The sequence below is a fragment of the Chryseobacterium sp. CS2K3 genome (genome assembly GCF_059515185.1).
Genome location: NZ_JCAKRW010000011.1, coordinates 1 through 115,343, shown reverse-complemented (window position 1 = coordinate 115,343; position 115,343 = coordinate 1). Strand labels below are relative to the sequence as shown.

Sequence of the window (115,343 nt, the reverse complement as noted above, 5' to 3'; positions counted from 1 at the left end):
TGCCTCTTATGAGGCGCTGGACATTGAAGTTCGAGAAGTAAATACGGGTATTGTTATTACCGAAAAAAGCCAAAAAGCAAGCTCCGTTTCTATAGAAGTTCCGCATGGTTCTTACAAAATTATGGTAAACGGCAAGGTCGTAACCAATCAGATGGAAACCACAGATGCAGCAGGATCATCCAGCGTAGATATTACCAAATTGGTGACTAATGTTACCGTTCCTTTATATTTTAAAGCATTTCACGAAGATTTTATCATCGAAGAAGTATTCTTTACAGGAATAAAAACTCCGGATGGCAAAAACTACAACTCAAGCCGTTACTTTAAAATCGTAAATAATACGGATAAGGTTTTATATGCAGATAATCTGATCATCGGACAATCACAGTTCATGACAACTGAAGATGACAACCCTACACCATACGATTCTAATCAGTACTTCCCTGTAAAAGGGGTTTTAGTTTTACCAACTCAGCCAGGGGGATATGCTGTGCAGCCGGGAGATTTTATTGTTGTAGCAGATAACGCCATCAATCATAAAGCACAGACAAGTACAGCTTTTGATCTTCATAACGCAGATTTCGAATACCCTTCAAAAGCTCCCGCTCTTGGACAGGTAGACAATCCGGCTGTTCCCAATGCAGAAGTTATTTTCACTACTGCAAAAGATATGTTTATCATGCATAACAGAGGATTTGAAAGCTATGTTATTGCCCGTTTTCCAACTGGGGAATCAAAAACAACATTCCTTCAGAACCGTAAATATGATTTCAGCTATATCAATTCTGCCGGAAACGTTACCAAACGAAGTGTTTATTCAATCCCGAATTCATGGATCATAGATGGAGTAAATAACAGTGTTCCTACCAAATTTGTGCATACATTAACCTCTCCAAGCATTGATGCAGGATGGACTTCCGCAGGTACAATAGACAGCGACCCGAACCGTTTCGGAAAATCTGTGAGACGTAAAATTATCGGAAAAATGGGTGCTGGTAAAAACCTTTATATGGATACCAACAATTCATCCAATGATTTTGTGAAAGACTCCGAAGCAAGTTTAAAAAATGGTATTGTTCATCCAGAATAATACAATCATCAAGATATTATGCTAAATATAAAGACATCTTTCTTTCTGTTACTTTCTAATATGTGTTTTCTTTCTGTGAAGGCACAGGACAGCATCAGTCTTTTTAAGACGATCAATAATCAATATGATACAGAAAGAAATTTTAAAGATAATTTTTTCTCAAACCCGGCTTCAATGTCGGGCTACAGTTCTTCTTCATTTTCAGAGTTCAATGTCGGATATCATAAAGATGATAAAAAAGTTTACCGTCAGCAATTGGGAAATGGCGATAGAGGATTGACTGTAGAAGCAAAATCATTTCAAAAATTAAAGCCCAACCGATATGTCTGGGGAAATGCCAGCTACCAAAAACTGAAAACGGAACTTGTAAGATGGAATGAATCACTAGATTATGATCGTATAGCTCCTTACATCATAGCCGATTCTGCCGGTGGAAAATTAAACGTTGAACGTTATCAGTTTACGGGTGGATATTTACAAAAATTCAAAAAATGGACTTTTGCAGGACAGGTAAGCTATCTTGCACAAATGGGATACCGTGCAAAGGACCCGAGAATGAAAAGTACTACTTCTGATCTCCGTATAAAAGCTGGGCTCAATTATAATATTTTCAGAGCATATGAAATAGGAATTTTTGGGGAATTCAATAAGTATACTCAAAACAATTCTATTACCTTTCAAAGCTTATTGGGAAGACCTTATACTTATCAAATGACGAGTTTCGGATTTTCAAACTATCTTTTTAACGGAAGCAGCAATCCTAATACTGTTTTTGAAGAGTTTGCTTATAAAGGAGGATTACAGATCATGAATAAGCAGGGAAAAGATTTCTATCTTCAGGCTGCTTTAGGCAGATCCAATAATATTAAAAGCTATGTCAACAGCCTTTCTTCCAACATATTTTTTGATCTTTCCGATCTGGAAAATAAAACTCTTGAAGTGGAAGGCGCCAAATTTTTCAGCATAAATGAGAAAAACAGGCTCGGATTCCTGACAAACTTCACCTCTTCTGTAAAAACAGGCTCTGAGTACGGTTATTCTTTAAATACAGCAAGTCTGCAACAGATCTTTAAAAGAAAATCATATAGAAAGGAAGATTACATTACTTCTGTAAAAGGATTTTATCAATACAATCAAGATAGCTACTCTATTACAGCGACATCTTTTTTCGCTTATGAAGAGATTAAAGAAAGAAGACTTTATCCTTCTGCAGGACAGAAATTTGTATACACCTATTTCGGGATCAATGCAGATTATAAACAAAAGATCAAGGAAAATCAAATCCTGACAATACAGCCTTACTTCTCACAAAGAACAGTTGGTAAAACCATGAACGCTCTCACCTCTGCCGGAAATGCGGCTGTGGATGCGTGGATCCTTGAAGATTATAATTTTCAGGCAAGTGATATTACGACTTTCGGAGCTTCAGTAAGATATGATTGTAAGCTACAGAAACTTCCCGCGTTCTTTGTAAGTGCTCAATATCAGACTCAGAAGATTCATAAAAATAATAATAATTTTGTAGCAGCAAGCATAGGAATAACCTTTTAATCATGAGAAAACTAATATATTGGGGGTTAGGTGGGGTATCAATGATCTTATTGAGCTTTACATCTAAGGTAAATCAGGATGTACTGAACCTTCAGGATCCTACCATTGAAGATATCATCAAAAGTTATAAAAAGGCAATTTCAGAATGGTCAAAACCAACTATCGATTATGGTGTAAAATGGCAGGAATTTGCTCCTATTAAAACAGATTCCACATTTTTTAAGGAACAGGACAAACCGAATGTTATTCTTGGAAAAACATTATTTTTTGATCCGAAATTATCCCAATCTAATCAGATCTCCTGCAGTTCATGCCATGACCCGGAAATGGGCTGGTCAGACAGACGACATGTCGCATTAGGCAACAATCACCTTCAGGGTAACAGAAATACAATATCGCTGTACAATATCTCGGAAAGGCAATTATTTTTCTGGGACGGAAGAGCAAAAACTCTTGAAGAACAAGCTGCCGGACCATTAGGAGCGCATCACGAGATGGCAATGGATGTGAAAACTTTACCTGCAAAAATTCAGGCATTAAAAGGATATAAACCTCTCTTCAAAAATGCATATGGGGATGAGAAAGTTACTTATGACAGAATTGTAAAAGCAATTGCAGATTTCCAGAAAACAATTAAAAGTCAGCCAAGCCGTTTTGATAAGTTCCTTGAAGGAAAATATAACGCTATGTCTGATGAAGAAATCTACGGTATGCATATTTTCAGAACAAAAGCACGCTGCATGAATTGCCATAGCGGACAATATCTTACAGACGAATCTTTTCATAATATCGGTTTAACGTATTATAAAAGAAAATATGAAGACCTTGGGTTATATAATATTACTAAAAAAGCTGAAGATGTTGGTAAATTCAAAACACCTCAGTTAAGAGATCTTCTGCTTACACAACCTTGGATGCACAACGGATTATTTGGTGACCTGGAAGGCGTTGTTAATATGTACAACAGCGGAATGCACATGATAGATCCTTCTCCTGAAGCCAAACAACAGGACCCGCTTTACCCTGTAACAGACCCTTTACTGAAGCCGTTAAAACTTACAAAAGAAGAGAAAAAAGCTTTAGTATCTTTCCTGGAAGCCCTTTCCGGAACAAAATATAAAATGAGGAGACCAGAGTTTCCTGTAGAATAACAAGGTCCGGCAAACGCCGGACCTTTTGGTTGGAAGCTGTAGGATAGAAGTTAGAAGTACTTTACACGTTCCTGACTACTCCTCTTTTCCATCATAATAAAAAACATTATTTTCGTTAAAAAATCAACACAGCATGAAAATAGCGATTTTAGGAGCCGGAAACATGGGACTTTCATTTTCAAAATCATTTTTGAAGTACGATCTGATCAAACCGGAGAACCTTCATCTTATTACCAGAAGCCAGTCTAAGATCTCCAAAATAGCAGAAGAATTTCCCAAATCAAAGACATCCACTTTTGACGAAGTAACGGAATTTGATGCTGACTTAATTATTATTGCTGTGAAACCCCAGGATTTTCAGACTGTTGTCCAGAATATTCAGTTTAAATTAAAGGAAAATCAGATGGTATTATCCATCATGGCGGGGATTAATATTGAAAAGATTCAAAAATCATTAAACCACCCATTGGTAGTAAGAGCCATGCCGAACTCTCCAACTCTTTTAGGAATGGGCATCACAGGCTATACAGCGGCAGATGGAATTTCTTTCAGCCAGCTCATCAACATTGAACGATTACTGAACAGTACCGGAAGATCAGTGTATCTGGAAGATGAAAATTTATTGGATGGAGTTACCGCACTTTCAGGAAGTGGTCCTGCTTATTTCTACTATATTATTGATGCAATGATCAAAGCAGGTATTGAGATGGGAATTGAAGAAAACCTTTCTAAACTTTTTGTAAAACAAACAATGCTTGGCGCCTATCATCTGATCAATAATTCGGAGAAGAACCTTGAAGAGCTTATAAAAGACGTTGCCTCCAAAGGCGGAACTACAGAAGCAGCATTAAAAACTTTCGAGGAAAATCATTTCAAAGAAATTTTAAAACAGGGAATTTTAAATGCTGAAAAACGCGCTAAAGAACTAAATTCCTAAACTTTTTTCGATAAACCGATACATCAACCACCCTAAATACACCCCAAAAGTATTGAGGATGATATCGTCTATCTCAAATATTCCCATTCTTGTAAAATACTGAAGTGCTTCTACAATAGTGATCGCTGGAATAAAATTAAGAACAAGCGTCTTCAGGTCTTTCAATTTGGGAAAAACCCATCCAAGAAAACCAAAAGGAATAAACATCACTATATTTCCAAGAACAATTATTACAATCTCTTTCCAGTCTCTTATTCCTTTTATAAAATTGATGGTAGAAAATATAGGTTCCACGGTGATCAGGTTGTCATCATACTGAAATCTGCCCATCCCGAGAAACATCAGGTACAGCAAAAGCAGCGTATAAGGAATGATAATAATTTTATATATTTTCTTTAACATCAGATGCTAATATATTCATTTCAAAAACATTAAATTTGTATGTTAAAATAATTTAATGAAATACGTTCTACTTACACTTATTTCAGCAATGCTGCTGTCGGTCTCTTGGCCTACTTATGGAGTTCCGTTTTTTATATTTTTTGCTCTTGTTCCTCTTCTGATGATGGAACATGGAATTTCAAAATTTTCAAATTATAAGAGAAAAAGCTGGGTCATTTTCGGACTCTCTTACCTTTGTTTTGTAATCTGGAATATTGTCACTACCGGATGGTTGTACGGGTCCAAAAACCCGGACGGAAGTCATTCTATGATGGCAGTTGTTTTTCCGGTGCTTGTGAACTCTCTTTTGTATTCATTGGTTTTTCAGTGCTATCACTGGTATAAAAATGCACAAGGAACCTATTGGGGGCTTGGATTCTTTATTGCGATCTGGATGAGCTTTGAAAAATTTCATCTGAACTGGGAACTTACCTGGCCATGGCTGAATTTAGGAAATGTATTTTCTGATTATCCGAAACTGATTCAATGGTATGACACCTTAGGTGCAACCGGCGGAAGTTTCTGGATTCTTTTGATTAATGTTTTAATTTTCTACACCATAAGAACTTGGGAAGCAGGAAGAAAGAAAAAAGACCTGATCAGAAACTCTTCTATTGTAGCGGCTTTAATAGCTATTCCAATGATCATTTCGGTTATTAAATACAATAGCTTTAATGAAAAGCCTTCAGGACAGGTTAATGTCCTGATGCTGCAACCTGATCTTGATCCTTATGCTGAAAAGTATTCCAAAGACAGTTTAACGATTGAGCAGGATCTTCTTGCCCTTGCAGGAAAAAATTCCACCACAAAGATTGATTATTATATTGCTCCTGAAACAGCACTTCCGGGCAAAGGCTCAATTTCTGAAACAGGCTTTGAAAAAAGCTTACTGATCAACAATGTAAAAGAATTTTTAACCCAACATCCGGGATCTGTTTTCGCAACGGGAATATCTTCACATCGTTTATACTTTGATCCTAATACGCTGCCTAAGGAAGCTTACCCGATCAATTCCGGCGTGTGGGCAGAAAGTTACAATACCGCGATCCAGATTGCACCACAGCAAAAGGTCCAGGTATATCATAAAGGGAAACTCGTTCCAGGAGTTGAAATTTTCCCTTATATGAGCGTTCTGAAACCTATTCTGGGAGATGCAATGATTAATCTGGGCGGAACAGTAGCTTCTCTGGGAACAGATAAAGAAAGAATGGCATTTTCTAACCCTTACAACAAGGGAAAAATGGCTCCTATTATTTGCTACGAAAGTATTTATGGAGAATTTGTAACTGATTATGTAAGAAAAGGCGCCAATTTCCTTGGAATTATGACCAACGATTCATGGTGGGGCGTTACAGAAGGACACAAGCAACTTTTATCTTATGCAAAATTAAGAGCCATTGAAACAAGAAGAGAAATTGCCCGTGCTGCCAACAGTGGTATTTCAGCGCACATCAATGCGAAAGGTGAAGTGATTGCTGATACTTTCTATGGTGATCAGACAGCATTATTCGCAAAAGTAAATCTCTATGAAGACTTAACATTCTACTCAAGAGCAGGAGATCTTCTTTCAAGATTTTCAATGTTTGCTTTGGGATTCTTATTGTTCTATTATCTGATTAAATGGTTTCAGGCAAAAACAAAGAAAGCTTAATTTTTAAGTAGATTCACCAATACATAAAGTCTGCGTTATCTGCAAGATCTGAGAGTTCTTAATTTCTCACTGATTGAGCTGATAACGCAGATTTTATTTTCAAACACAAATAACTACAGACATCTGTGAAATCTGAGGGAAATATTTAATGATATTTTCATGAAGCCCCCAACAGCTTATCCTCATAAAAAAAGAGAAGCCAGCTGGACGTCTAGCTTCTCTCAAGATAGAATAAATGATTCAGTTATTTAATAGTGAGTTTTTTGGTAGTTATTTCATTTTTTATCTTCAGTTTTAACAGATATATTCCTTTTGGTAAATGTGAAACATTCATAGACTGATCTCCGTTTAATGTCACATTTAGCTTTCTTCCGTCCATTGAATAAATTTCAGCCTCCGAAATTTTATCACCTTTGATGTAAACCTTATCAGAGGTTGGGTTGGGATAGATAAGCAGTTCTTTTTTTACAAAATTTGCGTTAGATTCTTTCGTTGATAATGTACCTAATGTAGAAGCATCAGAATATACTTTTGAAGCATCAATGGACCTTACACTCCAATAAACATTTTCAACTGATGGATCTAAATCCAGGAACCATGAAGGCGTTGTCACAATATACTTTGCAATATCCTGCGCTCCCTGAGTTGATCCCACTTTTATTTCATAACGTAATGCCTGTACAGGAGTTTTATCATCTGTGGCGCCACTCCATGTAAAATTAAATCGGGTTCCGTTTTTTGATACATTAAGTTGGGTAGGTGCTGTTGGTTTTGCATTTGTAGTCTGAGCATTATTTTTAAAAAGCTTGGTCAAAGAAGGTATATCCTGACTGGACCAGTCAAAACCAGCCAATAATACATCCAGATGATGATCATTATTAAAATCAAACAACTGTACGACTCCCGGACCTCCAAGGTTATACAATCCAGACGTTATTCCTTCTGTAAAAGTACCGTTGGCTACATCATATAAATAAGTTTTTACAACTGCATTATAATTAATATCTCCAGAAATGATAAAATCATAGTAGCCATCATTGTTTAAATCCCCTACACTTATAGATGCTTCTGAAATATCAAATGAATCCATCTGCTGTGTCACCAGATTTCCAGTTCCATCATTCATTAAAACAGCAATGTAAGGATCATCATTAGGATCTTTTCCTACTACCACAATATCCTGAAAGCCATCTGCATTAAAATCAGCAACCTCCAGCTTACCGGAAATAAGAGAATCAAGACTCTGTGTGTAAACCAATGTCCCCCCTTGATTCATATATACCTTAGACACCGGATCTCCATTCATGTCTGAACCAATCACAATAACATCTAACAGATGATCATTATTAAGGTCAACCGCTTTAAAGCTTCCGTTCTGAGTGCCATCTACCCAATTTTCAGTCATTTCAAATCCGTCGCCGGTATTTCTATAAAAATCAATAGTATTTCTAAAGCCCCCTCCATGTGCGGACTGAGTTCCGTTCAGTGCATAATCAGATTTTCCGTCATGATTAAAATCAAAAACCTCTATGGAACCATAAATTTTACCAGGAAGTTCTGCTTCTTTGATAAAACCTACTCCTGTATTTTTAAATCGATACTGCTTATAATTTACAATATCCATATAGCTTTGTCCCGCAGAAATAATATCCATCAATCCATCATTATTATAATCGATAAATTTTACATCTCCCAGATGCGTCACATCTCCTCCAAAATCAGTATAAGGCTGTAATGTTGTACCATTATTCTGATATACCTCATTATAGGTAGCATCCGGCTGCCCGTCTCCATCAGAATCTATGGCACCATTGACTACAATATCCAGGGTACCGTTATTATCAACATCAGCAATATCAGCAGCAGAAAAATAAAAGTTATTCATTCCGGTTTGTACCTCAGTAAAACTCTGAGCACACAGACCAACTGGAAGCATAGACAATAGAATATAAATTCTCTTCATATTGTTTTTATTTAGATTAATTAAAAACAAAGATAGAATATTAAATTTCCTTTCTGAAAAAAAGCCTGCATGAAATATATCAGCACTGATTTTCTGCTATATCCCGGAAATTCGGGTATTTTAAAAAATCAATATTATTAATCAGCCACTTATTTACAAATATTTTCCAAAAGATTTGTCTATATAAAAAATTCTTCGTTATTTTGCACTCTCAAATATTATACAAATAAGAACATCGAGATATGTCAAGAATTTGCCAAATAACAGGAAAGCGTGCAATGGTTGGTAACAACGTTTCTCACGCTAATAACAAAACGAAGCGTCGTTTTGAAATTAACTTATTAGAGAAGAAGTTTTACCTTCCAGAGCAAGATAAGCACGTTACACTGAAAGTATCAGCTCATGGATTGAGAGTGATTAACAAGATTGGAATCGAGGAAGCTATTGAAAGAGCTACTAGAAACGGATTGATTAAAAAGAATTAATAGATCATGGCAAAAAAAGGAAATAGAGTTCAAGTAATCCTTGAATGTACAGAGCACAAAGAAAGCGGTATGCCAGGAATGTCTAGATACATTTCTACGAAAAACAAAAAGAACACTACAGAGAGATTAGAGCTTAAAAAGTATAATCCAGTTCTTAAGAGATCTACCCTTCACAAAGAAATCAAGTAATTTATAAATATAATTTACAATGGCAAAGAAAGTAGTAGCAACCCTACAAACCGGGTCAAAAAAAATGACTAAAGTGGTGAAAATGGTTAAGTCTTCTAAATCAGGAGCTTACGTTTTCGAAGAAAAAGTAATGAATGCTGATGAAGTAGATGGTTTTTTGAAAAAATAATCAATACTTTATTTACAATATAAAAAACTACTCATATTTTGGGTAGTTTTTTTGTTATCTTTGTTCACCAGATTATTAATCAGTGAAATATGAAGAAAATTCTTGTCCCTATATGTACAGTAATTTTTCAATTTTCACTCAGTCAGAAAACAATGGATTCTATAGAATACAGAAGTTCACCAAAAGTTTTCAGCATCCCGGGATTATCACAATCAGTAAGCATTGATTGCGGTACTTCCAGAATGATTTTATTATCTGGTCAGGTTCCTTTAGATTCAAAAGGTAATCTGGTGGGAAACAATGTGGAGGAACAATCACATCAGATTTTCAAGAACATTGAAAATATTTTAAAAGAGTATGAAGGTACGGGCAAAGACATTGTCAAGCTGGTCATCTTCATCACAGACATATCAAAAACTCCTGATTTCAGAAAAGTCAGGGATAAATATGTCAACCTTCAAAATCCACCTGTAAGCAGCCTTATAGAAGTAAGCAGGCTTTTCAGAGATGATGTATTGATAGAAGTAGAAGCCACAGCAGTGATTAACAACAAAAGATAAGAATAAACTAAAACTATGAGTTGGTTTAAAAATATTTTCAAAAAGGAAGAAAAAGAGACCCTAGATAAAGGATTGGAAAAATCCAGCCAGGGATTCTTTGAAAAAATGACGAAGGCAGTAGTCGGTAAAAGCAAAGTAGATGATGAAGTTCTGGATGATCTGGAAGAAGTACTTATTGCATCCGATGTAGGCGCCTCTACTACTATCAAAATCATAGAAAGAATTGAAGAACGTGTAGCACGCGATAAATATGTGGGTGTAGGCGAACTGGATAAAATTCTTCGTGATGAAATTTCTGGTTTATTACTGGAAAACCCTCATGCCGGAACAGGAAATATTGATACTACAAAAAAACCATATGTCATTATGGTCGTAGGCGTAAACGGTGTAGGAAAAACAACAACCATTGGTAAACTGGCTCACCAATTCAAATCAGAAGGTAAAAAAGTAGTGTTAGGAGCTGCTGATACATTTAGAGCGGCGGCAGTAGACCAACTTACCATCTGGAGTGAAAGAGTGGATGTTCCTATCGTAAAACAAGGAATGGGTTCCGATCCTGCTTCTGTAGCTTTTGACACCGTACAAAGTGCTGTTGCTCAAAATGCAGACGTTGTAATCATTGATACCGCAGGAAGACTTCATAATAAGATCAACCTTATGAATGAACTTTCAAAGATCAAAAGAGTAATGCAGAAGGTAATTCCTGATGCTCCTCATGAGATTCTATTAGTTCTTGATGGTTCTACAGGACAAAATGCATTTGAACAGGCTAAACAGTTTACAGCTGCTACTGAGGTAAATGCTTTGGCAGTAACAAAATTAGACGGAACAGCAAAAGGAGGAGTTGTTATCGGTATCTCAGATCAATTTCAGATTCCAGTGAAATATATAGGTGTAGGTGAAAAAATGCAGGACCTTCAGCTTTTCAATGGTACGGAATTTGTAGACTCATTCTTCAAGAAAAGATGATTTATATCATGTTTTCCCTTGTATTAGTATAACAAATCAATTTTAAATATTAACAGTTAAAAAAATTTGCAACTATGGGAATTATAACATGGATTTTATTCGGTCTTATTGCAGGTGCAATCGCTAAATTAATTATGCCTGGAACTCAGGGAGGAGGTTGGCTAATTACCATTATCCTTGGAATTATCGGAGCGTTTGTAGGAGGAGCTATAGGAGTTTACATTTTACATTGGGGAGACGTCACCTCATTCTGGAATCCTAGAAGCTGGATTCTCGCTATCGGAGGAGCTTTAATTATCCTTTGGATTTACGGAATGGCAACAAAGAAAAGCTGATGTAACGTTAATAAAAAATAAAATCCCGGATCTGAAATTCAGATCCGGGATTTTTGTACAATATAATTGAGTTAGTTGTTAATTCTTATCTGGTAAGGCATTTCCATTTTTACCTCAGACTGCAATTTCTTATCAGTGATCTGCTGTAAGATCTCATAATTTGATTTACCAATCTTATTTTTGATAATTCTAGCAGAAACATCTTCTTCATTCAGATCTTTAAATAACTGTTCAAAAGGTGACATTTTCTTAGGGAAAGATTCTACGTGATAAGATTTCACTCCTGCTTTCTGTGCTGCAAATTTCACAGCATCATTTAATGTTCCAAGCTCATCTACAAGACCAATTTGCTTAGCACGAGCTCCACTCCATACTCTACCTCCACCTACATCATCAATCTGTTCAAATGTTTTCTTTCTGTTTTGGGTAACAAAGTGTACAAATCTCTTATAAGTACCTTCTACACTTCTTGTCATCATATTTACTCCATAAGGTGTCACCCCGTTCAATCCTGAATAATACATAGAGTTTGCATTAGTTGCTACAACATCTGCACGGATTCCGTTTTTGCTCGCGATATCTTTATAATAAGGCATTACACCAAATACCCCGATAGAACCTGTAAGAGTATTGGGTTCAGAATAAATTTTATCTGCTGCCATTGCTACATAATAACCTCCTGATGCTGCATAGTCACCAAATGATACCACCAAAGGCTTTTTCTTTTTCAACTGTTGAAGTTCAAATAAAATCTCATCTGAAGCATTAGCACTTCCTCCAGGTGAATTAATTCTGAAAACAACAGCTTTTACCTTATCATCTTCCTGAAGTTTTTTAATATACTTTACATATTTTTCAGAATGAATATCATTATACTGATCTCCATTATTAATAGATCCTGAAGCATATAAAACAGCTACCTTTTCTCCTGTTGTATCTTCATCTGCATAAGAGCTGATATAATTAGCCAAAGAAATTTTGTTCAGCTTTTCCTTATCTTTTATACTAAGCTTCGCCTTTAGCATGTCTTCATATTCTGTTTTCTGAGCAAGCTTATCTGCTAGTTTATATTTTAATCCCTGCTCAGGAATCATTCCGTATAAGCTGTCTACAATTGTTTTGAACTGAAGAGTATCAATTTTTCTTGATGCAGCCATTTTACTGGAGGTATTTTTCCAAAGGTCATTCAGAAGAGTACTCAACTGTTCTTTATTTTCCGGAGAAATATCATTTCTTAAAAAAGGCTCTACAGCAGATTTGAATTTACCATGACGAATCACTTCAATACCGATACCGTACTTATCTGCAAAATCTTTAAAGAAAGTCACCTCAGTAGCAAGTCCTTTTAACTCAATACCACCTGCCGGATGAAGGTAATACTGATCCGCAACTGATCCTAAATAATAAGCCGATTGTGAAACTCCATTTCCGTAAGCATATACAAACTTTCCACTTTTCTTGAAATCTTCAATAGCATTTCTAAGATCATCAATCTGAGTCAGCCCTGCATTGAGCTCATCTGCTTCAATACTGATTCCTTTAATATTATCATCAGTTTTAGCTTTATTGATTGCTTCCAATGCATCATATAAAAGAATATTTTTATTCTGTTGCCCGCTTATTCCGAATAATCCCATTTGCTCTTCCGTAGGACTATCAATGATGCTGGTCTTTAAATTAATGGTTAGAATCGAATTCTTTTTCACTGTAACAGACTTATCACTTCCCATAGAACTGAACACAAGCATCATAATGAAAAAGACGAAAAATACGGCAAAAAGTATAATTATTGCCACTATATTTGCCAAAACATTTTTAAAGAAACTTCTCATAAATCAATCAATTTTCTAATATGTCGCAGCAAAGGGTCGTTTTGTTACTAGGAAGTAACCTTGGAGAGCAAAAAAAAAATATTGAGCTTGCTTTACAGAAAATAAGTGATGCCGGAAACGAAATTTCACAGATCAGCGAATTTTTAATGTCTGATCCTGTAGAGTTTGCCAGTTCTAATATTTTTTGTAATATTGCAGTAATAATATTAACGCATCTTTCACCAATTCAATTGCTTGATTGCATTAAAGATATTGAAATTGAAATGGGAAGAATTAATGATTCAAAAGTAACAGGTGGCTACACAGACAGAGTTATAGATATTGATATCATTAAATATAATGAATTAATTTTTAAATCAGAAAGATTAGAAATCCCTCATAAAAAACATCTTTTTGAAAGGGAATTTTCGAGAATATTATTAAAAGATTTTATTTAAAACATAAAACATATGAAATTAGGTTTATTTTTATTGGCTACAACCTTGCCAATGGCAGCTTTCGCTCAGAACAGCAGTACTACAGTAAACTCTTCTACTGAGTATCCTAATACATTCTCCTCAGGTTCCGCAAATGTACAGCCTTTTGACAATAAAGCCAGACGTTTCAGAGACTGGTCTATTTCTGTTGGAGGTGGTCCTGCATTTATGGTTCACTCGGATCTTAAATCTCTTCGTGGTGATAAGACCAATTGGGGGTACAATGCTTACGTAAGTGTAGATAAACAAATTTCTCACGCTTTCGGCTTAAGTTTAATGTATACAAGAGGAGAAACTAAACAGACGGGTCAATTACCTGGAGCTGCTGGTGTAACTGCCGGAGTAGCTACCGCAACAACTCAATTTGATCAGTTCTCTTTATTAGGAGATATCAACTTCTCTAACCTATTCAGAAGAATAGATAACCATTCTCCTTACAGATGGGCTTTCCATGGGTATATGGGTATTGGTGTGCAGGGATATAGAACATCATTACACGATAATGATGAGAACAGATGGAGCAACAATCCAAAAAGAGTTCCTTTATTCATCAAACAAGATATTGATATTAACTCAATCTTCTATCAGGGAGGTATCGGCTTGAAATATAATGTTTCAAAACTTATTGATGTTGAAGCAAGAACAATGTACATCATCAGTGGTGATGACGAGTTCGATGGTGGCGGATGGGCTGATCCTAATGATTATGAACCTTCTACTCCAGGATCAAAGTACAATATGCTTAACGCAAGAAGATCTGATAATGCTTGGACAGTAAGTTTAGGAGTTTCTTTCAAATTAGGAAAACAACTTTCTCACCTTGCTTGGCATGACCCACTTCAGGAAGCATATTACAGAACAAATGTTTTAGAAAATGCCACTACTGATCTGGTTGTTTGTGAAAAAGGAGATGCTGATAATGATGGAGTATGTGATGATTGGGACAGACAGCTTGATACTCCTGCTGGTGCAAGAGTAGACGGAGCCGGAGTTGCTTTAGATATGGACCTTGATGGAGTTATTGATCTTTATGATAAGTGTGTAACTGTTCCTGGACCTGTAGAAAACAATGGTTGCCCTATCAAATAATTAATAGTTGAAAACTGTTTTCAGAAAACAAAATCAAAAATAAATAATACACGATGAAATTAAGTTTAGCAATTGTTGCATTTGCTCTAGCAATCCCTGCTACCAGCTATGCACAAGACTCAACTGCAGCTACCAGCGGAGAATATCCTAATACCTTTTCTTCAGGTTCTGCAAATGTTTCTCCATTTACCAACCAGTCCAAAAGATTTAACGATTGGTCTATTTCAGTAGGTGCCGGTGTTCCACTGATGCAATCATCAGATTTGACATCTATTAAAAATGGTAATGGTAAAAATCTTTTCGGATATTCAGCTTATGTAAGTATTGATAAAGCGATAACGCATGCATTTGGGATTAATTTACAGTATGACAGAGGTGAAACCAGACAAGGATGGTTCAATACTAAGGATGCTGCACCTGATGCTACGGCTGTAGGAGCTAGAACTCAGTATGACGCGATTTCAATCTTGGGAGATGTTAACTTCTCTAATCTATTAAGAAGAGTTGACAACCATTCTACGTACAGATGGGCTCTTCACGGATATGCAGGTGTTGGTACTATTGCTTACAGAGCATACCAGAAAGATATCAAAGGACAAAGATTAATGACTGAAATCAAACCTTTCAAGTTAGGATCTATGTTTATGCAGGCTGGTGCCGGTTTTAAATTTAAAGTAAACAAAAGAATTGATCTTGAAGGTAGATTAATGTATGTGGTAACCGGTGATGATGAATTTGATGGTGGCGGTGATGCATACAGCCAACTTAACAAACGTTCTGAGCAGGTTTCCGACAACTTCTTCAATGCAACTTTAGGTCTTTCCTTAAAGCTTGGAAAACATGACTCTCACGTAATGTGGCATGATCCACTTCAGGAAATCTATTACAAACTTGATGTTTTAGCTAACAAAAATCAGGATATCGAAGTATGTAAGAAAGGAGATGCTGATAATGACGGAGTTTGCGATGATTGGGACAGACAACTTGATACTCCTGCTGGGGCAAGAGTAGATGGTGCCGGAGTTGCTCTTGATACAGATTTAGATGGTGTAATTGACCTTTACGACAAGTGTGTAACGGTTCCGGGACCTGTGGAAAACAACGGATGTCCTGTAAAAAAAGATAACAATCAAACTGCAGTAGAAGTAGAAAAAACACTTAAAGATATCTACTTCAATTTCAATAAAGCCACTATCAGACCTGAGTCTAATAGCAAACTTGATCTTGCAGCTTCCATCATCAAAGAAAACGGAGGTAATTATCTACTTACCGGACACACTGATATTAAAGGAAATGCAGCATACAACCTGAAACTTTCAAAAGAAAGAGCTGCTGCCGTAGTAGGAGCTTTAGAAACGAGAGGAATCAGTGAAAATGTACTGAAATCAAGAGGTGTAGGTTCTGCAGAAGCTACTATTCCTGCTTCAGCTTCAGATGCTGAGAGATTGGCAGACAGAAAAGTAACGGTAAAATTTGTAGAAAGTTCTGAGTGGGATTCTATTAAAAAGAAAGACTATGAAGATGCTCCTGTAAAAAAGCCCGTAAAAAAAGCAACCGCTAAGAAAAAGAAAAAGTAATTTCTTATTATAACACATCTAAACCGAAAAGAATTCTTCTTTTCGGTTTATTTTTTTTCTACTACGATTTTTTTTAACTACCTTTATATCATTTTCGGGGCAATAAGTACTGAATGAGCTACATACAGACACTATTATTCTGAAAAAAATTAACGAAAAATCACACTTCAACGTAAAAAATCATTTAAAATAACTTAACTTAAAAAAATAACACTATGAAATTAAGTTTAGCAATTGTTGCATTCGCGCTGGCTATCCCTACCGCTGGCTATGCACAAGACTCAACGGCAGTTTCAAACGGAACTTACCCTAATACGTTCTCTTCCGGGTCTGCCAATGTATCCCCATTTACCAACCAGTCTAAAAGATTTAATGACTGGTCGATTTCTGCTGGGGTTGGAGTTCCACTGATGCAATCAGCAGATTTAACCTCTATCAAGAATGGTAACGGTAAAAACCTTTTTGGTTACTCAGCTTATGTAAGTATTGATAAAGCGATCACCCATGCATTTGGGATCAATTTACAGTACGACAGGGGTGAAACCAGACAAGGATGGTTCAATACCAAAGATGCTGCACCTGATGCTACGGCTGTAGGAGCAAGAACCCAGTATGATGCGATCTCACTTTTAGGAGATGTTAACTTCTCTAATCTTTTGAGAAGAGTTGACAACCATTCTACGTACAGATGGGCTCTTCATGGATATGCAGGTATTGGTACAATTGCCTACAGAGCTTACCAGAAAGACATTAAGGGACAGAGGTTAATGACTGAAATTAAACCTTTCAAGTTAGGATCTATGTTTATGCAGGCTGGTGCCGGTTTGAAATTTAAAGTAAACAGAAGAATCGACATTGAAGGTAGATTAATGTATGTGGTAACTGGTGATGATGAATTTGATGGTGGTGGTGACGCATACAGTGCTATCAACAAACGTTCTGAACAGGTTTCAGACAACTTCTTCAACGCTACTTTAGGTCTTTCCTTAAAGCTTGGAAAACATGAATCTCACGTAATGTGGCATGATCCACTTCAGGAAATCTATTACAAACTTGATGTTTTGGCTAACAAAAATCAGGATATCGAAGTATGTAAGAAAGGAGATGCTGATAATGACGGAGTTTGCGACGATTGGGACAGACAACTTGATACTCCTGCAGGGGCAAGAGTAGATGGTGCCGGAGTTGCTCTTGATACAGACCTAGATGGTGTGATCGACCTTTACGACAAGTGTGTAACAGTTCCGGGACCTGTGGAAAACAACGGATGCCCGACTACAACTACAGGACCTGTAGTAGAAACAGAAACAAAATTGGAAGGAATTGAGTTTGATCTAAATTCAGACAGAATTTTACCATCAAATACTCCAATCTTAAACAATGCTGTAAATTATATCAACTCTTCAAACGGAGCCTATAACGTAATTGGTGCTACTGATACAAGAGGTACTGATGCTTATAACCAAAAGCTATCTCAAAGAAGAGCAAACAACGTTAAAAATTATCTAATTAAAAACGGTGTTCAATCTGGTAAACTAAACGCAGTAGGTAAAGGTGAAAAAGACCTTAAATACCCAGAGTGTGAGCCAGCAACTAAATGCCCTGAATGGAAAAACAGAGCAAACAGAAGAGTTTACTTCGAAGCTAAATAATAAGCCAATTATCTTATTATATAAAAGTCACGCATTGCGTGGCTTTTTTTGTCATAATACTTTCTTATTTTTACAGTATGATTTCGCCACAGGATTTTCAAAAGCTAAAATATGATACTCTTAAGTATTTCTGGGGTTATACCGACTTCAGAGATTCTCAGGAAGAAATTATCAATGCTGTTATCAATGAAAAAGATACTTTGGTACTTTTACCTACCGGTGCCGGAAAATCTCTTTGTTATCAGCTTCCCGCTTTATTGAAAGAAGGAACATGTCTTGTTATCTCTCCTCTTCTTGCATTAATGAAAGATCAGGTCAATCAGCTTAAATTCCGTGGAATAGAAGCAGAATACTTATCTTCAGAATTGGATGAGTATGATGCTGAAGCCATTTATAACCGCTGTAAGGAAGGGTTAACAAAGTTACTGTATATTTCACCTGAACGATTAACAAACATCCAGTTTCTGCAGAATATTGAGGAAATTGAATTATCATTCATCGCAGTAGACGAAGCACACTGTATTTCTGAATGGGGACAGGATTTCCGCCCGAGCTATCAGAATATTAAAAGTTTCAGAAGCAATAATCCTGAAATTCCCTGTCTTGCATTAACTGCTACAGCAACACCAAAAGTTCTGGAGGAGATCAAAAATAAGCTTGAACTAAGAAAACCTTTTGTCTTTCAGAAAAGTTTTAAAAGAGATAATATCAAAATCTTTACGGAAGAAGTTTCGGATAAATTTCAGCGTGTTCTTGATATCCTAAGGTATAATACAGATTCCGGAATTGTATACGTGAGAACCAGAAAAGAAGCTGAGCTGCTTGCTGAATTTCTGAAAAAGAATCAGCTTAAAAACGTAGATTATTTTCATGCAGGGCTAACCACAAAAGAAAAAAATACACGACAAAATGCCTGGAACAATAGTGACAATCATGTACTGATATCCACCAATGCTTTTGGTATGGGAATCGACAAAGATAATGTACGGTTTGTCCTTCATTACTCCCCTGCCGCTTCTCTAGAGAATTATTACCAGGAAATTGGTAGAGCAGGACGAGACGGAAAAGAAAGTTTTGCATTCATGCTTTGGAACCAACAGGAATTATTGAATTTCGATCAGGTTTTAAAAAATCAGACCCCTAATAAAGCTGAGTTTTTAAAGATCATCAGCTACCTCTACTCTATTTTTCAGGTAGCAGAGTTTGAATTGCCGGAAAAAGTCTTTCAATTGAATTCTGTCGGGATACAAAATTTCACAAGATTATCAAAAGCAAAGATCAATAACGTCCTGAATTTCCTTCACAATCAGGAAATTATTTACTACAATGATAATAAAAGCCTTTCTTCTCTGGAGTTATTTATCAAAGCTGACGAAATAGATCAGTTACCACAAAAAGATGCCTATTTTATAGAGCTTCTGCTTCGTACAATGTCAGGAATCACTACCCATAAAGTAATGTTTAGTGAACAACAGGTAAGCAATAAAATCGGAGTAGGTATTCCTCTTATTAAAGAACGATTAAAAGAACTTCAACAGAAAAATTACCTTGAATATATTGATGGAGCTTTATCCAGCATAAGATTTCTTAAGCCACGTGATGAAAGAGCTGTTAATAATTCCTATTGGAAACTTTTTGAGCATATTCAGCGAAATAAAATCCAGAAATGGGAAGAAATGAAATTTTACGCACAAGATAAAGATTACTGTAAAATGAAACTTATTCTTGCTTATTTTGGCGAAAAAAATTCAAAAAACTGTGGACAATGTTCTGTCTGTGAGAAAAACAAACAGTCGATTTTTGGGAAGAATATTTCTCAGCAGATCATCAATTTGCTGGCAAAAAAATCATCAACCATAGAAGAGCTTTCTGTACAATTGAGCTACCATTCTAAAGAAAGCATTTTGGAAAATCTTATCTTCCTTTTAGATTCCGGAAAAGTAAGAATGCTGAATTTCAGGACTTATGCATTGAATCATGAATAATGAGCAATATATAACAGATCATAACTTTACATCCTATTTCCCCGAATCACAACTCTGAACTTCACATATCAGCTACAAAAACTTATCTTTGTAGTATGAAATCATTGAAAGTCGTTTTTTTAGGTACTCCTGAGTTTGCAAAAACTTCTTTGGAGGCTATTCATCAATCTCATCACCAGGTAGTAGGGGTGGTAACCGTTGCTGATAAGGCAAGTGGACGTGGACAAAAAATCAATCAGTCTCCGGTAAAGATATATGCTTCAGAAAATAATCTTCCGGTTTTCCAGCCAGAAAAACTGAGAAATCCTGAGTTTTTAGAGGTGCTTAGAAAATTAGACGCTGATGTTTTTGTTGTGGTTGCTTTCAGAATGATGCCTAAAGTTCTTTTTGAAATGCCCAAAATGGGAACCTTCAATCTTCATGCTTCTTTACTTCCAGATTACCGAGGAGCTGCTCCTATCAACTATGCTGTAATTAACGGGGAAGAAATAACCGGGGTTACAACATTCTTTATCAATGAAAAAATAGATGAAGGAAATATTCTTCTTCAGGAAAAACTGGAAATCTTACAGGATGAAAATGCGGGAAGCCTTCACGACAGATTGATGGGACTTGGTTCAGAATTAGTAGTAAAAACATTGGATGGATTGGCTGAAAATGCCATCGAAGAAAAACCTCAGCCCCAAGTTGAACATCCTAAAAATGCTTATAAAATCTTTAAAGAAGATACCAAAATCAATTGGGATGCTGCATCAAAAACCGTTCATCAGTTTATCCTTGGAATGTCGCCTTATCCGGCTGCTTTCACTACTTTAAAAATAGAGAATGAAGAAAAAGGATTAAAGATATTCAATGGTAAATTTGAGCTTGCAGATCATGGATATTCTTCTTCTACACTGGAAATTTCAAAACATGAATTCAAAATCTATACGAAAGATGGTATTTATTATCCTCTGGAACTTCAATTAGAAGGTAAAAAGAGAATGATGGTGAAAGATTTTCTGAATGGTTTCCGCAACTTTGAGAATATCTCTTTAAAAGAAGATTAATACATCAACATATTTAATCCCAAGAGCTTTCAATACTTTTGGGATTTTTTATTCTTGAACTCCCTAGCTTTTCTTAGTAATTTTTCTACGGATTCTGCTGATGAACTCAGGGGTCACCCCTAAATAAGCGGCAATCTGAATATTACTAAGACGATGCGCAATCTGTGGATAATCCTGTAAAAATTCTGTATATCGTTCTTCTGAAAGTTTACTTAAGTTATCAATAATTCTGCGCTGTAAAGCTATAATCCATTTTTGAAACTTGACGCGCATCAGTCTTTCTATTTCTGGTATTTCTTTATAAATCTTTTCTTTGTCATCTCTTGCAATGAGAAGGATTTCACTGTCTTCAAGGGCTTGAATATTGAGCTTTGAAGGAATTTCATTAATAAAGCTGTCAATATCTGAAATCCACCAGTTTTCAATGCCGAAATAAACGATCTGCTCTGCACCGTTGTGATCAGTATGGAAGACTTTAAAGCATCCGCTCGTGACAAAGCCTTCAAATTCGCAGATATTTCCTTCCTTTAAAAGAAACTCTTTCTTTTTCAATTTCCTGTACTGAAAGGCATTACAATATTTTTCCAGCTTTTCATCCGAAATATCGATATATTCTCTAATGTGTTTTTTTAAAGACTCAGTCATAGTTTAAAAATAAAAAAAGGTTTAGAAAAATCCAAACCTTGTATTTGCTCTTTGCTTTATTTTATCTGTTCTGTTTTCTTTTTATAGCTAATGCAGTTAATTCACTTCCCATAGCATTTAAAAATAAAAAGCAACCACCGAAGTAAATACCAAGAAATAATAAGTACAAAAGAAACCCATTTAAATTGTTAATATAATCAGCAAAATAAGAAAACAATATAACTCCCAAAAACATCAGCCCAAGAATAAAAACAACATAGCTTTTAATAAAAATTTCTTGACTTTTATTAATACTAACATACAGTTTACCTTCCTCATCTTCTTTTAAAAAATTAGTAATCCTGTATAATTGTTTATCCGTTACATTACCACCCAGCCTATTTTTAAACTCTTGAATTTTCATCGCAAAGTTTACTGTTACATTCTTTCCTGTTACAAGTATTAGCTGACCTTCAATCACAAGATCTTTAAATGGCTCGGGAAGATCATGTTCTTTAATCATGGTAAACAGCTTATTATTATAATCTGTTTCTTTCTCTTTTTTATTGATAGACATTAAAAATAATTTGTCTAAAAAGTTCATTACCCATTGAAAAATCTCTTTTTTCATATTAATTAATTGTTAAATATTATTGCTATCTAATTTAAAATAAAAAAGAGTTTCTTATCAAAAACCACTATAATTCAACTAATTAAAACAAAACACACAATATTTTAAATAGGAAGCTTTTTATATTCAGATAATATTAATGAAATAAAAAAAATGACTTGAATTATTTCAAGTCATTTTTATCATAAAACTACAATAATGATTCACTTCAAAGTCGATTCACTATTGATCATTCTTTATATTATAGTTGTACCAGCTCAGTAACCTCTACATCATATCCTCCAACCTGAGGCTTGATATTAGGATTTTGAGTGATTACTTTAAACTTATTGATTCCTAAATTCTTTAAGATCTGCGTTCCGATTCCATAATCTCTATAGTTGTACGCTAAAGTAGGGTGTTGCTCCTGCCCGTCCTGATAATTCAGGAACTGCTGAAGTTTTCTTAATGTATTTTCAGAATTTGAAACATTATTGATGAAAATAATAGCACCTTTGCCAGCTTCGTTCACCATTCCGGTTACTTTTTCCAATAAAGGTTTTTCACCATTATTTAGTCTTGTCAATACATCAAAATATGAATCTGAAGACTGTACTCTTACTAAAACCGGTTCATCCACCGTCCATGCTCCTTTTGTCAATGCAAAATGGATCTGATCGTTAGAAGTCTCTCTGAAAGCATAAAAATCAAACTCACCGTAATGTGTTTTTACTTTTTTCTCTTCAAGTCTTTCTACAAGATTTCCTTTTTTAAGCTGATAGTGGATCAAATCTTCGATAGAAACGATCTTCATATCATGTTTCTGAGCAAAAGCATGAAGTTCCGGCAAACGGGACATTGTTCCGTCTTCGTTCATGATCTCACAAATAACACCACCTTCTTTTAATCCTGCTAAATGAGTAAGATCAATTGCTGCTTCCGTATGTCCTGCTCTTTTCAATACTCCACCTTTTCTTGCACGAAGCGGGAAAATGTGTCCAGGTCTCATGAAATCTGTAGGCTTGGATTTTTCATCCATCAAAGCTAAAATCGTTTTTGCTCTGTCTCCGGCAGAAATACCTGTAGAAGTTCCGTTTCCTAAAAGGTCAACCGATACTGTAAAAGCAGTTTCTTTAGGATCGCTGCTTCTGCTTACCATCACCTCAAGTCCTAGCTCATCACATCTTTTTTCTGGAAGCGGCATACAGATAAGCCCTCTTCCGTGAAGTGCCATAAAGTTGATAATTTCTGGTGTTGTAAGCTCTGCTGCGCAAAGAAAATCTCCTTCATTCTCTCTGTCTTCATCATCTACTACTATGATTATTTTCCCATTTCTAAGGTCTTCAATTGCCTCTGGAATAGTATTTAATTTAATATCAGACATTTTTACTTTTTATTTGTGCAAAGATACTCATAAAAATAAGCATCTGCCAATTAATATGACTGGTTTATTACGCTTCGGATAATGAGTTTGCAGCTTCTCTGAAAATCTCGTAAGACCTCAGCCTTTTCTGGTGATCGTAAATATGAGAATTGATCATCAGCTCATCTACATTGAATCTGTTCTGGAAATCTTTAAGTTTTTCCTGAATTTCTGCCTGATCTCCGATAAACGTATATCTCAGTTTCTGTAAAACCATTGATTTCTCCATAGGGGACCAGATTTCATCCATATCATCTACAGGAGGCGCAAAAGGTTTTCTGTCATTTCTTACAATATTGATGAACGCCTGGAATAATGTGGTGGAAATTTTATGCGCTTCTTCAGAGGTATCTGCTGCAACTCCATTGACGCAAGCAATAATATAAGGTTTGTCCAGATATTTTGAAGGTTCAAAATGTTCTCTGTAAATTTTAAAAGCCATTTCCATTTGTTCCGGAGCGAAATGCCCTGCAAAAGCGTACGGCAAACCAAGTTCAGCAGCAAGCCATGCGCTGTCTGTACTTGAGCCTAAGATATAAATCGGGACTTCCAAACCTTCTCCTGGAATAGCACGAACCATTGCATCGGAGTTTTCCTTGGAGAAATACCTTTGCAGTTCAAGGATCTGCCTTGGAAACTGTTCGTTTATAATGGCAGGATTTCGTCCTAATGCCTGAGCCGTCAGTCCGTCAGTTCCAGGTGCTCTACCAACCCCAAGATCAATTCTTCCCGGAAAAAGGGACTCTAATGTACCGAATTGTTCTGCAATAATCAGGGAGCTATGATTCGGAAGCATAATTCCTCCCGATCCTACTCTGATTTTTTTTGTCCCATTAGCAATGAATCCTATCAAAACTGATGTTGCAGAGCTGGCAATGCTTTCCATATTATGATGTTCAGCTAACCAAAATCGTTTATAATCTAAATTTTCAGTGTGATTGGCTAAAGATAAGCTATCCTGAAACGTATCATGAATGCTTTTTCCCTGCTTTACCGGAGCAAGGTCTAAAACAGAAATTTCAAAATTCTTCATATTGAATAAGTTTTCTAAAGGTGATATAGGATCTCCTTTTTTTAAATTGGATTTAAAACCATACAAATGTAAGACATCTGAACTTCATTAGTTACTTTTTGTAATTAATAGGATCTATGGTTGAGTTCAGGAAAAAACTATTGGATTTGAATTTTTTTGTTGTGATTTTGGTTATGTCTTTATTCATTAAAATTTCAATATCAATATATTTAGATTTTAACAAAAATAATTCAATATTAAGAGAAATATTATCTATATTCGTAATAACAATTTGAAAAAATCTTTATTATGAACAAAAAATCTTATGACTTGTCTTTTCAGAAATTATTGGCAAAAAGAACAATGTTTATGAGCATTATTGTTGTTGCAGCCCTTACATCCTGTAATAAAAACAGTGAAGAAATGGCAACAGAAGCTCAAACTACAGCAGCAAATATTGAAAACCTGAGAAAAGGTCAGCTTGGAGGTCAGGAAATCACTTACGAAAGAAAGAACGGACTGAATTTCTTTGAGGGTGATATGGTTCTTTCAGATCAACAATTGACAGAAAATGGCGCTTCTAACAGAGGTGGTGCTACCTATTCAAGATGGCCCAATCGTACCATTTACTATACTATTGCAAGCAATATGGGCTCTATTAATGTCAATAAAATCAACTCTGCGGTTAGTGAATACAATTCCAAGACAAACACCCGCTGGGTTCAGCGTACTAACCAGTCCAATTATGTAGAATTTATTTTCGGAAGCTCAAACGGATCTGATGGTTGGGCACATATCGGGTACCAGGAAGGAAAACAGACTATTTCTCTGGATCAATATATTTCTGTGGGTTCAGTGATTCATGAAATGGGACACACTGTGGGGCTTTATCATGAGCATTCCAGACAAGACAGAGATCAGTATCTAAGTATCCAATGGAATAATATTCAGGATGGACAGGGATATAATTTCAATAAGTACAGTTCCGGAACAGATATAGGTCCTTTTAATATTAATTCTGTGATGATGTACTGGTCAACGTCATATTCTAAAAACGGGCTACCTACTATTAAAAGAGCCGACAATACAAATTTTACTTATAACAGAACAGGCTTTACAACGGGAGATATTAATACAATTAATGCCATGTATCCTTAGTTTTAAGCTCAATATAAAAAAAGGAAAAGAACTTTATGAGTTCTTTTCCTTTTTATAGTTATAATGATTGATCAGAATTCTGATTTCATTGAATTCAAAATCGCTTGATAATGCATTCTTCCACTCAGTCAATGTCTCATGTGGATTTTTATAAAATTCTGTTTCAAATGCTTTGATCTTATCTGAAGTAATGACTCTTGAAATATCCAGCAATCCTTGTTCTGCAAATTTGGCAAGATGTCCGATTACGGTTTCTTTTACCAATCCTCTTTCCAGTGCAATTTCTCCAATGGTTTTTCCTTGCTCGAATAGCTGGAATGTCAGTACCTGTGATGGTACTTTAACAATCTTCATGCTGACTTCCTTATCATTTTTTTCATCCAGAAGCCTTGTTTCCAAAAGATGAATGTCCTTTAAATTATTCAGATACTCTTCGATATCTTCCAGCAAGCTTTTTACTTCTTCATTGTATTGTTTCAGTCCTTTTGCTCCTTTTATTTCAGCATAAAATTCTTTTAAAGGATCAAAAATTTTATTCCTGGTTTCAGTAAAAAAGAAATTTACAGCTCCTTTGGATTTAGTTTCAATCTCAGTCCATTCTTCTTTTTGTGCAATAAAATTATTGACTTTCTGGAAAATAACACGTTCCAGCTTTTCAAAGATTTTCCCAAGATTGGTTGCTTCATGTTTCAATTGAAGATAAAGCTGATTGGCTTTAACGTGATCTATATTTTTAGTGGTGATGGAAAGTTTATTCCATTCTTCTACCTCTTTTAAAAACCAGGTACAATCAACGGTACGAAGAACTTTTCTGATACTGTAATCGTATTTTTCCTGATTCAGGATGGCTTCTACATTATCATTGGCAACCGTATCACTATGGAAATGCAGAATTCTGTTATCTTTAAAAATAACTTCAGGTGTGATTTTAGATTTTAAAACTATTCCTTCCAGTGTTCTACAACGGGATAATGCCACATATACCTGTCCCGCAGTAAAGCTTTTCCCTGCATCAATGATCACTTTATCAAAGGTAAGCCCCTGACTTTTATGAATAGTAACAGCCCAGGCAAGTTTTATCGGAAACTGTTCAAAACTTCCTAAAACTTCTTCTTTAATTGTTTTATCGGTATCAAGGAAATATTTTTTCTGCTCCCAGGTTTCTCTTTTTACAGTGATTTCTCTCTCGCTTTCGTCCAGAACAACACGAATTTCATTTTCATCCAGCCCAATAATTTCTCCCAGCTTTCCGTTGAAATATTTCTTTTCTCCGGAAATATCATTTCTGATAAACATAATCTGAGCACCAATTTTCAATTCTAAAAACTGCTCATTCGGAAATTGATTTTCTTTAAAATCACCAACTAATTTTGCTTCGTAGGTTTGAGCATCAACTTTTATCTCTGTTAATTTCTCCTGGTTGATTTCATCCGCCATTTTATTGTGAGAGCACAGATAAACGTAAGATTCTTTCCCCATATCAAAATTAGGATCATATCTTTTATTAAGATGTTCAAAATCTATATTCGCTACATCACCATCACGGATTGCATTTAATATTTCCAGAAATTCCTGATCGGACTGCCTGTAGACTTTCGTCAATTCAATGGTAACAATCGGGATATCTTTAATTGCATGACTATCAAAGAAGAATGGTGAGTCATAATACATTTTCAGGATATGCTCATCCCTTACCACTGGTGGAAGCTGGAACAAATCTCCAATAAAAAGCATCTGCACACCTCCAAATCTCTGATTATTCCTTCTGATAAATCTCAAAGAAAAATCCATCATATCCAGAACATCAGCCCTTAGCATGGAAACCTCATCAATAATAATGATCTCTACCTCTCTTAAAAGCTTAAGTTTATCTTTTCTGTATTTGAAATGAGGCATCAGATCGGCAATATTATTTGCCAAACTGGTATCTATCCTTTCCGTTGTAGGCAAAAAGGTTCTCAATGGTAATCCGAACATGGAATGAATGGTTACCCCCCCCGCATTAATCGCTGCAATTCCTGTAGGAGCAATTACAATATGCTTTTTCTTTGTTCGTCTTACAAAATCGTTAAGAAATGTGGTTTTCCCTGTTCCTGCTTTACCGGTTAAGAAAACACTTCTGTTCGTGTACTCTATTAAGTCAAAAAAATGATTGTTCATCGTTGTCAAAAATACGGAAATGAATTTGAATTTCTTACCTTGGCATAAGTTTTGAAAATTCTTAAAAAGAAAAAAGTCTATTGTGAAAAAATTTTTCCTACCTATTCCTGTAATAGTATTATGTTCTACTTTAATGTTGATATCCTGTAATACTTCAAAGCATCTTAATACCAATCTTCCTATTGATATTTCCAATCGCCCAGCAGATGAAGACAGTCAGAAATACGATCAGGCTCAGCTGGATAGATTAAAAGCATCCATCGAGTCCGAAGCTACGGGAGAAAAATGTACGAATGCCAGCGAATGGACTTTTGTGGCAATGGGAGTGAAATCCTGCGGCGGACCTCAGCAATATATTGCTTATCCTAAAAAAATAGAATCTTCTATTCTCCCAAGGATCAATGAATATACTGATAAGGTAAGGGTTTTTAATGAAAAATATAATATAATGTCTGACTGTACGGTTATTACGCCTCCATCGTATATTAAATGTATCAGCGGAGAAGCAAGATTGATTACTCCGGAAATTCAGATTCAGACTCAAAATTTAAAATAAAGCAAAGGTTCTATATCAAATCAATACTAAGACTTGATATACAAAGCTCCGTCGAAAGACAGAGCTTTTGTTGTTTTATAGTACGTAAATGAAAAATTACAATTCGTAGTCTTTCACATTTTCTTTATACCAGGAAGAATATTTCACGTAGTTATCTGCAATTCTGTTGACTTCACCTTCCAATAACTGGGCATTGATGTCTTTAATTTTCTTAGCAGGAACTCCGCCCCAAACTTCTCCGGACTTAATGTGGGTACCCTGGGTAACTACAGATCCTGCTCCTACAATTGAATTTTCTTCAACCAGACAGTCATCCATCACAATTGCTCCCATCCCGATCAGTACATTATCCTTGATTGTACATCCATGTACAATGGCATTGTGTCCGATAGAAACGTTATTTCCAATATTCAATGGATGTTTCTGATAGGTACAGTGCAGCATTGCATTATCCTGAACATTCACTTTATCTCCCATTTTAATATAGTGAACATCTCCTCGGATCACAGCATTATACCAAACGCTACAATCTTTTCCCATGGTAACATCTCCGATAATCGTAGCTGTTTCAGCTAAAAACGTATTCTCTCCGATCTGTGGTATTTTTCCTAAAAGTTCTTTAATAAGTGCCATAGTTTTAATTTGAAAATTTGAAAATGAGCTATTTGAAAATAAGATTTACTATCATTTCAATTCCTGTATATAACTTCTAAATTAAAGCGATAGCAAAAATCTAACTCTCAGTTTCCAGCTTCTAACTTCTAATGCGTATTTTTGTATCTCAAATTTAACGAAAAAATGCGTACCGTACTTATAGAACCAACTGAAAACCCAAAAGTGATGAAATTTGTAGCTGATTACAATTTGATTCCGGGGTCTTTAGAGTTGGACAGAAATTCAGATATTTCAGAAATTCCTTTAGCACAGGAGCTTTTCAACTATCCATTTGTAGAAAGAGTTTTCATTACGGCTAATTTTGTAGCTGTAGCAAAGCAGGATACCATTGAATGGGAACACGTAGCTGAAAGTCTGAAAAATGTAATTGAGGATGAATTATTGGCAAATCCGAGAATTTATCTTCAGAAGAAAAAAGAAATGTATCAGATTTATTCTGAAATGACTCCTAACCCGAATGTAATGAAGTTTGTTTCCAGCAAGCTTCTTATGGAAGGTTTTGTGGAAGTAAAATCAAAAGAAGAAGCAGCTGATGTGCCTTTGGCTGAAGCTATTTTTAATGAATTTGATTTTGCCACTGAAGTTTTTATTTCCGATAATTTTGTGGCTGTTACCAAAGATCATTCTGTAGAATGGCACCAGGTAATGATCACAGTTCGTGCTCTTATCGCTGATTATCTTCAAAACGGAGGTGAAATTTCAAAAATAGAGCCTCATAAACATGAAAATCCTGTAGAAAAAATTCTTAACAGAGATTATACTGAAGATGAGCAGAAAATTTCGGATATTTTAAATGAATATGTAGCTCCTGCTGTGGAAAATGATGGTGGAAAAATTTCTTTAATGGAATATGATCAAGCCAGCAAAACGGCTAAAATGCTTTTACAGGGAGCATGTTCAGGATGTCCAAGTTCTACTGCTACTTTGAAAAATGGTATTGAAAATATTCTGAAGCAATTCGTTCCGGATCTTGTAGAAAGAGTGGAAGCAGTAAACGGATAACATTATTTCATGACCGCTCACAGAAAAATTCTGATCATTATCGGGAGTGCTACAAAGAATTCCAGTAATCAAAAGCTGATGGAACAGGTATTGGATAAAAATCCTGATATTCTTTTTCAGATGTATGATGATCTTTCTGTTCTTCCTCATTTTGACACCTCATTAACAGATGTGAATGTACCTGAGGAGATCGTGAAGATCAGAGAATATACTAATGATTCAGCGGGGGTTATATTTTCTACTCCGGAATATATTTTCAGTATTCCCAGCAGATTAAAAAATTTACTGGAATGGTGTGTTTCCACAAATCTATTTTCAGATAAGCCTGTGGCTTTTATCACAGGTTCTGCCAGTGGAGAAAAAGGTCATGAAGAATTATTATTGCTTTTAAAGACTCTCGGAGCTAAAACAGATGATAAACATCAGCTGTTAATAAAAGGAATAAAGGGTAAGCTTGAGTCTGATGGCTCGGTTGAAAACAATACCTTTGCTAAAGTATTACAATTGGTAACAGATTTTGAAAAGTCTGTTTCATCATTAAAATAAAAAATGTTGAGTAAAAAAGGAATTTTATTAGTCAATCTTGGATCACCAAAATCTACCGCTGTAAATGACGTAAAGGAATATCTTGATGAATTCCTGATGGATGAAAGGGTAATTGATTACCGATGGATCTTCAGGGCTCTTCTTGTTCAGGGTATTATATTAAAAACAAGACCTGCCAAGTCTGCCGAAGCTTATAAAACGGTATGGACGGATGAAGGATCTCCTTTGATTTTCATTACGGAAAGAATTCAGAAAAAGCTTCAGAAAGTGGTGGATGTACCTGTGGAAATCGGGATGAGATATGCAGAACCTAGTATTGAAACGGGAATTCAGAAATTGGTGGATCAGGGAATCTCTGAGATTGTTCTTTTCCCATTGTATCCTCAATATGCGATGAGTACTACGGAAACTGTTATCGAAAAAGCGGAAGAAGTAAGAAAGAAAAAATTTCCGAACATCAAGATTAATTATATTCAGCCGTTTTATAACAGAGATATTTACATCAACTGTCTGGCTGAAAGTATTAAGGAAAAGCTTCCTGAAAATTTTGATGCTTTACAATTTTCTTACCACGGGGTTCCGGAAAGACATATTTATAAGACAGATCCCACCAAGACCTGTAACCTTAATGACTGTTGTTCCAGAGAAGATAATCCAAGTCATCAGTTCTGCTACCGCCACCAATGTTATAAAACGACACAGCTTGTCATCGATAAACTGAATTTGCCTAAAGAAAAAACCATTGTTTCTTTCCAGTCAAGATTAGGAAAAGATAAATGGATTGAGCCTTATACGGATGAAACCTTGGAAACAATTGGTAAAAAAGGCGTGAAAAACCTAGCTATTGTTTGTCCGGCATTCGTTTCAGACTGTCTTGAAACATTGGAAGAAATTTCTGTGGAAGGTAAAGAACAGTTCATGCATGGCGGCGGAGAAAATTTCCATTATATTCCTTGTCTGAATGATGAAGACCGATGGATAGAAGTGGTGAAAACACTTTGTGAAGAAAAACTAAATGATTTTTATTTAGTATAATCATTACTTACAACATATAAAAAAGCCCACAGAAAAATTTTCTGTGGGCTTTTCTTGAAATATATTAAAGTTGTTATTTTTTGATTAAGTTTCCTGCTTTCTGTCCATTTACAGTTACAATATAAACTCCCGGAAGCATATTGGATGGAAGTTTTATGTTCAGTTTATTCACACCTTCTGTTAATGTTACTTTTTCAGAAATTTCTCTTTTTCCTGTAAGACTCGTTAATTCTACAGTTCCTTTTCCTTCCTTACTTTCAAATGCTATCGTAAACATATCTGTTGCCGGATTCGGGCTGATGGTAAACGGAGATGCATTTGTTGCAGATGCTACAAGCCCTGAAGGAGAAGTACCTCCGCCAACACCTACAGCATTCCAGGCATTGGTCACCTGCGTTACTTCATTACTACCTGCCCCGTAAAGATCTGCAGCTGCCTGTAAAGAATATGTTCTTGCATTAGCATAAGTAGATGTTGAAATCAGATAAGTTGTTAATGTTCTGTAAGCGATAGCTGCTGCTTTATCCAATCCGATTCCTGAAACATTATAAGCAAAACCTTTATCATTAGTACCCGATCCTCCTGTTACCAGTAAATAATACCAGAAATTTAAAACTCCTGAATTGGTATGAACGCCACAATAATCATTCGCCTGGCTAGGACTTGCACAACCAGAAGTAGTAGTCGCTTTCCAATAAGTACCCAGATAGGTATCCGGTTGTCCGTAAGCATTAGGATTAGCCATATCTCTGATCACATAGCTGAAATCTTCTCCTAAGGTCCAGCTTGCCTGAGTAGGTCTTGCCCAACGTTCTATAGAGTTTCCGAAAATATCAGAGAAACCTTCGTTCAGTGCTCCTGGTTCTCTTTGGTAGACGAGATTAGCTGTTTTGGAAGTCATTCCGTGAGCAATTTCATGTCCACAAACATCAATAGCTGTCAACGGCTTTCCTCCGTTCGTTGTAGAACTTCCGTCTCCATAGGTCATTCTTGAACCATCCCAGAACGCATTAAAGTAATTGGTAGAATAGTGAACATATGACTTGATCGCAAAATGATTATTATCAATACTCTTTCTTCCGAATTTTGTATAAAGATAATCTACGGTCATTTCTGCCCCCCAATGCGCATCGGTTGCATATTGATCTTTATTGGTATTTACATTATTCCAAACATTATCTGGATCTGTAAAGTCTACAGCTGTCGAATAATTTGTTCCTTTATTTAAATTATAAGTTTCTACAGACGTCCCTCCGTTTCTTCCTGTTTCTCTTAATCTATAACTTCCATTATAAGAATCCGCAACGATATTTCTGTTTCCACTGTAAGCGGTTGTAGCTGTTCCCGGAGCATTTACATCATGAATGATAGCATCTACTCCCAGTACTTTTCCATTTTTTGCATCCACAAAAACATATTGTCTGCTCAATGGTTTTTCTGCATAAATATCAAATTTATAAGCTAATCTCAGATCATTAAGCTTTTCATCAGTAGGATCTGAATAATAGACCAATTCTCCTTTTGGGGCAAAACTTGCGTTGGCATCATCTGTTTCTTTCTTAATGAACTCTTCTTCATTTTTGTTTTGCCATTTGTAAGATTCTGCACCTACAAATGATAAAGCGCTTTGTAAAGCTATCTCTTCTGAAAGATTGGCTTTTCTCTCAACAGCTTTGGGAACATTCAGCATCCATTTTCCTGTTTGCCCTACGATTTTACCGTTTTTGGTCTGTACAGCCATCATTCCATATTCTACCGGAATATCATTAACGGTTTGTTGAAATCTATGAGTTTCAAACCCTAACTGATCAGATTCATTACCTAATTTACGAGATTGTCCTGGTGAAAGTCTTTGTGATGTTTCATCAAATAAAACCGGGCTCCCTTTGAATTCAGGTCCGTTTTTATCGAATCTCATAAAGTCTGCATGTAAGCCGCTTTTACCCGGAATTAATTTTGATGGTGTGTTTTGACCAAAAACGAATGAGCATGCTGCAACGCTTGCTGCTAAGATAAATTTTGTTTTCATAAAAATATTTATTAAGTGTGATGACGAAAGTATAAACTTTTCTCTACAAAAACACTATACTAATGAATAAAATTCAATTGATATTATAAATCAATAAACAAATCACAATAATGATTTTAAAAAGAAGCGAAATATTTAAAAATAATTTTATTATTATGAATATTTTTCATGAATTAATTTAACAAAAATCAACTTTTTGTGAATTATTATTTTCGTTATGTTTTGCATTTTATTGAATAAAATCATATCAATTTTGCTATTTATGGTAAAAAAATAAGGATGCCTCTATTGAGACAACCTTTATTTATTTAATTAATATCTAAATATTGATCACTACCATTCTTTCATTTCTTCATATTCCTGTCTATATTTAAATATCAGATCTTTTTGATCACATTCACTCATTTCTCCTTTGATCTTAGCTAACAACCCATCATAAATGGTATCATAATGAAGGAGGGCTGCTTTTAAAACATATACCTTATTGTAAGGAGGCCAATATCCTTTGTTGATATAAGTATTATTCTGCTCAATATATTCCAGTATTTCCTTTGCTTCTTTATTTTTATAGGTAGCTACAGCTCTTGCAAAAAAGAATACTTCTTCAGTAATATTATTTTCAGGACTCAACTGATCTTTAATATGCTTTTCAAAATAACTTTTCAATAAAGGAAAAAATTTTCCATCAGGAAAATACTCTATACTTTTAAAGATAAAATTACCACAGGGGTTACTATTAATATTTTTATTGAACAGATCGTACAAAAGATCTGTATCTTCTTTCTTTTTGAACTTGCTCAAAGCAAAGACTGCCCCTAATTGTATCCCACAGTCTTTATGATCAGTTTGAGCTCTTTCTTTGATAAGTTATAATACTTCTCATCAGGATCAATATTACGGATCATCCAGTTTGATGCATTAAGATCAGGATGCCCTATAAGAACTTTCTCTACAAGGACTTTCTTTTGAATAGGAGATAAACCATTTTTGTCGTGGGCTTTCATAATCATCAGATCTGATACGGTAAAACTTCCCCCGGCATCTTCATAATACCAAAAGGTAACTTTATCTTTATCATTAAGATGATTCAGGAGAAGATCAAAATATTCCGCCTCTCCTCTGTTCACAATTTCTCTGTAAGCAATTACTCTCAGCTGTGGATTTTCAAAATTCATTAACTTTATAAGCTCTTCTTTTGTTGCTTCTTTATTCAGCATTTTTCTCGCCACAGTATCAGAAACCGGAACAGCTTTCTCCTTGGAAAGTCTTTGCAGATAAGGTCTTAATTCTTCACGAAAATCATTGAGCTTAGTTTTATTTTCATTTTTACAGGAAGTGAAAACAAAAAAAATAATTAAAACAGATACAATTCTTATCATTTCCTAACAGGTGTTCTGAATTCTCCATACCCCATCAGTCCATCATAATTTCTCCCAAAAGGAGCGTAATATAAGAATGCCTGATAAAGGTTTTCGGTTTGCCAGAAGTTACCGTTTACCTCACCAAAGTCAAGAGGTCCGTCTCCCTGCTTTGTCGCTAATATATAGTTATAAAACCCTTGCTTCATAAATATTTTAGCAACATATTGCTTACCTGCCGCATCATATTGCATCTGATTTTCTTTGCTTGGCTGAAATCCGTTGAAACCTCCCAAAATATAAATATCTTTATCTACAGGATCAGATTCCAGATAGAAATACACCCATGAATAATCTGCTTCCCTTTCCGCATCTCTTTCTCTTCCAAGGTCATTTCTTCTGTAATACCACGCACCATTTACATCAGGCTGATATTGATAGTTCAAAGGAAAAGCCCACACCGGATGCAGATAAGTATGATTGATATCATCTTTTACTTCTACAGCACGAACCATATCGGCTGCAATGGTCATATTTTTATTATCGAAATAATAAAATTCATTATCTCCGGGAAAAGCAAGATTCATTTGCTGGAAAAGTAACTGATTTCCAAGGACAGTACTTGGCTTAAGATTAGAAATAACCATATTAGGATTATTATTCTGCATCACATTCATACTCATGGAATTTACATTCGAAGAGAGATCACCAGCTTTGGGAGTAGCCTTTACTTCTACCCTTTGGTTGATATTAGGTCTCTTTGCATCAGCAATTCTTGAAATATTTAGTCCCAAAGATGCCATATCTTCTACCAGATAAAAACGCCTTTTGAAAAGAGGCTTATCCGCCGAATCTTTATAAACGATGAGCTCATAATTCCCGGATATTTTAGGTTTCATGTTATCATTGGGAAAAGTCAGTTTATAATGGGTATACGCTTGTAGTGTATTGAATGAATACTGAAACTTGTCCAGAAGTCCGTTCAGGTTTCCGGTGGCAAATTCTGTAAAGAATAGATTATCATCATTCCAGTTTCTGTCATAATGTTTAATGGTATATCTATAAATTTCGCTGCCATTGGTAAGATCATCAAAACTTAAAACCAATTGTTCTCCGAATTTAATTACCGGAGTTTCATCATTCGTCTGTGGGTTGAACAGCTGGATACTTTGGATATTTTGTCCATAAACCAGTCCGCCCAAGGAAAGTAAGAGTATTCGCAAAGTTTTCATTATGACGAAGATAACGAAAAATAGCCATTTACTTAATAATATCGTATTTTTGGAATAAAAATAATCAGCTTATGCTTCAGATTCAAGGCTTCGTATTCAATTTTGCAAGCGAAAATACATATGTTCTTTACAACGACAATAAAAATGCCTGGTTAATTGATCCGGGAAATATGAATGAGCAGGAAACGAGTGCTATCGATACATTCATCAAAGAAAAAGGGTTAAAAATTGAGAAAATCCTTTTAACTCATGCTCATATTGATCATGTTTTAGGGCTTCAATGGGCTTTTGATACATTTAAAGTACCTGTTTATCTTCATAAGGAAGATCAGGAAGTGTTAGATATGCTTCAGGCGAGCGGAATGAGATTTGGTTTTCCCATTGATCCGGTAAAAGTAGAAACCATCTATATCAATGAAGGTGAAGAACTGGAACTGGATGGCGAAAAGTTCACTATTTACCATGTTCCCGGACATTCCCCCGGAAGTGTAGTATACCATAATGAAAATCAGAAATTCATGATCTCAGGCGATGTTCTTTTTGAAGGAAGTATCGGAAGAACAGATCTTTATAAAGGAAATTATGAACAATTGATTGACGGTATTAAAACAAAGCTTTTTGTACTTGATCCTGATACACAGGTTTTTTCAGGTCATGGAAATCCTACGTCAATTGGGTTTGAGAAGCAATATAATCCGTTTTTAAAATAAAATTTAGACACTTTTCGACGTAATTATACACAACAAATTCGTATTAAAATGGCTTTAAAAAAGAAATATTATTTATTTTTCATTTTATTGTTTTACATAACGAAAGTAAATGCTCAATTTCTTGGATATTATAAGCTAGAAGAAGAAGATACGGATGTATCAAGTCCTACATTGTTTATATTACCCAACAACGAATTTTATTTTTTCAAATATGGTAGTTGGAAAACCGGAAAATGGTCTAAAGTTGATGAAGACAATATAATACTAACTGAAATTAAAGCTGAAGAAAATCCTATTGATATTTATGGGAAATTTGATAAAAATAAAAAAGATATTACCATTAATCTGTTGGGTTACCTGAATGGGACCTCTAAATCATATGCTTTTATAAATTTTTCCAAGGATATTACCACACAAAAAAAATTTGAGCCCATTTTTAACGATGATAAGAAATTATTCGAAAATAATTATGAGTTCACGAAAAAAGACAACGAATACGATTGGATGACAATCAGTATTCCGCGCAATAAGAATAAGTATAAAAACAATATCAGCTATCCTTTTGACGCATTGAGTTATACATATCCAATGAATAAAAAGTATAATTACTACATTGTCATACAAAATATAGATTCTATTCTACCACCTGTAACCTTAACGCTTACCAAACGAAATAAAGACTATTATGTAGGTTTTGACAGATATATAAAGCAAAAAGAGTTAACAGCAGCTGAAACATTGAAAAAAATTCAAGAAACCAAAATATCAGTTGAAAATGGAAGCTATAAGAAGAATTTAGGAACTAAAATCCTTTATCATTCTGTTGAAAATATCAGTATAAGTGAAGCTTCAGTTTTTACATTCACCGAATGAGAAATAGATAAGCTAATAAAAAAACCGTCAGAACTTAGTCCTGACGGTTTTGCATTTATAAAAAAATAGAGTTTAAAAGTCTAAAGTAATTGAAGCTCTTGCTGCAGCTCCCATAATTGGTCTTGCCATTCTGATGCTGGATCCTGATACTGCCTGAGATCTTGGATCGCCTTCAGTAATTCCAATTGTATTAAAGATATTGGTTCCGTCTACAGCAAAACGTATTTTACCAAGCTGATAAGACATTCCGGCACCGAATTCTGTGAATGACGGTAAAATATTATCTTCCGTATTTCCTTCATTCTGGAAACGTTTACCATAATAATTCATACTTACATAAGCTCGCCAGTCTTTTGTAATATTCACAGCAGGAGAAATATTAAAATAAAATTTAGGAATTCTTCTTACTACATTTCCATCATAATCAAAAGTAGAGCCGTCAGCATTTCTTCCTGTAAAGTCTTTGTATTTCGGGTTCTGAATGGTTCCATTGAATGTAATTTCAAAAACATTATTGAAAAGCCTCGCAAATCCCTCAATTTCTACCCCTAGGTTGGTTGTATTGGCAAATTTATTCTCTGAAGTTCCGTCCGAATAAACATCTGTAAATGATAGATTCTTAAGTGCCGAATAAAACGGAATCACAGCAATATCAAAAGTACGGGAATAGTATTTATATCCAACTTCCAATTGATTAGTCAGTACAGGTTTTACCACATCCAGATTTCCTATATTATTATAATATGCTTCTTCATTCGGTGATCTGAAACCATGAGAAAAGCGTGCGTAAACTGCATTTTCACGATTGATTTTATAATTGGAGGCAAGAGTATAAGAAACTTTATTGATATCATAATACCAGTACGTAAACTGATTTCCCAGCACATTCATATGATCATCCGCTGTTGTTGTCTCAAAACCATGAGTTCCGTCTACTGTTAAGCCTGAATTATTAAGATTAGCCGTTGTGGTATTAACTTTATATCCTTTGTAAAAATCCCGGCTATAGCGAATTCCTCCATTAAAACTTAAAGCATCGGTTACATTATAATCCAGATTTAAATAAACATCATTCAAACTTCCCTGAATTTGTGAATCTCTAAGTAAAGAAGACATATCGGTAACTCCGTTATATGTTTTAGAATAGCCTACACTGCTTGGGCTGAGAGATGGATCTACCAAATTTAATAGTTCAGGTCTGTCGGTTGCCGTTGTGAGAATATTACTCCAGTTCCAGTATTGATGGGATTTCCAGTTTGATTTATAAAAACCGGCTGTCACATTTCCTTTATCAAATTTATAATTGAACTGTAGATCATTCACAAAGTTATTCATTTGCTTATCAATAGCCCAGAAACCAAGTTTTTGTACATATTCAGGATTCACCACTGCTCCGCTGCTTACCGATGAGTATTGATAATTTGTCATCCCCATACTCTTTGCAAAGTCTGCTCCGCTCTGAGGTGCTCCCGCCGGAAAAATCCCGGTGTAGTTCATATTAATATTGGTATATCTCGTTTTATTTAAAACACTGAAATTACCTCCCAGATCATATTTAAATTCAGCTCCCAATACATCTACTTTAGGATGAATTCCGTCTTCAAGATTTCTACTGAAAAAACCACCTCCTGCCTGAGGAATATTGAGCTGGCTGATGGCTCTGTAGCTGTAGGTTCCATAATTAGGATCAAAACCATTAAATCCTTTTAATTTTTCACCATCCTGCGTTAAAGGAATTGGAAGGAAAAATGTATTTCTATCGTCTAATTTTTTATAGTAAACTTTTGCATACCCTTTATCAAATACATATTTCAGATTCATTCTGATCTGCCCGCCATTATTGGCTTTGAAACCTGTTTTTCTGATTCCGTCGTCACTTCTGTAAAAACCACCTACATTGAAAAATAATTTATCTTTTACCAAAGCACCTCCAACATTAAGATCAGTACGCATTAAACCATAAGTACTGGTTTCAAGTTTTGCTGTACCTTTAAAATCATTCGTTCCTTCCTTTGTAATAAAATTAATAAGTCCGCCCGGCGAATTATTGGCATAAATAGACCCCGAACCACCTCTCAAAGCTTCCAGTCTGCTCACCGAATTATCTACACGAAAAAAATTATCAGCATTGGCAAATTGAAGTGCTCCATCCTCAAAAACCGGTAATCCGTCTTCCTGAACCTGTACAAATTCATAAGCTCCGGCAGAAGGAATCCCTCTTGCAAAAAGATTGTTTCCAACTTCACCACCAGAAGTTTCTACAGCAAAACCAGGAACTCGCTGTAATAAAGCTGCCGCGCTGATTGGATTTTGCTTCTGGATTTCCTTTGAGCTGAATGTTGAAATAGCAGTACTGGATTCTATTTTTTTCTTGGGATTCGAATTTCCTGTAATAACGATCTGATCGATGGAGGAAACTTTCGCAGAATCTTGCTGGGTTTCCTGAGCATAAGCATTATTGAAGTACAATGTAGCTGTAGCGGCGATTAAAAAGATTGATTTTTTTTTCATAGCCCTATTTTTTATTGTTAGTTTCAGTTTTGTTGTAGTTTTAAATACACACCATTCGTCCAACCGAACCCATCCTGATTGGGATATTCCCCGCCTCCTGCTATCGTTTCTGTATCTAATGCATTGTATTTTTCCATTAATTTTCCGGTGTTTTTGTAGACTCTTTCCACATTGGAACACCAGTTATTTTTTATTTTTTCTGCTAAATCATGGTAACCATAATTTTTCATTGCCTTAAAGCCCAGCCATTGGTACGGTGCCCATGCATTGGGTAAATCCCATTGTTGCCCTGAGTTTTTAGTTGTGGTTACAAGCCCGCCCTGATATAAAAATTTATCAGCAACAGCTTTTGCAATGGCATCTGCCTGTTCCTCATCTGCAATCCCAAGAAATAATGGATACAGAGCAGCAATATGTTCAGACGCTGTATTGATGTCTTTTTTGATATGATAATCTTTGTACATCTTTGTTTTTTCATCCCAGAAGTATGTGTTGATCATCTCTCTTCGGTGTGCTGCTCTTTCAGCAAAAAAATGTTCTTTTTCTCCCAATTGCTTAAGCCCTGAAGATTTTGCCAATGTGGTTTCCAAATGCCATAAAAGGCAGTTCAGATCTACCTCCGCGAGATTCAATGTTTCAATCGTTTGGATATGTTGTCCATCTGCAAACCATCTGCTGGAAAAATCCCAGCCGGATTCACAGGCGCTTCTTATATTTCTGTAAAATTCCTCACCTGAAGCATTCTGCTGATCTTCAATATCAATTAAATAACTTTCAGGACGAGGCTCATTTTCTGCATCATAATATCTGTTCAAAATATCTCCTTCAACAGTTTTCACTACTCTTTTAACTCCTGAACCATTTTCTGCACTTTCTTTTCCATTCATCCAAAACTCATATTCCTTTTCTAAAGTATCATGATATTGAGTATAAACAGATTCATCATTTTTAGTTTCAGCAAGAAGTTCAAGCATCAATGAAAAATAAGGAGGTTGAGATCGGCTTAAAAAGTGAGTTCTGCTCGCATTAGGAATAAAACCTACATTTTGAATGAGATAAGAGCAGTTTTCCACAATATTTTCCATCATCTCTACCCTTCCGGAAACCTGTAATCCCAACATAATAAAATAACTGTCCCAATAAAAAAATTCATTAAAACGACCTCCCGGAACGATATAAGGCTTCGGTAATTTTAAAAGCGTTCCTTTCTCTTCATATGCTGTACGGGTAAGCTCATCCCAAAGTTTTTCAATATGTTCTTCAATCGGAAGATGATCTTCTCTCTGAATGGAAATTTTGGCTCCTAAAAAATCAAAATGAGTCATCACAAAGTTTTTAAGATCAAAACCTTCTGAACCTTTATTCTGTTCATATTTTTCATTGATTTCAGCTACCGGAAATAACGGAACTGCATCAGTCATCATTTTCTGATCTTCAAAAATTGCGGATCTCTGAACATCGTCAAAAAGAGTCTGGATATCGTGAATGTAAAGCTGATTATTCATTATTATTTTTTAGGATTAATTTTTAATTTATTCATGAAAATTGCTGAAATAATCAACAATGAAAGCGGAATCAGTGATAGATAAAATGCCTGCTGCCCACTGAATTCCTGAAAGACAAAGCCCGTAATAATAGAGCCTATTGTTCCTCCAATCGCAGAAAAAACAACGATAAGCCCAGACATTGCACTATGTAAATATTTTGGAATAGAAGCCAGGATGACAGAATTTATACTTGGATAAATCGGAGCTAGCAATCCTCCCATTAATGGAAACAAATACACTACTAATGGAGCATTAAGCCAATTGGTTGTAGTATCAATATGAATATTATGCGTCAATGGAAGTACTAAAAGTAAGCTTATGGCAAAACCAATGACACAAAATGAAACTACATAAATCCAACTGAATTTTTTAGAAAAAAATCCTGACAAAAATCTTCCTAAAGCAAAAGCTCCCGCCAAAATAGCTCCCGCCTGAATACTCATAGAAGTAGGAACTTTTAAAATTTCTTTATAAAATGTTGGAGTCCAGGTTTGAAAACTTTGTTCCACCAATACAAAAAGAAAAGCGCACAACAGAAAGCACAATACTTTTTTATAACTGAATAAGCTTGCACTGTTTCGTAAGTCTCCCAATAAATCTGTTTTCTCACTTTTAGCTTCTTTTTCATTCAGTTTTGAAAAGAATAAGAATAAAAATGATAATGATGAAAGAATTCCCAATACCCAATATACATTCAGCCAGTGAGTAGATTTCGGATTATGATCATCAATATATAAACTGAACAAAAGATTTCCTGCCAACACACCAATCATAAAAAATCCTTCCAGAAATCCCATGAAACTGGAATGTTCCTTATCTGTTTCTGTTATTAAACCGATAGAAGTAAATACTGATATTTTGATTAAGGCAAAGGAAACTCCTACAATTCCAAATAATAACTTGAAAAACCAAAATTCATTGGTAAATGGCATCACAAAACACATTCCGCTCACTAAAAACAAAGCAATCAACATTGAGTTTTTGATCCCGATCTTAGGAAGAAATGAAGCCAGAATAAATGAACAAATAGCAATCGGAAGATCCTTGAATCCTTCCAATACACTGGCAGATGATTTTGAAATTCCAAAATTCTGCTGTACCTGCAAAATAACAGTTCCCACAGAATTCAGAAGAATTGCGAAAACAAAATAATTTAAAAATAAAACCGCCTTTATGTTGAAATTTTTCATTCAGATCATTTCTTGACGGCTAAGATAGAAGCATTTGTATTAACGATAATTTAACACAATAAATCAATATTTGAACAATATTAATATATTTAGTATTTTTAGTAACTAAATATGATTAATTAAATGAAAGTTACTTTTGAAAGAGTAATTCCCAATGAGAAAAGTTCGTTCCGTACGATTCATAATAACTCTCCTATTTCAGAATTCAAATGGGAATATCATTATCATCCCGAAATAGAACTGGTCTGTGTGATTTCCGGGAGTGGAACCCGACATGTGGGTTATCATAAAAGTAATTATACCAATGGTGATCTTGTTCTCATAGGTTCCAATATTCCCCACTCAGGATTTGGATTAAACTCTATTGATCCGCATGAAGAAATTGTACTGCAGTTCAAAGAAGAAATCCTTCAGTTTCCCCAACAGGAAGTAGAAGCGCGGTCAATTAAAAATTTACTGGAACTTTCAAAATATGGTATTCATTTTCATCATAAGGTAAAAAAAGCTATGCTCCCGAAATTAAAACTCATACTTGAGTCTGAAGGCTATAAAAGATATTTATTACTTCTTGAAATTCTTTTTGATCTTTCCCAGTGTCAAGACTATGAACTTTTGAATAAGGAAATCATGCCCTACACCATTATTTCAAAAAATAAAACCCGTCTTGAAAATATTTTCACCTACGTAGAACATCATTATGATAAAGAAATCCTTATTGAAGAGGTTGCAAAACTTGCCAATCTGACTTTGCCTGCCTTCTGTAATTTCTTCAAAAAAGCAACTCAAATCACCTTCACAGAATTCGTGAACCGCTATCGAATCAACAAAGCCTGTTTACTGATGGCACAGGATAAACCAATTTCGGAATGCAGCTATGCCTGTGGTTTTAATAATGTAACCTATTTTAATAGAATGTTTAAAAAGTATACTGGCAAGACACCTTCAGAATTTATCAAAAATAATTCTCATAATAAGGTGAATGTTTAGAGAAATAGCTATTCAATTTATTCCTACAGAATGATAAAATGAGTAGGCGGACTAAATATTCTGGTTATCATTTAAATTCCTGCGGATAACTTGGGTAATTTTTAAAATATTTCGATTTAACTTCTAGCTTTCCATCCTTCCATCCTTGTCAAGGTTTAAAACCTTGACAAGAATAAGTTAAAACCGTCATGTTATTAACCAATCTTTTAGCATGAAAAATTGAGAAGATTCTCAGTTTACATTCTGATATTGTGGATAACTTTTTCGTATTATAAATTAGACTTATTATTGAAAAACTTTTTAATAGAAACACTTTATAAGTTATTCGATTCCTGTTAGATATAGATTATATTTTTCACATTTCCACATTGTGGATAACTTTTTCACTACTGAATATTTAATTTGATTTCTGGATTTCTATCCTTGTCAAGGTTTAACACCTTGACAAGGATGGGTTAAAATAGTCATGTTATTACCAATCTTTTAGCATGAAAAATTGAGAAGATTTTCAGTTCACATTCTGATATTGTGGATAACTTTTTAGCATTATAAATTAGACTTATTTTTGAAAAACATTTTAATAGAAACACTTTATAAGCTATTCAATTCCTGGTAGATATAGATTTATATTTTTCACATTCCCATATTGTGGATAACTTTTTCGCTACTGAATATTTCAATTTGGTTTCTGGATTTCTATCCTTATCAAAGTTTTAAACCTTGACAAGGATAATTTAAAAACTCAGCATCAAAATCAATAATCCTGAAGTATCAACTGATATTTAGTTTGAAAAAATTAACACTGATATCTGTATATAGAATTCTGCTAATAAAAAAAGCTGTTCTAAAAAGAACAGCTATATATTATAATAAGTAAAACCGATGTACGGAATAATTACTTCCATTTAATATTACATCCCATACTTGGTCTCTGAATTTCTTCCTGAGCTTCTCCAGCCAATAGATTTTCAAAAGCAATAATTAAATCTTCACCGGTAACATCTTTATTATTTCCTGGTCTTGAATCATCCATCTGACCTCTGTAAACAAGATCCAATTTATCATCAAAGAAATAAAAATCAGGAGTACAAGCAGCATCATAAGCTTTTGCTACTGCCTGGCTTTCATCAAATAAATAAGGGAAATCAAATCTTCTGTCGATTTGGAATTCGATCATTTTTTCAGGAGAATCGGCAGGATATTTTTCGATATCATTAGCATTGATTGCGATGAATTCAATTCCTTTATCATTATAATCTTCGTATAATTCGTTAATTTTATCGATTACATGAAGAACAAACGGACAATGGTTGCACATAAAGATAACCAGTGTTCCTTTTTCTCCTTTCAGTTCTTCCAGAGACTGAAGTTCATTCGTTTTTGACGGATTCGGAAGCTCAAAAAACGGAGCTTTTGTACCTAATGCCAGCATATTGGAGGGAGTATTCATATCCTTTTTCTTTAGTTTTACAAAGATAAAGATTTCTTTGATTATATAGTTAGGAAGATGGATGCTGTAAGACGAAAGCTATTGAATTCATAAAAAATTCATTTTCATATCTGCTTTATTGACTCAGCCTATTTAGCTTATTAATTTTTACAATAATTTAAAAACTATATGCTTAAACTACTTCCAGAAAGCCTTCTTCATCATCTAATGGAATTTCAGGTATCTTCTTTTTTCAATAAATGTAAAATAAGGTTTGGAAGATAGCTTCAAAAGTTTGTAGTTTTGCTAACACTGTTAGAAAAGAATATCATGGGTCTACATGAACGTCGTCAAAGAGAAAAAGAATCTATCCGTGCAAGTATCTTGCAGGCTGCATTCACTTTGGCTAAATCTGAAGGCTGGGGATCACTTTCCATACGTAAAATAGCAGACGCTATTGAGTACAGTGCACCTGTGGTGTATGATTATTTCGAAAATAAAGAAGCTATCTTATTTGAAATTTCATTGGATGGCTTTCACAAATTACATATAGAATTATTAAAAGCTCAGCAGAAGCACAATACTCCTGAAGAGCAGCTAGTGGCAGTTGTAGATGCTTATTGGAACTTTGCTTTTAATAATAAGGAATATTACCAACTGATGTTTGGGCTGGGAATGCAATGTTGTGGAAAAGGACAGATGAAGAAAGAATTTTCGTCATTTCAGGAGCTGATCTACGAATGTACCTATAACATCATTGAAAAGAACGGTTCAAATACCGATAATGCTTGTCATATGTCTCATGCTTTATTTTCAGCGGTACATGGCATGATCTCTATTATGATGATGCGTACGGCAGATATTCCATCAACTATGAATAAATCGACTTTGGATGAAACTGTTTCATCTTTTATTAAGTCTTTATAATATTTTTTGAATTAAATTAACACCGTTAGGAAAATTAACATTGAATTAATATAACTCAATTGTTTACATCTGATTAAAAACAAAAAAAACTATGCAAAACTCTACTCTCTTTAATTGTTAAAGGTCAATTTTTTCTTTACAAATTAACACTGTTAGTAAAATTAACACATAATACACCTCACATCTTCATATACTTAAATACATTAAAAACAATTTTCAATTATGGAAACAATCGACCTGATCGTACATTAAAAATTCTGTAATTTTTTTTGAACAAATTATTAACACTGTTAGGAAAAAAAACAGCATTTATAAGAAAGAGACATTACTTAAATCTAACACTTCATTAAAAAAATTAAACCAAAATGAAAATACCTGGAAAAACAAGGTTTATTGTACTTATTTCAAGTATAATTCTTTTACAGAGCTGCACAAAGGCTGCAGAAGGATCCAATTCCGCACCGCCAGCTCCTGAACTTCCGGTTTATACCGTTATCACCTCTCCTGCTACCACTTATCAGGAGTTTCCGACTGCTTTGGAAGGAAAGAACAATGTGGAAATAAGATCTCAGGTGGATGGATATCTTGACAGAATTTATGTAGAGGAAGGCGCTTACGTAAGAGCGGGGCAGCCTTTATTTAAAATAGATTCAAGAAGCTATGGCGAACAAATGAATATGGCACAGGCAAATCTGCAGGCAGCCAATGCTAATATACAAAAAGCTAAAGTAGAAGTTGACAGACTTCAACCTTTAGTTGCGGCAAAAGTAGTTTCCGATGTACAGCTTAAAACGGCAAAAGCCAATTATGAAGCGGCTGTAGCTGCGGCTTCACAAGCAAGAGCATCTGTAGGAAGTGCAAAAATCAATGTAGGATTTACCACCATTACAGCACCGGTAAGTGGATATATAGGAAGAATTCCGTTTAAAAAAGGGAGTCTGATCTCGAGAACTGATCCTAATCCTTTGACTTTACTATCAGACATCAGCGAAATTTATGCTTATTTCTCTTTAAGTGAACTTGATTTTATTGCTTTTCAGAATAAATATCCGGGAGCGACTTTAGAAGAAAAACTGAAAAATATGCCTATGGTAGATTTGGTTATTGCTGATAACAGTACTTATCCTGAAAAAGGAAGATTGAGTATTGTAGATGGTCAGTTTGACAAAACAACTGGAGCCATCAGTGTACGAGCAGTTTTTCCTAATACCAACGGGACATTAAGAACGGGAAATACAGGAAGAGTACGTATGCCACAACTGATTTCAAATGCAGTGGTAATTCCTCAGGAGTCAACTTTTGAAATTCAGGATAAAACGTATGTCTATGTAATGGGTAAAGATCAGAAAGTAACTGGAAAACCTATCAAAATATCTGGAAAAACAGACAGTTATTATTTTATTTCTGAAGGACTTTCACCAGGAGAAAAAATCGTGTATACCGGAATCGGAAACCTGAAAGACGGTGCATCCATTAAACCGAAAGCTATATCTTCTGACAGTTTATTGAGAGCAAAACCTTTGTAATAGATTTCAATATGACAATTTAAGATTAAGAGCAGTTTAAACCTCATTATTTGTAACACTTAAGTTTTAAAAGTTATCATCATTCTGTTGATTAAGAGCACCTAAGTATTTTGAAAACTTTGATTTTCATCTAAAGTGTACTTGCTGTTTTCTAAGCTTTAAAGCTCAATCAACTTAAGTGTTTTAATAAAGTTTAAACACATAAAAAAATAAACTTCTTATGTTAAAACAATTTATAGAAAGACCGGTCCTTTCCACGGTCATCTCCATCATACTCTTATTATTGGGAGCCTTATCTCTCTTTAATTTGCCTATCGCCCTCTTCCCTGATATTGCACCACCCAGTGTACAGGTAACAGCGTTTTATCCGGGAGCGAATGCTGAAGTAGTGGCACGTTCTGTAGCAACCCCTATTGAGGAAGCAGTAAACGGGGTTGAAAACATGACGTACATGACTTCCAACTCAAGTAATGACGGTACCATGACGCTAAGCGTTTTCTTCAAACAAGGTTCGGATCCTGATAATGCTGCGGTAAACGTACAAAACCGTGTATCAAAAGCAATGAGTCAGCTTCCTCAGGAAGTAGTACAAGCGGGGATTTCCACTCAGAAAGTTCAGAACAGTATGATTATGTTTATGGGATTAACGAGTGATGATCCTAAACAATACGATGAGCTTTTCTTACAAAATTATCTGAAGATCAATATCATTCCTCAGATACAGCGTATTCCGGGGGTTGCTCAGGCTCAGGTATTCGGAACAAGAGATTACTCCATGAGAATCTGGCTGAAGCCGGACCGACTGGCTGCTAATAACCTTTCTCCACAGGAAGTTTTAGGAGCTATTAAAGATCATAACCTTGAAGCTGCTCCGGGACGTCTTGGGCAAGGAAGTAAGGAAACGTATGAATATATCCTTAAATATAAAGGAAAACTAAACAAGAATGAAGACTATGAAAATATTGCGATCAAGGCAAATAGTGATGGGTCTTTCTTAAGATTAAAGGATGTTGCACGAGTAGAATTCGGGTCTTATACGTATACAGCCGCCAACAGAGTGGATGGAAAACCGGTTTCGGGATTTGCAATTTTACAAACAGCAGGTTCCAATGCCAATGAAATTCTTACTGAGATTGAAAAACAGGTAGACCAATTCAGTACTACCCTGCCAAAAGGAGTGAAGCCAATTATCATGTATAATTCTAAGGATTTCCTTGATGCTTCTATTCATCAGGTTGTAGAAACATTGGTGATTGCATTCATATTGGTGTTTATTGTTGTATTTATTTTCCTTCAGGATTTCAGATCTACTTTAATTCCGGCGATTGCGGTACCCGTAGCCATTATTGGTACTTTCTTCTTCCTTCAGTTATTTGGTTTCAGTATCAACATGCTTACTTTATTTGCTTTGGTACTTGCCATCGGTATTGTAGTAGATGATGCGATTGTGGTAGTGGAAGCCGTCCATTCAAAAATGGAACAGACGGGAATGCCTGTGGAGCACGCAACGATGAACTCCATGAGTGAAATTTCAGGAGCTATTATTTCCATTACATTGGTAATGTGTGCGGTATTTATTCCTGTCGGATTCATGCAAGGACCTGCCGGAGTTTTCTACAGACAATTTGCTTTTACATTAGCTATTGCTATTATGATTTCTGCAGTAAATGCATTGACATTAAGTCCTGCATTATGTGCCTTATTCCTAAATGATCCTCAGGGAGAACACGGAGAACATGGTCACAAAAAAGGGTTTGGAGCAAGATTCTTCAATGCATTTAATGCCAGCTTCAACAACATGACTAAAAAGTATATTTACAGCCTTAAGTTTTTAATCAAAAATAAATGGGTTGCTATAGGAGGTCTGGTTGTGATAACAGCGGCAAGTATTTTCATGATTAAAAAAGCTCCTTCAGGATTTATACCGACAGAAGACCAGGGATTTGTATTATATGCAGTGAATACTCCTCCGGGAAGTTCACTGGAAAGAACGCACAGAGCTACGGAACAGATTGATAAGATCATTAACGGAGAAAAAGCCACCAATCACCTTTGGGTAGCTGATGGAATGAACTTTATCAGTAATGCCAATGCATCTCCTTATTCTGCAGGTTTCATCAAGCTTAAAGATTATGATAAGCGTGGAGACATGAAAGATCCTGATCAGATTGCAGCGGCTTTAACAGGAAAAGTAAGTCAGGTAAAAGATGCTAATGCCTTCTTCTTCAACTTCCCTACTATTCAGGGATTTGGTAACGTTTCCGGTTTTGAATTTATGCTTCAGGATAAAACCAACGGCTCTTTTGAACAGTTGGGAACAACAACTCAACAGTTCATTGGTGAATTGATGAAACGTCCGGAAATTGCATTTGCCTTTACAACTTATGCAGCAGGAAATCCACAGTACACAATTGATGTAGATACCGATAAAGCAAATCAGCTTGGAGTTTCCATAACAGAATTAATGCAGACCATGCAGATTTATTACGGAAGTAGCTTCGTTTCAGATTTCAATAGATTCGGAAAATACTACAGAGTAATGGCTCAGGCAGATATTCCTTACCGTACAGATATTAATTCTTTGGAAGGAATTTATGTTAAAAATAAATCCGGAGAAATGGTTCCTGCTAAAACTTTAGTAACCTTGAAAAGAACGTTTGGTCCTGAAACGGTAACGAGAAATAATTTGTTCAATGCTATAACGATCAATGGTACACCAAAACCAGGATATAGTACCGGAGATGCCATCAAAGCAGTTGAAGAAGTAGCAAAACAATCACTTCCAAGAGGTTATGGATATGAATGGACAGGTATTACCCGTGAAGAGATCAAAACAGGTGGACAAACAACCTTCATTTTCCTTTTAAGTATCCTTTTTGTTTATTTCCTATTGGCAGCACAATATGAGAGTTATATCCTTCCTTTTGCCATTATTCTAACTATTCCAACGGGGATTTTCGGAGTATTTGCCTTCACAGGGCTGGCTGGAATTGATAATAACATTTATGTACAGGTCGGATTAATCATGCTGGTCGGATTATTGGCTAAAAATGCCATTCTGATTGTAGAGTTTGCCGTTCAAAGAAGAAAAGCCGGAAGGTCATTGATAGAATCTGCTCTTCAGGCATCAAGATTACGTTTAAGACCAATCTTAATGACCTCTTTCGCCTTCATCGTTGGGATGCTTCCATTGGTTTGGACACAAGGAGCTTCTGCAAAAGGAAATCATTCCATTGGATACAGTACTGTAGGAGGAATGCTTACAGGTGTAATATTCGGGATTTTCATTATTCCGGTGATGTATGTTGTATTCCAGTATCTGCATGAAAAAATGCCAAGCAGAAAGAAGAAAAGACTTTTGAAAAAGCAGATGGAGGAAGAACTTTTAGCTTCCACTATTAATTAAATGATACAGAATAGAGATTTATAAACCACAAAAGGCACAAAAGAATTGAAACACTAAGTGATTTTAAGATAAAGCTTTGAGTATAATATAAGAAGTACACATAAGTTTTTGAAAATCTATGATTTTCTTATCTACAAAAATCTGTGTCATTTGTAGGAAAATAAAATTAAATAAACTATTGAGGAATAGGATAACTTTTATCACCAAGCCATTTTAAGGTGATAAAATCTGACATCGGAAATACATACAAGTTTTGAAAATCCTTGACTTTCCATATCAATACAATCAAAAACTGTTGTGTCAATCTGTAATCAGAAATATTCCTCAAAGTTTTCTACTTCATTAAAGTTTATTAAACAAAAACTATGAAAAGACTAAAAAATATAATACTAACATTCGCCATAGCTTTAGGGTCTGTTTCGTGTGTGTCAAAATTGGCATACGCGGAGCCGGATCTCCAGCTACCGGAAAAATTCCAGTACACAGCAACCGCTGATACAGCAAGTATTGCCAATCTGGAATGGAAACAGTTTTTCAATGACCCTATCTTACAGGAACTAATTGAAAAAGGAATTAAAAACAATTATGATCTTCAGATTGCCTTAAAACAGGTTGCCTCATCACAGGAAAAGCTGAAACAGGCAAAATACATGCAATACCCCGATGTTGGTTTTGGGGTAGCAGCTCAAATTTCCAAGCCTTCTAAAAACAGCATGAATGGGCAAAGCATGAATTTATTTCTAGGGCAAAACCACGTTGAAGACTATAATGCTGCTTTCAATTTATCATGGGAAGCAGATATCTGGGGAAAAATCAAAAACCAGCAGGAAGTTTCCAGAATGCAATACCTACAGACCTATGAAGGTTCAAAAGCTATTCAGACTCAAGTTGTCGCAGCAATTGCTCAGGGATATTACAACCTTTTGATGCTTGACAAACAATTAGCCATTGCAAAATCTAATCTGGAATTGAGCAATAATACGCTGATGATTACTCAAAAAATGTGGGAAAGCGGTGACACTACATCTTTGGGTGTTCAGCAGGCTAGTGCTCAGAAGCAGGCAACAGAGCTTTTGATCTCGCAATTGGAACAAAATATTGCCATACAGGAAAATGCTTTAAGTATCCTTGTTGGAGAAACACCAAATAAAGTTAACAGAACCATCGAAATGGCTGACACTTCCCTACCTCAGAATATCATGGCAGGTCTTCCGGCAGCTATGGTAAGCCGCAGACCAGATGTACGTCAGCAGGAACTGGTGTTATTGGAGTCTAATGCCTTGGTAGGAATTGCACAGGCAAATATGTATCCTGCATTAAAAATTACAGCCAATGGTGGAGTGAATTCATTCAAATTTGATAACTGGTTTCAGATTCCTGCATCATTATTCGGATCGGTTTTAGGAGGACTTACCCAACCGATTTTCCAGAAGAGACAATTGAAGACAGATTTTGAGGTGGCTAAAATTCAAAGAGAGAAAAATGTATTGGCATTCCGTCAATCTGTTTTAAATGCTGTGGGCGAAGTTTCTGATGCTTTGGTTTCCAATGAAAATTTAAAAGTTCAGGAACAAAAAGCAACCGAACAATCTACGACATTGAAAGACGGAATTAAAAGTGCACAACTTCTTTACAGAGGAGGTTCAGCCAATTATCTTGAGGTGATTACTGCACAGGGAAATTCACTTCAGGCAGAGTTGAATCTTGCTTCCATTAAGAGACAGAGGTTAAGCAGCATTGTAGATCTATACAGAGCGCTTGGCGGGGGTTGGAAGTAGTAAATTTAATTTATATTGTTTGAGATGCGGTTCTTTTCAGAGCCGCATTTTTATTGAATCTCTTGTTGAAAATACGAATGAATATGCTAGAGGAAATATTTTTATGCCACGAATGCACGAATTTTTTTTAGTTTTTTATCCGATAGCATTTTCAAGAAATACAATTATTCGTGGATTAGTGGCTATTACTTATGATCAATTTTATCCAAAATAAAATCTTTTCGTTTTATTAATAATAGGTTATTTTAAAAATTTGCGATTTTGCGATGATCCAATATTAAAACTGTTCCGCAATCCAAAGAACCAGAGCATCATAATCCTCCTGAGAATATCCCAGAGGCAAATAATGAATATCATCCGCTTTTCGATACCAGGTCAATTGGCGTTTTGCATATCTGCGGCTGTTCTTTTTAATTTCAGAAACGGCAAAATCCAAATCCCATTCACCGTCGAAGTATTTGAACAACTCAGCATAACCAACTGTATTTAAAGCAGTCAATCCTTTGAATTTCTCCAACCCTTTTACCTCATCCAAAAGCCCTTTCTCCATCATCATATCAACTCTGCGGTTGATTCTGTCATACAATTCTTCTCTTGGAGCCTCAATTCCGATTCTGATAACATTAAAATCTCTGGAATCCTGAGAAACAGCAATCTGTTCGGAGTATTTTTTATTGGTTTGCCAGATGACATCAATAGCGCGTAACAATCTTCGGTGATTGTGAATATCCACCACTTCGAAATATTCAGGGTCTAATTCTTTTAAAATTTCCTGAAGTTTTTCTACTCCTTCCTCTTCCATTATTTTCTGAAGCTTCTCCTGATTTTCAACATTGGCTTCAGGCAGATCATTCAACCCTTCAATCACTGCTTTTTCATACATCATACTTCCACCGACAAGAATGACGGTGTTATGATCTTGGAAAAGTTCATTAAGTTTTTTCAGGGCATCTTCTTCATATTGCCCGATAGAATAGTATTCTTCTACAGAAAGATTTCCGATAAAATGATGAGGTGCTTCAGCCAATTCCTCGTCAGAAGGTGCTGCGGTTGCAATTTTCATTTCCTTAAAAAACTGTCTGGAATCACAGGAAACAATCTCTGTATTGAAATGTTTTGCCAGATCAATTGCCAGTTTTGTTTTACCTATTCCGGTGGGTCCTACTACAGAAATTAAGTTTTTCATCAGTTCACATTCATTATTTATCGGTAAGATAGAATCTTTTACAGATTTCACTGTGCTAATTTAAATGTTTATCTTTGTAGAACAATAAAAAACTATGATTTTATCAATGACCGGCTTCGGTAGAGCCGAAGGTGTTTTTGAAGGAAAAAAAATAACAATAGATATTAAATCACTGAACAGCAAGAGCTTTGATTTAAATATTAAAATTCCTTTACGTTATAAAGAAAAAGAATTTGAAATCAGAAAAATTCTTAATGATAGAATTATCCGTGGAAAAGTAGACTGCTACGTAAACCTGGAAAACCTTGAAGAATCTAATGATGTGAAAATTAATAAGAGTTTAATTGATTCTTACATCAATGAGCTTAAAAATATTGCATCAGACGGACCTGATTTCGAATACCTTAAAATGGCAGTAAGAATGCCTGATGCTATTACCTCAAGACCAGATGAATTAACAGAAGGTGAGTGGGAATCTTTGGCGCAGATTGTCAATGCGGCTGTAGACCGATTTGAAGAATTCAGAAAGACTGAAGGAAGTATTCTCCATGAAGAATTAAACAGAAACATTCAGAATATAGACAAGTATCTTGGCGAAGTGATTCCTTTTGAAGAAGAAAGAATCGTAAGCGTTAAAGAACGTTATCAGAAGTCTCTGAAAGAATTCGAAAATGTAGATGAAACCCGTTTCTATCAGGAAATGGCTTATTTTACGGAAAAACTGGATATTTCAGAAGAGAAAGTAAGACTTACTCAACATTTGAAATACTATAAGGAAGTAATGGATAATGAATCTTTCAACGGAAAAAAACTGGGCTTTATTTCTCAGGAAATCGGAAGAGAGATCAATACATTAGGTTCCAAAGCCAATCATGCTGAAATTCAGAAACTGGTAGTGAAGATGAAGGATGACTTGGAGAAAATTAAAGAACAAACGTTAAACGTGTTGTAGTGACGAGGTACGAGGTGTATGATAAAATCATTAACCCGAATCCCGAAACTTGAAACTCAAAAATATGGATAAAGTAATTATATTTTCAGCACCGTCTGGAAGCGGAAAAACTACATTAGTAAAACATTCTCTGGAAACATTTCCTGAACTTTCTTTTTCAATCTCATGTACCACAAGACAGCCGAGAGGAAGTGAAGTTCATGCCGTGGATTATCATTTTTTATCACCTGATGAATTCAGACAGAAAATTTCAGAAGATGCTTTTGTAGAATATGAAGAAGTGTATACTGACAAATATTACGGTACTTTAAAATCTGAAGTGGAAAAAATCTGGAATCAGGGAAAAGTTGTTATTTTTGATGTAGATGTAAAAGGAGGAATTTCCTTAAAAAAATACTTCGGAGAAAAGGCTTTATCTATTTTTATAGAACCACCTTCCATTGAAGAATTGGAACGAAGATTGATTTCAAGGAATACAGATGATGCAGAAACCATTAAAACCCGTGTAGCAAAGGCAGAAGAAGAGCTGACCTATGCCAGCGAGTTTGACAAGATCGTGATAAACACCGATCTGGATGTAGCTAAAAAAGAAATAGAAAGTTTAATAAAAAGTTTTATCAATAATTAATGGCTGGAAGATGGAGGTCAGAAGATGAAAGTGATGTACTTTCGTCGCTATCTAACTTCTAATTTCTAACCTCTATTCTGATAATAAAAAAACATTGAGGTTGATATGAGTACCGAAACATTAGAAAAAGCTAAATCTGCAATTCCTGTAAAAGGATTTCTGGATGTCAAAAATATAGCAATTCCTCAGGGAGAAGAGCTGGTAAAAGCCATTCTAAAACTTAAGGAAGAGAAAAATGCTGTAATTCTTGCCCACTATTACCAGCCGGGAGAAATTCAGGATATTGCTGATTTCCTGGGAGATTCCCTGCAATTGGCAAGACAGGCAAAAGAAACCAACGCTGATATGATTGTATTCTGCGGAGTACATTTCATGGCAGAAGCAGCCAAAATTCTGAATCCAACTAAAAAAGTAGTTTTACCTGATACCATGGCTGGATGCTCTCTGGCAGACGGATGTTCAGGAGAAGGTTTAAGAAAAATGCGTGAGCAGCACCCTAATGCTTTAATTGCAACATACATTAATTGCAATGCTGAAACTAAAGCAGAAAGTGATATCATCGTAACAAGTTCTAACGCTGAAACTGTAATTGAAGCTTTACCTACAGACAGACCTATCATTTTTGCACCGGATAAAAACCTTGGAAGATATTTATCTAAAAAGACAGGTCGTGATATGATTCTTTGGGATGGAAGCTGTGTAGTGCACGAAGCATTTTCTATGGAAAGAATTGCTCAGCAATTAGCAGATAATCCGGATGCAAAACTTATTGCACACCCGGAAAGTGAAGAAGCAGTTTTAAAGCTGGCTCACTTCATTGGCTCCACTTCCGCTCTATTGAATTTTGTAGAAAAAGACGATTGTCAGAAATTCATCATTGCAACAGAAGAAGGCATTCTTCACGAAATGAGAAAGCGTGCACCACACAAAGAGCTGATTCCCGCTTTAGTTTTTGATGAAAGCTGTAACTGCTCAGAATGTTTCTATATGAAGCGTAATACAATGGAAAAATTGTATTTATGTATGAAATATGAACTTCCTGAAATTCTTATCGACGAAGAATTAAGATTAAAAGCATTAAAGCCAATCGAAGCTATGCTTGATCTTTCTAAAAGTATAAAGTAAATATAAGAGGCTGTCTCACTTTTGAGACAGCCTTTTTTTATTTTTCTTAGATTTTTTTAATTAAGATAATCCACCATCCATACAGTCACTGCTTACAATCACACACATTTTACAATAAGTGGGAAGTGCCTGGTAGGTATCACACGAATAATCATTAGGTCCATTTCCATAAGTAGCATTCTGTGGACATCCTCCACATCTGGATGGTCCTGCTCCATGTAATTCTTCAAGCTCTTTTCTGCTTAATTTCTTTATAGTTTTCATAGTAGTTTTAATTTTTTGATGGTAATATTTCTATCTGTTATAAAAATCAGAATAATCAGGACCATAGCAGTCTGCGCTTACATCTACACAGTTTCTGCACTCGGCTGATAATCCCCAAAAACTCATACAGCTGTAAGTATATTCAGGACCATCACCATAGTTTCCTGAAGTGGAACATCTGTCACACCCATTCATTTGGGCACCCTTGATTGTTTTTAGTTTTGTTCTTGATACCTTTTTCATATTTAAATTTTTGATCGGTTAATGTATTACGGCTCTATTAGACAACGATACTATAAGTCTCCGAAGCAAGATCTGCTTACTCCTACACAATGTCGGTCTCTGCAATAGCCGGGTAATGCAAAATAATTCTCACAAGTGCCGTCATATTCAGGACCTGGACCATACATGTTTTGAATAGGACATCCATTACAAAGAGTTCCATTAGCTCCATTAAGAGTCTTAAGCTGGTTTCTTGATAACTTTTTCATAATATTTATTGATCAAATAAGTTTGATACAGCTATCCTCCTTTTCCTTACAACATTGGATCATAACACGTTCCACCAGGCTTTAAAGAACATCCCCACGCCGTTGATCCACCTCTCATAAAACATACGTATTGCTCTCCACCACAAGTATCAATCTGAAACTGTGTAAAACCACCATTGATACTTTTTTGTTGTTCTCTTGATAATTTTTTAATTGTTTTCATAATGTTTTAATTTTGATTGTTATTAATAAGAAAGAGCATCGTAAAACAATGCTCTTATATGATTAAAAGGGTTCGAAACATTCAAAACTTGCCAATACTCTACGTTTACAACACTCAGGCAAACCATGAAAATCGGCACATGATTTTGGCTGGTCGGGTCCGTAAGGTCCTTCAGGACAATTTTCATTACATGTACCAATTCCTCCTCCATTAATGGATTTTAAATTTTCTCTTTTAATTTTTTTCGAATTTTTCATGATTATTATTTTATAGTTTTGAATTATAAATGTAAGATTTTTAATCAATTACACAAATTATTTCTCTCAAAAAAGACTTATTATTTTATTATGTTAAAAGTTGGCTATTATAAAATAATTTGTACATTTGTTCAGTTACAATGAATTTTCTAAGAAACATATCTGATATTTCTGCCCTGAAATCACCTATTTCAGGCATATCTTCTGTTTCTACATTCACAACTACAACGACTACCCCATAAAGGGGTAAATTTTCACATATTATTTCCGGTACCTTGTACTCTTTTTTCAAAGAGTAGCACTTTTATTTTTTCTAACCTCAAATCAATCATTGATGAAAATTTTAAAATTCGGCGGTACATCAGTCGCCAATTCTCAGAACATTCTTTTAGTAGAAGATATTATTAAAGAAGAGTCTTCAAAACACAGAGTGGTAGTCGTTGTATCAGCACTTCATGGAGTAACGGATCTACTCATTCAAGGTGCTGAAAATGCCTCTGACAAAAATGAAAGTTATCTTCAGAACCTTAAAAACATTGAAGAAAAACATTTAAATCTTGTCAAAGAACTCATTCCGATTTCAGAGCAAAGTTCACTATTAAGTTTTGTAAAAAAACACTGTAACGATATTGAAGATCTTTATAATGGAATCTATGTTCTTGGTGAACTTACAGACAGAATAAAGGATAAAATAGCTTCTTACGGTGAATTTTTATCCTCAAATATTATTGCAGCAAGGCTTCAACATCAAAGCTTGGACTGCTTATGGATGAACTCTTCCGAACTGATCAAAACCAACAGTAATTTTACCAACGCAAAGGTAAACTTTGATCTTACTGAATATAACATCAGAAAGTATCTTGATCAACATGAAAACAAAATCTTCATGAGCCCGGGATTCATCGCCTCTGATGCTGAAAGCCATATAACAACCTTGGGACGAGGAGGTTCAGATTATACCGCAGCAATTATCGCAGCTGCTGTAAATGCTGAAGAACTTCAAATCTGGACAGATGTAAGTGGAATGATGACCGCAGATCCCCGCCTAGCCTCCCACGCCAAACCCATTGCAGAAATTTCTTATCATGAAGCTATGGAATTGTCACATTTCGGAGCAAAAGTTATTTATCCACCTTCAATTCAGCCGGTTATGATCAAAAACATTGATCTTAAAATAAAAAACACTTTTGAACCTGAAGCGTTGGGAACATTGGTTTCTCATAATCTGAACGTTTCAAAGAAAGAACAACAACAGCTTGTGGTAGGAATTTCAAATATGGGCAATATTGCTTTACTTACTCTCGAAGGCAGCGGAATGGTTGGAATTCCTGGTATTTCAGCCAAGCTTTTTCAATGCCTGAGTAATGAAAAAATCAATGTTATTCTGATAACACAAGGCTCTTCTGAGCATTCAATTACTATTGCTATTCATGAGAAAGATAGGTTGGCAGCTGAAAATGCAATTAATTTTTCCTTTGCAGATGATATCGAATTAAAAAGAGTAGCTCCCGTTAGTATTGAAACTGGTCTTTCCATTGTTGCTGTGGTTGGAGAAAAGATGAAAAGCAGAAGCGGTGTGAGCGCTAAAATGTTCAGTTGCTTAGGTAATAATGGAATCAATATAAGAACGATTGCACAAGGCTCTTCCGAAAGAAATATCAGTGTTGTTATTTCTGAAAATGATGCTAAAAAAGCAGTGAATGTACTTCATGAAGAATTCTTTGAATCCGAAATCAAGCAAATCCATCTTTACATCTGTGGAACCGGAAATGTAGGAAACAAACTTATTGAGCAAATCTACGAGCAGAATCAATATTTAAGGGAAAATCATCTCATCAGTTTAAGGATTGCCGGGCTTTCGAACAGTAGAAAAATGATTTTTGAAGACAGAGGAATTCCTAAAAATGAATATTCCAATTGGATAAAATTTGGAAAAGAAGCTTCACCAAAAGGGTTTGCAGAAGAAATTATATCCCGGAATCTGAGAAATTCCATTTTCGTGGATATTACAGCAAGCCAGGAAGTGCCGGAAGTATATGAAAGCCTATTAAAAAGAAGCATCGATATTGTTGCCTGTAATAAAATTGCAGCCTCATCCGATTTTGAACAGTATAAAATCTTAAAAAACACAGCGAGAAATCATAATTGCAGTTTTCATTTTGAAACCAATGTAGGCGCAGGGCTTCCCGTGATAGGAACCATAAATGATCTTATTAAAAGTGGTGATAAAGTAACATCCATCGAAGCTGTACTAAGCGGAACATTAAATTTTGTTTTCAATAATTATAATGGAAGCAGAACATTTTCTGAAGTGGTAGCACAGGCTCAAAAAGAAGGCTATACAGAACCGGATCCAAGACTGGATTTATCAGGAACTGATGTAGCCCGTAAAATTTTGATCCTTGCCAGAGAAGCAGGTTATCCGTTACAGTTTGAAGAAATTGAAAATATTGGATTTTTACCTGAAGCTTGTATGGAAGGAAGTGTAGAACATTTCTATGAAAAGCTTACGGAATATGAAGATCATTTTAAAGCCTTGTTTTTGAGTGCTCAGAAAGACGGAAAAATATTGAAATATACCGCTGAGTTTAAAGATGGTAAAGCAAAAGTAGGTTTACAGCATGTTGCTTCGGGAAGCGATCTATTCCATCTTTACGGAAAAGACAATATTGTCATTTTTAAAACATTAAGATATTCCGAACAGCCATTGGTAATCAAAGGAGCCGGTGCAGGCGCTGAAGTAACCGCAAGTGGCATTTTTGCAGACATTATCCGTTCAATTTAAAACTTAAATATGAAAAAAGTAAAACTTAAAATTCCGGCTACTGTAGCCAATCTGGTATGCGGCTTCGATATTCTTGGTATGGCAATCCATGAACCTTATGATGAAATGGAGATCAGATTACTGGAAACTCCTGAGATTATTATACATCATAAAGATCAGTTTGGACTGCCTGAAGAACCTTCTAAAAATGTTGCGGGGATTGTACTTTTAAAAATTCAGGAGCATTTTAATCTAAAAACCGGTTTTGAGGTGATCATTCATAAGCATATAAAACCAGGAAGCGGGCTCGGCTCCAGTGCGGCTAGCGCCGCCGGAGCCGCACTGGGAGCCAATATTGTACTGGGAAATATCATGTCAAAAGATGAGATGATACATTTTGCCATGTTTGGAGAAGAACTAGCCTCCGGAGTACGACATGCAGATAATATTGCACCTTGCATTTATGGAGGAATTACCTTGGTGAAATCAACAAGTCCAATAGATATAATTCCTTTGAATTCACCAAATTTATTTGTGGCGGCAGTACATCCGCAGGTAGAAGTGAAAACTTCCGATTCAAGACAGATTCTCAAGAAAAATATCACGTTAAAAAGTGCCGTTGAGCAATGGGGAAATATTGCCGGGCTGGTAGCCGGAATTCAGAAAAATGATTTTGCTCTGATTGGAAGAAGTCTCAACGATGTCATCATAGAACCTGTACGAAGTATTTTAATTCCAGGATTTGATGAAGTTAAAACAAAGAGTCTTCAAGCAGGAGCCCTTGGTGGTGGAATTTCAGGATCAGGACCTTCGATTTTTATGCTAGCAGAACAAAAGGAAACCGCTGAAAAAATTGCATTACTAATGAAATCAATATATGATGAATTGAAGATCGAAAGCTTTGTATATGTTTCAAAAATAAATCCATTCGGGATTGAAATTATTGAATAACCCAATCACATTAAAACAATGAAATATTATAATTTAAAAGACAGTCAGGAACATGTTAACTTCAAGACTGCGACCATAAAAGGACAAGGAAAAGACAAAGGATTATTTTTCCCTGAAAATATTCCGCAATTTGATGAAAAATTTATTCAAAACCTTTCACAGTATTCTGATGAGGAGATCGCTTATCAATGCATGAAAAGTTTTATTGCGGATGAAATACCTTCGGAAGTATTAAAAAACATCATTGCCGAAACCATTAGTTTTGATATTCCATTAAAAAAAATAAATGACAACATATCAATTCTGGAGCTTTTTCATGGTCCTACTTTAGCCTTCAAAGATATTGGCGCAAGATTCATGAGCAGATGCTTATCCTACTTTTTAAAAGATCAGGATAAAAAAGTTACTGTTCTTGTTGCAACCTCAGGAGATACAGGCGGCGCTGTCGCTGATGGCTTCTACGATCTTCCCGGAATTGAAGTTGTCATCCTCTATCCTAAAAACAGAGTAAGCCCCGTACAGGAAAAACAACTTACCGCATTAGGAAAAAATATTTATGCACTGGAAGTTAACGGCAGTTTTGACGACTGTCAGAGCTTAGTGAAACAGGCTTTTTCCAACAAAGAGATCAACGATCTATTGTTTTTAACCTCTGCCAATTCCATTAATATTGCGAGATGGCTTCCTCAGCAAATCTATTATTTGCTGGCTTTAAAACAATGGCAGCAAACAGAGAAACAACGACCTGTAATATGTGTTCCAAGTGGGAATTTTGGAAATATCTGCGCCGGGCTTCTGGCTCATTTTAGAGGACTTCCTGCAGAACATTTTATTGCAGCCTGTAATGCGAATGATACAATTCCTCAATATTTTAAAACAGGGAATTTTAATCCTAAAAAAGCTATAGCCACCTTATCTAATGCTATGGATGTAGGGAACCCCAGTAATTTTGTAAGGATTTTAGAACTTTTCAATAATGAATCTGATACTTTACAACATACAATATCAGCATACACTATTGATGATCAAAAAACAATACAGACGATTACGGATGTTTATGAAAAATATCAATATACTCTGGAGCCACACAGCGCTGTAGCATTTGCTTCCCTTGATCAATATCTTACAGGAAAGAAAGGCTTTATTCTGGGTACAGCTCATCCGGTTAAATTTCCTGATGCAGTAGAAAAAGCCATCAAAACAAAAATTGAAGTCCCCGAATCTCTGAATGATCTGATGAAAAAGGAGAAAAAAACTATAGAAATAAATTCTGATTTTGAAGAATTAAGACGATTTTTGCTTGATAAAAATTAGAGACAATGAGCAAGATATACCTTGAAGATGTAAAAATATATGCCTACCACGGAGTTTTACCTGAAGAAAACATTATTGGCACCTATTATATTTTAAATGTAGAGCTTCACACCGATCTGTGGAAAGCCTCAGAATCTGATGATCTGAATGATACCATAAGCTATGCAGACATTAATGATATCATTCATGGAGAAATGAAAATAAAATCCAAACTTCTGGAACATGTAGCCGGAAGAATTATTTCAAAAATCCATGACCGTTTTCCACAAATTGATTATATCAAGCTTAAGATCACCAAGACAGCTCCTCCAATGCAGGGAGAAATGAAAGGGGCAAGTATTGAGCTGGAAAAAGGATTCAAACCGGAAAATTAAAATTATTATTTTCGCTTTATAAAAAAATACAACATTGAGACTCTTAAAAATATTATTTCTAGTAGCATTTATCAACGTTTTTGGTCAATCCAGCGTTGATAATCAGTTGGCAAATTATAATTTTCCAAAGATAAAATCCAGCATTACCATGCCTGTAACAATTCCTTTATCGGAGCTTAGCAATATGATCAATGCTTCCGTAAAGGATCTTGTCTATCAGGATGATTCCTACACGGATAACAATAATGATCAGTTTAAAGTAAAAGTCTGGAAAACAAGACCTATCCGTTTGGTAGGAGGAACAAGTCAGAACCTTCTGATTGAAGTTCCGTTAAAAATATGGGCAGAAAAAGGATTGGGAACATTGGGCGTTTACACCTATCAGAATACAACGTTTGAGACCGTAATGTCATTCAATACAACCGTTACTTTAAAAAACAACTGGACGATTACTACCAGCACCCGACCTAATGGATTTCGATGGGTCACAAAACCTGTATTGGATTACGGAAGAATACAGATTCCTATCACTCCTATTGTTGAAAAAAGCCTTAAAGAGCAACAGGAAAAATTCTGTAAAACCATCGATCAGCAAATGGCTACTCAACTGAATTTCCAGCAATATGCAGTGATGGCATGGAATACTTTTTTGCAGCCTTTCAACATATCTGAAGAATACAATACCTGGTTAAAAATAAGCCCGGTGGGTGTGAATATCACCCCTTTGAAGTTTTATGGAAATCAAATCAATGCAACACTTGGTATTGATATTTATTCTGAGACTTTTACCGGAAATAAACCGGCAGCGTCCCTGCCTGTAGCTTCAGCAGCTAATTTTAGCTTCTCTCCTACTGTTGCAGATAAATTCCTGTTACAAACTACCGCAAATATTCCTTTTACTGAAGCGAGTAATATGGCAAGAAAAACTTTTTTAAATAAAGAGTTTGACATAAGAGATTCAAAGGTAAAAGTAACCGATATCAGAGTATATGGCGTGGATGACAGAATTATAATTGAAGCTCAGACAGATGGTTATATCAAAGGAACTTCTGTCATTTCAGGAATCCCTGTGTATGATGAAGCTAAAAGAAAAATCGTTCTTTCTGATACCAAATTCAAGCTGAAAACAATGAATATTCTTCAAAAAACAGCATCCGTCCTATTTCAGGGAAAAATTATTAAAATGATTGAAGAAGAATATGGAATTCCCACACAGGAACTTGAAGAAACCTCAAGAAAAAGTATTGAAGAAGCTTTCAATAAAGAATATTACAAAGGCTTAAAGATAAGTGGAAAGGTATTTAACCTAAAGCCAAGCAAAATCCTTCTTAACAGTACAGGAATTACTGCTGTTATTAATACTAATGCTACATTAAAACTTCTTGTCAACGGATTTTAAAGCATCAAAAATCAACTCAAAAAAAACTAATAACCAACCCATGAAAAGAATTTTAAATATTGTTGAATACCATAAAGCTTCATTATGGATCAGAAATTATGTACAGAACTCTTTCCAGACTGGTTCGTTTTGATGCACTCTCTTTTCTTGGGATAAACGGATGGCAAGATAGCTGGAGCTATACACGCGTAATTAATCTAAAAAATTATATGACTGAAATTCAAGCAAAAAGAGAAATTGACAGTCTGGGAAAGAAAGAAATTGCATAAAAACTTTGGTTTGTATATAAATTTAGCTATATTTGCACACCTCAAAAATGGTAAAACATGGTACTTTGGCCGAGCGGCTAGGCAGTGGTCTGCAACACCATCTACAGCGGTTCGAATCCGCTAGGTACCTCACAAAACCTCTAAATTTTATTTAGAGGTTTTTTTATGCCTATACTTAAATAAAACCCAACTTCATACGGATCAAGCGCAAAAGTTGTGGGGCTTAGAATATTTAGATCTGTTTAATTTTAAAATTTAACGCAAAGGATTTCTATTATCTGGTGTTGTATTTTAGGAAGCAAAGCTTGAATCAATTGTATTGATTCTAAGCATACGCGTATCTACATCGCTTCATCAGCGACTTTTGTCGCTTTCTTAGCTCCCTTATCAATAATCAATTCCATCATGTCTTTGCGTTTAAATAAAATTTAAGTATAAAGCTTAGAGGAGTAAAAAGATAATTTGTTTTTTCTTCAGATTAACTAAACTTTTTACTTAGTCCACAACTTTTGCACCTGATCCCTTATTACTTACGGAAATCCATAAAACAGATTATTCTTTTTTCAACAAATTTGTGCAAAGCCTACCAAATGAAAAAAGTAAAGCTACAAACCATAAGAAAACAAAAAGGCTATACCCAACAGCAAGTAGCAGATATTATCCCTACCGAGGTATCCAACTACAGCAGAAAAGAAAGTGGATATATTAAAATAACTAAAGCCGAATGGGAAAGGATCGCCATTTTCTTTAATGTTTCTGTAGAAGAAATTTATGAAGACGATTATATAAGCAACAGACACGCTGAAAAATTAAATGAGAATCCTCAGGCATATATTTCTCAGCTTGAAAAGGAAAATATTGCCCTGCATGAAAAAATCGAAATATTAAAAAATATTCTTAACAATTAATCTTATCCTTTCAATATAAAAAGCCTCTCTTTCCGGAGAGAAGCTTGATAAATAATGCAAAAAGTAATAATGGATAGAAAATTATTGATTAAAGATAATACAAAGAAGATTCAGCCTTTTATGAGCAGCATCATATACTCAAAAAAAAATCCTCGGAAATTCCGAGGATAAAAACTAATAACCATGAAAACTCAAATTAAACATGAGTTATGTTTCTATATTGAAAAATCGTGCCAATTTTTACAAATTTTGAAAAAAACAATCATTTTTTTTCAGAATTCATTTTTAGACTATTATATTTTAAAATATAAATTAACATACATTAAAAAAAAATAACCAATATTTAACCAATCTAAATAACAAATAATTACATCATAAAAAAAATACATGAAAATTCAATAATTTTAAAAAAAGTAACATTTAGTTAATTATAGGTTCAAATTAATTTTAATATAATCTCAGCTTTATCATCATTGAGAAATTTACTATTTGGCATAATTTATTCTTCTATTTAAATCAACCATTTAAATTTAAACATCATGTCACAAAAAAAATTTACAAAAAATGATTTTATAAAAAATAATGAGAAACAATACCTGATTGAATTCAAAACAGCTGAAATAGGTGAAGGCATCAATCTTATTGTACAGAAATTAGATGAAAAAGGTGAATATGAAATGGTACAGGCATTAATACGCCGATTGAATGACAGTATTTTTGTTACTTGGGATCATCCCTTCGATGGTCGAATTATTTTTGATGAATAAACCATGAGTTCATCACAAACAAAAAGCCTCCCGAAAGAGGCCTCAAAAAACACAAATGATGAAAAAAAATTTTATATCAGAAATAAAATCAATCTTTTAATTCCTTTCCGAAATTAAATTTATTAACTCTATTAAATTTATGATTACACTCATAAAACATCATATTATTTTTTAATTCACTTATAATATAAGAGAAAAAATCAGATATCCTATCATTAAAAAACACATTTACTATTTAGATTTTAATATATTTACAAAACTAACTCCAAATATTGTGATAAAATTTTCTATACTTATAGCAAACTATAATAATGGAAAGTATTTTAAGGACTGCTATAACTCGCTAATCAATCAGACCAATGAAAACTGGGAAGCCATCATAGTAGATGATGCATCAACCGATGACTCTGTGGAGATTATACAATCCTTAATAAAAGACGATCCTCGCTTCAAAATATACCACAACTCTATCAACCAGGGATGTGGCTTTACCAAGAGAGAGTGTATGAAATATGCGAACGGAGAAATATGCGCCTATCTGGATCCTGATGACGCTATCTATCCTGAAGCCATTGAAAAAATAATTCAGGAATTTACTTACCAGAATGATATCGTTGCATCCTATTCTCAAATGATGCTTTGCAATGATTCACTGGTTCCCGATAAGGTTTTTGCCAGCACCAAGCAGATATACAATGATCGCTATTTCTTCAACTGTCCTATCCAATTTGCTCACTTTTTCGCTTTTAAAAAAGAAATTTATCTCAAAACTTCCGGTATCAATCCAGAATTAAAAAGCGCGGTTGATCAGGATTTATATTTAAAAATTCTTGAGCATGGTGACGTAAAGTATATAAAAGAACCTTTGTATTTTTACAGACTTCACGCAAAAGGAATTTCCCAGCAAAAAGCAAAGCAAAGCGCGAAAGTCTCATTTGCAAAAGTGATTCATGAAACAATGAAAAGAAGAGGAATTAAGATAATAAACAATCAGGTGGTTCCAGAAACATATACTCACCCTCAGGAAATATTTCAGCTGTTAAACTATCAGACAAATAAAATTCATCGTCTGATCAATAAAATAAAAGTAGCTTTAAAAATTTAAACAAAAACTCCTCATTGTGAGGAGTTTTGTCATCATAAGGATAATATGGAATAGAAAATTTCTCTTAGATTATAATTCAAAGTTACCCAATCTATATTCTAGATAATATGAGTAGAATCATAAAGCATTCTCATTAATTGTGTAAAATGCCAAAAACAAAAGGCCCCCATTCAGGAGGCCCAAAAAACACAAATGATGAAAAAAATCTATTTAGAAAAATCCAAACAGAATATTGTCATATTATTCATATTTTTATTTTTGATTATTTTTTTTAACAAAAAATCAAAATATTACAAATAGAATAACTTATTTTAGTTATGATTTGATAAAAAAATCCTCTTTTCGAGGATTGGTAAATTTAGACAAATATTTTTGTTTTCACAAAGTTATTCTTCCCATTCAATCGGAATATAGATTGTAATATATCCGTCTGCATCTAAATTTTCATCAGAAACAGCAGCAACTATCGTTCCATAACCTACCCAGCCACCTTGACCCTGAATTCCTGAAAACTCATAAGTTCCTTCAGGAAGATCTTCTTCAGAAAACTGAGGAAGTGCACGATCATGATATCTGTCGCTAAAATATTCTTCTCCTGTAACAGTGTTTTTAGCAACAAAACCTCCAAGATCAAATCCAGAACCTGAAAGAATTTTTGTTCCGCTTTTAGAAAGAAGTCCATAACGAACAGGGTAAGTTTTTACCACTTTCTTATCTGAAACTTCCGAACGAACTTTTGAACCTTCCACTACATCTGTAGAAGAAAACGAAGTAGTAACAGCCAATAATCCAATAACAGCTGAAACTGTAAAAATTGATTTTCTCATATTAAAGTAATTTTGTACTTCAAAAGTAATCAATCTAAATGAACTCAGTAAAAACTATTGATTAACTAAAAATTACAAATACACTGAATAAAATTTTATGTATTAATAAAAGGGCAGTAATAAATTCAGATAGAAGAATTATTTGAATTTGAAAATATTTTCATGAAATAAATTAATTCCTAACATATTAAAGAACCTCCTTCTTTACAGCAATTTTATCATGTTTTTAAATGAACAGCTTTGTTTTTCCTATGAACTTTAACACTCTTTAACTAAATTTGGCTCCATAATTGAAAATAAAACTAAAACTAAGCCGTTTTGGCTTAAGCTTATTAAAATTTGGATTATGAAAAAGATAGTTTTAGCAGGTTTTTTATCCGTTTTTTTATTAACGGCCTGCAAGAAAGATGACAGAACTGCTGAAAAATCACTGGAACAACAAAAACTTGAATTCCAGTCAAGACAGCTTGATATCGAAAGACAAAAGCTAGCTATTGAGAAAGAGAAACTAGTCTATGAAGCTCAAAAAAAAGCAGACAGTATCTCGGAAAGCAAAAAAGCAAAAGCTACTGCTGAAAATAATTCAAAACCAAGAGTGATCAGAGAAACAAGAACGGTATACAGAGACAGAAGTTCAAATTCCAATTCTAATTCAGGAGGAGGAAGTAATGGAGGATATGCAGACAATGGAGGTGGTTCTTCACAAGGTACAACCCAGAAGAAAGGGATGAGTAAAGCTGCTAAAGGTACAATCATTGGAACTGTAGGAGGTGCCGCTGCCGGTGCTATTATCGCTAAGAAAAACAGAGGACTTGGAGCCGTAATCGGTGGTGTCGTAGGTGGAGCTACAGGATATACAATTGGTAGATCACAAGATAGAAAAGACGGAAGAGTACAACCCCGCAGATAATATTTTTTCACAATAACATATAAAGATTGCTTATTTTTAAGCAATCTTTTTTTATGATACTGCTTCTTTTTTCTTCCATTTTCATCATTTCGGTCTTAGCAGGGCTGGGAAAGATGATGGAAAATATTTTCGGTACTTTATTTCCTGATGTTTCAGGGAAAATTTTGTCAGGAATTATGGGAATAAGCATTCTTTGGACTTTAATTTCTTTTTTTTTTCCATTGAATATTTATGTTGAGATCATCACTGCCTCTTTTGGATTATTCTATTTTTTCAGAGAGAAGCTTTATCTGGAATTTTATAGATGTACACGAAAAGATTTTTTTTTAGGAAGTATTACTTCTATCATTGTATTGTTTGCAGGTTCATTCTATCCTTATATTCTGGATCATTTTGGATATTATGTTCCAACGGTCAAATGGCTTACAGAATATGGATTAATTAAAGGTATTTCCAATCTTGACCTTATTCTGGGACAAATGTCGACCTGGCATATCTTTCAGGCAGGATTTTCAAATTTTTCAGATCCATTTCTAAGAATAAATTCTGTTCTGCTGATCATTTACACTTTATATATTATTGAAAGAAAAAGCTGGATTCAGCTTTGTATTTTACCCATACTCTTATTATTTTCGCAGTCACCAAGCCCCGATCTGCCTGTTCTGATTTTTTCTCTAGTGATTTTAAATGAGATTCTGGCAGGAAATAAAAAAGCGTCCTTACTCTTTGCTTTCTCGGCTTTTGTTTTTTCCATAAAACCTACTATGATCTGGCTGCCTGTTCTGATATTCTTTTATAATATCTTTATCTTGAAATCAGGTAGTAAAAAATTGCTCTTTGGAAGTTCAATTTTAGTGTTGTTTTTTGTTAAAAACATCTGGACCTTTGGTTATCCTTTATTTCCCGTAGCCTTTGGTGATCTTGGTTTTACATGGAAGCCTAATCCCGAGGTATTAAAAATTTCTTCTCAATATGCTATCATGAAAACCTATGATATGCAATATTCTTATGAAGAAATCCAACGATTCTCAACAATAGATTATATTAAAAACTGGTTCTTTTTAAAAGGTATCAAATCAATAATCCATATACTTTTTATCATCAGTTTAATTTCTTTTTGTGTGTTTACATGGATCAGGAAAAGAAAACTGATCACATTAATCTGTATTTCTTTGTTGATAAAAAGTGCGCTCGTCTTAATATTTTCTGCACAATACAGATTTTTTATTGATGTATTCTTTGTAATATTCTTTGTTCTGTTTTACAAGTTTTTTGATAAAAGAAAATCCATCTTACTTTTTTCCGGATTTAGCGTATTATTTATTTCATTACTCTCCTTTCCGGGGCTTATACAACAATATATTCCTAGTTTCAAACTGGGAAACTTCATGACTGGATTTAAACAGAAACAGCTTTATCAGCCATCCGTTTATAAATATGGCAAGTTCGAAAAATTTCAGATCGGAAATCTTCCTTTCAACGTTTCAAAAAGCTATCCTTATAATTTTGATACGCCTCTTCCTGCTATCTCGACAAGCTTTATTTATGATGATATCAATGTCGGAATTTTCCCTCAACTTATCAACAAAAAAGATATTACAAAAGGATTTATCTGGAAAAGAATGACTTATAAAGAGAAAAGAGAGGCAGAGACCGTGATTCATACTATCGAAAACATTGATCAATAGAACATATCCAGAAACTTTATTATCTGAAGAAAAAAAGGTAATTTTGTATCATGTTCAACACATTAGGTAATCTTCTTAGTCTTACAACATTTGGAGAAAGTCACGGAGTGGCTTATGGCGGTATCATTAATAATTTCCCGGCTGGTTTAACGGTAGATCTTGATAAGGTTCAATACGAACTGAACCGAAGAAAACCTGGGCAGTCAGCTATTGTTACACAAAGAAAAGAAAGTGACACAGTAAAGTTTCTTTCCGGAATCTTTGATGGAAAAACGACAGGTACCCCCATCGGTTTTATTATTGAAAACGAAAATCAGAAATCAAAAGATTATGACCATATTGCAGGAGCATATCGTCCTAGTCATGCAGATTTCACATACGATCAGAAATTTGGATTCAGGGACCACCGCGGCGGAGGTAAATCTTCTGCAAGGGAAACGATGAACTGGGTTGTAGCAGGAGCTCTTGCAAAACAGCTTTTGCCGGAAATTGAGATCAATGCATACGTTTCGTCTGTAGGTGATATCTTCTGTGAAAAACCATATCAGGCTCTTGATTTTTCTCAAACGGAAAGCAATGATGTACGTTGTCCGGATGCTGAAACAGCAGAAAAAATGATTGCCAGAATAAAGGAAATCAAAAAAGAAGGAAATACAATTGGAGGAACCATTACCTGCGTCATCAAAAATGTTCCTGTAGGAATTGGTGAACCCATATTTTCAAAGCTTCAGGCAGAATTGGCAAAAGCAATGCTGAATATCAATGCTTGTAAAGGTTTTGAGTATGGAAGCGGATTCTGTGGAGCAAAAATGACAGGTAAGGAACATAATGATGCCTTCAATACAGATTTTACAACAAAATCGAACTTATCAGGAGGAATTCAGGGAGGAATTTCCAATGGAATGGATATTTATTTCCGTGTAGCATTCAAACCCGTAGCTACGATTCTGAGACCTCAGGACAGCATTGATAAAGATGGAAATCCTGTGATTGTAGAAGGGAAAGGACGTCACGATCCGTGTGTGGTACCCAGAGCAGTTCCTGTTGTGGAAAGTCTTGCCGCATTCGTACTGGCAGATTTATTTTTGATCAACAAAACTAGAAACATCAATAATTTTTAACATAAATATTTTTGGTAATGGAAAATTACTGGGATAAAGGAATTTCATTTGAAGAATACCTTCACATTGCAAAAGAAAGATTAGAAAATCCAGCTAACGAACAGGAAGCTGAATATAAACAATATTACGAACTGGGACTTCAGAGAATGGACAGAACTGTTAAAAAGTACGTTCCGGATGAAGATCAGAGAAAACAACTGGAAGCAAAAAACTTTGACGGAAAAATTTTAATTATTTCTGAAGCATGGTGTGGTGATGCCAGCGCAACAGTTCCCGCTCTTTTTAAATTCTTTGAAGGTCATAATGACATCAGAGTTTTTCTGAGAGACAGTGATAAAAGCCTGATCAACCAATTTTTAACCAACGGCACAGAATCTATTCCTAAAGTTCTTATTTTGGATAAGGATTTTAATGTGAAAAATTCCTGGGGACCACGTCCGAAATATGGATATGAGTTATTAATGAAATACAAGGCTGATCCTGAAGGATATCCAAAAGATACTTTCTATAATGACCTACAGATTTATTATGCTAAAAACAGAGGTAAAGATGCCGTTCAGGAAATCTTAGATCTGTTATAAAAAACGGAATATGAAAAAAGGTATCATTTATATTATAATAATTGCCGTGATTGGTATCATTGCCTTCATACCGGGAGTAAGGAATTTTCTGAAAAATCAGTTTTTTCCTATTGCTACCATTGAAAATGCAGTGCACATTAATGAAGAAGATTACGACATAGACCTTAAAGGTATTAATGTTCCGAGCACCAACCTTAAAAACCTTAAAGATAAAGCTGTTTTCCTTAATTTCTGGGGAACCTGGTGCCCACCATGCAGAAAAGAATGGCCAAGCATTCAGAAATTATATGAAACAAGAAAGGAGAATATAAACTTTGTACTCATTGCTATGAATGACAAAGAAGAGGATGTAAGAAAATTTTTAAAGGAAAATAATTATACAGCTCCGGTGTATATTGCTCAGAGCCCTATTTCTGAAAAAATTCTTCCAAAAGTTTTTCCTACTACTTTCCTTTTAGATAAGACAGGGAGAATCCTCATCAAAGAAGATGCTTCAAAAGATTGGGACTCAGAAACTGTGCATCAGTTTATTGACAATATCATCAAATAAATTTTTAACTAAATTTTATAATTTGTTGGTACAGGATTTGTGAAATTTATATCGTTAAAAATTTGTTTAAATCCAAACACAAAATGAAATATTCAAAATTAAATCTTGCAAAAGAAGCCATCAATCATAAGGGCTTTGTCAAAAAGATCCCTGATATTTTCAGAATGGTAAAATTATGGAGAAAAGGAGTTTATCCTATGAAATCCATTGACATTATTCTTCCGCTTTTAGGAATCTTATATGTCATCTCTCCTATTGACCTTCTTCCTGAATTTGCTATCCCGGTACTTGGAGTAATGGATGACCTTGCCGTTTTATCCCTTACTATTCCAAAGCTCATCAAAGAAGTAGATAAGTTTTTACTTTGGGAAGCTGAACAAAAATATAAGGGCACTCAACTTATTGATGCCGAAATTATAAAATAATAGTTTATTATAATTTTAAGACCATTCTGAGTATTTCAGGATGGTTTTTTATTAAGTATGGGGTGATAAATTTTTAAGCCTTATTTCAAATCCTTAAATTTGCAACATCTAATAAAAAATAATGGAAAGTAAAAAAGAATTCTTCTTAGAGTGCTACAAGCTAGGTATCATTAAATTTGGAAGGTTTACTTTAAAAAGTGGTATTGAAAGCCCTTTTTATGTAGACTTAAGACCATTGGCTTCCGATCCTAAAATCTTAAAAAATCTTGCTAATTATTTATTGGAAATGCTTCCATTGGATAATTTTGATTTAATCTGTGGAGTTCCTTACGCTGCTCTTCCTATGGCTACAGCGATGTCACTGGAAAGCTATATTCCATTAATTATTAAAAGAAAAGAAGCAAAAAGCTACGGTACAAAAAAACTGATTGAAGGTATTTACCAGAAAGGACAAAACTGCCTGTTGGTAGAAGACGTGATCACTTCCGGAAAATCTTTGCTGGAAACAATTCCTGAGATAGAACAGGAAGACCTTAAAGTTTCTGATATTGTAGTGGTATTGGACAGAGAGCAAGGTGGAAAACAATTATTGGAAAGCAAGGGATACAGAGTACACACTCTTTTCAATATTTCTGAAGTGTGTGGAATTCTTCAGGAGACTGGGGAATTGTCTGATGAAGAAGTGAAGAGAATTCAGGATTTCTTATTGGGGAATCATATTCAGTTTGAAGAGGAAACCAGAGCATCCTATGAGCAAAAATTGAGTAATGCACAACATTCTGTTTCAAAGAAATTATTGGAAACAGCTTTAGCAAAGAAATCTAACCTTATTGCGTCTGCTGATGTTACCACAACTCAGGAATTACTGGATTTTGCTGAAAAAGTAGGTCCTCATATCATTGCATTAAAGACACATATCGATATTATTTCTGATTTTGAATATGAAAAAACAATCACTCCTTTAAAGGAAATTGCGGCAAAACATCAGTTCTTATTAATGGAGGACAGAAAATTTGCTGATATTGGAAATACTCAGGAGCTGCAATTCACAAGCGGAGTTTTCAAAATTACTGATTGGGCAGATTTCGTAACTTCTCAGGTCATTGGAGGATTTGAATCTCTGGACTGCTTCAAAAATGTAGGAGTGGTAGCAATTGTAGGAATGTCTTCTAAAGGTACATTAACAACGGCTAGCTATCGTGAGGAAGCTTTAAAAGTAGCAGCATCTCACCCTAATGTCATTGGTGGAGTTTCTCAAAATAAAATCCCTGAAGATCTTTTATTATTCACGCCAGGAGTAAATCTTGCAGATTCAGGAGATGGAAAAGGACAGCAATACAATACGCCGGAGCACGTTTTCAAAACTTTACATACAGATTTCATCATCGTAGGAAGAGGAATTTATAAGTCTGAAGATCCTGCTGCAGCCGCAGTTACTTATAAAACTGAAGGTTGGAATGCGTATATTAATTCTTTGGAAAAAAAAGCAATTCAGAATTAAAATTCTAGAAAGTATATACAAAATAAGTTATATTTGAGCTTTATCACGGATATTTGAAAAAGATCAGCCTTTGCCTTATTTTGTTTTGTGGAATTGTTAAGATTTCCGCACAGAATGACAGTATTTATATTGGAGCGAAACTGTCTCCTGACAGAAAAACCTTTGAGGTCAATCAGGAAATTGTTTATTACAATCATTCAGACAAAGACCTGAATACTGTAAAACTTCTGAATTGGGTTTCCGCTTATAACAAACGCGGAACCTCTTTAGTCTACAGAAAACTGGAAGACAGGAATAATGATCTGCATTTTGCAAAAGATCATGAGCTGGGAAAACTTCTTGAGCTGCGCATTAAAAATTCAGAAAATCAGGAAATCCCTGTTAGTTCAATTACAGATGAAAATTTATTTATTCCTCTGAAAAACGCTTTAAAGCCAGGCGAAAGCATTACTCTGCAATTACAGTACAGGATGCAGCTTCCCGATAAAAAGTTTACGGGATATGGTACATCTGCACAGAACATTGCCTTAAAATATTTCTTTATTGTTCCGGATCATTTTGATCCGGACAATATTTCCCAGAGAAATTACCATGATATTGAAGAATCTGTAAGCTTTAATACATTCTGGACTATAAATTTTGATATTCCGGTGAATAGTTTCATCGAGGGTAACTTGCCACAAATCCAGATGAATTCTTTTAAAGGTTATCTTGATTCAGATCCTGAGTTCTCAATTTCTTCCTATACAGCTCCTACCATCAAAGTAAATGTGGAAGGCACAGATACGGAGATTAAATTCGGTTACAATCTTAAACCTGATGAAAAGCAGAACCTTGAGTTTTATTTACCACTTCACTTAAAGTTTTTAAAAGAAAAAATTGGTTCTCTTCCTAAGAGTCTCTTTATTTCAGATAAATTCAGAGCAAAGGAAGATTTTTTCGGGAATAATGATATTACTTTTTGGAAATTCAGATTCCCATTGTTTACAGACGCTGAAAAAACAGATCTTGATTATTTTGGAATCATCACGAAAAAAGTTCTTGATGAAAATATCATTGCCGATAAGCAGAAAGATCACTGGCTTAAAAATGGTTTGAAATCATATCTTGAAATTCAGTATCTGAAAAAATTCTATAAAGACACGAAGCTTCTGGGTACATTGCCTGAAACGAAAATATTCGGAATCAAACCTTTAAAATTTTTCCATGCTTCGAAAGTAAAGCTACTGGATCGATACGGACTTGCCTATCAATATATTATGCTTCAAAACCTTGATCAGAAAATAGATGAAGATTTTGGAGTATTGAGCAACTTCAATGATATGGCGATAAGCAGTTTTGAAACTGGAAGTCTCTTCAATTACTCTGCGGATAAAATGGGTGATCAAACCTTTAATGATCTTATAAAAAGTTATATTTCACAAAATACCGGAAAGAGAATTGACCCCGATGATTTCTTAAAAGATCTGGCTCAAAAAGAGAAAACAACTCATTATCTGTTTCAATTTTTTAAACAGAAAAACAGAGTCAATTTTAAACTGAAACGCATTACAAAGGAAAATGATTCTCTGCAGATTAAAATTGCTAAAAATACTGATGCTCCTATTCCTGTAAAACTTGAAACTGAAACCAGAGAAGGAGAGAAAAAAGCGTATTGGATAGAAACAGAGGAAAATGAAAGAAGCAAAGATTTTTCACTTCCGGCATCAGATAATATTTATAAAGTCACATTAAATAGTGGATATATCTTCCCGGAGTCCAGCTACAGAGATAATTTCCTTTACGCAAAAGGTATATTTTCCAATACAAAAAAACTTAAGCTTAAGCTGATAAAGGATATTCCTAACCCAGAATATAACGAAATTTACATCAGCCCAAGGGTTCGTTTTAACAATACATATGATAAATTTCTACTGGGAGTAAATTTAAAAAATCAATCATTCTTTGATCAGAAATTTCTGTATTCATTTACTCCAACCTATAGTACAGGAACAGGAAAACTAACTGGTTCAGGAGCAGTCTCCTACTCTTTCCTTCCCGCTGAAAGCATTATACGAAGTCTTACGTTTGGAGTTTCAGGATCTTATTTCCATTATGATTATGATCTTGCTTACAGAAAAGCTTCTGCATTTTCAACATTAAGCTTTAGAAAGAATCCACGGAGTACGGTAAGCAGAAGTATCGGATTTTCTTACAATTACTTTGAAAGAGATCTGAGCCCGAAAATGATTGCTAATGATGATTATAAAAAGTATAATCTTTGGGGGCTTGGTTATAGCTACAGCGACAGTCAGATGATTCATGAAAAGAGTTTGAGTCTGAGTACGCAGGGAATGGAAGATTTTAATAAAATTACTGCTGAAGGTTTTTACAGATGGGAATTTGCTCCAAAACAGAAATTGAGCGTCCGTTTATTTGCAGGATATTTTTTAAGGAACGATACCCGAAATAATTTATTTAACTATGGAATTTCAAGAGTTTCCAATTATACATTTTCCTATAATCTTTTAGGAGAAAGTGCTAGCAGCGGACTTCTTTCACAGCAGTTCATCCTTGCAGACGGTGGATTTAAATCTTTTCTTCCGGGAAGCGTGAATCACTGGATTACTTCTGTAAACGTGGATTCCAGCATATGGAAAATATTTCATGTGTATGCGGATGCAGGCGTATATAAAAATAAAGATTTCCCAACAAAATTCATTTGGGATAGTGGGATTAAGGTAAGAATCATTCCTGACTTTCTTGAAGTATACTTTCCCATACAATCTTCATTAGGATTTGAACCTTCATTTAAAGATTATGCAAAACGTATCAGGTATACATTGGTCCTTAATCTCGGTTCCATCATCAATGCAGCCAGAAGAGGATGGTATTAATATAAAAGAACTGCTTATCGCAGTTCTTTCTTTTTTGATATGTATGGTAAAAACTAATCTTTTATAATTTTTTGCGAAATAGGAGCATTATTAATAGTTCCTGTCACAATATAAGTACCTTTCGGAAGGTCTGTAATATCAAGGTTTAAAGCAAACTTTGTAGGAGATTTTTTTACTACCTGCCTGTATGAATCATATACTTTAACATCCTTGATCTCCATATCAAACACCACTTTTCCATCTTTTACAAAAGGATTTTGTACGAATCCAGATTTTGCTATTCCTTCTGGTGAAAAGTCTGCCCTGTTATCACTATTATGATCAAGGGATCTGATGATCGCTGTAGATGCTGTTGGGGACGGGGCTGGTCCATCACCTTTAAACTGATCTGCATTGGCTCCATAACCTACAAAATCCAGCACATTAGAAGAATCCGGATTTGCAACCTGAATAATATTTCCAGCCAGTGCAACTTTCCCTGAAGTGTTTGAAATTTTTATTCCAACAGATTTATTAGGAGTTCCGTCAAAATTTGTAATGGCAGTTGCAATAAAATCAGGAGTAGGCAAACTTTCTACTCCACCTTCAATAGCAGCTTCCTGAATCAGATACGTTTCATTGGGACCTAAAGTAAAATCCGGTAAAGTATGATATTGGGTAAATGCACCGATTGCCGGCGCATATTGTATGCTTGCCCCCGTTAAGGAAACCAATGTTGTTCCTATATTTTTAAGAACAATATAATTATTTTTAAAAACAGATCCGGAACTCTTGTTACCTCCGTAAATTTCATTGATAACAATCTGGGCATTTGCAAATGTTGTCATCAACACTAATCCGGCAATAGTAAAGATTTTTTTCATCTTAATATTTTTACATATGATTCGTGGTAAAAATAACAAAAACAATACCACAAGATTGGGAAATATACAATAAATACCAGATATATACATTGTAATAATGAAGTAATTATAATAAAAAAATCCAGCCATTTCTTCGAAATGGCTGGATTCTCTTTTTATCTAAAAACGAATTAGTCTTTTAAGATTTTTTGAGATACTGCTTCTTTGTTTACAGTACCTGTTACGATGTAAGCTCCTTTTGCTAATTCAGCAACGTTTACTGTTTCGTTTTGCTTTACAGAAGCTTCTTTTACAACTTGTCCAAACATGTTGAAAACTTTTACGTCTTTCACATCAGCTCCGAAAGTGATTTCGTTGTTTTTTATGAAAGTGTTTTTAATCATTCTATGTTTTGAAGCTAAAACTTCTCCTACAGCCAAAGTGCCAGTAGTTACTGAAAAATCATCAAATGCAACAGTTGTAGAATTATTATAAGCACGAACTTGTAAATGTAATTTAACAACATTTGCAGGAGCAGTTACAGTAACTGAATGCTGAGTCCAAGCAGCACTTGCTGGTAAATAACCATTATTTGGACCTCTTAGAGGATCAACAGCTGCAGTAGCACCTTGATAGATAGCTCCGTTTGAAGCATCTAAATAATTAGCCCAAATTCTTGCATCAGTATTGTCACCAATTGCTTTATACCAAAAAGATATTGTATAAGTCTCACCAGGAGATACATTTATATCTTGCTCAAATCCCGTTGTGGCTGTTGCTGAAGTATACTCTACTGAATTCAAACCACCGTGCGGAGCCGTTGTTGTTACAGTAGGCAAATAATAAGCAGCACCAGATCCTGGATTAGTTGCTGACCAGCCTGTAGTTCCATTTTCAAAACCAGGATTGGTTACTAAGTTTTGTGCATTTGCAAAAGCTGCAATTGCTACAACTCCTAAAATAGTAAAGATCTTTTTCATAAAATAATTTTTTTAAAAAATTTATAAAGTAAAAATACAAAAAAACCGCTCCTAAAAAAAGCAACGATATATATTTAACAATTAGTTTAAATTACTTTTTAATAATCTTTTCAGAAACTATTTTTCCGTTTACAGTTCCAATAACAAAATAAATCCCTTTTTGAAGTTCAGTAACATTCAATGTTCCATTTTCAGAAACTGATTCGGCTTTTACTATCTGTCCATTAACATTGAAAATCTTCACATCAGATTTCACTCCAAAATAAATTTCATGATCTACAGCAGTATTTTTAACAAAAACTTTTTTAGATTTAGTGACATCAGAAGTTGCTAATGAAGCAGTAGTTCCTATTATTCTAACATCATCCAACCTCCATTCTACATCGTTTGTCCCTGTGAATTTAACTCTTAGATTTGATGTTGAAGGGATAGTTCCTGTAGGATTAATATAAAGCCAATTTGCTGTTCCACTTCCTGTAGGTCTTCTGTAAGAAAGTAATGTCCAATTAGTTCCGTCAGCACTTACTTCTATTTTTAGCTCATTATTAGCTGAAGAAGTCCCTTTTCTTTGTCCTAAAAAAAGTTGAATATCTTCATAATTTGAGGTATTTATTCCTGAAATCATAAAAGTTTCATCAGTTGTATTAATCATAACGTTAGCGCCTCCTGAAGCCTGTGCATAACCGGATGAAATATTAGTAGCTCTGACATCTCCACTTCCATCATAACTTATCGGATTTGCATTTTGAAAAGTATTAGCTGCAATAGTCTTTGTACTGGTAGTAGTGCCCATATTTTCAGAATAAATAGTAGTTTGAGCAAACGTTACACTTGTAAGCATAGCAGTTGCCAATAACGAATAAAGTTTTTTCATGATTATAAAATTTTAATAATTAATAATTGCTAGAGCCAAATTACAGTAAATATCAAGTTTACCACAATAATTAAATTAAATATCTGTTAATAATAGTTAGACCATTACTATTAACATTTTTTAATTATTTTTACGAATTATTTTTCAGGACTTGCGGAATTTTATTATCCTATTCGTATTCTTCTTTTTAGGCATATTTTCAGGAAATGCTCAGGTCTTTTCGTGGAAGAATCCCAACGTTCCTGAAGACAGTATTAAGAAGGACAGCATTCTTGCTGCAAGGCTGGAACAAGATATTTTTGCCAAAGATACTCTCGACTTTATCCGTACCAATAACAGAGTTATTATTGATGAAGCTGTACTTGCTAAAAATGATAAAAAAAGATTTTTAGGAGAGCTGAACTCTAAGGGTTCCATCATCCGTGGAATTACATTTGGTAATAACCAAGGGCAATCTGTACAAAGCTCCATGGATCTTCAGATTTCAGGTAGACTTTCTAAAGATGTTACTATTTTAGCCAGTATTTCAGATCACAACTTACCTATTCAGGCTGACGGTTATACCCAAACTCTTGAAGAGTTCGATAAAATTTACATGCAGCTTAATATTAAGGATAAGTCCATCCTTAAAGCTGGACATTTGGATCTTGTGGAAGCTAAAAATTACTTTGCCAAGTACCAGAGAAGAAGCATGGGAATCCAGTTTCAGACAGAAATGGGTAAGGAAAATAAAACTTTTTTAGATATTTCTGCAGGAGTAGCACGAAGTGAATTTCACAGAATTCGTTTTCAAGGGGTTGAAGGAAACCAGGGACCTTATCGTCTGACAGGAAAAAACGGTGAACAGTTTATCACGCTGATTTCAGGTTCGGAACAGGTTTTTATTGACGGGATTTTGATGAAACGAGGAGAAAATCAGGATTATATTATTAATTACAACACAGGTGAAGTAACCTTTACCAGTTTCCGTCCTATTTTTCAGCAGAACTTCATAACGATTTCTTATAACTACGCCAATAGAAATTACTCAAGATATTTATTTACCGGAAAAATTGAGCATCAAACAGAAAAATTCAAGGTTGGATTGAATATGTTCATGGAAAATGATAATAAAAATGCTCCACTTGCCTTAAGTTTGTCTAAAGAAGATGAGCAAATTCTTGCCAATGCCGGAAATAATCCTGATCTGATGTATGCACCTTCGGGAGTGATTACAGAATATGACGTCAATAAAATTTTATATCGTTTAAATCCAGCCGGAAATTTTTATGAGTTCTCCACAGACCCTAACGAAACGTTGTACCAGGTATCTTTTACTTATTTCGGAGCGAACCAGGGAGATTATAAAACGGCACAGACTACGAATAACGGACGTGTATTTGAGTATGTAGGTCCTAATGCCGGAGATTACAGAGCAGTAAGAAAGCTGCCTTCACCTCAAAAATCACAGGTATTCTCCCTTAATTCCGAATATCTGCTGAATGAAGGTAAAATAGGAGCAGATATTTCCTTGAGTAATTACGATGTCAATCTATTTTCGTCTAAAGATTCCGATCAAAATACAGGATATGCATGGCGTATCTTCGGAAACAAAAGTTTTACAAAAAATTCTTGGAAAGGAACCCCAAGTTTTGAATATCAATATATAGATAAACAATTCCATATTCTGGACCGTATCAATGATGTGGAGTTTTCCAGAGATTTCAACCTTACCCAGGAATTTAATAAAAAGACTCAAAACAGATTTATTTTTAGCTTTTTAAATAAATGGAATAATAAATCTACTTTAAATTATCGCGTCAATTACTTAAATGAGCAGGATTCTTATAAAGGATTGAAAAATGATCTGGACTTCGGTTGGATCACAGGACGTTTCTTTACCAAAGGAAATCTTTCTTATCTGAATACAAACGCCACACTTCAGGACACCAAATTCATCCGAGGGGGTGTATCTACAGAATTCACAGGAAAAAAGGGAAGCTGGACCATCGGTGGAAGTATGGAGCATAATGAAAAGAAGTATAACGATACCCAACTGATGGATGTGACAAGTTTCAGCTGGAAAGAACTTTTTGTGCAAAAGAAAATCGGGGACAGTACCCGTACAAAATTACTTGCAAAGGTTTACATGAGAGATAATGACTCGGTACGTGATAACAGACTTCAAAGCATGAATAATATTTTGGGGATTATGGCAGAAAGTCAAATCATCAAAACAGAAAGAACGAGCTTAAATGCTTTAATCCATTATAGAAAATTTTTCTATCAAAATGCAGAAGGTGACGTATCAAGAAATAATGATTTCGTTGTCGGAAATTTACTTTACAATCAGCAGCTTTTCAAAAATGGGATGAGACTTCAGGCTTTCTATGAACTCGGAAACGGACAGGAAGCCCAGAGAGAATTCCAATATATTAAAGTGACAGACGGGCAGGGAGTTTATAAATGGACGGATTATAACGGTGATGGTATTCAGCAGCTTGATGAGTTTGAAATTGCGGAATATTCTGATTTAGCCCAATATATAAGAATTTACACTAATTCTGTAAGATATATTCCTTCCAATAAAAATAAACTACAGCTTGCATTATTTGTAAATCCTGCAATCATCCTTAATTCTGAGAATGCATTTTTAAAGCGCTGGAATTTTAATATTTCCTTAAATTCTCAAAATTCATTCTATAAAAAAGACAAAGTTTTAGTTCTTAATCCTTTTGAAAAAAATAGTGATCAGATCCTTAAAAATCAAAATATTCTTGCCTCTGTACAGTTTAATCCAACAGAAAAATCCGGCTGGAATGGTAATTATAGATTCATTACGAATGATAACCTTATTAATGCTAACTTCAGCAATGAAGAAAGAGAACAGACTTCACATTTCCTGAATATAGGATATTGGTTCAATAAAGAGTTCAGAATCGATTGGGAAAACTCAGTGCATGATATCAAAAACTCTTCACAGCTTTTTGCAACAAGGGATTTCCATTTGAATAATTTTGAAACCAAACCTAAGGCTACCTACAAATTTACGGATGCTCTTCAGGCGGAACTTTCATCTGCTTATCGTCAGAAACAAAGGCTGGATGGAGAAGAATTTTTAAAGGCATTTGATATTACCGGTACGATCCAATGGGAATACAGAAAAACTTCTATCCGTGGAAACTTCTCATTCATCAATAATAATTTCACTGGAAATAATTTCAGTATTGTAGGAAACCAAATGCTTGATGGATTAAAGCCTGGAAAAAATCAGGTTTGGAGTGTATTTATTCAGCAAGCTCTAAACTCGTTTATTCAGTTGAATTTAAATTATGAAGGAAGAAATTCTGGTGAAAGAACCATTCATATTGGAAGTATGCAGGTAAAAGCGAGCTTCTAAAGATTATAAATTTAAGGTTTGATAATATAAGTATTCACTTTCCCAGCAGGCTCTCATATTCTGAAACATCCCATTCTAACACTCTCCTACCCATTTCAAACTCATCACTTATATTAATAGACAATATCATATTTTGTACTATTTAGAATTTTGTAAATTTGCACCATGATAAAAATAGGCAACATAGAACTGCCGGAATTTCCACTCTTGCTGGCTCCGATGGAAGATGTAAGTGATCCTCCGTTCAGACGTTTGTGTAAAATGCACGGTGCAGACTTAATGTACTCAGAATTTATTTCTTCCGAAGGATTGATTCGTGATGCAATTAAAAGCCGTAAAAAGCTGGATATCTTCGATTATGAAAGACCTGTAGGCATACAGATCTTTGGTGGTGATGAAGAAGCAATGGCAATGTCTGCAAGAATTGTTGAAACTGTAAACCCGGACCTTGTTGATATTAACTTTGGCTGCCCGGTAAAAAAAGTAGTATGCAAAGGAGCCGGAGCCGGAGTATTGAAGGATATTGATCTTATGGTTCGCCTTACCAAAGCTGTAGTAAGTTCCACGCACCTTCCTGTAACAGTTAAAACCCGTTTAGGATGGGATAGTACTTGCATCAATATTGATGAAGTAGCAGAACGTCTTCAGGAAACTGGAATTAAAGCCCTTACCATACATGCAAGAACACGTGCACAGATGTACAAGGGAGAAGCAGACTGGGAACATATTTCAAGAATTAAACAGAATCCTAATATTGAAATTCCTATTTTCGGAAACGGTGATATTGATTCTCCGGAGAAAGCATTGGAGTACAAACAGAAATATGCTTGTGACGGAATCATGATTGGACGTGCTGCTATTGGTTATCCTTGGATATTCAATGAAATTAAGCATTTCTTTAAGACAGGTGAACATTTGCCTGCTCCTACTATTTCGGACCGTTTATTAGCTGTACGCCAACATGCTGAATGGAGTGCAGAATGGAAAGGAGAAAGATTAGGATTGGTTGAAATGAGACAGCATTACAGCAATTACTTCAGAGGAGTTCCTCACTTTAAAGAATTCAGAAAAAGGTTCCTTGAAGTATTCACATTGGAAGAGATGGATGCCTTGATTAAAGAAACCCAACAATTCTACGAAGAATATCAGGAACAGGCATAAAAACAAAAACCATCAAATAAATTTGATGGTTTTTTATTTCCTATGCATCTATGTTAATATCCTTCTGATGAAGATTCGTTTTTAATCAACGCTAATGCTGAAGAAGTTCCGATTCGCTTGACTCCCATACTGATCATTTTTTCAGCATCTTCTGGAGTTCTTACTCCTCCGGCAGCTTTTACAGGAAGTTGACCTGCATTATCAAGCATAATCTTTATTCCTTCAAATGTTGCTCCGTTAGGCTTTCCATCTGTTGTTTTGTAAAATCCTGTTGAAGACTTTACAAAAATGTTGGACCAGTCATTTTCGGAGAAATTTTCTTCTGCCCAGGTAGAAATACTTTTAGTAAGATCAGCAATTTGTACATCAGTTAAAGCTGCAATTTCAATGATCCATTTTGCAATTTTATGGTGATCTAAAGCCAGCTTTGTACATTGTAGAAACTCATTTTTTACTAATTCTGTTTCTCCCTGAAGATAAGCATTGTAATTGATTACAAAATCCAATTCATCAGCTCCGTCTTCTATTGCTTTTGATGCTTCAGCAAGTTTTTCATCAATAGAATACGTTCCTTCGTGAAAGCCTATTACAGTTCCTACTGCAACATTTGAATTTCTCTCCTGAATATATTTTTTGATTTCTGCTACATAATCCGGACGGATCATTACGGCAAAAATACCATTATCAATAGCTTCCTGAGTAAGTTTTTTATTTACCTGAAGCGTTTCTTCATTAGAAATACCTGATTGTTCTGGTGTTTTCAGGTAAGTGGAATCCAAATATTGGGCTATGTTCATATCGTTATACTTTCAATTGTCTGTAAATACCTTGTTCCAAAGATATGAAAGTTTCTGTTCTTGTTACTCCTTTCAATTTTTGCAGTTTGCTAAGGATTTGCATCAAATGATCGTTATCCTTACAAAGAACCTTAAGGAAAATTGTATAATTTCCTGTTGTATAGTGCGCTTCTACTACTTCATTGATATCATGCAAAGATTTTACAACTTCAGGGTAATGGCTTGGCTGGTCCAAAAATACACCGATATATGAAATTACTTTATATCCGATTTTTTTAGGATTAAGGAATGATATTGAATTCTCAATTACTCCTGCATGCTCGAGTTTTTTTATTCTCTGGTGTACCGCTGTTGTAGAAATTCCAACGTTTTTAGAGATGTGTGCTAACGATGTTTTAGCATTATCCATCAGCATGTAAATAATTTCCTTGTCGATTGAATCTAAATGATAGCTTGTGTTGCTCGAATTTTTCATTTTCTACTTTTTTATTATTTATGTTTTTTTTAATGTAAGCTTTTAAACTTTACAAAAACCGGAAAGTGATCGCTGTAACCACCTAAATACCGTGTACCGGCATAGGTTCGGAAAGGTCGACCTTCAAAATTTCTGGTTCTGCTGCTAATTTTTTCAGAATTGAATATACGTGCTTCCTGAAAAGCCAGCACTTCATTGTCAACAAGGGATTTTGACATTATAATCTGATCATACAACAATCCAGATTTATAATGAAAAGTAGAATAATTTCTTGTAGAAAACAACTCCTGAAAAGGGTTCATTAAAACCTTTTCCTGATTATTGTCATAGAGAATTTGAACTAAATTTTCATCATCCGGGTTTTCGTTAAAATCACCACACAATATTACATGTTCCTTATCTTCATCTACTATTTTCATGATCCGCTGCCGGACCTCATTAAGTATAAAGGCTCTTTTGGGTTTATTGATATCTTTTTCGCGCTTAGAGGGAAGATGCGCTATAAAGACATTAATAATTTCATCTTTATATTTAATCTTTGAAAAAAGTACGTCTCTGGTTGTGTCGTAATTTCCTGTGTTTTTATTTATAATTTCAAAAAAGAAAGTAATGGTTTCAGAATCTATAACCTCTACTTTATTTTTATCATATAGCATGGCAACATCCACTTTTCTTTCGTCCATTGAATTGTAATGTACAATTCCATATTCTGAATTAAAAGGTTCTAGTTCCACAAGATCTTCCAAAACTTTCCTTCCGGAAACTTCGGATAATCCTATTATAAATGGCAGTGTACCATTCTCCTCCTTCATCAATTGAAATACATGAGAGATTTTAAAAAGCTTGTTCTTATATCTCCTGTCGTCCCAGTTCCTTAAACCTGATTTTGTAGGATCTAATTTATGTACAGGTTTAGGGTCAGGTAAAAATAAATTTTCAACATTATAAAAAGAGAACAGTTCCATCAACACAAATTTCTATACTTTAATTTTAATATGTTCTTTTTCTAAATGTAAATTTATTTATTTTTTTCAAAATTCCATTGAATTTTCCATCACACCATCAAATTAATTTCTAGTAAGAAATCATTCAAATATAGGAAAAAATACCAATAAAACTATTTTTAGCGAATTATATTTTCAATTATTTAACAAATCTATTCAATATATAAAAATCAAAACAATATACAAAACACCAAATAATCAAAATAAAAAATTCAATTCCAAACCAAAGACACTAATATTTTTCTTATTTTTTTAAATAATAACAAATATTATTCCATTCGATAAGATTGCAAATTGAACATGTTAAAAAATTAATATTTAATGAATTCAAATATATTTTAGAGAAGATCGGGGCGTTTTTCTTTGGTAATTCTCAAAGCTTCATCGTGGCGCCATTCTTCAATTTTTCCAAAATTTCCACTTAACAGAATTTTAGGAACTTCTAACCCTTTATAGCTTTCCGGTCTTGTATAGATAGGCGGTGACAGAAGATCGTCCTGAAAACTATCTGTAAGAGCACTCTGTTCGTCATTTAAAACTCCAGGAAGTAATCGTATAATAGAGTCAGCGAGAACGCATGCTGCAAGCTCTCCTCCGGTCAAAACATAATCTCCGATTGAAATTTCTTTAGTAATATGAAGATCTCTTACTCTTTGATCTATTCCTTTATAGTGTCCGCAAAGAAAAATCAGGTTATTTTTAATGGAAAGAGAATTGGCAATCTTCTGATTCAAGGTTACTCCATCAGGTGTCAGATAAATTACCTCATCATAATCTCTTTGAGATTTAAGTTCAGAAATACATTTATCCAATGGTTCTACCATCATAACCATTCCTGCTCCGCCGCCGTAAGGTTCATCGTCTATTTGTCTGTGTTTATTAATAGCCCAGTCTCTCAGATGATGAAAGTGTACTTCTACCAGTCCTTTATCCATTGCCCTCTTCAAAATAGAGGTTTTAAACGGACTTTCCATCAATTCTGGAAGTACGCTTATGATATCAATTCTCATTGTAATGTTCCGTTTTTCTTAGTCGGTATAATAATTAATCTTAAGGAAGAATCCTTGTTGATATAGCTCCACATCCAATTGAAGAATATGGCAAGCTTATTTCGAACGCTCAAAATTAGCATTAAATGGAGAAACATCCAGAAATACCACGCAAAAAATCCTTGAAATTTTATAAATGGCAGGTCTACAACAGCTCTGTGCTTTCCAATGGTTGCTAGTGAGCCTTTGTCATCATATTCATATTCTTTCCATTCATCAACATTTTTTTTCAATAGGTTTTTCCCTAAATTTTTTGCCTGATTAATGGCTACATTAGCAACCTGAGGATGTCCTTGTGGATATTTGGGAGTTTCCATATAGCCAATATCTCCGATTGCATAAATATTATCGTACCCTTTTATTTTATTGTAGCGGTCTACTATATATCTGTTTCTTACTAATTTTTCTTCTGGAAAACCATCTATCACATTTCCGGTAACGCCGGCTGCCCAGATAACATTATTGGAAGGAATCACCTTTCCGCTTCTTAGATGAACTTTATCACCATCATAATCTGTAACAACTTCCCCACTCATGAAGGTAACGCCAAGGTCTTTGAGATATTTTTCAGATTTTTCCTGTGCTTCACTACTCATTACTGCAAGTGGCTTTTCTGTAGAGCTCACCAGAATGATTTTCAGATGATCAAAATTCATGTAAGGATAATCTCTTGGAAGAATATCTTTTTTCATTTCGGCAAAAGCTCCTGCAAGTTCTACTCCGGTGGGACCACTTCCTACAATAACGATATTCCAGTTACCATCGTCACTTCGGCTTTTTTCAATGATCAGTTTTTCAAAGGTTGTCAGAACGTGGTTTCTGATACTGATTGCCTCCTGGGTATTTTTCATCCCGAATGCCTTTCCTTCGAGTTCTTTGTTACCGAAAAAATTAGTTTTACATCCGGTTGCAATGATCAGTTTATCGTAAGTAAATTCTGCTTCATCGGTAATCACCTTATTGTTTGCAACATCAATTTCTTTTACTTCCGTCATTCGGAACTGAGTGTTTCTGGATTGCTGGAAAATCTTTCTGAAAGGGAATGAAATGTTGGAAGGTTCTATCCTTCCGGAGGCTACCTGATAAAAAAGCGGCTGGAACATATGATGATTCACTCTATCCAGGACAATGACCTTTTTGTTCTTGTTATTCAACGTTTTTGCAAGCTGCAGCCCCGCAAATCCTCCTCCAATAATGATGATTTTTTCGCGTGTTTCCATAATACACAAATTTACTGATTTTATTTAGCATTTAGTAGTGAAAAAAGTTAGTTTTGCAAAACTTTATGACACAAAGAAAGTACACCAAAAAAACTGCCAAACGAATCCATAAGAACCGACGAAAGAATTATTTTTTCCGTAGGTGGGTACTATTGGCAATCTTAATAGTTGCTTTGATAGGGACCGGATTTTACCTTAAACAATCTGTGAGCTATTACTATGCTTTGTACTTTAATAAATTTACTCACAAAAAGCTTCACAACAGTGAAAAGGAAAGTTCCAGAATTCAAAGAATTTTAGCGAATAACCTTGATAAAACCTATGGTTTTGATGTTTCTCACTATCAAAATAAGGAAGATATTAAATGGGATAGTTTAAGCATTGGCAACAAAACAATTCCTCTGGAATTTGTAGTTATGCGAGCTACTATGGGGAACAGAAGCGCAGATAAGCATTTTGATGAATTTTGGGAAATGGCGAAGAAACATGATCTGATTCGTGGAGCCTATCATTTTTACAGAGCAGATGAAGATCCGGTGATTCAAGCTAATAATTTCCTGGCTAATGTAAAGTTGGAAAGCGGTGATCTTCCTCCTATTCTGGATATTGAAAAAATCCCAAAACGTAAGACCAATAAGAAGTTGGTAGAGGACTTAAAAGTATGGTGTAAAATCGTGGAAGAAACTTATGGTACCAAACCGATCATTTATACCTACTATCATTATTATAAAGATTTACTGAAGGGGGAGTTTGAAGGGTATCCTTTGTGGCTTGCCAATTATAATGATGTCCCTACTCCATCACCTGATGACCAATGGGATTTCTGGCAATTTACAGAAAACGGAATTGTTCATGGAATCAATACTAAAGTAGATCTCGATATTTATAATGGTAATTCTTGGTCACTGAAGAGATTGACACTGGATTAGATTAGCAAAAAGGAAAAGCGGGAAAATGGAAGTTTATTAAACATGATGATACTTTCTATCAACTATCGTTTTACAATCATTTCTTCTATCTCCCCGCTCTGTAATTACTTCTTTCCAAGAAAATTCAGAATATCTGTATTTAATTCATCTGGTTTTTCATAAGGAACCATATGGCTGGTATCTTTATAGGTTTTCAGTTCTGCTTTGGGTATCTGTTTTGAAAGAAACGCTGTGTGATCCGGTTTTATTACATCTTTATCTCCTACAATAACCAACACAGGATTTTTTATTGTATTTAAATCATTTTTACTGATGTGAGGTTCTGTCAGCATAATTTTCAAAACTCTGCGTTCATTGAACATTTCAGGAAGGTTTAATTGATTCAATTGAGTCATCTGATTGGTGAAGTAATCCAACAGTCTTGGCTCTACCCCTTCAGGAAATGCATTTGCTCCGATAGCAACCAGCTTATTAAGGCGGTCCGGATATTTCAATGCAAATTCAAGCCCCGTATTCCCACCATCACTCCATCCAACGATATTTATTTTATCAAGCTTCATATGATCTGCCACTGCTTTTACATCGTCTGCAAACATTTTATAGGTAAAGTCTTTTCTGGATGCATCTTTACTTTTTCCATGACCTCTTGTATCTATAGCAATGACTTTATACTGCTTAGATAATACCGGAATCTGCTGATAATAGTCTTTCATACTTCCTCCATTTCCATGAAGCAGTACCAATGGTTCTCCTTCACCATACACTTCATAATATAAATCCAGGTCTTTTAATTTCAGATATTGTGCTGCAGATTCATTTTTTCCATAGATAGACTGTCCGGATTCCAGTATTTTTTGTGAATTATCAACACCCCATTCCTGAGTGGGATCATCCGCTGCATAGTCATTGTCTGTCTCTTTACTGTTTTTATCCACTTTCACATCAATATTGATAGCAGGAGCTGCAATAGACATTTTCATCCAATCTCCGTAAAATTCCCTAATGAATCCTGTTCTGAACAATGCTGCACTGATTTTAATATTTCCGTCAAACTCTTTTAAAAATTGAATTCCCACAAAGAATTTTCCCTGAACCCAGATATTACGGTCATTCACATCTACGGTAAAGGTTCCGTCTTTTATCATATCTTCAGTAAGGGCAATGGTAATTTCTTCATCCAGAATATTTTTGTCGGGAAGTCCGTTTTTCTCACTGTAAATACTGTATCGCATCAAAACGGGTTCGGTAGAATTGTAGCGGGCAATATTCAAGTTGATATTTTTAATCTTTGACCTTTTCTTTGTAGTAAATTCCAGCGCTGTTTCACCCAAAAAATTTTTATTACCCTTTGCCGGGTTTACAAAATAGGTAACACTTTTGGTTTTTGTGTTTACTCCCCAGTTTTTATCAACAAACTTTTTCGCTTTAATTGCAATTTCTTTGATATTTTTAGTTTTCTCATTTAAAAAGATCTTCTGCTGGTCGTGCTTTTTAAAGTTTTCTACTGTTTCTGCATACGAATCATAGCCTGGTACTTCAATTTTTATTTTTTGCTGTGGGTCAGATTGGGAAAGATCGATTGAAAAGTTTCCCTTTCCATCAGAAATAGTTCCGGTTGTATTTTTATCTACTCCTATTTTTACATAAGGAATCGGTAGGTTTTCATTTTTAGAAATAATAGTTCCGGAAATCACCTGAGCATTCAGAATAGAAGCAATGCCAAGAAGGAATAAAGCTTTAAGTTTTATCATGTTAAAAGTTTGATGCAAACATATCTATTTTACATCTCCCCACATTCATAAGGCATTATTAAATTTACATCTACTTTAGTTAAATTTATTCTAAAAAACTGCCGTTATACTGCATTAATTCTAAAAAACATTTAAATACCATTACTTCTCTACAAAATCTCCATGATTTCTTCCCAGGAATTTACTCTTTTGTAAGTTTCATTTTCTATCAGCTCATTATGAGGTTGTGTAAAAATCAGTCTTTGCCCGGAAAAATGATCTAAATTCTTCGGATAGTCATCAATCATTACATCGCCTGACACTACTTTTTTACTTCCACACAGTACAATCTGTTCCCAGGTAATGAATGGAAAATGCTCGGCAAGCCAGTCGTATTTTTCTCTCAGGCTGTTTGGGAATTCCATACCTGCAGAGACAATATACAATTCATATTTATTATTCAGATATTCTATTGCCTCACGACTTCCTTTCATTACAGGTAATGTTCTGAAAAAACCAACTTCATTCACGTGTTTTTTTCCATTCGGGAAAACTTCCAATTCTGGTTTTCCAGATGTTTCACTCATTTCAATATCTTTTCCTGTGTCTCTTTTTTCAAATTTAGCCAGCTGATGATAAACATCCGCCATTACTCCATCCATGTCAACGATTACTTTTTTCATTTTCTTTAAAAATCAGATTTTATATTGTTAAAATACTATTCGTATATAATTTTGATGTATCATCTTAGCTAGTTTTTAAATAACTCCACGTAATTAAGCTCACGTAAGTTGAAAATAAAAATTTCCAAAAATTTTAAGTGTTCTTATTATTCGTAATATTTATAGCTCCAGTAAACTAAAGTGTTTCATAATGTACCGCAATAATTATTTCAGCTTCTTATTTATACATCTAATTTACCGAATAGATTTTGCAGATCATGAATACAGTTTATTAAAAAATCATAAATATTCGTTCTTATAGAGGAGACGCCGGAAAGTTTTATGGCTACATTTTTCGTATTTTTGCGATTCAGTTTAAAATTAAAATCAAACTATTAATTCCCAATGAATTACGTTTCTGCAGAAAATCTTACCAAATCCTACGGCATCAAAGTTTTGTTTGAAAACATTACTTTTCACATTAATGAAGGAGATAAAATTGCTATTGTTGCCAAAAACGGAAGTGGAAAATCTACCCTTCTGAAAATTTTAATGGGTAAAGAAATTGCAGACAGCGGTACTGCGATTATTAATAAAGATATTCAGGTTGTTTTATTCGATCAGGAAATTGATTTTGATCCCAAACTGACTATTGAAGAGTTTATGATGACTCTTGATTCTGATCCTATTCTTGCCTTAAAGAATTATCACAAGTCTCTTCATTCTACAGATCATGCTTTTATTGAAAAAGCACTTGCCGATATGGAAGCTCACAAAGCTTGGGATCTTGAAAATGAAATGAAGCAGATTCTTTCCCAGCTAAAGATTACTGATCTTGAAGCTAAAATGGGAACACTTTCCGGAGGACAGATCAAACGTGTAGCTTTGGCAAAACTGTTGACAGAAACCAGAGCTGAGCATAAACATACATTGCTTATCATGGACGAACCTACCAACCACCTTGATGTGGATATGGTAGAATGGCTTGAAAATTATCTGAACAAAGCAAAAATCACCCTGTTACTTGTTACCCACGACAGATATTTCCTTGACAGTGTTTGTGATATTATCTGGGAAATGGAAGATAGAAATCTGTATGTTCACAACGGTTCCTATGCTACTTATCTTGAGAACAAAATGATTCGTGAGGAAAACACGAATGCAACCATTGATAAAGCTAATAACCTTTACAGAAAAGAGCTTGAATGGATGCGAAGACAGCCTAAGGCAAGAACCACAAAGTCAAAAAGCAGAATTGATGCCTTCTACGAAACAGAAAAGGTTGCTAAAACGGATACCAGAAAACAAGGTCTTGAGCTAGATTTTGAAATGAAACGTCTGGGAAATAAAATCCTTGAACTAAAGAATATTGATAAAAGCTTTGGAAGCAAAGTCCTGTTAAAAGATTTCAGTTATCAGTTCCAGCGTGGTGAAAAAGTAGGAATTATCGGAAAAAATGGAGCTGGAAAATCCACGTTACTGAATATCATTCAAGGGCTGGAAAAAGCAGATAAGGGTGAAATTGAAACGGGAGAGACTATTTCTTTCGGATATTTTGCTCAGAAAGGTCTTACTTATAAAGAGGATGAGCGCGTTATTGATTTCATTAAAGAAATTGCAGAATTTTATCCTTTAGCCAACGGGAGAAGTCTTTCTGCATCGCAATTCCTGAGGTTATTCTTATTTGATGACCAAACACAATACTCACCAATTTCAAAGCTTTCGGGAGGAGAAAAGAGAAGATTACACTTAATGTACATTCTTTATCAGAATCCTAACTTCCTGATTTTTGATGAACCAACAAATGACCTGGATCTTCCTACATTAACGGTTCTAGAAAACTTCTTGCAACAATTCCAGGGATCTTTGATTATTGTTTCCCACGACAGATATTTCATGGATAGGATTGTAGATCATGTTCTTGCTTTTGAAGGAAATGGAAAAATAAGAGATTTTGTAGGAAATTTCTCGGAATATCGTGAGGCAAGAAGCCGTGAAGAAGCTTTGGAAAAAAACGCAGCTTCAAAACCGGACCCCGTAAAAGAAACCGTGGCTGCTCCTGCAAGTTCTTCATCTGCCAATTCTCAAAAAAGAAAATTAACCTTTAAGGAACAACGGGAATTAGAAACAATTGACAAAGAAATGCCTGAACTGGAAGATCAGCGTGCTAAAATATTAGATCAGCTCAACAATGAAACTGATTATGAAAAAATAGCCAAACTTTCATCAGAACTGGAAGCCGTTTCTGAAAAACTGGAGAATCACGAGATGAGATGGCTTGAACTTCAGGAATTACTATAAAAAACATGAGTTATGAATTAGCTTGAAGAATTTGAAGGTAATAAAGTTTGCGGGTAAAAGAATAGTAATTTCTTATATCAGCTTCTATTAATCTCAAACTTTAAACTGATTCATAACTCATTTATTGTCTATAATACAATTACCTTTTCTTCTTTCGTACTTTCCAGGGAAGCATCAATAATTTTCATATTCTGAACAACTTCTTTTCCCGGAGATGGCAAAGAATATCCGAAGACAATATGTTCATAGATCTGCTGGTAATAATTCATATAATTTCCGGCTTCACTTGAAGTAAGTACTCTTTCTGTTTCGGAGTTTTCATTCAAATAGTTTAAAATTCCGTCTGCATCCTGCAAAGGCTGCATCCATTCTTTACCATAAACAGGAATTGCTCCTGCAACTAATTCAGCCTCCTGATTATCTGTTCTTTCCTGCAAAAAGCTTCCTTTATCACCAAAAATTTTATAAGCGTAATGATCTTCTTTAGCAAATACGGAGGATTTTAATCTTACTCTCAAATTATTTTTATAGAATAACAATATCTCAAAATAATCATTGGCAAATGCAGGTCCTTTCATAGAAAATACATCTGCAAACAGTTTTTCAGGATAGCCAAAATATTGTACTGCCTGATCTACCAAATGTGCTCCCAAATCGTGTAATGAGCCTGAACCAATCTGATCCGGACTTTCTTTATGCTGCTTTCCACTTGGAGTAGTACGGAATCTGTCAAAACGGATTTCTGCTTCTTTGATATTCCCAAGCTTTCCTTCATTCAAAACTTTTTGTACCTGTAGAAAATCTCTGTCGAACCTTCGGTTTTGGTATACACTTAAAAACAGCCCTTTTTCTTCGGCTAGCTTTACCAACTCCTCAGCTTCTGCAACATCTACTGTAAATGGTTTTTCAACAATAATATTTTTTCCGGCTTCCAGAGCTTTTTTTGCATATTCGTAATGAGTCTGAACCGGTGTATTAACAATCACAAGTTCTATATCTGGATTCTCAAGCATTTCATCCACCGAGCGATAAATAGTAGCCTCGGGATATTTTTCTTTAGATTCCTCTTTACTTCTTTCCACTACCGCAGCAATAAAAAACCCCGGATGTTCTTTTAAAAACGGTGCATGAAACACCTTTCCGCTCATTCCAAAGGCACAAAGCCCTGCTTTTACCAATTGCATATTTATAAATTTTAAACAAATATATTCATAAAAAACGCTGAAATCCTCAGCTACCACAATGATAGAAATAATCCATGTATTTCTCAGTGAAAATATATGATAAAAATCATAAATTAATTTTTATTCATTCTAAACAAATACTTACATTTGCGCCTTATTTAAAACTGTTCTACATAAAAATAAAATGAAAAGACAACTACTTTCTTTAGGTCTTCTATTTACCGCTGTTTCATTAAGCGCACAGCTTAAAAATGTTGAAGCAGATACCATCAGAACCCAAACTATTGAGGACATTAATCTTCACAAAACAGGAAATCCAAACCAGGCAAGACCCCTTTCTACAAAGTCGAACCTTACGATAATGGAAAATCCGCAACCTATTGCTATTGTGACTCATGAGATCATTGAGCAACAACAGGCAAAGCAGTTAAGTGATGTTCTACAAAATGTAAACGGAATGTATGTGACTTCTTCAAGAGGAAATTCACAGGACAGTTTTGGTGGTCGTGGTTTTATCTTAGGAAATGATAATATTTTCAAGAATGGATCCAGAATAAATAGTGGAGTTTTTCCTGAAGTAAGCGGTCTTGAAAGAGTGGAAGTTTTAAAAGGAGCCAATGCAATGCTTTACGGAAATACTGCTGCCGGGGGTGTTATCAATATGATTACGAAAAAGCCTAGGTTTAATTTTGGCGGAAGTATAGGATTGAATGGCGGAAGCTGGAATACTTATAAACCAACAGTAGATGTTTATGGACCTTTATCTAAAAATGTTGCTTTCCGAGTAAACGGAACTTACGAATATGCTGAAAGTTTCAGAGATGTAGTACAATCTGAAAAATATTATTTCAATCCTTCATTTTTATTTAATTTAAGTGAAAAATCTCAATTAATTGTTGAGGCAGATTACCTTAAAAATAATTTCACTCCGGATTTCGGGCTTGGATCTATTACAGAAAAAGATCAAAGCTATAGACTGAATGACGGTTTTTCCAGAAACGTTTTCTTTGGAACTGACTGGCAATATCAGAATGTGCAGCAAGCTTCAACGAATGTGACTTTTAATCATCAATTTAACGAAAGATGGTCTTTGAATGCTACTGCGTCTTATCAAAACTATACTAAAGACTATTTTTCTTCTGAAAGAGTACAATGGATATATGATACCAAAGATAAAAATGTAGATCCTAACAGGTTATCTTGGAAAAGACCTTTTGGTAAAACTTACAACGAACAAAATTATACTTCGGCACAAGTAAATATCAATGGTGAGTTCAATACAGGAAAAATCAATCATAAAGTTTTAATTGGTTCTGATGCAGATTATAGCCAGGCAGATGCTTATACTTATAATGTCACAGCGCCAACGAACCTTCTATATTTAGATGATCCTTCAACGTGGGGAAATGTTGATATGCCCAATTCTACTCTTACTACAAGAAACAGAATCAATACAAGAAGAATCGGAATCTATGCACAAGATTTTATCAGCTTAACAAAACAGCTAAAAGTAATTGCTGGATTAAGATGGTCTTATATAGAAAATATGCCTACGCTGACTACTCGTTTTAATTCAAATGAGAAATTCGAAGTATCAAATTCGTCAACGTCTGACAATGCATTTTCTCCAAAAGTAGGTTTGGTTTATGCTCCTAATGAAAACCTTTCGGTATTTGCAACATATACTAATTCGTTTGCTTCAAATTCAGGATATACTTCAGATCAATTTAATACAGTAAATACAAATCAACTTCCTGCTGATATTCAAAACGAATTGAATGCTTTATCAAGACAAAGTATAAAGCCATCAACAGTTGATCAATATGAAATTGGTGTTAAAAAGAATTTCTGGAACAATGCTTTAGCAGTTAACCTGACAGCTTACCAGATTATGTACAATAATTATTATCAAACATTTTGGTACATTTCTACAACAACCCCCAATGCAGTGCCGGTAAATTCAACAGACACCAATCTTAAAGAATTGGCAGGAAATATGAGAAGCCGTGGTGTGGAATTAGACATTACAGGAAATCCGACAGAAAACTTATCTATTATCGGAGGTTTCTCTTATAACAATTCTGTTTATATTGATACTCCTGAAAAAGGATATATTGAAAACCAAAGATTAGTAAGAACACCTGCTACAACAGCAAATGTTTCTGTTTTCTATAAGTTTACAAACTATGTGAAAGGGTTAAAAATCGGAGCCGGAGTTTATTACATTGGAGACCGAATCGCTGGATGGAATGATACAAAATCTACCAACACAACCAGAAACAATGTGACCAGAATGTTTGATCTGAAAGACTACACCACTGTTTCTCTTTCTGTTGGCTACGAATGGAAAAAATTCTCTGTTCAAGGAAGAGTGGGTAACCTATTTGATGTTGTCAACTACAACGTACATGAGAATTACTCGGTAAACCCGATCATGCCTAGAAATTATTATTTTACACTGACTTACAAACTGTAGAATTAAATAAATAATTACTTCTTTATTAAAAGTGGAAATTGCATTTTTGCAGCTTCCACTTTTGAAATTTAAAAATAAAACAAAAACGATATGGATAAGATTAAAGACACAAGAAGTTTCATGAGAGTTACACACCGATATCTGGGATATTTCCTTGCCGGTATTATGGCTGTATATGCAGTAAGTGGAATTATATTAGTCTATAGAGATACCGACTTTCTTAAGAGCGAAAAAAAGTATGAGAAGACTTTATCTGCCAATCTTTCTGAAAAAGAACTGAAAAAGGAACTGAAGATGAAAGGTCTTGAAGTAGAAAAAACGGAAGGAACTGTTCTTCATTTTAAAAAAGGAACTTATGATTCGGCAACGGGAGTAGCTAAATATTCAAAAATGGAACTTCCTTTTGTATTGGATAAAATGGTTTCTCTTCACAAATCGCAGTCTAAAGATGCAATTGCTCCTCTAAGTGTATTCTTTGGAGTTGCTCTTTTCTTCTTTGTTATTTCTAGTTTCTGGATGTTTAATCCTAAAACAAAAGCATTTAAACGTGGTATTAAGTTTACGATTGCAGGATTGATCATTTCTGTCATTCTTCTGCTTATTTAGATAGAAGCGGTAAAAAAACAAAATATTTTTTTTCTTAAATTCAACAATTTACCCTTTTTCTTATTCACTCCACAACTATTACGATTGTAAAATATTCAATAAATATGTTAAAATACAAAATTATATCTCATTGATATTATTAACATTAATTTAGAAATATTGTCTAAAATTAAGAGTCTGGCACATTTATTGTTTTTTCTATAATTCGTGAATAATAAACATTTAATTATTAAAATAATAAATTATGAAAAAACTTATTTTAACAGGAGTATTAGCCATAGCAGGATTAACAGCAACTGCAAACGCTCAGATTCAAAAAGGTAATTGGATGGTAGGGGGTAACCTTGCAGGTGCTAATTTTGGTTTAAATGAAGGGGCAGGATATGATTTTGCTATTCAGCCAAAAGGAGCATATTTCATTGAAGATAATTTAGCAATCGGGGGATATGTGGATTTAGGATTTAAAGGAGCTAAAGACGCACCGACAACTTTCACGTATAATGTAGGAGCATTAGGACGTTACTATCTTAACCCTGGAGAACAAGGAGTGAATAATCTACTTCACCACGGAAGATGGTTCTTAGAAGGTAACGTAGGTGTTGGAGGAATGTCTATCTCTAAAGGAGGTTCTTCTTCTAACGGTCTTAACTTCGGAGTTGGTCCTGGTTACTCATACTTCATCACACCAAACATTGGTTTAGAAGGTCTAGTAAAATATGATGCTAATGCAGGATTCGGAAGCGGTGGATATACTAACAAAATTACTTTTGGTTTAGGATTCCAGATTTATCTTCCTACATCTAAAGCTAAGCAAATCATCAACGACGTTAAGTAATCAACCACTGATACACTTATAAAAAAATTGAAATCGCCCCGAAATTTTATTTTGGGGCGATTTTCGTACAAATTAAAACTAAACTATAAAAAATCAAATAAATAAATCATATATTGGGCTGAGGCGTATACCTCAGATACGGCTTTATTACAGTAACACCTTTCGGAAACTTCTTTCTGGCATCTTCGGTAGAAATCGTTGGCGGAATAATAACCTCATCCCCACTTTCCCAATTAACCGGAGTGGCTACCGAATAACTATCTACAAGCTGTAATGAATCTAAAACTCTTAGAATCTCATTAAAGTTTCTTCCTGTAGAAGCCGGATAGGTAATAATCAATCTTACTTTTTTTTCAGGATCTATAATCAATAATGAACGTACGGTAGCAGTAGCAGAGGCATTAGGATGAATAAAATCATAGAGTTCTGATATTTTGCGGTCCTTATCAGCAATGATAGGAAACAAAACTTCTGTATTTTGAGTTTCATTAATATCTTTAATCCAATTCTGATGATCCTCTACTCCATCTACACTTAATGCAATTGCTTTTGTATTTCTCCTTTTGAATTCAGTCTGCAGTTTTGCCGTATATCCCAGTTCTGTAGTGCAAACCGGTGTATAATCTGCCGGATGAGAAAATAATATTCCCCACGAATCTCCCAGGAAGTTATAGAAATTAATATCTCCTAAAGATGACTCTGCCTGAAAGTTCGGTGCTATATCTCCTAGTTTGATTGACATAATATTTCGCATTTGTTAGTCTACAAATTTAGTAGACTTTTTGATATAAGCAAAACTTTTCTTGAAAAATTTATATCTTTAATGTCAAATTTTAATTCATGGAGAAAACCGGGCTTACCTATGTAGATCTTGTTTATAAGGTATTGGAAAATTGGTATGTAACATTTGCTAAGCTTACCCCGAAACTGATTGTCGGAATTTTAGTATTTACCTTCTTCCTCATTACCAGTAAATATTTAAGCCAGATTGCAGTAAAATTATTTCATAAATTCTTTCCTAAAAGTCAAAAGGAAAGTTCTCTGGTAACGCTTATCAGTATATTCAGGTTCCTGATCATGTTGCTTGGAACATTCATTTCTCTTGAAATAATGGGCTTCAGTGGATTTCTCTGGAAATTTATCGGAAGTTTAGGAGTTGCCGGGGTCATTGCCGGGGTAGCTTTGAAAGATTTGGTTTCAAGTATTTTTTCAGGAATGCTGATCGGTATTGATAAAGCCTTTAAAGTAGGTGATTATATTACCATAGGAGCTCATTCCGGGACTGTACAGGAAATTGGATTTTTAACGACTAAAATTCTTACAGATGATGGAAAGAAAGCTTATATCCCGAATCAGGTAGTCTTCAATGCTCCATTCTATAATATTACAGCATCTCCGCAGCGCAGAATTATTCTAAATTTTGAAATTCCGGCAGATGAAGATATCAGTAAAGCTCAAAAAGGAATTTTGGATGTGATCAAAAATCTTGATAATGTGGATAAGTTGGATACTGCGGAAGTTATTTTTACCGATTTGAAGCAGGGTTCATTTAATCTGCAGGTTAAATTCTGGATTAAAGTCGGAGCAAATCTGGCACAGGTAAGAAGTAAAGCTTATTTAAATATTAAAGAGCGCTTTGATGCGGATAAAATCCAGCTGGTGACCCCTACAAGTATCAGTATTACAAGCGGAGAAAGTAATTTGTCTGAAAATCAAAGTCAGGATAAATAATAGTTTTTTCCACAGATCTCAGTGATGTTTGTGGATTTTTGCTTAATAACAAGCTGCTTCAATTATTGGAGTGGCTTTTTTGTTGGTAAACGTAATGACGCAAGATTTTAGAAATTGCAGATATTTTAAGGCGCAAAGATTTTATCTGCGATAAAATTTTATACTGCTGAATGATTGCCACGGATGCACGAATAATTTTATTTGTGTGTAACTTTGTATTAAATTTCAGACATATAAATTAGGTATTTATATAGTTAAATAATATTATAGTATCAAAAAATTCGTGTTAGTGGCTAAAAAACACTACCCTTGCTGAAAATCTTTGATTTTCTTGCGCCTTAAAAATATTCTCGGCTCAGATAAATCTTTGCGTCCTTGCGAATTCCAACAGAACAGTAAAATTAAAGTTAGGATAAATAATAGTTTTTTCCACAAATCTCAGTGATGTTTGTTGATTTTTGCTTAATAACAAGCTGCTTCAATTATTGGAGTGGCTTTTTTGTTGGTAAATACAATGACGCAAGATTTTAGAAATTGCGGATATTTTAAGGCGCAAAGATTTATCTGCGATAAAATTTTATACTGCTGAATGATTGCCACGGATGCACGAATAATTTTATTTGTACATACATCTATGTCTTTATATATGGTTCTATGTCTTAACCATACAAAAGTATAGAATAGTATTTCATTTATAATTTTTAAAATTGGAATCAAATAAAAAATTCGTGAATTCGTGGCAAAAAAATATGCACTTCTTGTTTTCCAACAAATTATTCTGTTCTGTGATTATTATGAATTACAGCACTGTCCTTCTTATGAATTTTGGGCGCAGTGTCATTTACTATCATCGTCTCTCCTATAATAGCACCATCATTACTCAGACTGTCATCATTTAACTCTACAGCAACCTCTCCTGTTCTCAGAGGTCTATCTTTTGTGCAGCCGGCTAAAAAAAGGATTAAAGAAAGTACTGCAAATGTAACCTTGCTGTTTTGAAAAATACTGGGGATCAGTCTGAAGAATTGCTTTTTTACTTTTTGTGATCTTTCATCTTCAATATTTAACTGATAATTATAAAATGTTCCACAAACCTTTTCGTTCCCTTTTTCAGTGAGAATTTGTAGAATTTCTTCAGATTGCTTTTGAGTAAAATCAATTACACATTTGTTACAGACAGCACAAAATCTGCCTTTTTCCTGTGGAGACATAGATTCCCAATTTTCGGAACAAGGTTCCAGAATATATAAGTTTTTCATGAATACTGTTTCTTATACGCATTAAAAAACCGTTCCAAAAATGAAACGGTTTCTTATTTTATATGAAAATTTTAGACTAAGCTAAAACTTCTTTTACTTTATTTGCAGCTTCTTCTAAAGTAATTGCAGAGTGAACTGGAAGACCAGACTCGTCAATTAATTTTTTAGCTTCTACAGCGTTAGTTCCTTGTAATCTTACGATCAATGGAACCGGAAGGCTACCCATAGCTTTGTAAGCGTCTACAACACCCTGAGCAACTCTGTCACATCTTACGATACCTCCGAAGATGTTGATCAAGATAGCTTTTACGTTTGGATCTCTTAAGATGATTCCGAAAGCAGTCTGAACTCTCTGAGCATCAGCAGTACCACCTACGTCAAGGAAGTTAGCCGGGTTACCACCTGATAATTTGATGATATCCATAGTTGCCATTGCAAGACCAGCACCGTTTACCATACAAGCAACGTTACCGTCAAGTTTTACGAAGTTAAGACCAGCTTCACCAGCTTCTACATCCATTGGATCTTCTTCTCTTGTATCTCTTAATTCAGCTAAGTCTTTGTGACGGAATAATGAGTTGTCATCTAAAGTTACTTTAGCATCTACAGCGATAATTTTGTTATCAGAAGTTTTCAACACAGGGTTGATTTCGAAAAGAGATGCATCAATACCTGTATAAGCATTGTAAAGAGAACCGATGAATTTTACGAATTCTTTGAAAGCATTTCCTTCAAGACCTAAGTTGAAAGCAATTTTTCTAGCCTGGAAGCCTTGAAGACCTAAAGCAGGATCTATGATTTCTTTGTGGATTAAGTGAGGAGTTACTTCAGCAACGTGCTCGATATCCATCCCCCCTTCAGTAGAATATACGATTGTATTTTTACCTTCAGCTCTGTCTAAAAGAATAGAAACATAAAATTCTTTAGTTTCTGTTTCACCTGGATAATATACATCCTCTGCAACCAAAACAGAATTTACTTTTTTACCCTCAGCAGAAGTTTGTGGAGTTACCAACTGCATTCCGATGATGTTCTGAGCGTTTTCTTTAAGTTTATCCATGTTTGGAGAGAACTTTACACCACCACCTTTACCACGACCACCTGCGTGGATCTGAGCTTTTACTACCCACCCTTGAGCGCCAGTTTCAGCAGTTAGTTTTTCAGCAGCAGCTACAGCTTCGTCTACGTTGTTTGCAACGAAACCACGTTGGATAGCTACTCCGTACTTTGATAAAATCTCTTTTGATTGATACTCGTGAAGATTCATATTATTTTTATTATTTTATTTAAAAATTTAAAGGTTGACAAATTTACTAAAAAGACATGGAAGTTCAAGATTCTTCATTCAAAAATTAAAGATTAGTTCCTTGATTTTTGACATGTTTATACATTTTTCCTTATTCTTCCGCTAATTTTTCAGACTGAGAACCGATAAACGGAATTTTCGGAGCAAGAAAATATCCTGTAAGGCTAGCGAAAAGAATCGGAACAAAATAAGTAAAACCTGTCAATGTTCCTAAAATTATGGTTGTACTCATCGGGGTTCTCGTCACACAGGCATTAATTGCCGCCATACAACTTACAATTGCTAAAGTGCTATCCACAGTTGGAAATACATTGTGAATTATTAATCCTAATGTGGTCCCCACAAAGAAAAGAGGGATGATAAAACCTCCTCTCCAACCTGAAGTAACGGTAATGGCAATCGCTAAAATCTTAAATATTAGAACCAAAATCAGAAAGTTCAGCCCGAAGTTTCCTCCAATTAACTGATTGATCTCATTGTGTCCAAAATATCTTGTAATTGGAAAATAATAAGCTATAATTCCTAAAACAACTCCCCCTACTAATGTTTTGATGTAGATAGGAAATTTTCTGTATTCAAAAACTTTTTTGAAAAATTTCACCACGAAAATGAATATCCATCCGAAGAAAGTTCCTACGATTCCAAATAAAGTTGCGTACAGAAAATCATATACTCCGGTGTAATGATAAGCTTTTAAATCCCATGTTGCACCGATTCCTAGGTGGATAATTAAAGCAAACATCAGATAACTGAAGCAGCTTGCTACTAACGCGGGTATAATTGCTTTATAATATTCTACTGCGTGTTTATGATGCAGAATTTCCAGGGAAAAAAGGCTTCCCCCAAGCGGTGCTCCAAACAATGCCGTAAATCCTGATGCCATTCCGGCGATACTTAAAGAGCGTAATTCCTCACCTTTTAATCTGAAAATTTTTCCCAACCAGGTTCCGGTAGATCCGGTAACTTGTACCAAAGGTGCTTCCGGTCCTAAACTTCCTCCTGATGCTACGCAGAATAGTGAGGATAAAATCATGGAAGGATTATTTTTCGGCTCCAGTTTTCCTTTATTAAATCTGATGTTATTTACAATCAGATGTATTTCTCCGGGATCTCCGATAAAATGAATAACCAACCCAGCCAGTAATCCACAAATCGCCATTGTCGGAATAACCTGCCAGCCTTGGAAGTGTGCTAAAAACTCAGTGAAGTGTTCTAGTACGATCCAATATCCTCCGGCAATGATTCCGCCTACAAGACCTGTGACTGCCCACATGAAAAAAGTACGGCTGAACACAAATGGATTGAACTTAATCGGTTGATCCAAAAGGTTGAATGTTCTTATGAGCCGTCTTCTTCTGTTGATTTTCATGTTTAGATTTTGTTTTTAACAAAATAAAGGATCAGCATTCCCCAGCTCAGGATCATGAATAATCCTCCAAACGGAGTAATGGGTCCTAAAAACTTAAGATTAACACCCAAATAATCCTGCATACTTAGGAAATAAATACTTACGGAGAATAAAATCGTTCCGGCAATCATTAAAATTGAAGTCCATTTTTCTGTGGAAGTTTCAAATTTTAAAATATATCCGATGATCAGCAGGAAAAAAGCGGCATACATCTGATATCGTACTCCGGTTTCAAAACTTTCCAGTCTTTCCACCGATAATATTTTTTTTAAGGCATGGGCACCGAATGCTCCAAGGATCACGGAAAGCATTCCGTACACTGCTCCAAAAACTAAAGTAATTGTTTTCATTTTATAACTCTTCTAATTCTAGGGTTAAATATTTTTTTGTTTTATAATCCTGCCAAGTTCCTGAGATCTTCTTCCCATCCATGTCTGCTTCTACATGAGCTCTTGGAATCCATTTACTGGCAGCATCGTCATAATGATCATTCTCTACAATGGAAATATGATTTCCTTTCATCTGCCCATCCCATTTGATCAGTTTTTTGTTTTTGTCATACCAATATTCTGCATTAAAAGAACTTATTCCTGAGGAATCATCGGCGGGATAAAAACGACTGACAAGAACTGTAATGGGATATTTCCCATCTATTTTCCCTTTGTACAGCTTATTTCTGAAACTTGTTTTCTCTATTTTATCAGAACCGTTCAGTAAATTTCGGGTGTAAGGGCTCCAGTATTTTTCTAATTCTTTGTACGGAAACTCTACAACATGGCTATCAAGTTCGTCCAATGCTCTCATAGCATGATTAGCACATCTTCCTGCAATAAACCTGATTTTATCTTTGGCAAAATAATACTGTATACCATCTAAAGTATAATCGGTGAAGCAATCTTCATAGATCCCAATCTGATCCTGAACTTCTTCCGAAGGATTTTTCTCAGACTTTAGCTGTACAAGAAAATCATTAATCTCCTTCTTTATTTGCTTTCGAATTAAATTTTCAATTGTTTTAGCTGCATTGGGAGTAAAAAGATCTTCTGCATTAATAAGATTTCCTGTTCTGAGATCAAAATTCACCCATTTTGCAAAATTTTCCGGATAAGCACCTGAAGCTTCTCCATCCATTGCGATAGATAGAATATTTTTAGGAGTTTCAATTTTTTCCCAGCTGTAAAAATAAATATAGTTGGAGTAAGAGGTTTTTCCTGTAGATACCAGCTTAAAAGGATTAGGTCCCGAATTCGGAACATATTCCAGTTCATTAACCTGTAAAAAAGTATTTATCTTATTTTCTACTAACGGATTTTCAGCATAGGAGATCAAAGGAAAGTTAGAATCTTCCGTCTTAGGCAATAGATCCGTAATTTTTACATTTTTCTGCTGCGAAAAACCTAAACCTGATACCAATAAAAAAAACAGGATACTCTTTTTCACTATTTTGATTTTAAATACATTAAAATAAATTTTGCCACCAGTGTAGAAATCCCCAGTATGATAAACATATTGGCAAATTTCTTGGAGCTTTTAAAACCAGGGGATGTTGTTTTCTTCAAAAAGAATCCAAAAGCGAGAAATATAATAGGCAGTATGATCTGTAACATTATTTTTCTCTCATTCTGTTAAACTCATTGATCACTTCGTGGTGGCTCACCGTTTTATCTTTAAAGTACGTCACAAAATGCTGTTTCTCTTCTTCCGTAGCTCCCAATTGGTTCAGAATATTTAATAAGTGCATTTTCATGTGACCTTTCTGAATTCCTGTTGTTACCAATGAACGTAATGCCGCGAAGTTTTGTGCCAGTCCGGAAACAGCAAGAATACTCATTAATTCCTGGGCAGACGGTTTTCCAAGTAATGCAAGAGAGAATTTTACCAGGGGATGAAGATTCGTTAAGCCCCCTACAACTCCTACAGAAATAGGAAGATCAATCCAGAATCTGAAAACTCCGTTATCCGTAGTACAATGAGTCAGAGATCTGTATTGTCCGTCTCTTGCAGCATAAGCATGTGCGCAAGCTTCTGTCGCTCTGAAGTCATTTCCGGTAGCGATGACAACAGCATCTACTCCATTCATCACCCCTTTATTATGAGTGGTTGCACGGTAAGGTTCAATTTCTGCGATGGTTACTGCCTGTTTAAATTTAGCAGCAAATTCTTCCGGGGAAATTCCGCTGTCATCTTTTAAGTCTTCCATTTTACATGAAACCTCTGCTCTAACGACACAATCCGGGGTAAAATTGGAAAGGATATTCATCACAATCTGTAATGAGTTCTTTTCATCCTGAGTAAAATCTTCACTTGTTGCTACTTCCTGTCTCAATGTTTTCCCGAACTGTTCTAGACAAGAATTGATAAAATTGGCACCCATTGAATCTACCGTATCAAAGCTAGCTTTCAACTGGTAATAATTCGGCATTTCTGCAGTTTTATCCACAAGGCTGATGTTTAGAATTCCACCGCCGCGTTTTCTCATATTCGCAGTGATTTCTTCTGTAGATTCCAGTAATTTTTTCTTTAAGCTGAAATTAAAGAAATGTAATAATTTGTGAGGCTCCACACTGAACATAAAGTGGGTGTGCCCCAGTTTTTCGGTATTGATAATGGTTGTTTTAAAACCTCCTTTATCGATCCAGAATTTTGCTGCCTTGGAAGCTGCTGCCACTACTGAACTTTCTTCAACAGCCATTGGAAGTGCCAACAATTTTCCGTCGATTAAAAAGTTCGGAGCAATTCCGTAAGGCATATAAAAATTGGAAATCGTATTCTCAGAAAATTCTTCGTGAAGCTTCTGAAGATCTGCGTTTTCGTTCCAATATTGTTTTAATATATTTTGGTATTCCTGATTTCCCTCAAGATATTCGTTTACGAGCCAGTCGATTTTCCCCTGCTTTGGAAGCTTGGAAAAACCTTCGATTGGTTTATGATTCATGATATAAACTTTAATGAGCCGTAAATATAATGATTTTGAGACTCTTTTTTGTTGATAACTTCTATGAAAAAAGATTGACATTTATCAATTTTGGAACTAAATTTGAACATTATTTAAAACACTAACAGATACAAATCATATCAATATATTTAGAATATGAATTTTGACCGCCTTAAAGAAAAACTTGAAATCCTTGCTGATGCAGCGAAATATGATGTTTCGTGTTCATCAAGCGGTGGAACCAGAAAGAATAAAAAAGGAGCTTTGGGAGACAGTTCGGTAAGCGGAATCTGCCATACCTATACAGAAGACGGGCGATGTGTTTCCCTGCTTAAAATTCTATTGACCAATCATTGTATTTATGATTGTGCCTACTGTGTTTCCAGAAGCTCGAATGATATCAAAAGAGCTGCATTTACGGTAGAAGAAGTGGTAGACTTAACGATTAATTTTTACCGTAGAAATTATATTGAAGGGTTATTTCTAAGCTCAGGTATTTTCAAAAATGCAGATACAACGATGGAACGTTTAGTACGGGTAGCCAAAAAATTACGTCTGGAAGAAAATTTTAATGGTTACATTCATCTGAAATCCATTCCCGGATCAAGTGATGAACTGATGCAGGAAGCGGCTTTATATGCAGACAGATTATCTGTAAACCTTGAAATCCCTACTGAAAGCGGCTTAAAATTATTGGCGCCCGAGAAAAACAGGCAGGATATGATCAGCCCGATGCGTTATATCCAGAAAGGAATCACTCAGTATCAGGATGAAAAAAAGATTTTAAAGAAAGTCCCCAAGTTTGCTCCGGCAGGACAGTCTACTCAAATGATTGTGGGGGCTACGAATGAAAACGATTTACAGATTATTAAGGTGGCAGATCATTTTTATAAAAATTTTAATCTTAAAAGGGTTTACTATTCAGGCTATGTTCCGGTCTTAGAAGATAAAAGACTTCCTTCTTTAACGACTGAAGTTCCAATGCTGCGAGAAAACAGATTATATCAGTCGGATTGGCTGATGAGATTTTATGGCTTTAAAGCTGAAGAAATCCTTGATCCCAACATTCCCTTTCTGGATTTGGAAGTAGATCCAAAACTAAGCTGGGCATTGCGACATCTGGATCAGTTTCCTGTGAATATTCAGACCGCAGATTATCAGATGATCTTAAGAATTCCTGGTATTGGTGTAAAATCTGCACAAAAGATTGTAAGTGCAAGGCGTTTCCAGATATTGAATATAGATCATTTGAAACAATTGGGAGCAGCAGTGAACAGAGCAAAATATTTTATTGATTTCAATGCCGGAAATGCTTTTTTAAAATATTTAACGGATAAAAACTTCAGAAAATTACTTATTGGCGGTAGCTCTTCAAAGTTTCACAATCAGTTTTCACACCAGCTAAGTTTATTTTAATTATATAAAAAAGGCAAAAAGTTATCTTATGAAGAGTATTGATCATTTTTCAATCTTTTTCCTAAGCAATTATAATGACATCATTTTTCAATTAAATAATGACAACTTTACTTTACGACGGTAGTTTTGACGGACTTTTCACAGCAATATTTGAAGTTTTTGAGTACCGTTATCAGGATGTGGAAATTATTAGCAAAGGAAAATTTCAACAGGAAAATATTTTTGCCGAAATCCATGAAGTCATCACTCAAACGGATAAATCTGACCGGGTTTTAAACAAACTGGAAAAAAATCTAGGAAAACGAGGGGTTCACAAACTTTTAAAAGTTTTTTTGTCTGAGGATTCTGATTCAGAAAAGCTCATATTATCTGCGGTAAGGCAGTCTATCAAACTTGCTGAAGAGAATATTCTTGAGAATTTTGCAGATAGCGATATTATGAATATTTCCAAGATCTGTAAATCGGTAGACAGGGAAAGTCACCGGATGACGGCTTTTGTCCGCTTTGAAAAAATGCAGGATGATATTTTCTTTTCAAAAATAGATCCTGATTTCAATGTTATTCCTTTGATCAGAAAGCATTTTAAGAATCGTTATCAGGATCAAAAATGGATGATCTATGATTTAAGAAGACATTACGGAATTCTGTATGATCTGGAAAACTGTGATTTCTTTTATCCTGATGAAAAGCTGGATATAAAAAATTATCAGGAAAAATTTCATGATGAGGAAAGAAATTATCAAACCCTTTGGCAGAGATATTTTACAAAAACCAATATTGTTGAAAGAAAGAATCTGAAACTACATACCCAGCATGTTCCAAAAAGGTATTGGAAATATCTGACAGAAAAATGGTAGAACTATAATTGTCCTATCACTTAAAAAAACTCATATTGTGGATAACTTTTTTTATTTCATTCAATCTGTAATTTATCAAAAGTATTTCTATCAGGCATTTCACATAACTTCCTAATTACAGGAAAGATACTATAGCAATTAATCCATAATCCAATATTGTGGATAACTTTTTCACAAAAAAAGTAAATCCGATGAACCGAAATGCCTTTCCTCAGACAGTTCCCATAACACACTTGTATTATGGGAGATATAATCTACAATCTAATATTGTGGATAACTTTTTTCTGATCATTTATATTTTCCACTGTTAACACAAATTGAAATAAATAATGGTATTTGCTTTTTGAATGATGTTTTTGTCTCTTGAAATTTAAATTCAGCTCAAATCTGCATTGGTGTTTTAATTCAAAGACTCATATTGTGGATAACTTTTTGAATTTAATTTAATCAGTAATTATTCAAAACTCCTTTCATCAGCCATTTTATATAACATATTAATTATAAAATAGATATGCTAGTAATTAATCCAGAATCCGACATTGTGGATAACTTTTTCAGGATTAATAAGCTAGCCTGCCAGCTGAAACGCTTTATGGCAAAAGGTTTTTGTAACTTATTATATTTACGAAAGATATGTTCTACAATTCCTTATTGTGGATAACTTTTTTAATCACTGATTAACATAGATAATTTTACTCTTTCAGCCTCAATAGAAATACCAGGTGCTGTTTTTTACCCTTGTCAAGGTTTATAACCTTGACAAGGGTAAGTTAAAACTCAGCTGCTACTTTGCTCAGGAAAATTTTGGAAAATTTCCATTTATATTCTGATGTTGGATAATAACATTTACTTACGAATTGTACGTAATGCTTTTTTGATAATATACTGAGTTTCTTTTGTATTACTTTCCCGAAGCCATTCATCACATATTTCGACCACAAATTCTGGTTGAGACTTGCTGGCATCATTCAACCAGTTTCCTACACTATCCAGTACATATCGTGACGGATCTGATCGTAAAGGTTCCAAAATTTCTAATCCAAGCCCCGGATTTTGTTTTAATTCCTGAATATGTTCACACCAAACTCCTCTCGGTCTCGTAGATTCACTGGCAAAACGTCTGATATTTTCATTCTCATGGGTTGTCCATTCTACAAGGATAGATAAACTTTCCTCAAGATTTCTTGCTATATCGGGGCGTACTGTCATCCAACAGATTTCTCTTACTCCAAAATGATGATCTGAAGCAAATGACTGTATTTTTTCAAGTTTTTCCTGAAGATTAAAATAATTATTTCGTCCAATTGTATAAGCTGCCCAGCAGCGAGCCAAGTCAGCCTGATGGGTTGATAATGTTAATAAAAAATCTTCATCATTATTTTCGGTAGCAAGATCAAGAATTTGCAAACCGATAGTTTCATTGATTGAGTTGACGGTCTGTTTTTTTAATTGATCTACTTTTTCAAGGATGGGTTTCAGATATTTTGTACGATCATACTGCTTTAGTAAATTTTCCAATAACATTCTTTGATCAACTGCCAGCCATTCTGTAAGATTAGCGGTTTCAATTTCACCCTTGTTCAACTGTATTAAAATATCATTGGGAATATCTTTGATGGAACGTGCACCCTTTCTTTTTTCTGTCATAATAACTGTATTAGATCTTCTACATCTACTCTATTCATGTAATTTACATCTAAAAATTTATATATAATAGTTCCAGTTTCGTTGATTACAAAAACTGCGGGCACAGGTAATATATTATCCTCATTTTTATTAAAATCAGAAAGAGTAATTCCTAAATTCTGATAATATGGAAGAACGAAATCCTGAAGTTGAAAAGTAATGCCCATCTTTTTAGCAAAATTATTATTAGTATCCGTCAATACTTCAAATTCAAGTTCATTTTTTTCTATCATTGTCAGAGAATGATCCCGACTTTGTGGAGAAATAGCGATTAATGCCGTATTTTTATCTTTTATCCTTGATAAATTTTTCTGTAAATACTTTAATTCCAAATTACAGTAAGGGCACCAGCTTCCCCTATAAAAAGCCAAAATCATTTTACCATTCTTGAGAATTTCATTTGAGTTTATCAAATCACCAGATGTGTTGAATAATGAAAATTCAGGCATTTTCTCTCCTATCTGAATACTATTTTCTTCGATATTTTTTGTTTTTAAATCTTCAATAGACTTTCCAAATGCTTCCATTATTTCCTGTGGAAGCTGAGAAGATAAACTCTGATTCAATTGTTCTATCTGATTTGCCAATGTATCCATTTCTTTTAATTTCTTATTTTTACAAAGGTCTAAAAGCCGTTATAAATAGGCAATAACGCATATTTTTCACCCATAGGGATAAAAAAGTCAATTTTATGGAAATAAAGGGAAGAGCTGAAGAAAATAAAATCTGTCCATTGGAAGTTGCAGTCAATACCATCAGTGGGAAATGGAAAATTCCTATTGTTTGGCAAATCAATGAAGGGAAAAAGCGCCCCAGTGAGTTTTTGCGCGGAATTGCCAAGGTAGACCGGAGAGTTCTTAATCAACAGCTTTCAGAAATGGTGGAAGACGGTATCCTCACAAAACAGTCTTTTAATGAATTGCCTCCAAGAGTGGAATATACGCTTACTGAGCTTGGAGAAAAGCTGGTTCAGATTCTTTGGCAGCTGAATGATTGGGGAAAATTATTGATTCCTGAAGATGGAAATATTTTATTGAAAAACGCAAAGGCGCAAAATTATATTGAATAGGTAGGAGTGTATTAAGACGCAGGGATTTTATCTGCGATAAAATTGTATACCGCTAAATTATTGCCACGAATTCACGAATAATTTTATTTATGGATATTTAATTTTATTCTAGCAGTAAAAAAGAAATTCGTGTATTCTAAGACATATGCAAATTATATCTTGTTAAATTTACAAAAGGCTCTTCTCTTTTTACTACAGCAAATATTCTGTATATAAGTTTACACCATACGGCATTAATAATAGAATTATGGGCTTTTCCCT

At 34.7% G+C, this 115,343-nt stretch carries 105 protein-coding genes and 1 tRNA gene (1 of these 106 running past the window's edge); 61 read left to right on the top strand and 45 right to left on the bottom strand.

Annotated elements, in window-relative coordinates; translation table 11 throughout:
- The 4 genes from AC5YGG_RS17765 to proC form a co-directional block, all read left to right on the top strand.
- Positions 1-1,090, top strand: the 3' portion of a protein-coding gene (locus AC5YGG_RS17765; RefSeq protein ID WP_496145775.1) for a DUF4876 domain-containing protein. It extends 140 nt beyond the left edge of the window; only the last 1,090 of its 1,230 coding nucleotides appear in the window; its start codon lies off the left edge, out of view; it ends in the stop codon at positions 1,088-1,090.
- Between the two features lie 18 nt (positions 1,091-1,108).
- Complete coding sequence (locus tag AC5YGG_RS17760; RefSeq protein ID WP_496145774.1) at positions 1,109-2,641, top strand: DUF6850 family outer membrane beta-barrel protein; 1,533 nt, start codon at positions 1,109-1,111, stop codon at positions 2,639-2,641.
- A gap of 2 nt (positions 2,642-2,643) precedes the next feature.
- Positions 2,644-3,792: a cytochrome-c peroxidase gene (locus AC5YGG_RS17755; protein WP_496145773.1), complete on the top strand. Its 1,149-nt coding sequence runs from the start codon at positions 2,644-2,646 to the stop codon at positions 3,790-3,792.
- A gap of 133 nt (positions 3,793-3,925) precedes the next feature.
- On the top strand, positions 3,926-4,729 hold the full coding sequence (gene proC / locus AC5YGG_RS17750) for a pyrroline-5-carboxylate reductase (protein WP_496145772.1): 804 nt from the start codon (positions 3,926-3,928) through the stop codon (positions 4,727-4,729).
- Here proC and AC5YGG_RS17745 read toward each other — a convergent pair.
- Positions 4,718-5,131, bottom strand: coding sequence for a VanZ family protein (locus tag AC5YGG_RS17745; protein ID WP_496145771.1), 414 nt, complete (start codon positions 5,129-5,131; stop codon positions 4,718-4,720). The genes proC and AC5YGG_RS17745 overlap by 12 nt on opposite strands.
- Positions 5,132-5,186: 55 nt before the next feature.
- On the opposite strand from AC5YGG_RS17745, the gene lnt reads away from it, so the two are divergent.
- The gene (lnt, locus tag AC5YGG_RS17740) at positions 5,187-6,821 is read left to right on the top strand and encodes an apolipoprotein N-acyltransferase (protein ID WP_496145770.1); all 1,635 of its coding nucleotides are present in this window, start codon (positions 5,187-5,189) and stop codon (positions 6,819-6,821) included.
- Between the two features lie 244 nt (positions 6,822-7,065).
- On the opposite strand, the gene AC5YGG_RS17735 is transcribed toward lnt, so the two are convergent.
- Positions 7,066-8,784, bottom strand: coding sequence for a T9SS type A sorting domain-containing protein (locus AC5YGG_RS17735; RefSeq protein WP_496145769.1), 1,719 nt, complete (start codon positions 8,782-8,784; stop codon positions 7,066-7,068).
- A 242-nt stretch (positions 8,785-9,026) separates the two neighbouring features.
- Between AC5YGG_RS17735 and rpmB the strand changes: the two genes are divergently transcribed.
- From rpmB to AC5YGG_RS17705, 6 genes are all read left to right on the top strand, one after another.
- On the top strand, positions 9,027-9,269 hold the full coding sequence (rpmB, locus tag AC5YGG_RS17730; RefSeq protein ID WP_002976757.1) for a 50S ribosomal protein L28: 243 nt from the start codon (positions 9,027-9,029) through the stop codon (positions 9,267-9,269).
- 6 nt (positions 9,270-9,275) lie between these two features.
- A complete protein-coding gene (rpmG, locus tag AC5YGG_RS17725; protein ID WP_027373683.1) occupies positions 9,276-9,458 on the top strand; it encodes a 50S ribosomal protein L33 in 183 nt (60 codons plus the stop codon).
- Between the two features lie 19 nt (positions 9,459-9,477).
- A complete protein-coding gene (locus AC5YGG_RS17720) occupies positions 9,478-9,627 on the top strand; it encodes a DUF4295 family protein (RefSeq protein ID WP_065395045.1) in 150 nt (49 codons plus the stop codon).
- 152 nt (positions 9,628-9,779) lie between these two features.
- Positions 9,780-10,187: a RidA family protein gene (locus AC5YGG_RS17715; protein WP_496145768.1), complete on the top strand. Its 408-nt coding sequence runs from the start codon at positions 9,780-9,782 to the stop codon at positions 10,185-10,187.
- 15 nt (positions 10,188-10,202) lie between these two features.
- Positions 10,203-11,156 (top strand): signal recognition particle-docking protein FtsY, encoded by a 954-nt coding sequence (gene ftsY / locus AC5YGG_RS17710; RefSeq protein ID WP_496145767.1) that lies wholly within the window; start codon positions 10,203-10,205, stop codon positions 11,154-11,156.
- A 74-nt stretch (positions 11,157-11,230) separates the two neighbouring features.
- Positions 11,231-11,491, top strand: a complete 261-nt coding sequence (locus AC5YGG_RS17705) for a GlsB/YeaQ/YmgE family stress response membrane protein (protein WP_496145766.1) — start codon at positions 11,231-11,233, stop codon at positions 11,489-11,491.
- Positions 11,492-11,562: 71 nt separating this feature from the next.
- On the opposite strand, the gene sppA is transcribed toward AC5YGG_RS17705, so the two are convergent.
- Positions 11,563-13,323, bottom strand: coding sequence for a signal peptide peptidase SppA (gene sppA / locus AC5YGG_RS17700; protein WP_496145765.1), 1,761 nt, complete (start codon positions 13,321-13,323; stop codon positions 11,563-11,565).
- 20 nt (positions 13,324-13,343) lie between these two features.
- Here sppA and folK point away from each other — a divergent pair, with 20 nt between their 5' ends.
- The 6 genes from folK (at position 13,344) to fmt (ending at position 21,151) form a co-directional block, all read left to right on the top strand.
- Positions 13,344-13,760 (top strand): 2-amino-4-hydroxy-6-hydroxymethyldihydropteridine diphosphokinase, encoded by a 417-nt coding sequence (gene folK, locus AC5YGG_RS17695; RefSeq protein WP_496145764.1) that lies wholly within the window; start codon positions 13,344-13,346, stop codon positions 13,758-13,760.
- Positions 13,761-13,772: 12 nt separating this feature from the next.
- Positions 13,773-14,888 (top strand): OmpA family protein, encoded by a 1,116-nt coding sequence (locus AC5YGG_RS17690; RefSeq protein ID WP_496145763.1) that lies wholly within the window; start codon positions 13,773-13,775, stop codon positions 14,886-14,888.
- Positions 14,889-14,941: 53 nt separating this feature from the next.
- A complete protein-coding gene (locus AC5YGG_RS17685; protein WP_496145762.1) occupies positions 14,942-16,465 on the top strand; it encodes an OmpA family protein in 1,524 nt (507 codons plus the stop codon).
- A 215-nt stretch (positions 16,466-16,680) separates the two neighbouring features.
- Positions 16,681-18,117, top strand: a complete 1,437-nt coding sequence (locus AC5YGG_RS17680) for an OmpA family protein (protein ID WP_496145761.1) — start codon at positions 16,681-16,683, stop codon at positions 18,115-18,117.
- A gap of 77 nt (positions 18,118-18,194) precedes the next feature.
- Complete coding sequence (locus AC5YGG_RS17675) at positions 18,195-20,102, top strand: RecQ family ATP-dependent DNA helicase (protein ID WP_496145760.1); 1,908 nt, start codon at positions 18,195-18,197, stop codon at positions 20,100-20,102.
- A 95-nt stretch (positions 20,103-20,197) separates the two neighbouring features.
- Positions 20,198-21,151, top strand: coding sequence for a methionyl-tRNA formyltransferase (gene fmt / locus AC5YGG_RS17670; RefSeq protein WP_496145759.1), 954 nt, complete (start codon positions 20,198-20,200; stop codon positions 21,149-21,151).
- A gap of 63 nt (positions 21,152-21,214) precedes the next feature.
- Here the strand turns inward: fmt and AC5YGG_RS17665 are convergent, their stop codons facing one another.
- From AC5YGG_RS17665 to AC5YGG_RS17650, 4 genes are all read right to left on the bottom strand, one after another.
- Positions 21,215-21,796, bottom strand: a complete 582-nt coding sequence (locus AC5YGG_RS17665) for a Crp/Fnr family transcriptional regulator (RefSeq protein WP_496145758.1) — start codon at positions 21,794-21,796, stop codon at positions 21,215-21,217.
- A 61-nt stretch (positions 21,797-21,857) separates the two neighbouring features.
- On the bottom strand, positions 21,858-22,406 hold the full coding sequence (locus tag AC5YGG_RS17660) for a hypothetical protein (RefSeq protein WP_496145757.1): 549 nt from the start codon (positions 22,404-22,406) through the stop codon (positions 21,858-21,860).
- A 241-nt stretch (positions 22,407-22,647) separates the two neighbouring features.
- Positions 22,648-23,769 (bottom strand): 3,4-dihydroxy-2-butanone-4-phosphate synthase, encoded by a 1,122-nt coding sequence (gene ribB, locus AC5YGG_RS17655; RefSeq protein ID WP_065395058.1) that lies wholly within the window; start codon positions 23,767-23,769, stop codon positions 22,648-22,650.
- A 67-nt stretch (positions 23,770-23,836) separates the two neighbouring features.
- Positions 23,837-24,841, bottom strand: coding sequence for an LLM class flavin-dependent oxidoreductase (locus tag AC5YGG_RS17650; protein ID WP_496145756.1), 1,005 nt, complete (start codon positions 24,839-24,841; stop codon positions 23,837-23,839).
- A 288-nt stretch (positions 24,842-25,129) separates the two neighbouring features.
- On the opposite strand from AC5YGG_RS17650, the gene AC5YGG_RS17645 reads away from it, so the two are divergent.
- Positions 25,130-25,978, top strand: a complete 849-nt coding sequence (locus tag AC5YGG_RS17645) for a M12 family metallopeptidase (RefSeq protein ID WP_496145755.1) — start codon at positions 25,130-25,132, stop codon at positions 25,976-25,978.
- Positions 25,979-26,011: 33 nt separating this feature from the next.
- Here the strand turns inward: AC5YGG_RS17645 and AC5YGG_RS17640 are convergent, their stop codons facing one another.
- The gene (locus tag AC5YGG_RS17640) at positions 26,012-28,138 is read right to left on the bottom strand and encodes a helix-turn-helix domain-containing protein (RefSeq protein WP_496145754.1); all 2,127 of its coding nucleotides are present in this window, start codon (positions 28,136-28,138) and stop codon (positions 26,012-26,014) included.
- An 82-nt stretch (positions 28,139-28,220) separates the two neighbouring features.
- Between AC5YGG_RS17640 and AC5YGG_RS17635 the strand changes: the two genes are divergently transcribed.
- Positions 28,221-28,694 carry a hypothetical protein gene (locus tag AC5YGG_RS17635; protein ID WP_496145753.1) on the top strand — a complete coding sequence of 158 codons (474 nt, stop codon included), beginning with the start codon at positions 28,221-28,223 and terminating at the stop codon, positions 28,692-28,694.
- Positions 28,695-28,790: 96 nt separating this feature from the next.
- Here the strand turns inward: AC5YGG_RS17635 and AC5YGG_RS17630 are convergent, their stop codons facing one another.
- The gene (locus AC5YGG_RS17630) at positions 28,791-29,327 is read right to left on the bottom strand and encodes a gamma carbonic anhydrase family protein (RefSeq protein WP_065395062.1); all 537 of its coding nucleotides are present in this window, start codon (positions 29,325-29,327) and stop codon (positions 28,791-28,793) included.
- A 165-nt stretch (positions 29,328-29,492) separates the two neighbouring features.
- Here AC5YGG_RS17630 and AC5YGG_RS17625 point away from each other — a divergent pair, with 165 nt between their 5' ends.
- The 3 genes from AC5YGG_RS17625 to hemH are packed head-to-tail and all read left to right on the top strand — an operon-like array spanning position 29,493 to position 31,952.
- A complete protein-coding gene (locus tag AC5YGG_RS17625; protein WP_496145752.1) occupies positions 29,493-30,371 on the top strand; it encodes a NifU family protein in 879 nt (292 codons plus the stop codon).
- 9 nt (positions 30,372-30,380) lie between these two features.
- On the top strand, positions 30,381-30,917 hold the full coding sequence (locus AC5YGG_RS17620) for an NADPH-dependent FMN reductase (RefSeq protein ID WP_496145751.1): 537 nt from the start codon (positions 30,381-30,383) through the stop codon (positions 30,915-30,917).
- 6 nt (positions 30,918-30,923) lie between these two features.
- Entirely contained in the window at positions 30,924-31,952 is a 1,029-nt protein-coding gene (hemH, locus tag AC5YGG_RS17615) for a ferrochelatase (RefSeq protein ID WP_496145781.1), read from the top strand.
- Between the two features lie 73 nt (positions 31,953-32,025).
- On the opposite strand, the gene AC5YGG_RS17610 is transcribed toward hemH, so the two are convergent.
- The 4 genes from AC5YGG_RS17610 to AC5YGG_RS17595 form a co-directional block, all read right to left on the bottom strand.
- Complete coding sequence (locus AC5YGG_RS17610; protein ID WP_496145750.1) at positions 32,026-33,981, bottom strand: M4 family metallopeptidase; 1,956 nt, start codon at positions 33,979-33,981, stop codon at positions 32,026-32,028.
- A 333-nt stretch (positions 33,982-34,314) separates the two neighbouring features.
- Positions 34,315-34,782 (bottom strand): hypothetical protein, encoded by a 468-nt coding sequence (locus AC5YGG_RS17605; protein WP_496145749.1) that lies wholly within the window; start codon positions 34,780-34,782, stop codon positions 34,315-34,317.
- Positions 34,783-34,796: 14 nt separating this feature from the next.
- Positions 34,797-35,360: a hypothetical protein gene (locus AC5YGG_RS17600; RefSeq protein ID WP_496145748.1), complete on the bottom strand. Its 564-nt coding sequence runs from the start codon at positions 35,358-35,360 to the stop codon at positions 34,797-34,799.
- On the bottom strand, positions 35,357-36,571 hold the full coding sequence (locus tag AC5YGG_RS17595) for a type IX secretion system plug protein (protein WP_496145747.1): 1,215 nt from the start codon (positions 36,569-36,571) through the stop codon (positions 35,357-35,359). The genes AC5YGG_RS17600 and AC5YGG_RS17595 overlap by 4 nt, the downstream gene beginning before the upstream one ends.
- A gap of 71 nt (positions 36,572-36,642) precedes the next feature.
- Here AC5YGG_RS17595 and AC5YGG_RS17590 point away from each other — a divergent pair, with 71 nt between their 5' ends.
- Positions 36,643-37,281 (top strand): MBL fold metallo-hydrolase, encoded by a 639-nt coding sequence (locus tag AC5YGG_RS17590; RefSeq protein WP_496145746.1) that lies wholly within the window; start codon positions 36,643-36,645, stop codon positions 37,279-37,281.
- Between the two features lie 48 nt (positions 37,282-37,329).
- Positions 37,330-38,154: a hypothetical protein gene (locus AC5YGG_RS17585; RefSeq protein WP_496145745.1), complete on the top strand. Its 825-nt coding sequence runs from the start codon at positions 37,330-37,332 to the stop codon at positions 38,152-38,154.
- Positions 38,155-38,226: 72 nt separating this feature from the next.
- On the opposite strand, the gene AC5YGG_RS17580 is transcribed toward AC5YGG_RS17585, so the two are convergent.
- From AC5YGG_RS17580 to AC5YGG_RS17570, 3 genes are read right to left on the bottom strand one after another with little or no spacing between them, the layout of a single operon-like run.
- Positions 38,227-40,665 carry a TonB-dependent receptor gene (locus AC5YGG_RS17580; protein WP_496145744.1) on the bottom strand — a complete coding sequence of 813 codons (2,439 nt, stop codon included), beginning with the start codon at positions 40,663-40,665 and terminating at the stop codon, positions 38,227-38,229.
- A 23-nt stretch (positions 40,666-40,688) separates the two neighbouring features.
- Complete coding sequence (locus tag AC5YGG_RS17575) at positions 40,689-42,170, bottom strand: trehalase family glycosidase (RefSeq protein ID WP_496145743.1); 1,482 nt, start codon at positions 42,168-42,170, stop codon at positions 40,689-40,691.
- A gap of 2 nt (positions 42,171-42,172) precedes the next feature.
- Positions 42,173-43,402 carry an MFS transporter gene (locus tag AC5YGG_RS17570; RefSeq protein WP_496145742.1) on the bottom strand — a complete coding sequence of 410 codons (1,230 nt, stop codon included), beginning with the start codon at positions 43,400-43,402 and terminating at the stop codon, positions 42,173-42,175.
- Between the two features lie 123 nt (positions 43,403-43,525).
- On the opposite strand from AC5YGG_RS17570, the gene AC5YGG_RS17565 reads away from it, so the two are divergent.
- Positions 43,526-44,389: an AraC family transcriptional regulator gene (locus tag AC5YGG_RS17565; RefSeq protein WP_496145741.1), complete on the top strand. Its 864-nt coding sequence runs from the start codon at positions 43,526-43,528 to the stop codon at positions 44,387-44,389.
- An 895-nt stretch (positions 44,390-45,284) separates the two neighbouring features.
- On the opposite strand, the gene AC5YGG_RS17560 is transcribed toward AC5YGG_RS17565, so the two are convergent.
- Positions 45,285-45,839 carry a thioredoxin family protein gene (locus AC5YGG_RS17560; protein ID WP_496145740.1) on the bottom strand — a complete coding sequence of 185 codons (555 nt, stop codon included), beginning with the start codon at positions 45,837-45,839 and terminating at the stop codon, positions 45,285-45,287.
- 309 nt (positions 45,840-46,148) lie between these two features.
- On the opposite strand from AC5YGG_RS17560, the gene AC5YGG_RS17555 reads away from it, so the two are divergent.
- From AC5YGG_RS17555 to AC5YGG_RS17540, 4 genes are all read left to right on the top strand, one after another.
- On the top strand, positions 46,149-46,745 hold the full coding sequence (locus AC5YGG_RS17555) for a TetR/AcrR family transcriptional regulator (protein ID WP_496145739.1): 597 nt from the start codon (positions 46,149-46,151) through the stop codon (positions 46,743-46,745).
- Between the two features lie 365 nt (positions 46,746-47,110).
- Positions 47,111-48,271, top strand: coding sequence for an efflux RND transporter periplasmic adaptor subunit (locus AC5YGG_RS17550; protein ID WP_496145738.1), 1,161 nt, complete (start codon positions 47,111-47,113; stop codon positions 48,269-48,271).
- A 220-nt stretch (positions 48,272-48,491) separates the two neighbouring features.
- Complete coding sequence (locus tag AC5YGG_RS17545) at positions 48,492-51,677, top strand: efflux RND transporter permease subunit (RefSeq protein ID WP_496145737.1); 3,186 nt, start codon at positions 48,492-48,494, stop codon at positions 51,675-51,677.
- A gap of 365 nt (positions 51,678-52,042) precedes the next feature.
- Positions 52,043-53,455 carry an efflux transporter outer membrane subunit gene (locus AC5YGG_RS17540; protein WP_496145736.1) on the top strand — a complete coding sequence of 471 codons (1,413 nt, stop codon included), beginning with the start codon at positions 52,043-52,045 and terminating at the stop codon, positions 53,453-53,455.
- A 277-nt stretch (positions 53,456-53,732) separates the two neighbouring features.
- Here AC5YGG_RS17540 and miaA read toward each other — a convergent pair whose 3' ends face one another.
- Positions 53,733-54,641 carry a tRNA (adenosine(37)-N6)-dimethylallyltransferase MiaA gene (gene miaA, locus AC5YGG_RS17535; RefSeq protein ID WP_496145735.1) on the bottom strand — a complete coding sequence of 303 codons (909 nt, stop codon included), beginning with the start codon at positions 54,639-54,641 and terminating at the stop codon, positions 53,733-53,735.
- Positions 54,642-54,735: 94 nt separating this feature from the next.
- Here miaA and AC5YGG_RS17530 point away from each other — a divergent pair, with 94 nt between their 5' ends.
- From AC5YGG_RS17530 to nadA, 3 genes are all read left to right on the top strand, one after another.
- Positions 54,736-55,593 (top strand): YicC family protein, encoded by an 858-nt coding sequence (locus tag AC5YGG_RS17530; RefSeq protein WP_083190101.1) that lies wholly within the window; start codon positions 54,736-54,738, stop codon positions 55,591-55,593.
- 64 nt (positions 55,594-55,657) lie between these two features.
- Positions 55,658-56,221 carry a guanylate kinase gene (gene gmk / locus AC5YGG_RS17525; protein WP_496145734.1) on the top strand — a complete coding sequence of 188 codons (564 nt, stop codon included), beginning with the start codon at positions 55,658-55,660 and terminating at the stop codon, positions 56,219-56,221.
- 105 nt (positions 56,222-56,326) lie between these two features.
- The gene (gene nadA / locus AC5YGG_RS17520) at positions 56,327-57,346 is read left to right on the top strand and encodes a quinolinate synthase NadA (protein WP_496145733.1); all 1,020 of its coding nucleotides are present in this window, start codon (positions 56,327-56,329) and stop codon (positions 57,344-57,346) included.
- A gap of 60 nt (positions 57,347-57,406) precedes the next feature.
- On the opposite strand, the gene AC5YGG_RS17515 is transcribed toward nadA, so the two are convergent.
- The 6 genes from AC5YGG_RS17515 to AC5YGG_RS17490 form a co-directional block, all read right to left on the bottom strand.
- The gene (locus tag AC5YGG_RS17515; protein WP_496145732.1) at positions 57,407-57,610 is read right to left on the bottom strand and encodes a hypothetical protein; all 204 of its coding nucleotides are present in this window, start codon (positions 57,608-57,610) and stop codon (positions 57,407-57,409) included.
- A gap of 30 nt (positions 57,611-57,640) precedes the next feature.
- Positions 57,641-57,853, bottom strand: coding sequence for a hypothetical protein (locus AC5YGG_RS17510; protein WP_496145731.1), 213 nt, complete (start codon positions 57,851-57,853; stop codon positions 57,641-57,643).
- Between the two features lie 50 nt (positions 57,854-57,903).
- Entirely contained in the window at positions 57,904-58,101 is a 198-nt protein-coding gene (locus AC5YGG_RS17505) for a bacteriocin-like protein (RefSeq protein WP_496145730.1), read from the bottom strand.
- A 46-nt stretch (positions 58,102-58,147) separates the two neighbouring features.
- Complete coding sequence (locus AC5YGG_RS17500; RefSeq protein WP_496145729.1) at positions 58,148-58,324, bottom strand: bacteriocin-like protein; 177 nt, start codon at positions 58,322-58,324, stop codon at positions 58,148-58,150.
- Between the two features lie 62 nt (positions 58,325-58,386).
- Entirely contained in the window at positions 58,387-58,581 is a 195-nt protein-coding gene (locus tag AC5YGG_RS17495) for a bacteriocin-like protein (RefSeq protein WP_496145728.1), read from the bottom strand.
- 88 nt (positions 58,582-58,669) lie between these two features.
- Entirely contained in the window at positions 58,670-58,873 is a 204-nt protein-coding gene (locus tag AC5YGG_RS17490) for a hypothetical protein (RefSeq protein ID WP_496145727.1), read from the bottom strand.
- A 42-nt stretch (positions 58,874-58,915) separates the two neighbouring features.
- On the opposite strand from AC5YGG_RS17490, the gene thrA reads away from it, so the two are divergent.
- From thrA to AC5YGG_RS17440, 10 genes are all read left to right on the top strand, one after another.
- The gene (thrA, locus tag AC5YGG_RS17485; protein ID WP_496145726.1) at positions 58,916-61,366 is read left to right on the top strand and encodes a bifunctional aspartate kinase/homoserine dehydrogenase I; all 2,451 of its coding nucleotides are present in this window, start codon (positions 58,916-58,918) and stop codon (positions 61,364-61,366) included.
- A 9-nt stretch (positions 61,367-61,375) separates the two neighbouring features.
- A complete protein-coding gene (locus AC5YGG_RS17480; RefSeq protein ID WP_496145725.1) occupies positions 61,376-62,296 on the top strand; it encodes a homoserine kinase in 921 nt (306 codons plus the stop codon).
- Positions 62,297-62,314: 18 nt separating this feature from the next.
- Positions 62,315-63,610, top strand: a complete 1,296-nt coding sequence (thrC, locus tag AC5YGG_RS17475; protein ID WP_496145724.1) for a threonine synthase — start codon at positions 62,315-62,317, stop codon at positions 63,608-63,610.
- Positions 63,611-63,615: 5 nt separating this feature from the next.
- Complete coding sequence (gene folB, locus AC5YGG_RS17470) at positions 63,616-63,984, top strand: dihydroneopterin aldolase (protein ID WP_496145723.1); 369 nt, start codon at positions 63,616-63,618, stop codon at positions 63,982-63,984.
- 34 nt (positions 63,985-64,018) lie between these two features.
- Entirely contained in the window at positions 64,019-65,383 is a 1,365-nt protein-coding gene (locus AC5YGG_RS17465; protein WP_496145722.1) for a DUF4403 family protein, read from the top strand.
- Positions 65,384-65,445: 62 nt separating this feature from the next.
- Entirely contained in the window at positions 65,446-65,652 is a 207-nt protein-coding gene (locus tag AC5YGG_RS17460) for a hypothetical protein (protein WP_496145721.1), read from the top strand.
- A gap of 59 nt (positions 65,653-65,711) precedes the next feature.
- Positions 65,712-65,782, top strand: a tRNA-Cys gene (locus AC5YGG_RS17455).
- Positions 65,783-66,242: 460 nt separating this feature from the next.
- On the top strand, positions 66,243-66,560 hold the full coding sequence (locus AC5YGG_RS17450) for a helix-turn-helix domain-containing protein (protein ID WP_496145720.1): 318 nt from the start codon (positions 66,243-66,245) through the stop codon (positions 66,558-66,560).
- Positions 66,561-67,099: 539 nt separating this feature from the next.
- Entirely contained in the window at positions 67,100-67,327 is a 228-nt protein-coding gene (locus AC5YGG_RS17445; protein ID WP_496145719.1) for a glutathione synthase, read from the top strand.
- Between the two features lie 274 nt (positions 67,328-67,601).
- The gene (locus AC5YGG_RS17440; protein WP_496145718.1) at positions 67,602-68,432 is read left to right on the top strand and encodes a glycosyltransferase family 2 protein; all 831 of its coding nucleotides are present in this window, start codon (positions 67,602-67,604) and stop codon (positions 68,430-68,432) included.
- Between the two features lie 386 nt (positions 68,433-68,818).
- On the opposite strand, the gene AC5YGG_RS17435 is transcribed toward AC5YGG_RS17440, so the two are convergent.
- Positions 68,819-69,259, bottom strand: a complete 441-nt coding sequence (locus tag AC5YGG_RS17435; RefSeq protein WP_496145717.1) for a hypothetical protein — start codon at positions 69,257-69,259, stop codon at positions 68,819-68,821.
- Between the two features lie 346 nt (positions 69,260-69,605).
- Here AC5YGG_RS17435 and AC5YGG_RS17430 point away from each other — a divergent pair, with 346 nt between their 5' ends.
- The 8 genes from AC5YGG_RS17430 to AC5YGG_RS17395 all read left to right on the top strand — a co-directional run bounded on the left by AC5YGG_RS17430 (position 69,606) and on the right by AC5YGG_RS17395 (position 78,911).
- A complete protein-coding gene (locus AC5YGG_RS17430) occupies positions 69,606-70,169 on the top strand; it encodes a glycine zipper domain-containing protein (protein ID WP_496145716.1) in 564 nt (187 codons plus the stop codon).
- 53 nt (positions 70,170-70,222) lie between these two features.
- Complete coding sequence (locus tag AC5YGG_RS17425; protein WP_496145715.1) at positions 70,223-71,857, top strand: LIC_10190 family membrane protein; 1,635 nt, start codon at positions 70,223-70,225, stop codon at positions 71,855-71,857.
- Between the two features lie 50 nt (positions 71,858-71,907).
- The gene (gene aroC / locus AC5YGG_RS17420) at positions 71,908-72,978 is read left to right on the top strand and encodes a chorismate synthase (protein ID WP_167022954.1); all 1,071 of its coding nucleotides are present in this window, start codon (positions 71,908-71,910) and stop codon (positions 72,976-72,978) included.
- A 17-nt stretch (positions 72,979-72,995) separates the two neighbouring features.
- Positions 72,996-73,559 carry a thioredoxin family protein gene (locus tag AC5YGG_RS17415; protein WP_496145714.1) on the top strand — a complete coding sequence of 188 codons (564 nt, stop codon included), beginning with the start codon at positions 72,996-72,998 and terminating at the stop codon, positions 73,557-73,559.
- Between the two features lie 10 nt (positions 73,560-73,569).
- Complete coding sequence (locus AC5YGG_RS17410; RefSeq protein WP_496145713.1) at positions 73,570-74,109, top strand: TlpA family protein disulfide reductase; 540 nt, start codon at positions 73,570-73,572, stop codon at positions 74,107-74,109.
- An 83-nt stretch (positions 74,110-74,192) separates the two neighbouring features.
- Positions 74,193-74,534: a YkvA family protein gene (locus tag AC5YGG_RS17405; RefSeq protein WP_496145712.1), complete on the top strand. Its 342-nt coding sequence runs from the start codon at positions 74,193-74,195 to the stop codon at positions 74,532-74,534.
- Positions 74,535-74,655: 121 nt separating this feature from the next.
- Positions 74,656-76,035: an orotidine-5'-phosphate decarboxylase gene (gene pyrF / locus AC5YGG_RS17400; RefSeq protein WP_496145711.1), complete on the top strand. Its 1,380-nt coding sequence runs from the start codon at positions 74,656-74,658 to the stop codon at positions 76,033-76,035.
- 53 nt (positions 76,036-76,088) lie between these two features.
- On the top strand, positions 76,089-78,911 hold the full coding sequence (locus AC5YGG_RS17395) for a gluzincin family metallopeptidase (protein WP_496145710.1): 2,823 nt from the start codon (positions 76,089-76,091) through the stop codon (positions 78,909-78,911).
- Positions 78,912-78,964: 53 nt separating this feature from the next.
- Here AC5YGG_RS17395 and AC5YGG_RS17390 read toward each other — a convergent pair whose 3' ends face one another.
- The 3 genes from AC5YGG_RS17390 to AC5YGG_RS17380 form a co-directional block, all read right to left on the bottom strand.
- Positions 78,965-79,774 (bottom strand): lamin tail domain-containing protein, encoded by an 810-nt coding sequence (locus AC5YGG_RS17390; RefSeq protein ID WP_496145709.1) that lies wholly within the window; start codon positions 79,772-79,774, stop codon positions 78,965-78,967.
- A gap of 170 nt (positions 79,775-79,944) precedes the next feature.
- The gene (locus tag AC5YGG_RS17385) at positions 79,945-80,733 is read right to left on the bottom strand and encodes a carbohydrate binding domain-containing protein (RefSeq protein ID WP_496145708.1); all 789 of its coding nucleotides are present in this window, start codon (positions 80,731-80,733) and stop codon (positions 79,945-79,947) included.
- 91 nt (positions 80,734-80,824) lie between these two features.
- Entirely contained in the window at positions 80,825-81,607 is a 783-nt protein-coding gene (locus tag AC5YGG_RS17380; protein WP_496145707.1) for a T9SS type A sorting domain-containing protein, read from the bottom strand.
- A gap of 151 nt (positions 81,608-81,758) precedes the next feature.
- On the opposite strand from AC5YGG_RS17380, the gene AC5YGG_RS17375 reads away from it, so the two are divergent.
- The gene (locus AC5YGG_RS17375; protein ID WP_496145706.1) at positions 81,759-84,986 is read left to right on the top strand and encodes a DUF8818 domain-containing protein; all 3,228 of its coding nucleotides are present in this window, start codon (positions 81,759-81,761) and stop codon (positions 84,984-84,986) included.
- A gap of 165 nt (positions 84,987-85,151) precedes the next feature.
- Positions 85,152-86,147, top strand: a complete 996-nt coding sequence (gene dusB / locus AC5YGG_RS17370; protein ID WP_496145705.1) for a tRNA dihydrouridine synthase DusB — start codon at positions 85,152-85,154, stop codon at positions 86,145-86,147.
- Between the two features lie 53 nt (positions 86,148-86,200).
- Here the strand turns inward: dusB and deoC are convergent, their stop codons facing one another.
- The 5 genes from deoC to AC5YGG_RS17345 all read right to left on the bottom strand — a co-directional run bounded on the left by deoC (position 86,201) and on the right by AC5YGG_RS17345 (position 90,692).
- A complete protein-coding gene (gene deoC, locus AC5YGG_RS17365) occupies positions 86,201-86,944 on the bottom strand; it encodes a deoxyribose-phosphate aldolase (RefSeq protein ID WP_496145704.1) in 744 nt (247 codons plus the stop codon).
- A 4-nt stretch (positions 86,945-86,948) separates the two neighbouring features.
- Complete coding sequence (locus tag AC5YGG_RS17360; RefSeq protein WP_002976659.1) at positions 86,949-87,419, bottom strand: Lrp/AsnC ligand binding domain-containing protein; 471 nt, start codon at positions 87,417-87,419, stop codon at positions 86,949-86,951.
- A 29-nt stretch (positions 87,420-87,448) separates the two neighbouring features.
- Entirely contained in the window at positions 87,449-88,384 is a 936-nt protein-coding gene (locus AC5YGG_RS17355) for an endonuclease/exonuclease/phosphatase family protein (protein WP_496145703.1), read from the bottom strand.
- A 377-nt stretch (positions 88,385-88,761) separates the two neighbouring features.
- Positions 88,762-89,433: a tRNA (guanosine(37)-N1)-methyltransferase TrmD gene (trmD, locus tag AC5YGG_RS17350; protein ID WP_496145702.1), complete on the bottom strand. Its 672-nt coding sequence runs from the start codon at positions 89,431-89,433 to the stop codon at positions 88,762-88,764.
- On the bottom strand, positions 89,430-90,692 hold the full coding sequence (locus tag AC5YGG_RS17345) for an NAD(P)/FAD-dependent oxidoreductase (RefSeq protein WP_496145701.1): 1,263 nt from the start codon (positions 90,690-90,692) through the stop codon (positions 89,430-89,432). The genes trmD and AC5YGG_RS17345 overlap by 4 nt, the downstream gene beginning before the upstream one ends.
- A gap of 65 nt (positions 90,693-90,757) precedes the next feature.
- Here AC5YGG_RS17345 and AC5YGG_RS17340 point away from each other — a divergent pair, with 65 nt between their 5' ends.
- Positions 90,758-91,621 (top strand): glycoside hydrolase family 25 protein, encoded by an 864-nt coding sequence (locus AC5YGG_RS17340; protein ID WP_496145700.1) that lies wholly within the window; start codon positions 90,758-90,760, stop codon positions 91,619-91,621.
- Positions 91,622-91,725: 104 nt separating this feature from the next.
- Here the strand turns inward: AC5YGG_RS17340 and AC5YGG_RS17335 are convergent, their stop codons facing one another.
- A complete protein-coding gene (locus AC5YGG_RS17335) occupies positions 91,726-93,372 on the bottom strand; it encodes an alpha/beta fold hydrolase (RefSeq protein WP_496145699.1) in 1,647 nt (548 codons plus the stop codon).
- A gap of 149 nt (positions 93,373-93,521) precedes the next feature.
- The gene (locus AC5YGG_RS17330) at positions 93,522-94,034 is read right to left on the bottom strand and encodes a 5' nucleotidase, NT5C type (protein WP_496145698.1); all 513 of its coding nucleotides are present in this window, start codon (positions 94,032-94,034) and stop codon (positions 93,522-93,524) included.
- 384 nt (positions 94,035-94,418) lie between these two features.
- Here AC5YGG_RS17330 and AC5YGG_RS17325 point away from each other — a divergent pair, with 384 nt between their 5' ends.
- Positions 94,419-96,314 (top strand): ABC-F family ATP-binding cassette domain-containing protein, encoded by a 1,896-nt coding sequence (locus AC5YGG_RS17325; protein WP_496145697.1) that lies wholly within the window; start codon positions 94,419-94,421, stop codon positions 96,312-96,314.
- A gap of 128 nt (positions 96,315-96,442) precedes the next feature.
- On the opposite strand, the gene AC5YGG_RS17320 is transcribed toward AC5YGG_RS17325, so the two are convergent.
- The gene (locus AC5YGG_RS17320; RefSeq protein WP_496145696.1) at positions 96,443-97,498 is read right to left on the bottom strand and encodes a Gfo/Idh/MocA family oxidoreductase; all 1,056 of its coding nucleotides are present in this window, start codon (positions 97,496-97,498) and stop codon (positions 96,443-96,445) included.
- A 184-nt stretch (positions 97,499-97,682) separates the two neighbouring features.
- Between AC5YGG_RS17320 and AC5YGG_RS17315 the strand changes: the two genes are divergently transcribed.
- The 3 genes from AC5YGG_RS17315 (at position 97,683) to AC5YGG_RS17305 (ending at position 101,415) form a co-directional block, all read left to right on the top strand.
- A complete protein-coding gene (locus AC5YGG_RS17315; protein WP_496145695.1) occupies positions 97,683-99,974 on the top strand; it encodes a TonB-dependent siderophore receptor in 2,292 nt (763 codons plus the stop codon).
- 90 nt (positions 99,975-100,064) lie between these two features.
- Entirely contained in the window at positions 100,065-100,580 is a 516-nt protein-coding gene (locus tag AC5YGG_RS17310; protein WP_066697144.1) for a hypothetical protein, read from the top strand.
- Between the two features lie 244 nt (positions 100,581-100,824).
- Positions 100,825-101,415, top strand: a complete 591-nt coding sequence (locus AC5YGG_RS17305) for a hypothetical protein (protein WP_496145694.1) — start codon at positions 100,825-100,827, stop codon at positions 101,413-101,415.
- A 106-nt stretch (positions 101,416-101,521) separates the two neighbouring features.
- Here AC5YGG_RS17305 and AC5YGG_RS17300 read toward each other — a convergent pair whose 3' ends face one another.
- A complete protein-coding gene (locus AC5YGG_RS17300; RefSeq protein ID WP_496145693.1) occupies positions 101,522-102,157 on the bottom strand; it encodes a peroxiredoxin in 636 nt (211 codons plus the stop codon).
- A gap of 98 nt (positions 102,158-102,255) precedes the next feature.
- On the opposite strand from AC5YGG_RS17300, the gene AC5YGG_RS17295 reads away from it, so the two are divergent.
- Positions 102,256-103,146, top strand: coding sequence for a mechanosensitive ion channel family protein (locus AC5YGG_RS17295; protein ID WP_496145692.1), 891 nt, complete (start codon positions 102,256-102,258; stop codon positions 103,144-103,146).
- Positions 103,147-103,919: 773 nt separating this feature from the next.
- Here the strand turns inward: AC5YGG_RS17295 and AC5YGG_RS17290 are convergent.
- The 6 genes from AC5YGG_RS17290 to AC5YGG_RS17265 form a co-directional block, all read right to left on the bottom strand.
- On the bottom strand, positions 103,920-104,405 hold the full coding sequence (locus AC5YGG_RS17290; RefSeq protein ID WP_496145691.1) for a hypothetical protein: 486 nt from the start codon (positions 104,403-104,405) through the stop codon (positions 103,920-103,922).
- A 76-nt stretch (positions 104,406-104,481) separates the two neighbouring features.
- Positions 104,482-105,672, bottom strand: a complete 1,191-nt coding sequence (gene sucC, locus AC5YGG_RS17285; RefSeq protein ID WP_076390839.1) for an ADP-forming succinate--CoA ligase subunit beta — start codon at positions 105,670-105,672, stop codon at positions 104,482-104,484.
- Between the two features lie 130 nt (positions 105,673-105,802).
- Positions 105,803-107,080 carry a chloride channel protein gene (locus tag AC5YGG_RS17280; protein ID WP_496145690.1) on the bottom strand — a complete coding sequence of 426 codons (1,278 nt, stop codon included), beginning with the start codon at positions 107,078-107,080 and terminating at the stop codon, positions 105,803-105,805.
- Between the two features lie 2 nt (positions 107,081-107,082).
- Positions 107,083-107,469 (bottom strand): DUF423 domain-containing protein, encoded by a 387-nt coding sequence (locus AC5YGG_RS17275; protein ID WP_496145689.1) that lies wholly within the window; start codon positions 107,467-107,469, stop codon positions 107,083-107,085.
- 1 nt (position 107,470) lies between these two features.
- Positions 107,471-108,559, bottom strand: coding sequence for a hypothetical protein (locus AC5YGG_RS17270; RefSeq protein ID WP_496145688.1), 1,089 nt, complete (start codon positions 108,557-108,559; stop codon positions 107,471-107,473).
- A gap of 166 nt (positions 108,560-108,725) precedes the next feature.
- Positions 108,726-110,054 (bottom strand): hydroxymethylglutaryl-CoA reductase, degradative, encoded by a 1,329-nt coding sequence (locus tag AC5YGG_RS17265; protein ID WP_496145687.1) that lies wholly within the window; start codon positions 110,052-110,054, stop codon positions 108,726-108,728.
- A gap of 156 nt (positions 110,055-110,210) precedes the next feature.
- On the opposite strand from AC5YGG_RS17265, the gene AC5YGG_RS17260 reads away from it, so the two are divergent.
- Complete coding sequence (locus AC5YGG_RS17260) at positions 110,211-111,470, top strand: putative DNA modification/repair radical SAM protein (RefSeq protein WP_496145686.1); 1,260 nt, start codon at positions 110,211-110,213, stop codon at positions 111,468-111,470.
- A gap of 98 nt (positions 111,471-111,568) precedes the next feature.
- A complete protein-coding gene (locus tag AC5YGG_RS17255) occupies positions 111,569-112,327 on the top strand; it encodes a TIGR03915 family putative DNA repair protein (protein WP_496145685.1) in 759 nt (252 codons plus the stop codon).
- 846 nt (positions 112,328-113,173) lie between these two features.
- On the opposite strand, the gene AC5YGG_RS17250 is transcribed toward AC5YGG_RS17255, so the two are convergent.
- Together AC5YGG_RS17250 and AC5YGG_RS17245 are read right to left on the bottom strand one after the other, a co-directional pair.
- A complete protein-coding gene (locus AC5YGG_RS17250) occupies positions 113,174-113,974 on the bottom strand; it encodes a DNA alkylation repair protein (RefSeq protein ID WP_496145684.1) in 801 nt (266 codons plus the stop codon).
- Complete coding sequence (locus tag AC5YGG_RS17245; protein ID WP_496145683.1) at positions 113,971-114,609, bottom strand: peroxiredoxin-like family protein; 639 nt, start codon at positions 114,607-114,609, stop codon at positions 113,971-113,973. The genes AC5YGG_RS17250 and AC5YGG_RS17245 overlap by 4 nt, the downstream gene beginning before the upstream one ends.
- Positions 114,610-114,704: 95 nt before the next feature.
- Between AC5YGG_RS17245 and AC5YGG_RS17240 the strand changes: the two genes are divergently transcribed.
- Positions 114,705-115,082 (top strand): winged helix-turn-helix transcriptional regulator, encoded by a 378-nt coding sequence (locus AC5YGG_RS17240; RefSeq protein ID WP_496145682.1) that lies wholly within the window; start codon positions 114,705-114,707, stop codon positions 115,080-115,082.
- The last annotated feature ends 261 nt before the right edge of the window (positions 115,083-115,343 follow it).

Bases quoted from the DNA above. Each gene is read 5' to 3' on its own strand.
- AC5YGG_RS17760 (WP_496145774.1), top strand. From the start codon at position 1,109: ATGCTAAATATAAAGACATCTTTCTTTCTGTTACTTTCTAATATGTGT.
- AC5YGG_RS17755 (WP_496145773.1), top strand. From the start codon at position 2,644: ATGAGAAAACTAATATATTGGGGGTTAGGTGGGGTATCAATGATCTTA.
- proC (WP_496145772.1), top strand. From the start codon at position 3,926: ATGAAAATAGCGATTTTAGGAGCCGGAAACATGGGACTTTCATTTTCA.
- AC5YGG_RS17745 (WP_496145771.1), bottom strand. From the start codon at position 5,131: ATGTTAAAGAAAATATATAAAATTATTATCATTCCTTATACGCTGCTT.
- lnt (WP_496145770.1), top strand. From the start codon at position 5,187: ATGAAATACGTTCTACTTACACTTATTTCAGCAATGCTGCTGTCGGTC.
- AC5YGG_RS17735 (WP_496145769.1), bottom strand. From the start codon at position 8,784: ATGAAGAGAATTTATATTCTATTGTCTATGCTTCCAGTTGGTCTGTGT.
- rpmB (WP_002976757.1), top strand. From the start codon at position 9,027: ATGTCAAGAATTTGCCAAATAACAGGAAAGCGTGCAATGGTTGGTAAC.
- rpmG (WP_027373683.1), top strand. From the start codon at position 9,276: ATGGCAAAAAAAGGAAATAGAGTTCAAGTAATCCTTGAATGTACAGAG.
- AC5YGG_RS17720 (WP_065395045.1), top strand. From the start codon at position 9,478: ATGGCAAAGAAAGTAGTAGCAACCCTACAAACCGGGTCAAAAAAAATG.
- AC5YGG_RS17715 (WP_496145768.1), top strand. From the start codon at position 9,780: ATGGATTCTATAGAATACAGAAGTTCACCAAAAGTTTTCAGCATCCCG.
- ftsY (WP_496145767.1), top strand. From the start codon at position 10,203: ATGAGTTGGTTTAAAAATATTTTCAAAAAGGAAGAAAAAGAGACCCTA.
- AC5YGG_RS17705 (WP_496145766.1), top strand. From the start codon at position 11,231: ATGGGAATTATAACATGGATTTTATTCGGTCTTATTGCAGGTGCAATC.
- sppA (WP_496145765.1), bottom strand. From the start codon at position 13,323: ATGAGAAGTTTCTTTAAAAATGTTTTGGCAAATATAGTGGCAATAATT.
- folK (WP_496145764.1), top strand. From the start codon at position 13,344: ATGTCGCAGCAAAGGGTCGTTTTGTTACTAGGAAGTAACCTTGGAGAG.
- AC5YGG_RS17690 (WP_496145763.1), top strand. From the start codon at position 13,773: ATGAAATTAGGTTTATTTTTATTGGCTACAACCTTGCCAATGGCAGCT.
- AC5YGG_RS17685 (WP_496145762.1), top strand. From the start codon at position 14,942: ATGAAATTAAGTTTAGCAATTGTTGCATTTGCTCTAGCAATCCCTGCT.
- AC5YGG_RS17680 (WP_496145761.1), top strand. From the start codon at position 16,681: ATGAAATTAAGTTTAGCAATTGTTGCATTCGCGCTGGCTATCCCTACC.
- AC5YGG_RS17675 (WP_496145760.1), top strand. From the start codon at position 18,195: ATGATTTCGCCACAGGATTTTCAAAAGCTAAAATATGATACTCTTAAG.
- fmt (WP_496145759.1), top strand. From the start codon at position 20,198: ATGAAATCATTGAAAGTCGTTTTTTTAGGTACTCCTGAGTTTGCAAAA.
- AC5YGG_RS17665 (WP_496145758.1), bottom strand. From the start codon at position 21,796: ATGACTGAGTCTTTAAAAAAACACATTAGAGAATATATCGATATTTCG.
- AC5YGG_RS17660 (WP_496145757.1), bottom strand. From the start codon at position 22,406: ATGAAAAAAGAGATTTTTCAATGGGTAATGAACTTTTTAGACAAATTA.
- ribB (WP_065395058.1), bottom strand. From the start codon at position 23,769: ATGTCTGATATTAAATTAAATACTATTCCAGAGGCAATTGAAGACCTT.
- AC5YGG_RS17650 (WP_496145756.1), bottom strand. From the start codon at position 24,841: ATGAAGAATTTTGAAATTTCTGTTTTAGACCTTGCTCCGGTAAAGCAG.
- AC5YGG_RS17645 (WP_496145755.1), top strand. From the start codon at position 25,130: ATGAACAAAAAATCTTATGACTTGTCTTTTCAGAAATTATTGGCAAAA.
- AC5YGG_RS17640 (WP_496145754.1), bottom strand. From the start codon at position 28,138: ATGAACAATCATTTTTTTGACTTAATAGAGTACACGAACAGAAGTGTT.
- AC5YGG_RS17630 (WP_065395062.1), bottom strand. From the start codon at position 29,327: ATGGCACTTATTAAAGAACTTTTAGGAAAAATACCACAGATCGGAGAG.
- AC5YGG_RS17625 (WP_496145752.1), top strand. From the start codon at position 29,493: ATGCGTACCGTACTTATAGAACCAACTGAAAACCCAAAAGTGATGAAA.
- AC5YGG_RS17620 (WP_496145751.1), top strand. From the start codon at position 30,381: ATGACCGCTCACAGAAAAATTCTGATCATTATCGGGAGTGCTACAAAG.
- AC5YGG_RS17610 (WP_496145750.1), bottom strand. From the start codon at position 33,981: ATGAAAACAAAATTTATCTTAGCAGCAAGCGTTGCAGCATGCTCATTC.
- AC5YGG_RS17600 (WP_496145748.1), bottom strand. From the start codon at position 35,360: ATGATAAGAATTGTATCTGTTTTAATTATTTTTTTTGTTTTCACTTCC.
- AC5YGG_RS17595 (WP_496145747.1), bottom strand. From the start codon at position 36,571: ATGAAAACTTTGCGAATACTCTTACTTTCCTTGGGCGGACTGGTTTAT.
- AC5YGG_RS17590 (WP_496145746.1), top strand. From the start codon at position 36,643: ATGCTTCAGATTCAAGGCTTCGTATTCAATTTTGCAAGCGAAAATACA.
- AC5YGG_RS17585 (WP_496145745.1), top strand. From the start codon at position 37,330: ATGGCTTTAAAAAAGAAATATTATTTATTTTTCATTTTATTGTTTTAC.
- AC5YGG_RS17580 (WP_496145744.1), bottom strand. From the start codon at position 40,665: ATGAAAAAAAAATCAATCTTTTTAATCGCCGCTACAGCTACATTGTAC.
- AC5YGG_RS17575 (WP_496145743.1), bottom strand. From the start codon at position 42,170: ATGAATAATCAGCTTTACATTCACGATATCCAGACTCTTTTTGACGAT.
- AC5YGG_RS17570 (WP_496145742.1), bottom strand. From the start codon at position 43,402: ATGAAAAATTTCAACATAAAGGCGGTTTTATTTTTAAATTATTTTGTT.
- AC5YGG_RS17565 (WP_496145741.1), top strand. From the start codon at position 43,526: ATGAAAGTTACTTTTGAAAGAGTAATTCCCAATGAGAAAAGTTCGTTC.
- AC5YGG_RS17560 (WP_496145740.1), bottom strand. From the start codon at position 45,839: ATGAATACTCCCTCCAATATGCTGGCATTAGGTACAAAAGCTCCGTTT.
- AC5YGG_RS17555 (WP_496145739.1), top strand. From the start codon at position 46,149: ATGGGTCTACATGAACGTCGTCAAAGAGAAAAAGAATCTATCCGTGCA.
- AC5YGG_RS17550 (WP_496145738.1), top strand. From the start codon at position 47,111: ATGAAAATACCTGGAAAAACAAGGTTTATTGTACTTATTTCAAGTATA.
- AC5YGG_RS17545 (WP_496145737.1), top strand. From the start codon at position 48,492: ATGTTAAAACAATTTATAGAAAGACCGGTCCTTTCCACGGTCATCTCC.
- AC5YGG_RS17540 (WP_496145736.1), top strand. From the start codon at position 52,043: ATGAAAAGACTAAAAAATATAATACTAACATTCGCCATAGCTTTAGGG.
- miaA (WP_496145735.1), bottom strand. From the start codon at position 54,641: ATGAAAAACTTAATTTCTGTAGTAGGACCCACCGGAATAGGTAAAACA.
- AC5YGG_RS17530 (WP_083190101.1), top strand. From the start codon at position 54,736: ATGATTTTATCAATGACCGGCTTCGGTAGAGCCGAAGGTGTTTTTGAA.
- gmk (WP_496145734.1), top strand. From the start codon at position 55,658: ATGGATAAAGTAATTATATTTTCAGCACCGTCTGGAAGCGGAAAAACT.
- nadA (WP_496145733.1), top strand. From the start codon at position 56,327: ATGAGTACCGAAACATTAGAAAAAGCTAAATCTGCAATTCCTGTAAAA.
- AC5YGG_RS17515 (WP_496145732.1), bottom strand. From the start codon at position 57,610: ATGAAAACTATAAAGAAATTAAGCAGAAAAGAGCTTGAAGAATTACAT.
- AC5YGG_RS17510 (WP_496145731.1), bottom strand. From the start codon at position 57,853: ATGAAAAAGGTATCAAGAACAAAACTAAAAACAATCAAGGGTGCCCAA.
- AC5YGG_RS17505 (WP_496145730.1), bottom strand. From the start codon at position 58,101: ATGAAAAAGTTATCAAGAAACCAGCTTAAGACTCTTAATGGAGCTAAT.
- AC5YGG_RS17500 (WP_496145729.1), bottom strand. From the start codon at position 58,324: ATGAAAACAATTAAAAAATTATCAAGAGAACAACAAAAAAGTATCAAT.
- AC5YGG_RS17495 (WP_496145728.1), bottom strand. From the start codon at position 58,581: ATGAAAAATTCGAAAAAAATTAAAAGAGAAAATTTAAAATCCATTAAT.
- thrA (WP_496145726.1), top strand. From the start codon at position 58,916: ATGAAAATTTTAAAATTCGGCGGTACATCAGTCGCCAATTCTCAGAAC.
- AC5YGG_RS17480 (WP_496145725.1), top strand. From the start codon at position 61,376: ATGAAAAAAGTAAAACTTAAAATTCCGGCTACTGTAGCCAATCTGGTA.
- thrC (WP_496145724.1), top strand. From the start codon at position 62,315: ATGAAATATTATAATTTAAAAGACAGTCAGGAACATGTTAACTTCAAG.
- folB (WP_496145723.1), top strand. From the start codon at position 63,616: ATGAGCAAGATATACCTTGAAGATGTAAAAATATATGCCTACCACGGA.
- AC5YGG_RS17450 (WP_496145720.1), top strand. From the start codon at position 66,243: ATGAAAAAAGTAAAGCTACAAACCATAAGAAAACAAAAAGGCTATACC.
- AC5YGG_RS17445 (WP_496145719.1), top strand. From the start codon at position 67,100: ATGTCACAAAAAAAATTTACAAAAAATGATTTTATAAAAAATAATGAG.
- AC5YGG_RS17435 (WP_496145717.1), bottom strand. From the start codon at position 69,259: ATGAGAAAATCAATTTTTACAGTTTCAGCTGTTATTGGATTATTGGCT.
- AC5YGG_RS17430 (WP_496145716.1), top strand. From the start codon at position 69,606: ATGAAAAAGATAGTTTTAGCAGGTTTTTTATCCGTTTTTTTATTAACG.
- AC5YGG_RS17425 (WP_496145715.1), top strand. From the start codon at position 70,223: ATGATACTGCTTCTTTTTTCTTCCATTTTCATCATTTCGGTCTTAGCA.
- aroC (WP_167022954.1), top strand. From the start codon at position 71,908: ATGTTCAACACATTAGGTAATCTTCTTAGTCTTACAACATTTGGAGAA.
- AC5YGG_RS17415 (WP_496145714.1), top strand. From the start codon at position 72,996: ATGGAAAATTACTGGGATAAAGGAATTTCATTTGAAGAATACCTTCAC.
- AC5YGG_RS17410 (WP_496145713.1), top strand. From the start codon at position 73,570: ATGAAAAAAGGTATCATTTATATTATAATAATTGCCGTGATTGGTATC.
- AC5YGG_RS17405 (WP_496145712.1), top strand. From the start codon at position 74,193: ATGAAATATTCAAAATTAAATCTTGCAAAAGAAGCCATCAATCATAAG.
- pyrF (WP_496145711.1), top strand. From the start codon at position 74,656: ATGGAAAGTAAAAAAGAATTCTTCTTAGAGTGCTACAAGCTAGGTATC.
- AC5YGG_RS17390 (WP_496145709.1), bottom strand. From the start codon at position 79,774: ATGAAAAAAATCTTTACTATTGCCGGATTAGTGTTGATGACAACATTT.
- AC5YGG_RS17385 (WP_496145708.1), bottom strand. From the start codon at position 80,733: ATGAAAAAGATCTTTACTATTTTAGGAGTTGTAGCAATTGCAGCTTTT.
- AC5YGG_RS17380 (WP_496145707.1), bottom strand. From the start codon at position 81,607: ATGAAAAAACTTTATTCGTTATTGGCAACTGCTATGCTTACAAGTGTA.
- dusB (WP_496145705.1), top strand. From the start codon at position 85,152: ATGATAAAAATAGGCAACATAGAACTGCCGGAATTTCCACTCTTGCTG.
- deoC (WP_496145704.1), bottom strand. From the start codon at position 86,944: ATGAACATAGCCCAATATTTGGATTCCACTTACCTGAAAACACCAGAA.
- AC5YGG_RS17360 (WP_002976659.1), bottom strand. From the start codon at position 87,419: ATGAAAAATTCGAGCAACACAAGCTATCATTTAGATTCAATCGACAAG.
- AC5YGG_RS17355 (WP_496145703.1), bottom strand. From the start codon at position 88,384: ATGGAACTGTTCTCTTTTTATAATGTTGAAAATTTATTTTTACCTGAC.
- trmD (WP_496145702.1), bottom strand. From the start codon at position 89,433: ATGAGAATTGATATCATAAGCGTACTTCCAGAATTGATGGAAAGTCCG.
- AC5YGG_RS17345 (WP_496145701.1), bottom strand. From the start codon at position 90,692: ATGGAAACACGCGAAAAAATCATCATTATTGGAGGAGGATTTGCGGGG.
- AC5YGG_RS17340 (WP_496145700.1), top strand. From the start codon at position 90,758: ATGACACAAAGAAAGTACACCAAAAAAACTGCCAAACGAATCCATAAG.
- AC5YGG_RS17335 (WP_496145699.1), bottom strand. From the start codon at position 93,372: ATGATAAAACTTAAAGCTTTATTCCTTCTTGGCATTGCTTCTATTCTG.
- AC5YGG_RS17330 (WP_496145698.1), bottom strand. From the start codon at position 94,034: ATGAAAAAAGTAATCGTTGACATGGATGGAGTAATGGCGGATGTTTAT.
- AC5YGG_RS17325 (WP_496145697.1), top strand. From the start codon at position 94,419: ATGAATTACGTTTCTGCAGAAAATCTTACCAAATCCTACGGCATCAAA.
- AC5YGG_RS17320 (WP_496145696.1), bottom strand. From the start codon at position 97,498: ATGCAATTGGTAAAAGCAGGGCTTTGTGCCTTTGGAATGAGCGGAAAG.
- AC5YGG_RS17315 (WP_496145695.1), top strand. From the start codon at position 97,683: ATGAAAAGACAACTACTTTCTTTAGGTCTTCTATTTACCGCTGTTTCA.
- AC5YGG_RS17310 (WP_066697144.1), top strand. From the start codon at position 100,065: ATGGATAAGATTAAAGACACAAGAAGTTTCATGAGAGTTACACACCGA.
- AC5YGG_RS17305 (WP_496145694.1), top strand. From the start codon at position 100,825: ATGAAAAAACTTATTTTAACAGGAGTATTAGCCATAGCAGGATTAACA.
- AC5YGG_RS17300 (WP_496145693.1), bottom strand. From the start codon at position 102,157: ATGTCAATCAAACTAGGAGATATAGCACCGAACTTTCAGGCAGAGTCA.
- AC5YGG_RS17295 (WP_496145692.1), top strand. From the start codon at position 102,256: ATGGAGAAAACCGGGCTTACCTATGTAGATCTTGTTTATAAGGTATTG.
- AC5YGG_RS17290 (WP_496145691.1), bottom strand. From the start codon at position 104,405: ATGAAAAACTTATATATTCTGGAACCTTGTTCCGAAAATTGGGAATCT.
- sucC (WP_076390839.1), bottom strand. From the start codon at position 105,672: ATGAATCTTCACGAGTATCAATCAAAAGAGATTTTATCAAAGTACGGA.
- AC5YGG_RS17280 (WP_496145690.1), bottom strand. From the start codon at position 107,080: ATGAAAATCAACAGAAGAAGACGGCTCATAAGAACATTCAACCTTTTG.
- AC5YGG_RS17275 (WP_496145689.1), bottom strand. From the start codon at position 107,469: ATGAAAACAATTACTTTAGTTTTTGGAGCAGTGTACGGAATGCTTTCC.
- AC5YGG_RS17265 (WP_496145687.1), bottom strand. From the start codon at position 110,054: ATGAATCATAAACCAATCGAAGGTTTTTCCAAGCTTCCAAAGCAGGGG.
- AC5YGG_RS17260 (WP_496145686.1), top strand. From the start codon at position 110,211: ATGAATTTTGACCGCCTTAAAGAAAAACTTGAAATCCTTGCTGATGCA.
- AC5YGG_RS17255 (WP_496145685.1), top strand. From the start codon at position 111,569: ATGACAACTTTACTTTACGACGGTAGTTTTGACGGACTTTTCACAGCA.
- AC5YGG_RS17250 (WP_496145684.1), bottom strand. From the start codon at position 113,974: ATGACAGAAAAAAGAAAGGGTGCACGTTCCATCAAAGATATTCCCAAT.
- AC5YGG_RS17245 (WP_496145683.1), bottom strand. From the start codon at position 114,609: ATGGATACATTGGCAAATCAGATAGAACAATTGAATCAGAGTTTATCT.
- AC5YGG_RS17240 (WP_496145682.1), top strand. From the start codon at position 114,705: ATGGAAATAAAGGGAAGAGCTGAAGAAAATAAAATCTGTCCATTGGAA.